This is a genomic window from Bacillus sp. RZ2MS9 (assembly GCF_001816185.2).
Taxonomy (GTDB): domain Bacteria; phylum Bacillota; class Bacilli; order Bacillales; family Bacillaceae_G; genus Bacillus_A; species Bacillus_A cereus.
The window spans coordinates 2,713,333-2,828,675 of sequence record NZ_CP049978.1; the positions used below are offsets into that span (position 1 = coordinate 2,713,333).

Below are 115,343 nucleotides of genomic sequence, written 5' to 3' on the forward strand. Positions count from 1 at the left end.
TTACAAAACGCAATGGCATCGTTCCATGAAATATTTACAACTGGTTTATGATTTTTTTCAAAATTATTTAATGTGCTATTTGTAATAGCATCATATAGTTCGATTGTTACAGCATACTTTGCAAGAAGAAATGGTTGAATTTGTACTAGCCATTCTTTTTTTATTCGATCATCTCTTAATACTACCTCTCCAGCTGGAATATTTACCATTAATGAATTGATTGTTTGAATTAAATCATTAGTCATTTTCTATTCCTCCAAACGTTCATTTTATATGAATTTATAGTCATATACTCATTACAAAATACAATTTTCAAAAAGCGTTAAATTTTTCATAATAAAAAACGATTAGTTTAATTAAACTAATCGGTAAGATCCAAAAAGAATTGTTGTGTCACATTCTATTATTATATGTGCTCTAAAAATTTCCGAACCTCATTTGGAGATTTTAAAACAATAACCTTTTTCTCTTCGGACAATTGCTCTAACCCTTTTAAAATTGTAGGTCGTTTAGCATTAGGATATTTCCATATCCATTTAAAAAATTGCAAATCAAATCTTTCTTCACATCCCGCGCCCATATCTGGTCTTGTTTTATTCCGGTATTTTACAATTCTTTTAAACGCACGATAAATACAAATTGTTCTATGAATATCAAGGAAGATAATTGTATCAGCTGCATTCAGTCTGATATCCATCGTCCCGCCATAATTCCCATCAATAATCCACTTCTCATCTTTAATTAAGTTATTTTGAACTGCTATTTGTTCTTCTCTCGGAACACCTTCCCAATTCGGTTTCCAAAATAATGCATCAAGATGATGCACCTTAATATTTAATTTATTTCCTAACTGCCTTGCTAATGTAGATTTTCCTGAACCACCAGAACCAATTAATATTATTTTTTTCATACCTTTACGATACATTCTATAACTTCTTCAATAGCTTCCTTATTAGCAAAAATCCAGAAGAACATTTCTTCATTTAACTTTAATAAATCTGGTAACTGGACAAAATAAGCAATAAAGATAATTTGAATTGAAAGCATAACATACCAAATAGCTTTTAGTTCTTCTTTCGTTAAATCATTTTGTTTATAATAACCTTCAAAGACTTTGCTAACGATATGTAACCATTTCCCTCTTAATCTTTCATTACTAAATAGCTCGCTTAATACACTTGTACAGCAATAACATAAATCAAATATTTTTACATTATTTTCTAAAATCTCAAAATCTATAAACCCTTCCAGTTTATCATCTTTAAAGATTACATTCGATAGATGCATATCACGATGAATAATTTGTCTCGGTAATGAATGGACCGTTTCCTCGAAAGCTGCGTGCATTCGCTCCATCTTTTGAATTACCTCTCGATGAACATACTCATTCTTTTCTAAAATCGGTATAGCCCATTCAAATACCATCTTATATAAATCTCTTTTTATTAACTCATGGTCACTATTCACCGAATGTAATGCTTTGTGCAGATTAGCTATTTCTTCTCCAATTGTACTTGCTAGCCTTTCCAGCTTATTCGTATCTTTTATTTCTAAAACACTTCCGGCAACATACTCATATAAGCAATAATATTTTTCTTTATATAATACATATTGTTCATCATTTTCTGTCTTTACTACTCTCTGTACTTTAATTCCCTTTTCATACAGTTGCTTCAAAACATCGAATTCAACTAGAAGTTGCTTTATCGATCCCGTTCTCTTTAAAATGTACTCTTTATTCTTGCATAAAACCTTCGCTACTTTTGGTTGCATTACAGTAGCTGTGACATGTTCATTTCGAAACCAAAGCTTTGCAATTTCCAGTGCTTGTTCCATTTACAAATACCCCTTTTACAATTCTTATTTCTTCCGAAAAATAACCTCACACAGTATTCCCACTCCAACACCAATTGTATAAGCCACTACATCACTCCACAAAAAACCGTATCCCAACACGAGTCCCCCCAAAGTCGTTGCACGAATGCTATCTATCCATTCCGCATGATACAATTGGCTCGCTTCAATCCCGTAGCAAAACATTAAACTAATAAAAGCCAACTTCTTCGTCTCTGTTTTAGGAAACAAAAATCCAAAGCCAGTGAAAATCATTAATGCCCATAATGCATCACCTAAATAATCATTTAATAGATGTGGTAGTGCAAAAGCAAACTTTCTTGAGCTAAGACCTAAAATAATAACAACTATAGTAAATAGTGCATATACTACTCTATTTCGTTTCGTATTCATTTTAAAGTCTCCTAATATGTAATGTAAAACTGTAAATAGCTAGTAAAACAAAGTTATTTTACTAGCTATTTATTGATTGCTTTTATGATAAGAAAATGTGGATTCATATTTAAATAATGATATGATTTTTCGCTTACTTCTTTCATTTTTTCAATTGCCTTCGGTTCCATTATCTCTTCTAATACAAAATAATTTGTAGTTTCATTTAGTATGTCTTGTAATGATCTTCTAAAAAACTTGACTTCAATAGTAATATTCGGTTTAACCCAAGTATCTATTAATAACTGTTTTTCAAAATAATTTTCACATGGAAACTTTGTGAAATCCATAAAAGGATGATGAATAGAATAAATAAGTTCTCCACCTGGCTTCAATACACGACTAAATTCTTGAAATACTTGATTCCAATTTTCTATATAATGAAGAGTTAATGAACTTACAATCACATCATACGTATTATCTTCAAATGGCAATGTTTCTTGCAGATCATGACAAAGGAACGTCGCTTCTTCTCCTATATTTTCTTTTGCTGCTTTTACCATTTCAGGACTTACATCAATTGCTGTAACATTTGCTCCTCTTCCTATGAATTGAGAAGTATACCATCCAGCTGCACATCCAGCATCTAATATCTTTTTTCCTTCTAGTTCCTTTGGAATAAGCTCCATCATCGCCGGTCTTTCATAATAACTGTTATATGGATTTGCGAAATCTAGATTTTCTTTATATGTACTCGCTAATTTATCATACGTATCTTTAATCGAATCTTTCATTACACACACTCCTAATACATATTAATCCATTAACTCCTGCTGCTTTTTCTTTGAAAATGATTGTAGTACTAAATCATACGACCAATCAATCATTTTATTAATTTGCTCCTGCTCTATACCCTTATGAATATAAACGGTATTCCAATGTTTTTTATTCATATGATACCCTGGAATAATTGTTTCTGGATAATCTTCTCTTATTCTTAATGCGACTTCTGGATTACACTTCAATGTAATCGCAGCCTTTTCACCTTCTTCATGATTTACTATCGCAAATATTTTATTATTAAGCCTCATACATGTTGCACTCCAGCCATCTGGAGAATCTTCTGTCGCTTTTCTTTTCGATAAACAGTACGCTCTTGTTGCATTCATTTTAATTGGCACCTCTTATTCTTTCCCTGTTTGATTACGATGCATCACAATTTGCTTCGTTGCTTGAAATTGCTGCTCACCGTAAAACTTTATTAGCTTCTCTCCGCAAAATAGACTAACAATATCAATATGAGATATTTCTCGAAGTAATATTGTAAGCATTTTCTCTCCAATACCTTTATTTCTTACATTCTCATGTACGACAACATCTTCAATGTATGCTCGAAAAACACCATCAGAAACGACTCTAGCAAATCCAACTAATTCATTTTCTTCCCATACTCCAATGGCTATACTATTCTTTAACATTTTTTCAATATCGACTTCTTTTCTTTCTGGCCACCAACCGACAGAATCATAAAGCTTCTTAATTTTTTCTGCACAGATTGGTTGTTCTTGTTGCAATTTATACGTGTACATATGCTTTCTCCCATCAATCAGTATACATAATATTATTATAATCTCTTTTCAAAAAAGTGCTGACTATGACCTTTTGGATGATCTTCAACGATACCATACTCTCGGTAACCGTGCTTTTTATAAAATTCTGGCGCTTGAAAACTAAATGAATCTAGCAATATTAATCTGCACCCTTTTTCCTTCGCAATTTCTTCAATTTTATGTAACAGTTGACTACCATAACCGTCATGACGAACTGATTTATCAACCCATAAAAAGTCGATATGAAGATGATAAAAATACATCGTACCTGTTACACCACCAAATATTTTTCCTTCTTCATTTTTTACTACGAGGCTTACTTTTTCCATCGGCTGTTTTACTTCATCTGTTAAGATGGACATATTATATTGAATGACTTTATTTTTAATGTATTCTCCTTCAATACGTGTACCGTTCTCTATATGTTTCATATACATTGCTTCCTTTCAACTTAGTAAGCTACATTTTATTTTTCCCCTTTAAAATACTAATCAAAACGAATCCACCATATGTAACAAAGCATGAAAAGCCAATTATCCCTGGTACAGAGACATAGCCTACCCTTATGTAATTTATAACTGCAAAACAAGCGATAGACAATAAAATAGATGGCCAAAATATAACAGCTATTTTTCTTCGCCCTCGTTTCGATGTACTTTCTTTCTCTTCAGAAACACGTGTGCCAAAAAGCAATACAATACAAATAAGGATCGCTGCAAAGTAAATTGTATCTAATGACAAATTGTGATCATATAGGGCGATTCCAACTTCAAGAGCAATAATCGTTAAAATTAAAATAATGATTGTTAAAGTCTTTAAGTTTCTTTTCAATCGCTCACTCCTAGCATGCTTTCACTATATTCTTTGTATATGTACTTTAAAACTACTGCAAAAGCTTCATCTACCTCTTTATTTTCACCGCGATTCGGTAAATCTTTTCCCCCAATCACATAAAGAAGTGGAAGTTCGTTAAACATTCCTATTATACCAATAAATTCAATATCGAATATAAAAAACCTTTTCAGCAGCTCATATGAGCTATTAAAATAAGAAAAAGGTAGCATGAATTTTTTCTTGCTACCGAAAAATATTTATTCTTCTATAGGATTTTCAGGACCGTTAAGTTCCAGCTGATAAAAAGCTAAATCTAGCCATTTATTAAACTTATAACCAGCTTTTTTTATTGTTCCTGCATGAACAAATCCATAGTTTTGATGCAAGGCAATACTTTTCTCATTCTCTGCATCAATTCCAGCAATTAAGGTCATATACCCTATTTCCTTTGCAATTTTGATTAATTCTTTCATTAATGAAGACCCAATGCCATTTTTTCTATATGCCTTATCTACATACACAGAATGTTCAACTGAATATTTATAAGCAGGCCACGCTCTAAATGGGCCGAATGTCGCAAATCCTACTACTTTATTATCTAATTCATATACGATAATTGGATACTCTTCAGCCTTTTTTTGTTCATACCAATCTATTCTATTTTCAAGGGTTACAGGTTTATACGCATATACAGCTGTTGTATAAAGTATCGCATCGTTATAAATATCTAAAATGTATGCTAAATCTTTTTTCGTTGCTTCCCTTATCATTATTTTCTTCCTTTCATCATGTTCACCTTATTTTACTATCTTTTTAATAGTTTTATTTTATCGAAATTTCCGATTTTTATCTACATACGAATACTAGCTTTTCGGAAACCATCAAATATATTTATTGCAGCAGATAACATGTAGAAGAAAATTCCTCCCCCAATGAGCCACGTTTTAAACTCCTCTGAGGAAATAGTAAATGCATTTGCCAAATACGTAATAAACCCTGCGTTAAATACATGTGGATTTACTACAATTACAATGAATACTATCGTCCCAGCTATTTGAAGAATAGCATTCCCAATCGCCAATCTTTGCGTCCATTGTCCCTGCACTAATTTATAAAGGGATATACATATTTCAAAAACGATCATAATTACAACGATTGGCCAGTACTGCAATAAAACATCTTGATTAAAAGTTGGCGAGACAAACTTCAGTCCATTTGCCGTACCGTTATATACGCCAACAAGATAATTCGCATAAAAGTAAAGTGTAGCCCAAACTGCTGTCCACATTAAACCTCCAAAAACTTCAAACTTCGAGATTGCTTTTTTCTTTGGGATATACGAGATGTTTTTCAAATCATCTGGTGTCCATTTTTTTAAACTTGTCGTCAACGGCTCTATACCTTTGTCTTTATCTGTTCTTTCTAAAATAACAAACACAACTGTCAACCAGAAAAATACATGGAGGCCCACTTCAAAAATTTCCCCAATGCCTTTACCTATCAATTGTAAAATAACATTTAATACCGCTTGATCACCACTATAGCCTATAAAATTTTCTGCAACCATTGATATGAGTGCAATGACAGCTGCGATTGGTATAATCATTTTTAACAACGTTGTATATACATCAAAATAACGTGGTCCAATTAAATGCATCGGTCTATCCAAATAACCATTAGCCAATGAAACCGGACTCCCCAATTTTTCGAGAACGCTCTTTACATCTTCCTCATTATAATCTTCAGGTAACATATCATCTATAGTTGACCTTAGTTCAAGTGTAATATCTTCACGATTTTTTTCAGGTAATCTCTTCGCAACCTCTTGGATATAGAGATCAATTAAATTCATTCTCTTCCTCCTCCTTTAATAAGTTATAAAGTTCTTTCGAATCTTTTATCCATTCTTTTTTCAACTGCAAAAATATTTCTAATCCATAATCACTTAAAACATAATACTTACGAGGTCTACTCTCCGTTTTATCCCAACTACTCGTCACTAATTCCTGCTTTTCTAATCGGCGAAGTAGTGGATATAAAGTACTTTGATCAATTGTAACCCCTGATTGCTCTAATAACTGGACAAGTGAATATCCGTACTGCGGCGTTCTTAATTGACTTAAAACAGCTAACGTTAATGTCCCTCTTCTTAACTCAGTAATTAACGAATTTAATAAAGTATCCATTCACTCACCTCATTTCCATTACTATATGTCATACAGTATGTGTTTTATACTATGTATCGTACAGTATTAATGTGACAAAAACTATAATTTTTTACCAAAAAACAGATAATGAACAGCTCAAATTATATGATTTGTGCTTTTTTAGCTAAGTTATATATAACACTCTATAAGGTAACAACCTTAACTACTAATTTTGAAGTTCCAGTAATGCTATATTAAGTTACAAATATCGTATACATATGATGTGAACATAACATCTCACTATAGGAAGCTATAAAAACGGTGAATTACCATGCTTGAATAATTCCCGTTTTCAGCACCTAATCAACGTTATTTCCTTCATAAACTTCATCTTGTTCAAAATCTTTATTTTTGTTTGGTTTATTAGAGAAAAATAAAAAAAACAATTAAATTAGGTTAATTGTTTTTCAAATACAAAATCTTTATTTTTTTAAATAACCTATGATATTCGAAAAGACAAATTCTCCAAATGCAAGTGGTATATAAATAAACCATAACTTTAATATTGCCTTTGTTTCTTTGTGATCAGAATCCCCCATTAAAATCAACCCTATCCTTTATTTTCAAATATTTTGATTTTAATTCCAATAATAAGAAGATTATACCATTTACAAGTTTAATAGTCTATGTTTTCTAAAAATTAAATAAACATATCCCCTCAATATTCAGATAAACATAATAACTTTTTTACGTTTCATCTTCAAATTCAATAATGAGTCCTGTTAGAACCGCTACATTACCAATCGATTGGATCCCGTGACCAATAAAATCCATCTTAAATTCTTCCCACTTTAATTTATGTAATGATATAATAACACTAAATTTTCAACACGTGCTTAATAGATTGGGGACTTATAATGGATAAACCTCTCACTGCATTACAAACTATTATTATACATATGAATACAACTGAGCATTGGCATAATTTTATTTGTTACTGTCAGCATCGCGAAGCGGGACTTCGAAAATTAGCTTTTAAACATTTAGAGACATTTATTACAAATGCAAAGAAATGGGAATCAAAAGATCAAGAAGAGTTTGCCATTTCGCTGTTTACTATTTTAGATGTATTAAACGAAAAAGATGAGGTCTTAACTTTCTCACTAAATAGTTTTCTAATTGACATTCTATATAGATGGACAGAAAACAACCCATTTGATTCAAGACCTTTTAGATGGATAGGAATTTATATGGACTCTAGCAATAAAGAAGACGATTTAGAAAAATCCCTTCGAAAAGCGATTGAATTAGGTGGTGATACCGAACAAGAAGCCATGATATACCTAGTTTCTAATTACATCAATACTTTAGAATTTGGTACACATGAATTCCCTTCAGGTTATTGCGGAGATTTAAGTGAATGTATAGAAAAACTTCCCTATATGCTTCAATTAATTGATAGAATTCAGAATAAGAACATAAAGGAGCAAAACATTGGGCAAATACAAGAACAACTACACCTTATTCTAGATTGGTTAAAACATACACAAATTCCAGTAGATGCCGTTCGTGTACGGGAAAAAGAACAAACTAAGGAATTAGAAAAGGTCATTGTATATTATTTACACAACAGCTCAAGTCGTTAATTCATCGTGTACAGAGATAATAAAGTTGTTTAAAAAACGCCAGTCATGTTATTCAACAATCGGGCTATATAACGGAATAAATCCTTGTAAAAATTAAAAATATTTGAAATAATCGTCATTAAGTTGAAGTAGAGCGATTGCAGAAAAAGGTGATACGACTTTTTCTTACTTAATAATTGCACGATAGTTAAAAAATTCAACTAATTATATTCCGAAAGGGTGTGTGTAGTATCTTATCAACTAATGTTTTTACTTATAAATCTAAGGATGGAAAAACAATAATAATTAGAGAAGCTAAAGAACGGGATGCAGAAAGAATACTAGATTCTGCTTCAAAAGCTTTAATAAACGCTCCATACATGCTAAGTACGGTTGAGGATGTAAAAAAGGTGCGTATCGATGCTATTCAAAAAACGTTAAAAGCTTATCATGAAAATCCAAATTATGTACAGTTTATTGCTGAAGTTGATGGTAAGTTAGTCGGTGCAATAGATTTTAAGAACGGAAACAAAGAAAAAATTAGTCATCAAGGGGCTTTTGCGATGACCATACTACCCGAATATCGAAATTATGGTATTGGAAGAGCTCTTCTAGAAACGTTAATCAATTGGGCTAAAAATAACAGTAAGATTGAAAAAGTTTGTCTTGAGGTAATGGAAGATAATCTAGGTGCAATCCAGTTATATAAGAATCTAGGCTTCTTTGAAGAGGGTAGAAAAGCAAAGGGTGTAAAATTGGATGGTAGCTATCAAGATTTAATATTAATGGCTTTATTCGTTTAAAATTGAACATTAATTTCAATATAAAAAGAGGGTCTTCATAGTCATCTCTCTGTTAAGTAGACAGTAATAGAAACCCTCTTTTTATATTTATCCCACATTAGCTTGCAGTAAAACTCCCCACTGATTATAGTTTCACTTTATTTTAATCCTTTAATTAAAGGTGACGCTTCCCCACTATGGAAAATCCATAGGTCATGAAGTGACCTCGTACATCCAACATATAGTAACTTTGCATCATGTTTTGTGTCTTTGTAATGTTCTTCATCCACATCAATTAAAAGCACCGCATCAAATTCTAAACCTTTCGCTAAATAGACAGGTACTACTGATATACCACCTTCATATTTACTTTGGTTTGCTTCAATTACGTTTACCGTTAATCCTGCATTTGTTAATTCCACATATATATCACGGCATTCATCTTCTGTTCTTCCGATTACCGCAATTGTTTTCACATCTGCATTTTGCAAATGTTTTACCGTCTTCACAATTTCAGTAAATTGATTTTCCGCATGAATTACTTTCACATCTTCTCCACTGCGGAAGACTGGTGTTGCGAGTCCTACTGGGATTTCTGCATTTTTAATTATTTCATTTGCAAATTCAATAATTTCTTTTGTAGAACGATAACTTCTTGTCAATTCATAATAACCGGTTTCTTGGAATACTTCCTTAAAAGCATTCCAATCTTCAATTCCTTGGTAATCATAAATCGCTTGCGATAAATCACCTAATATAGTGAAAGAATTACCTAATGTAATTTCTTTTAATACATAAACTTGGAAAGGCGAAAAATCTTGCGCTTCATCAATAACAACGTGATGAAACTTCTGCCCGATTTCAATCCCTGTTATACGATGATGTATGTATATTAAAGCTGGTAAATCTTCTACATACACTTCTTTTTTACGACAACTCTTTTCTGTTTCTTTAACAAGTTCTTCAGGTAATACCTCGAGTATTTCTTTACTTTTTACTATTGAACTATACAGTGAAAGAGCACTCATTTTCGGCCAAAACTTCATATATGCGTTCAGTCTCTTAGTCGCTTCTTTTTTAAGTAATTTTTTCTCGTTTGTTTCCCCGAATTTTTTAAGTTCAATTTCAATCCAGCGCTTCATTCGTCCTACTAATCGTTCTCTTCTTTTCTGTAAAGGATAATGTTTATATTCAACTTGCATCCATTTTTTAATATCTTCTACTGGAATAATCGCTCTATCCCACGCCTCAAAATCTTTTGTCGGAACTAACTCATTTTCAAATTGGATCATTCTCTCTTCAATAAACGTCTTAAATTCCAACGTACCCTTTAATTTACCTAGCATTACCTTCTTTTCATCACGATTAATTGAAAATGCTTCTTTCAATTTTTCTTCTGTCTGCTTTAGTTTCACTGAATCATCTAACGTACGTAATGCCCAATCCGGAAACGTTGTTTGACTAATATTCCCTACACCTAATTCAGGAAGTACACTCGAAATATAGTCTAAAAACAGACTATTCGGCGCAAATACGATCATTCTTTCTGCTTCTAGTTGTTCACGATATTCATAAATTAAAAAAGCAAGGCGATGTAAAGCAATTGTTGTCTTTCCGCTCCCTGCAACCCCTTGAATAAGTAATGGTAAATTTCTTTCCGCTCGAATAATATCATTTTGTTCCGATTGAATCGTTGAAACAATATCCTTTAGCTTATTATCTTTATTCTCACCTAATCGATATAGAAGAAAATCATCGGCATGCGATACATCTTCATTTCCTTTTACATATGTATCAACAACACGTTCAAGTTCTCTTTTTCGAATGGAAATGTTTCGTTTTAAATACACATCACCTTCTACTAAGCCATCTGGTGATTGATAAAATGCTAATTCTTCTCCACCGGTAAATGAATAAAACATACTTGCGACAGGCGCCCGCCAATCAATAATGATTGGCTTCATCGTGTCCATATCCGAAACCCCTACTTTTCCGATATAAATCGGCATAACTTCTTCTTTTCCATCTTCCTGAAAATCTAACCTTCCAAAGTACGGCTCTTGCACACCAATACGTAAGTTTTGTCTATTAGACTCCCTCATACTTTCAAGAATTTGCTCTTTAAAATCTTCTCCATAATAAACCGGGGTTTTTTCAAGCTTATCCAATTGCTCATCCATCGTATGTAAAGTATCCTTCATTTTTTGTAACTCATCTTCAAATATGTTGCTCATTTCGACGATTCCCTCCTGTCCGTTCTAATTTTTCAGTCGAAGTATCATTGTATTAAAAACCCAATCATAAAGTCAATAGTTTCCGTTTAAATTTTCCGAAAAAACTTACTTTTCATCTTTCTAATTTAAAAAGAATATGCAACATCAAAATCACACAAATACACATATAGTATAGTGATGCATACAAAAGATACTACTTTCTATTTGTCTCCTATTTAATTTATCTATTAACAAATATTGTAAAAAATAAAGACTTTAATCAATGGGCGTTTTACTACCCACAAATAGTAGGATAAATAAAAGTAAAGGAGGCTCTTCAAATGAATATTTTGAATCTATCTCAAGATTAAATATGCTTCTATCTGGCTGTATCCTTATGGTTTGTTGGTCAATTATGTATGTTGAAATATATAGACTTACAAAATCAGTCTGGCCATGTGTTATCATGCATGCAATCGAGGATGCTGTTCCTACTGTTTTAGTTACAATAACAGAGATTATTACTCTTACAAACAGTAGTGATTTTTGGTTAAATCCTACTAGCGGGGTCGCTGCTACTGTTTTATTTCTCGGAATTGGAATCGTACTAAGAACTATAAGAATAAAAAGAGAACGACAATTATTCCCACAATAAAAAGCAGATAATGAATTCGTCATTATCTGCTTTCCAACTTTTAAAACTACCTTATTATATTTTTTGATACATAAGCCAGTCACCAGAGTCTATCACTTTCTTTAACATCTTTTTATTCTGAGCGATATACACATATGCCTCAATTTCCCTATCAGCAACATATACTGTTTGCGTGATTCGATCATATAAATCAGTCTCCGCATTACCTGTATATTCTTCTAGTTCATCTAACTTACACAATATCTCATCATTTACTACATAAACTTCTCCATACACCTGTTCTTCAATCGAATAAGTCATGGCCGGATATCCTTCATTCGTATCAAATAATTTTCCATATGTCCAAGCTCTGTCTGCGATGCATGTTGCACCTTGCATATAATGAGCATTCGTTTGTCCTCTTCTTAATGTGCCATAAACGAACACATGATACATAAATTCTTATCCCCTTTATATGTCTCTACTTTCTTATTTGTAAATAAGCACGAATCATAAAGTAACTCACTTCATTCGGAAGCTGTTCTTTAATAGATTTCAGCCCACCCTCTGCATTTTGAACGGCAGTTTCAATAAGAGATTCATACTCTGCTGGAACAAAGCTTTGCCAATCTACTTCCATTCCATCCTCATAGCAGCGAATTAAATGGTTTTCAATTGTTTGTCTTGATAAGTTACGTTCTTTTGCAATCTCATTCAAATCAATACCTTGTTTATACATTTCATATGTTTCTAAATGAGAATTTGCGGATGCTTTTCCTGACTTTTTACGCTCTGAAACTACTTCTGTCTTAATCGTTTCAGCATAATTTGGATTTTCCTCAATAAAATGCTGAACTGCTTGTAAGAAGTGCGAGCCATATTTCACAAGTTTGTGTTCTCCGATACCTTTTACCGTCAACAATTCAGAATCATTTTGCGGCATTTTCACACACATATCTTTTAATGTTTGGTCAGAGAAAATAACGAACGGAGGTACACCTTCTCCTTGTGCAATTTCTTTACGTACTTCACGAAGCACTTCAAATAAAGGATGGTCTTGAACAATTTGTCTTGTCTCTACTCGTTCTTTTCGTAAAACATTCTCTTTACCAAGTAATACTTCTTTCCCTTTTTCAGTTACTTTTAACGTCGGATAAGTGCCATGTTCAACTGCAATTAACTCGTCTGAAATTAAAAACTCAATAAACTCACTGACCTCTTTTACACTACGGTTCGATAAAAGCCCATACGTTGGTAAAGTATGAAAATTAAATTCAATAACTTTCTTATTCTTCGACCCAGTTAATACTTGCGCTATCATTTGCTTTCCAAAGCGTTGGTTCGTTCTAATCATGCATGATAAAACCATTTGTGATTCTCTTGTCACATCGATGCTCTCGCGATTGTCTGTACAATTACCACAGCGTCCACAATCTTCTTTCGGTTCTTCTCCAAAGTATTGCAAAATGAATGATTGTAAACATTGTTCTGTATGACAGTAATCGGTCATATTTTGCAATTTTTCAAGTTCATTTGAAAAACGTGATTCTCCAGTTGATTGATCAATTAAAAAACGCTGTACTTGTACATCTTGAGAAGAATATAACAATATACATGTACTATCTAATCCGTCACGACCAGCACGTCCTGCTTCTTGATAGTAACTTTCCATATTTTTTGGAAGCTGATAATGAATTACGTAACGAATATTCGATTTATCAATACCCATCCCGAATGCAGATGTTGCTACCATTACACTTACTTCATCTCGTAAAAAGAGTTCTTGTTGCTCATTTCGATCACTATCACTCATACCAGCATGATATTTTGATACAGAAACACCTGCCTTCATCAAATCTTCATATAACTGATCGACTACTTTTCTAGTAGCTGCATATATAATCCCGGATTCCTTTTGATTTTGACGAATATAATCCGCCAAATATGCATTTCGATCTTGCCCTTTAATGACAGAAAACGATAAGTTCTCACGCTCAAACGTTGTCATAATTGTATTTTCTTGATTAATTTCAAGTGTGTTACAAATATCATCACGTACTTGCGGTGTTGCTGTTGCTGTTAATGCTAATACGAGCGGCTTTTCTGGAAGATAATCTAATATGCGATGTATATGTAAATAACTTGGACGGAAATCATGTCCCCACTGTGAAATACAGTGTGCTTCATCAATCGCAATCATAGGGATTTTCATATCAATAAGTTGATCAACAAACTCCATCGAATCAAGACGCTCAGGCGCCACATAAAGTAACTTGTAATGTCCTTGTTTCGCTAATTGAATTCGCTGATTTGCTTCTGCAATAGATATAGAACTATTAATATATGTAGCTGAAATGCCATTCTGTACCAATGTATCTACTTGATCCTTCATAAGTGATATTAGAGGCGATATAACCAACGTCGTTCCTTCAAATACTAATGCCGGAATTTGATAACAAATCGACTTACCGCCACCCGTTGGCATAATACAAACCGTATCTTTCCCATCTAGTACATTTTTAATTGTTTCATCTTGTCCTCTTCGAAACGAAGAATAACCAAAGTAGGACGCTAAAAGTTCTTGTGCTTTAGTAAACAAAAAAGAGTCACCCGCTTTTCTTTATCTTTCATCTACTTCTATTATATCAATCACTTATGCGACTTGAAAGGGATGATTAGATGCTTATTGTTTTTTCATTATTCTATGTTTCTTCACTTATTTAATATGAATTAGCATCATTATTTTATATGTTTTACAACATTTATAACGTAAATCCAGTACACAAGAAGAAAGAGTTTCAATTTAAATGTTCATTTTATTTCCCTTTCTTGAATACTACTAATCGTATACATATAAATTCAGGAGGTTACTATATGAAACATCGTAATATGAGTTCCATCAAGGCAAAAACGAAAACACAAAAACTCCAATTCTCTAATAATGATGCGTGGAAATATGAATCATACTATAAGTACCAGCCATTATTCTCTTATAAAAAGTTTTTTAATTTTCTTTCTCAACTTTTTAGACGTTAATATATGTGCAAAAAATATATCATTCACAGAATTTTTCTCAATATTAAATGTATAGACTTACTACAATTCAGTTGTTACCATATATAATAATCTGTTGGATAAACCCCTTAAGTTGACCTGCTTATATTAGCAGGTCTTTTTCATGATTACATACTTCTGTGTACCTCGACTTCCAAGTCTTTTCTCCATTTTATAACCATATTTAGATCCCAACAATTAATGATAATCATAAATTGTTGGGATTTAAATTGTTCACATATAATTATGCAATTCTTCTTTCTCAATACACAAAACACATTTTACTTGTTACTATAAAAGTACTCCAGATGAGTTTTTTGCTCATCGACATTATCTAGTTATTGGGGCCTGCCGCGGGAAGCAGGTCCCTTTGACTGTATGAAGGTCCCAATTTCATTTGGACACATTTACCAGGTTTTTTCAAAAGAATTTTATGATAACATTACGTAGTCGAGTCCGACATCTCGGCAATACCCTTTTGAGGGTCTGCAACTTCCCTTACAGACCCTCTTTTACTTTATATTCAATTTATTCATATATACCACAACACCATTCATTGAATTTCTCCATTTCAAATTCCCTAAAAATAATCTAGGACACGTAACTAAAAATAAATCTTCATCATACTTTGAGTTATACATGTTCAAAGGAGTGTTACTATTTATGTATTCTTATTGGCAATCGTATTACTCCCCCTACCATAACCCTTATGTAAACTATGATTTATCCGTACGGAACTACCGAATTAGTAAAAATGAGAATTTTTTAAAAGGGTATATGCGTTCTTTATGGGAACAACACGTCGCTTGGACGAGATTGGCTATTATAAGTATAGTATTTAATTTACCAGATGTTAATGTTACTGTTGGACGACTTCTACAAAACGCAACACATATGGGACTATCACTTGAACCATTTTACGGTGAGGATGCAGTGAAAAAATATAGTGCATTAATTAAAGATCACTTAGTAATTGCAGCGGATCTTGTTAAAGCCGCAAAAGCTGGTAATCAAAATGCAGCGGCCGCTATAGAGAAAAAATGGTACGCTAATGGTGACGCAATTATTGAATTCCTTAACAGAATCAACCCATATATAGATAAAGAAGAATTTAGAAAAATGTTTTATGAACATTTAGCACTAACGAAAGCAGAAGCACTTGCCTTCCTAAATAAAGATTATGAAGCAGGAGTAAAACTTTACGATAAAATTGAAAAAGAAGCATTAGAAATGGCTGACATGATAACAAACGCAATCGTAAAACAATTCCCGCAAGTATTTCAATAAAGTGAAACTTTAATCAGTGAGGGGTTTGTTCATCCCCCACTGATTATCAGCTCTCACCAATCGGCTTATTTAGTTTTCTCTCCATGATATTTCACCTCTCCTCTTTACATTTAGCTTATATCGATATATTTTATTAATATCCGTTTTTTATAGGAGGAAATAGTTTGATTAACGCGATTGGTCTCGTTTTTATACTTACAAATAAACACGAGAAAAAAAAGAAAGTTTACTTAAATGAAAAATTTGCACTAATAGATATTATTGATTCTAAAGAAGTATTTGATGATGAAGGGAATCCTTTAGTAGAACTAACATGTAAATACAGTATATATTTAGATGAAAAATATTACTGTAAATCTCTCGATGATTATACCGGACAAGTCTTTCCTTTCTTAAGTGCAAAAATAGGAAAAGGTCTTCTAAGAAACTTAAACTACTACTTTTCTTACGTTGATGCCTATGATAAGAAACCACCAGTTAAAGAAATAAGACCACTTATGAAACAAGTAACTAACAGATAGCCAAAAATACCAAAAAAAGAAAGCATCTAACCCTGGATGTTTTCTTTTTTATTAAAAACTCATTAACTTTCATCCTCTTCTAAAAGTATGTATCCAAGCATATTTTAAATTAAAAACATTGGAGGATTAGAGTGAATGAAATACTCAGAAACAATTATAAGCAAACGACTTCGAATACTTAAAATGACGGGTATGTTTTTCATGCTAGTGTTAATAGCATGGATTGGCTATACAAAATTACTTTATGAAAACGGCTTTCTTCAAGAAAAAAAGAATTCAGTAGAAGTAATGAACACTAGCATTACAGGAGAAATAGAGCAGCTTTTTCATATAAACTTGCAAGGCTATCGAAAAACAAGCCTTGATGCTGTTATAGAAGCCAGTAAAACCGATCCAAGTGAACTATCCTTAATTGAACTAGTCAACAAATCCTGCTCGCGAGATTGCATAGGTGAACCAGTTACATATGTAAACTCAAACAATGGATATATCTTTTATAAGGAATCTAATGGAACTAATGTAGCTATAACGGTTAAAAAGAAAGACACATGGGTAATTGTAAAGAAATCTGTTCAAGATGGAATATAATCACCCCAAAAAAGAGTACGCATCGTACTCTTTTTTATTATTAATACCCTTCCTCTTCATGCCTACAATGGCATTTCGCTTTTGTTTTACAATGACATTTTTCACACTCACACTTCGGTTTCTCTTTGCAACAACACTCGTGAAAATCATTGCGCTTACATCTACATCTCCCAAACATTAAATCATCCCAAAATTTATTACAATCTTGAAAATGTCCACAATGACAAGTATTTCTCATAAATATGCTTCCTCCTTGATAGAATTCATCATATTCTATGTTTGAAAGTATACAAAGGCTTGTTTATTAGTCTATTTTCTCCATATTATAAGTAGAGTTAAAAGATTAAATAAAAATAAAAACCGTCACATGACGGCTCTTATTTTTATTTAGCAAACTACTTTTATCTCACGTACTCATAGTACCATTTACGTGCATCTAACCAAGCTGTAAATTTATCGATATTCCCGGACGGATAGCCATTCGTTATAGCATAACCAATGCCATCTTTTTGAACGACAATTTGTCCATCAATACCCGCATCAACCATAGCTTGAGCCAAAGCTTGTAAATTACTAAATGCTACACCACCAGTTTTTACTTTGAGCAAATCCGCTGCACCTCCTCCAGTTTGTCCTGTAAGAGCAAATACAATAGAATTAGCGATTTTATCAACATTCCATTTTGCCATGTCGGATTCATTATCAATAAACCCTAATTCAATAAGAATAGCCGGTGCCTTCGTTCCATTTAATACTGCTAAATCTGTACGTTGTTTCGCACCTCGATCACGCCATCCAATATCTTTTGCTAGTTGAGCTGAGATTTTAGCCGCCAAATCTTTCTGATCATAATATAAAACCTCAACACCCTGTCCATTTCCATCACTTGCATTAAGATGAAAAGAAATAACTAAATCCACAGCATGGGAATTGCTATTCCGAATGATATTATTTAAATTTTGTGATTGAGTTGCCCCTACCTCGTCCGTATCGTCATAAACCGTGTGTCCTAGGGCTCTTAACTTAGCCGCCACGGCATCTTTAACTTGCCTATCTAGAACGTGTTCTTTCCGATTCCCGAAATTAGCACCTTGAACAATACTATTGTGTCCTCCGTGCAAACTATATCTAGCCATTATTCATCAACATCTCCTTTCTTAATATCTTATTCAAAACTTGTCTTATTGCTATTCCCACTTACAATCTTAACTGTGCCCATACGTCCTATATTTTCTAAAAGTGATGCAATTTGTTTTCGATATAAAAAAGCTATCGCTTCATAAATCGAATGATTTATTCTCTAAATTACTTTTACATGAATGACGACACGAACAAAAAAGCATCACCCTTTCGGCAATGCCTAAAAACTCTATTTTACTTTTCAGCTCCCTAAATAAATAGAGTTTAAAATCACTGAAACTACACCTATATTTCCTCCCTTTCCTTCACAGCTTCTTTCAACCTCTGCAACATATACCCAATTCCTTTACACCCCTCTAGCGGATATGTAATCATTTCTTCTGGATATAACTTTGTCACTACTTTTTTATGCTTCTTCCCTGCTAGTAAGACGATTTCGTCAAACTGTAGTAAACTTTTATCTACCATCTGTTTTTGTAATTGCTCTATACTTATTACCTCATCGCTTTTTGAATCAAATGCAAGATCATAGTTTTCTAATACAATATCACTTGGTCTTAAAAATCCATGTTTCGCTGATAATATAACCCAGTTTTCGAAAAACATAGTTGCGTACGCCTGACATGCTTTTCCGAACGGACTAATATATACATCTTTTGCTTCCATCGGTCCGTAGTCTGAATGTTTATCCCAAATTTTCTTTTTTCCGCATGGAATTATACATAGCCTTTTCATATATATTTCTACTCCCTTTACTTTGGTAAATAAAATTCGTTATTTTGTACATTTTTTTCTCGAGATACTATATAATAATTCTGAAAGTTAAAATTACACATTTTACCATATGCGTACTATAGATTACTCTCATTGCAAATATTATAATACCATAAAAAATTTTTCATTTTTTCTTCAAAATAATGAAACTAAATTATAATGCAAGTATGTATTAATAAAACAATAAAGGAGGTTCATAAAAATGAAAAATATTATTCCTGCACTATTAGTCTATTTTATCGTTTGCGTTATTTCCGTTATCATCCCAGCATCTGAAGGCTATAATTATGTCGGCTGGAAGTTATTTGTTGGGCAAGTGTATGCGATACCTATTTTCTTCATTACTACGATAATCACATTTTATATAAACAAGAAAAAATCTTACGAATAAACGATTATAAGGATAGCTAACGCTATCCTTATTTTAATTCGTTAATCAAAACTTTATATCCTTTCTTCTAAAAAGTTAAACGCAACATCTGTATTTCAGCGTTTAAACGCAGTTCCTCCGAAATCCAGCTCTCTAATTTTGAAACAGATGCAATATTTTTTCAAAAAGCCCCTGTAATTTACTTTTCAATACTTCCATATCATTAAGCATACACAATGCGACTGTTTAAAAGTTAAAAATTTCTGCTTATTATAAATAAAAAAGGACAAATAGCCAATCTGACTACTTGTCCTTACTGTTCATCTGTACGCAATACGATTAAGCTTGGAATGCTTCTGTTAATACTGGTACGATTTGTTTTTTACGAGATACAACACCTTTTAAAGTAGCTGTATTGTTTTCTAGTGATACGTTGTATGCTTTCTCAACAACGTTTGCTGCTTTACCGATCGCAAGACCGACAGAATCGTTAGTTAAGATATCAGTTACAACGAATAAGAATAGGTCTAAACCTTTTTCTTCTACTACTGCAGAAATTACTTTTTCAAGTTCCGCTTGGTGTACAAGAACGTCGTTTGTATCAACAGCGTTTACTTGTGCGATTTCAACTTTCGCATTACCCATTTGGAATTCTTTAGCATCAAGAGAGATTAATTGCTCCATTGTTTTTCCGCTTAAGTCAGCACCAGCTTTTAACATTTCTAAGCCGTAGTTATCTGCATCTACACCAGCGATTTCCGCTAATTCACGAGCAGCTGCTACATCTTGTTCTGTGCAAGTTGGAGATTTGAATAGTAAAGAATCTGAAATGATTGCAGATAACATTAAACCTGCAACTTCTTTACGAATTGTTACGCCATTTTCTTTGTACATTTTGTTTAAGATTGTAGCTGTACAGCCAACTGGCTCACAACGATAGTATATAGGATCGCTTGTTTCAAAGTTAGCAATACGGTGATGGTCAATAACTTCTAACACACGAACTGATTCGATATCGTTAGCACTTTGTTGACGCTCGTTATGGTCAACTAAAATAACGTTGTCCACTTCGCTTGCTACTGTCTCAACAAAACGCGGTCCTTCTACTTTAAAATAGTCTAACGCAAATTGAGTTTCACCGCTGATTTCGCCTAAACGTACAGGCTCAGCATTCATTCCTAATTCTTTTTTCAATTCTGCATAAGCAATTGCAGAACAAATTGCATCTGTATCTGGGTTTTTATGCCCGAAAACTAGTACTTTTTCCATGTTTTCCACCTCTTCATGAAAAGGATATCTTAAAGAAGCAAATATGACAATATTTAAAGCATATTTTTTTATAAATAATTGCACTTTCTTCTATATTTTTCATCATTTTCATAAAAAAAATCATCTAAAATGAATTAGATGATCGAAATGTATGTTTCAATTAAAATAGTGTAGGAGCTTGCACTACATTGTTAAAAGTAAAATTTGAGGATAAGCCATTATTCAAAAGGTTTACATCTATAACTTGATAAAACGCATTTCCAGTGTCTGCAATTTCCCAAACAGCTAAAATAAGATGGTATCCACTACGGTCAGTTGGTACATTTGCTTCGTGCGTTACTGTTGTCCCTGGTCTAGCTCCACCGTCATTTTTTACATAGAATGGCACTAAATCTAAATCTGATCGCGTCAAAGGTTTATTTGGATTCCAACCTTTTTTCGTAATATAATATTTCCACTCTTTCGTACTATGAGGAGCCGTTAGTTTCCACTTGAATGTATTCGTCCCGCCATTTAACGTAACTTTCTTCCACCTATCTACAGTTTGAACATCTAAAGCGGGAAAATGACCAGCCCCTGCAATTTGTCCATCAGAAGGTCCTAGTTGTGGAAATCCACCTATCCCTTCTACACTTTGTGGTTCATATTGAATTGGTCCACAATTTACATTTACACCTTGCTTACATAAATAAGATCGGCTCGCTGGTGATTCTACATATCCATGAGCTGAAGCCTTTTCTGAAAACCCAAATGTTAATAATCCCGTAAGTAATACGCCACCACTTAAAATAACTTTCTTCATCTTTTGTAAACTATTCTTTTTCATTCTTTCATCCCCTTCCCATAATAAAGCGAAAATAACTATAGTCGGCTAGTCATCTTCTCTACATTTATTATAAGACGAGAATCATTACTAAAAGAACCCTCTAAAAACTTTCTCAAATTCATTTAGTGCGTTAATTAGATTATAATTAACTATTTTAACACCGCCAGAAAAATATAGACGGTGTTAAAAATAGTCGTTTATTATTCACTTACTAATAATTAAGCACTCTCCCCGTTTGATTATAACTTAAATGTTTTTATAATAAAGAACCGTAGCATCTAACTTTCCATTCGGAGAAATTGCATACCCTGGTATTGTTCCAACTTCTTGGTAGTCTAGTGATTTGTACAATTTATTGGAAGGATCTCCTTCTCTAGTATCTAATACTAAAAGAGACCTGTTTTCTTGCTTTGCTCGTTCCTCTGCTTTTTGCATAAGCGATCGTCCAATACCGTTTCGTCTAAAGTTTGGATGAGTCATTAATTTGCAAATCTCAGCTCTATGAATTCCGTTAGGCTTAGTAACTAATTGTAATTGAATACTCCCTGCTACTTCGTTGTTTATTTTAGCCACATACAATATCACTTCTGGCGCTAATACTGTTTGCCAATACTTTGTTGCATCTTTTTGTTCCAGTGGAGGCAAAAAACCAATTGATGCCCCATCATTTACAACCATTTTCAAAAGTTTCGAAAGTTCTTCTATATCATTTTCTAGTTTCTTAATTTCTTCAATTACTAAATTTCGCATTACTTTTCCCCCTTTTGTTTCATTGTAACAATTTTTAAAGAAGGAATAATGAAATAATAAGAGGAATTTATAGTTAAGATATGATTTTTTGTGAAAGGATAACGATATGAAATATATATTAGATAGAATGTACGCAAAAGAATTACTCGAATGGGCATATGAACAAAACCCGGGCCCTTGGTTTGAACATTCACTACATGTTGCTCATGCAACTGAAAACATAATTATAGAACTTATAAAAAAAGGGTACAAGCTAGATGCTGACACAGCATATAACGCTGCCCTTTTGCATGATATCGGAAGATACAAAGGTTTTACCAAATCGGTCATTCATTCCTATGATGGTTATATGTATATGAATGATTTAGGGTATACAGGAAACGCTGTTATTTGTGTGACACACTCATTCCCATGCAAAAATGAACATATAGATATCGCAGCAGAATGGAGTCTCGTTCCTGACCATATGAGAAGCCGATTAGTTGAAATATTAAATGAACATTGTAACTACGACTTATACAATAAAGTAATTACTCTTTGTGACGCTCTTGCTGATGCGGATGGCTTTACTACGCTGGAAAGAAGATTAATTTCTGTTGGTTTGCGTCATGGTACAACATCTCATACATCTTTACATTGGAAAGGGTTTTATGCGATTAAGAAAGAATTAGAAGCTTTAATCGGTAAGAGTATATACACAGTTCTTCCTGATGTAGAAAAATCTATTTATGAAGATATAGAATATTAAAGTGAATACAAATTGAAAACGATAAAATTTGTATGTATGTTTCTAAAAGACTCTTTCAAAAGTGGAGGGATTTCTTATTAGTAAAATAGGATTTGACTTGATAAACCTTGAAAGGAATTTTGATTTTGGCTATGAAGATATAAAAGAGATTTCTATGAGATGTAAATTTTCTAACTGTTCACATACAAATGAACCAAACTGCGCGGTTAAAAGAGCTATATCTGACGGTGCTCTTTCTGAAGAAGTAGTTAACAGTTACTATAGAGATTTTAATGAGGCACATTATGTTTCTAAACAGAAAAACAAAACAAAAGCTATTGATTATATGAAACAATTGAAGCTTTTTACAAAACCTTAAAACTAAATAAATAGTTTTTATTTCTCATTCCTACTAAATTTAAAATTCTCCATTATTGTATAACCATAAATTGAACCCATCCTAGATAATTTTTATACTTAAATTTAATTTCACATAAAAAACGTTTTAAACATAAAGTTTAAAACGTTTTTTTATTCAATGCTTTTGATTTTTCAATTCTGTTAAACACTCTTGCACTAAAGTTACCGCTTGACTCATCGCAGCTCCGCCAGCAAATGCTGCTGAAACACCACATGCTTCCAGAATCTCTTTATCCGAACATCCTTGATCAAGACAACCTTTTGTATGATAAATTGTACAATACTCATCTTGCGTTGCTAAACTAATTCCTAATGCAATAAGTTGTTTTTCTCTTTTTGTTAAAGAACCCTCTTGAAAACAAGCTTGCGTGAACGCATTATATGTCTCAGCGATTTCAGGAATTTGATTTGTAAAACTACCTATACCTTCTTTATAATGATGTAGAATATCATTTATCGAACTATGTTGCTCATGTTCCATCTTATTCCCTCCAGTCATATTATCCATACTTATTGTAGTATGTGATGAAATGGAGGCAATATACCTTCTTTTAAATTAAGAATTTTCAATTAATTTGAGTTATAATTTTAAATTATCATCGACAATAACTTTTTCTCTAGAACTTTTTCTTTCAACCTCTTTACTTCTTTCTTCCCAAAATGTTAATCCTTCAATCCCCACATTTTTAGGATTAAATACTGGATCTTTCCCTTCTTTTTTCTGCGTTTCATAATCTTTTAACACTTTTAATGCGGTTTTACTTAAAAGTAAGATTGCGATTAAGTTTAACCATGCCATACTACCGATTCCTAAATCTCCAAGATTCCATAAAAGCGACGCTGATTCAACGCTACCGATGTAAACCATAATTAAAAATCCAAATTTCAAAACTGGTTTTAACCAGCCATACTTCAGTTGACGATCTAAATAAGTAAGTGTCGTTTCAGCGATATAGTAATAAGCGAGTAACGTTGTAAATGCAAAAAAGAAAATCGCAATTGAAATAAATATTGGACCAAACCCTGTTATCACAGTTTCAACTGCTTGTTGTGTATAAATTGGACCAGCTTCCACATTTCCTATGTTTTGTACAATGGCGGTTTTCCCTTCAGGTATAACATTATACATACCTGTTATTAAAATCATAAGAGCTGTCGCTGTACATACGACAATTGTATCGATATATACGGAAAACGCTTGAACTAATCCTTGTTTTGCGGGATGCGATACTTCAGCAGCCGCCGAACTATACGTCGCTTCTCCGACACCAGCAACGTTTGAAAATACAGCGCGTTTTACGCCCCATGCAATAGCTGCACCAACAATTCCACCAAACATTTCATTTACACCAAATGCGCTAGAGAAAATTAAAGCAAACATACTTGGAATCTCCGTTACATTCGCAATTAATATGATACATGTAACAATTACATAACCAATTGCCATAAATGGAACAAGCATTTGAGAAACGCCAGCAATTCTCTTTACACCACCAAAAATAATTGCTGCTAGTAACACGACTAAAAATATACCAGTTATATATTTGCTAATACCATTAGAGTTTTCAAATCCAACTGCGATACTACTAGATTGAATACCTGGTAATAACACGCCATATGAAAGTGTTACAACTACTGCTACAATGACTGCAAACCATTTCATTTTCAAACCTTTCTCAATGAAATATGGAGTACCGCCGCGATATTCATTCCCTACTTTACTTTTGTATACTTGAGATAATGTTGATTCTACAAACGCGCTCGCTGCCCCTAACAAAGCCATTACCCACATCCAAAATACAGCTCCAGGACCGCCGAAAGCAATTGCTGTCGCTACCCCTGCAATATTACCAATTCCAACTCTTCCTGATAAGGCTAAACAAAATGCCTGAAAAGATGATATTCCCGTCTCTGAACTCTTTCCTTCAAATAATAGTTTAATCATCTCTTTAAAATAACGGATTTGCAAAAAGCGTGTTGCAATCGTGAAATATACGCCTGCCCCTAATGCAAAAACAACTAAACCGATACTCCACACTTGCCCTACTAACCATTCTACTAAATTCTCCATCCAAATCCCCCTTATCATTCTTTGGAAAAGCAATTTTGTATATAAAAAAAAACGGACAACTATTATCAAACTTTCTAGTTGTCCGCATCTTTCATTATTTCATCCCTCAATTTTTATCAGTAAAACGCCCTATTACTTTATATTTACCCAAACACTTTTCACTTCTGTATAATTATCAAGCGCATATGAACCTAATTCGCGGCCAATACCAGATTGTTTATATCCACCAAATGGTGTAGCTGCATTTTCTAAGTTATAATCATTAATCCACACTGTTCCTGCTTTTAATTTATTTGCTACTTGATGACCCGTTTTGATATTTTGCGTCCATACACCCGCAGCAAGGCCATAGGATGAGTTGTTCGCTCGTTCAATTACTTCTTCTGTCGAATCAAATGGAAGTACGACAACAACTGGTCCAAATATTTCTTCCTTAACGATTGTCATATCGTCTGTAACATCTGTGAATATAGTTGGCTTAACGAAATAACCTTTTTCAAGCGCACGTTCGCCACCAGCCGCAACTGTAGCACCTTCTTTCTTCCCTTGCTCAATGTAATTTAACACACGCTCTTGTTGTTTCTTAGATACGAGTGGACCCATTTCCGTTCCTTTCTCCATACCTGCTCCAAGTTTTACGTTGTTCGCCATTTTCACAAGTGCATCTACTACAGTTTCATAATGTTTACGATGAACAAACACACGTGATCCTGCGCTACAATTTTGACCGTGATTATACATAATACCTTGGAATGCACCATTAATCGCTTTTTCCAAGTCCGCATCTTCTAAAATGATATTTGGTGATTTTCCGCCAAGCTCTAACGTTACATGCTTAATCATTTCTGCAGATTGACGCATAATATATTTTCCTGTAACAGTAGATCCTGTAAAAGCAACTTTATCAATGTCATGATGATTTACAATTGCAGCCCCTGCTTCAGGACCAAAGCCTGGTACAAAGTTTACAACGCCGTTTGGAAATCCAGCCTCTTTAAAGAGTTTCGCTGTATATAGTAAAGATAAAGGCGTTTGCTCTGCTGGCTTTAATACAATCGTACAACCTGTCGCCAGTGCAGCTCCCATTTTCCAAGAAGACATAACAAGCGGAAAATTCCACGGAATAATTTGTCCTACAACACCAACAGGTTCATGTCTCGTATAATTCAAGTAATCTTTTGAAATCGGGATTGTTTGCCCAATAATTTTTGTAGCCCATCCTGCGTAATAACGATAATTTTCTACAGTCGCTGAAATATCATCATCAAGTGCTACTTGATATGGCTTTCCATTATCTAAAGCTTCTAGTTGCGCTAATTCTTCTCTATGTTCTTCAATTAAATCTGCTAATTTATAAATAAGATGCGCTCTTTCAGCAGTAGTCATTTCTGCCCACGGGCCAGATTCAAATGCAGATCTTGCCGCTTTTACTGCAGCATCAATATCCTCTTCTTGCGCTTCACATACGACTGCTAGAACCTCTTCTGTTGCTGGATTGTACGTTTCAAACGTCTTTCCGCCAATAGCAGAAACAAATTCGCCATTAATAAACATTTTAATTTCTTCATTTAAAAACGCTTCCACTTTTGGTTTCAGCTCAATATTTGTCTTTAACATTATGTTCTCCTCCTTATTTAAACAGCTGCATGAGCTGCAATATTTGATAAAATCGTTTGAAGCTTTTGATCTTCTTCTACAGTTAACCCTAGTCTTGGATAGCGAGAAGGTCCTCCCGCTTGCCCATGTAATTCCATAGAACGTTTAACGATTTGAACATATTTCCCTGATCCTTCAAGAAACTCGCAAAGTGGTAAAATAGCATCGTTTATTTCCCACGCCTTTTCTAATTCACCATTTTGAAAATGCTCATACATTTTTGTAACGAGACCGGGAACAATATTTCCTGCTACTGAAACCCATCCCGAGGCACCAACTAAATATGATTCCATAACTAAATCTTCAGAACCACAGAAGACTTGGAAAGCCCCTTCACTTTGTCTTACTAAATCTCTCGCTTTTCGAATATCTCCGCTAGATTCTTTAATATGTGTAACATTTCCACACTCTTTTCCAATACGGAGCATTAGCTCTGTACTCATATCAACACCAGAAGTAAATGGATTATTGTATAACATAATTGGTATATTTACAGAGTTTGAGATTTCTTTAAAATGAAAATAAATCTCCTCTTCCTTCGGTTTACAATAGTAAGAGTTTATAATTAATACACAATCCGCTCCGTGCGCTTCTGCATGTTTCGTATATTCAATTGTTTCTTTCGTCGTCTCTGCTGCAGTTCCAACAATAACTGGAATACGGCCATCAATTTCTTTCAACACGGTTGCTACCATTTTAAATCGTTCTTCTTTTGATAAACTTACAAATTCTCCTGTACTTCCATTAATGATGATACCTGCAACGTTTTGTTCGATAAAGTAATTTACATTTTGCTTTACCCCATCCCAATTAATTTCCTGAAATTCATCCATCGGTGTTATTAATACTGGAAATGCTCCTTTAATTTTTTGCATATTTATCTCTCCCTATCACATTTTATTTTAATAAGAAACCTGCCGGAAACGGATCCGTAGGGTCTAATAGAAATGTCTGCATCCCTGTAATAAACCCTCTACTTTCAAAACGGAAAATGTATCCTAGTTCCTCCTTCTTCACTTTCTCCACAGTTATAAAACTATTAAATATACTTTCATTTTTAAAAGGTTTATCCGCCATATAATCATTTTTAAATAACGCATGAACATAGGAAACAATAGTAGAAACAAAACCTGGCGAACGTACGATAAAGTTATCTTCATGAAATGTAATCGACTTTATATGGTTCTTTTCTTTTTGCGAAGGATCTACTAAAATAAGCCTTTTTATTAGCGACTGTTTTTGTATAGTCTGTAGTGTAGCTTCTCCCCATCTTTTCAATTCAGAAATGTTTTCCATGCGAATTTCTGGCGAATACGCACCTTTCTCTACAACTGCATATACTTTATCTGCTTGTATGAGAGAATAACTTACATTACCAACCTGTAAATTTTCCTCAATCATATAGCATAGTTTGCTTTCAAACGAAACCGATATAACTTCATCATTCTCTACATACGCATGAACTAAAAATATTCCAGATAACGTTTCAATTTTATATTGATTGGACTCTCTCTTTTTTAAATAACCACTTTCGAGTAACATCGTTATTACTGCAACAATGCCTCCATAATGAAGCGGAATCGAACCTTCATGATTAAAAAATAATACAGCTGCATCCACTTCATTATGGATAGATGGAACGACAATACACCCATTCAAACCGATAAAACCACGTGGTTCATTTAATAAAAGCTTCATCTCTTCTGCTAATTCACCTGAAAATTGTTCATTTAATTGCTCCAAACTGTAGTAGTATTTGCATGGTACGTCTTTCATTACACGAAATGCCTCGCCATTTACATGTACGTCTACTGCTGTATACATTTTTTGAATGTTCATTTTATATCCTCCGTTTCATGTTCCATCGGCGGAATTAGCAAAAATCCTTCTTTAAGTGGATCCATTTCATTGTAAAAAAATCTATGCATACCCATAAGCCAAGCTGATCCCGTAATTTTCGTTATGACAGCTTCAATATTTTCAACATGTGTCGTATTCATGACATATCCTTTAAATAAAGAACCAACGATACTCTCATGAATGAACTCTTCACCAATTTCGATTTCTTTCTGAGCGTATAATACAGCTAGCTTCGCAGATGTTCCTGTACCGCATGGAGATCGATCTATTCCGCCTGGTGGTACAACAACTGTATTTTTCACATGCGCACATTCATGAGTAGGATCTGTATAAAATTCAACATGTGTTAATCCTCTTATAAACGAATACTCTGGATGAGTGATTTCAAACTTCTCATTAATTGTGTTTCTTATATGAATCGCCTTATCGATGATTGTAGATGCATTTTCTGGTACTAATTCTAGATCTACTGATTTCGCATCAATAATGGCATAAAAATTCCCTCCATACGCAATATCAGCCTCTATAGTCCCAATGTCTTTCACTTGTACAGTAATATTTTTCAATAAAAAAGCTGGTATGTTACAGAAAGATACTTCTTTTGCTTTTCCATCTTGAACAGCAATATCTACTTCAACTAAGCCAGCCGGTGTATCTAGTTTTAAAGAAGTAATCGGTTCAACTACCGGAATTAAACCTGATTCAACTAACGCTGTACATACACCGATTGTATCGTGACCACACATCGGTAAATATCCACCTGTCTCTATGTATATAACACCTATATCAGCCTCAGGATGACATGGGTCTGTTAATAATGCTCCTGACATTACATCATGACCACGCGGTTCATTCATTAACAATTTTCGAATCCAATCATACTCCTTTTTCATATGTAACATCTTCTCTGCCATCGTCTCTCCAATCAACTTTGGAAGTCCACTAATTAATGTCCTCGTTGGATTCCCACCTGTGTGTGTATCAATCGTCGTAAAGACTCTTTGTGACCTCATCCGTTTAACACCCTTTCTGTAAAACGACTCAAACGAAGTGGTTCAATAGGAATAATTGTCTCTTTTTCATTTAATAACTCTTCAATTACTTTTCCAGTAACTGCTGCAAGACTAATCCCATCACCTTCATGTCCAGCGGCAATGAAATAATTCGGAATATGTTCCACTCGTGAAATAATCGGTAAATGATCTTCTGTCCACGGACGTAAACCAGCGTAAGAACGAATTACCATCATATCTGCCATTTTCGGATAAAAGCGAATTGCTCTATTTGCGATACATTTAATGACTTCATTATTTATCCTCGTATGAAATCCTACAAATTCACGACTACTACCAATTAAGAAATTTTGACTTTCAGTAGGCTCAAATACGAGCGCAACCCCGTATTTTTCAGTTAAAGCATCCACTTTTCGTTTTCCGCCAAATTTAGAAATTAAATAACCGAATTCCATTACTTTACGGCATCCTACGTGTTGTTGCCTTGAAGCTACAATAATATGCCCTTTTCTCGGTTCAATTGGTATATTTATATTTAACATCTGACCAATCTTAGGAGCCCACACACCGGCTGCATTTACAACTTGTTTTGCTGTAAAAGTTCCATTCGTAGTTTCTACAACAAATGAACCATCCGTCTCTATTTCCATACTCTTTACTTCCGTCTGCTTAAAAGCTTTTGCGCCAAACTTTTGTGCCTCTGACAGAAGCGAGAAAGCAAGGAGATATGGATTCACAGTTGAATCCGTCGCACATTCTAAACCGCCTAATAAATCATCAGCAAAAAAAGGCGACTCTTCCCTTATATCTTGCCTATCAAGCATTCGAAACGGTAATCCAGCTTCTTGTTGCCGATTTACCCATTGCTGCGCAGCTTCCATCTCTTCGTCTGACTCACATACGAGAATACTTCCTGGTGCCCTATATTCAAATGAATGCTCTAATTCTTCACTTAAATCAGTTACTAATTTTTGACTTACTAAAGACATTTGACTATCAAATCCCGGGTCTTTATCAATGGCCAAAATATTCCCATCACACCGTGAAGACGTCCCGCTGACAAATTCCCCTTTTTCAATGATTGTTACGTCTCTTCCGTATTTTGAAGTGTAATAAGCGATAGAACACCCTATTATTCCACCACCTATAATTAAAACGTCGCAGTGCCTCACAATATACTCCTCCTTTCCTAGCCCTCTCACTTTCTTTTTATGCAATTGACGTGCCAATTCTGTACATATACAATTTTTATAAAAAATATTTTTATTTGTAAAAATATTTTAAATTCATAGTAAATAGGTGTATTATTTTTTTATCACTGTCAAAATTTTTATACATAACAGGAGGACATTATGGAATTCTCATTTCCGACTATACAAGAATTTTTGGAAAGCGTTTTAATCAATCATACATGTAGCCTTGATCGCATTAAGAAAATAAACGAAAGGTTTTATTACCTCCCTTCTACTACAGAAGAATATAATTGCGCAATTATTTATGTAGATGACTCATTCACTGCATTAATTGACGCTTTTTCTTATGAATTAGCTGTTATCATCCTTAACGAAAACGATGAGCCGATATGCTGTATAACTTCTCAGCAAATGATTCCATTTCTTTATAAGTCCTACAATGAACTACAGTCATTTTATGACACTGTAATACAAACAACTGACTCTTCTGTTACAGTAATTGATAGTAAAGAATGCGTTCGAACTTGGACAGATGGTGCTGAAAAAATATTTTCAGTCAACCATAATGAGATTATTGGGCAACCGATTACTCGTTTTTTTGATTATAAAGACTTGGAAATTTTACAATCTTTACATGATGGAAAAAGCATAGTCGCTCAGTTCCATCAGCCTCGCCCCGATTTATTCGTATTAATTAATTCAAATCCAGTTTATTGTAATGATGAAATTATAGGAGCAGTCGTTTCAGAAACAGATGTTACAAATCAAGTCGCTTTAAATGAAAAACTATTTAATATGTCACATGAAATGCACCGTTTAGAACAAGAAGTGGCAAAGTATAAAGATGAATCCGATCCATTCCTTGCGATGAATGGAAAAAGTCCTGTTATACAAAGAACGATACAATTAGCTAGAAAAGTTTGTTCGGTGAAATCAACTGTTTTAATACTTGGGGAAAGCGGAGTTGGAAAAGAAGTATTTGCGAAAGCAATTCATGAAGCAAGTGAAGCAGCGAAGGCGCCTTTCATTTCGATTAACTGCGGGGCAATTCCAGAAGCATTATTTGAAAGTGAATTATTCGGTTACGAGCGTGGGGCATTTTCTGGAGCAAATAGTAAAGGAAAAAAAGGTAAAATTGAACTCGCGCAAGGCGGTACTTTATTTCTTGATGAAATAGGTGAAATGCCACTTGATATGCAAGTAAAACTGTTACGTGTACTGCAAGAGCGAAAGTATTACCGAGTTGGTGGTGAAAAAGAAATTAATATTGATTTCCGTATTATCGCTGCTACAAATCGTGATTTACAAGAAGAAATGAGAAAAGGAACTTTCCGAGAAGATTTATATTACCGCTTAAATGTAGTTAGCTTGCAGATTCCACCGCTGCGCGAAAGACGCGAGGATATTATTGAATTAACCTATTCTTTCTTAAACGATTTTTCAATCAACTATAACAGACCAATTCGTGACTTACCTTCAAGCATTATGCATGAACTGCTTCATTACAATTGGCCAGGTAATATTCGCGAACTTCGAAACGTTGTTGAACGGCTTGTGGTATTCGCAACAGACGGAATTATAAAACAAGAATATTTACCATTTCATACGACTGAAACTTTAGACAACCATACAGCCCATTCCCTATTACTCAGCAACAATAATACAATCCTTTCTTTACAAGAAGAGATGGATGAGCATGAGAAAAAAGTTATTGAAAGGGCTTTACGAATTTTAAATGGGAATAAATTAGAATGCGCAAAACAACTTGGTGTAACAAGGGCTACTTTATATAACCGTTTAAAGAAACTTGGACTTCAATAAAGAAGCAGTATGCACCGATCAGGCATTTACAGATAGCCCTCTCCTCCTCTATATTGGCATGATTTTTGCATATATAATTTGTAAAAACCGAACTAGAGGAGGAATACACATGACAAATAAAAACAACTTAATCGTTTGTCGTTGTGAAGAGGTTACATATGGGCAACTTCAATCGACAATTGCTGAATATAACTGCTCGGCAAGAGAATTAAAACTAAGAACACGTGCTGGCATGGGATTTTGCGGTGGTCGCACATGCAGAATAATGATAGATCGAATGATTGAAAATGCGAATCCTGACGTAACTCTTAATGAACTACCGTTAAAATATCAACCACCAATACGTGCAGTTACTTTTGGATCGGTAGGTGAAAGTAAATGAGTAGAATTACACATCACCCTATTTTAGGCACTTTACAAAGTAGTAAGCGTATTACCTTTCAATTTAACGGTCATCAATACGAAGCATATGAACATGAAACGATAGCTGCTGCCCTGTTAGCAAATGGAATTAGGACAGTAAGAGTTCATGAAGATAGCGGAACACCGCGAGGTATTTATTGTAATATCGGGCACTGTTCCGAATGCCGCATGACAGTAAATAATCAAACAAATGTACGCGCATGCTTAACTGTTGTAGAAGAAAACATGGTTGTTGAAAGCGGGAAACAGCATCCGAATATCGTGAGAGAGATGGTGAAAAAACGATGAGTGATGTAATTATTATTGGTGCAGGGCCAGCGGGATTATCTGCTTCTATTTCTTGTGCTCGTTTCGGACTAAAAGTGCTCGTTATTGATGAATTTATGAAGCCGGGCGGGAGATTGTTAGGACAGTTGCATCAAGAGCCTACTGGAGAATGGTGGAACGGAATAAAAGAATCGAAGCGACTTCATGAAGAAGCAGCATCACTTTCAGTACATATCAGGTGCGGTGTTTCGGTCTATAATTTAGATAGAGATGAAAACAATTGGTTTGTACATACTAATATCGGTACGTTAGAAGCACCTTTCGTACTACTTGCTACTGGAGCTGCGGAATATTCTATCCCCCTTCCTGGCTGGACACTTCCAGGAGTGATGTCAATTGGAGCAGCTCAAGTTATGACAAATGTTCATCGCGTGCAAGTTGGAAAAAAAGGAATTATTATTGGTGCTAACATTTTGTCTTTCGCCATTTTAAGTGAATTGCAATTAGCGGGAATTACAGTAGATCATATTGTACTCCCTGAGAAAAGCGAGTTAAGTCAAAAAGCTGGTGAACCTGAAGAAGTTTTAAACTCTCTTTTAAATGCAGCTCACCTCGCTCCTTCTGCTTTCTTACGAATAGGTAGTCACTTTATGAAATTTGATTGGATTCGAAAAGCTGGATTAACATTCTATCCAAACAGCGGAATGAAAATAAACGGAACGCCACTTCACCTTCGGAAAGCAGCTCTTGAAATTATCGGAACAGATCAAGTTGAAGGTGTACGTATTGCTAATATTGACTCTAAAGGAAATGTTATCAATGGAACAGAGAAAATATATGAAGCAGATTTTGTATGTATTGCCGGGGGATTATACCCACTTGCCGAACTTGCAGCTGTAGCTGGTTGTCCCTTCCATTACATTTCAGAATTAGGCGGACACGTTCCTCTCCATTCCGAAACAATGGAAACTCCTCTTCCTGGTTTATTTGTAGCCGGCAATATTACAGGCATTGAAAGCGGAAAAATTGCGATGGCGCAAGGAACAGTTGCAGGTCTATCTATTGCTAAATATGCAAGCAAAAAACGTGATATAGTCGACCAACAATTATCTCACGCCATTCAAAACGTTCACTTTGTTCGTCAGAAATCTGCAATTCAGTTTAATCCGATGGTAGATATCGGTAGACGAAAGATGAATGAAATTTGGCGTGATTACTCTTCTACATATGCACATACTAAAAAGAGCTGCTGAGATTATTCTCGACAGCTCTTTTCTCTATTCATCTGAGTTATTAAATTTCGCTAATGCGTAAATGCCTTCTTCATCATCTAATTCAAGTTGTAACCTCGCTGCGAATGGATTGACATTATATTCTCTGTCAAGCAATAAGCGTAAAGCTTCGATTAAGTTTGCTTGAATTAAAATTTGCTGGCGACCATTTACCTCTACTTCCGCAGAGAAACCGTAGTCGTCATCATACATGAGTTCAACTAATACTTCTTCTGGACCCACTTGTCTTTTTTCAGCGATATATATACAAAGCGCATTTATAAGCTCTTGTTCAGAAATTTTTATTGTTTCCATGCTACTTCATCTGCTTTCTTCTTACGTTGGTCTTTGAAGTATTTAAATGCACGAACTGCTAACATTACGATACCAGCCATTACTAACATATTTACCATAAACGCTAATACAGAACCAAGAGCTCCCATATTTGCAAATAAGCTACCCATTAGTAAACCACCAAGACCACCTAGTAATAAACCTTTCATAAAGCTTCCTTTATTACTTTTTGGTGCCGTGTTTGTTGCTTTCGTTTTTGAATCTGGAGTCGGTTTTTGAGAATTTACATTTGAGTCTTTTTTGTTTAAATCAACTTTTGACTTTTGACCTGAACTTGGTGTAAATGATTTTTTACCAGATTTGTAACTTTTCGCTGCTGCATGATCTACGAATATAAAGCTGCTAGCCCCAAAGATAACCATGAATGCTGTCATTACTGCTACAAGTTTTTTCAACATATTATATCCATTCTCCTTTTATATAGATATATGTGAAATCTATCTTTCTAGTAAATTCAGAATGATAGATTTGTTTTTAAGAACATTTTAAAGGTTCTTATGAACTTATTATATGAACTTTTGTCGAAATATGCAAGTATTATTTACTTTCAACAGTTTGGTCACAAAGGAAAAATTAAGCAAAACAGAATTGACTTTAAATGAAACAAAACATATTATAAGTTCATAAGAACTTTTTATTATTTTGGAGGTGAAAAGATGGAAACATTTCATCTCACACGAAACGAAATGGCTACCCTTCTTCTATCACTAAGAGGATGGAATACGAAAAAGCCTCTCGGTATTTTACAAGAAGCTTGGGCAAAGTCACATAAAAAAGATATTGAAAGCGGACAAAGCGTTACAGCTTTTATTACTACCGCACTTTCACCTATTTTTGAAAAGCTGATTAAAATTGACGATACTGATGTCGGTTTTTCTTTAAATGAAATAGTTGCGCTTGGCAATCAGATTGAAAACACAAGTTTCTCTGTAACTGCTATGCAAAACTGGGTGAAACGAGATATAAAAGAAATGATTGGCTCTCCTCAAAAAGGGAAAAAATATTCAATCGAACAAGCAGCCTTACTATTTATTGTCGAAGATTTAAAAACAGCACTTGATTTTGAATCCATTCGTAAGCTATTACGCCTTATTGTAAATGACCCAGCCGATCGAAGTGATGATTTAATCAATCCTGTTCATTTATATGTAGCATACTCTTCTTTATTTGAAGAACTCAATCAAGGGAATTGCTTACAATTAAATGCAACAGATACCGTTCATACAATTGAAAACATCGTAAAAGAAAAAGCTGATAAAATCGCAAGTAAGTTCGATCAAATTAATAACGAACAACGCGAAGCAATTCGTAACGCTATTATTATTGCGACCCTTTCTGTACATACCGCTTATGTACAAATGTTAGCAAAGCGTTACGTAACAGCAACTTTATTTTTACAGAACTTAGATGTGAAGCCTTAAAAAAACAAGCATCCCCCCGTCATATACCTAGGACAGGGGGATGCTTGTTTTCAATCAATATAAAATACAAAAATCATTTTACATCTAAGTTTCATTATAAAATAACTCTTGATTATGTATTATGTAAAAAACATTACTAACCTAACATTCAACAATGTTCATTTCTTTCTATTAAATTCCTATCACATTTTCTCGATAAACTTAATTACTTCATCTTTATAATTATATTTGTCATTAATTTCTTGTAATAATTCAATATCATGCGTATGAGTTTTTCCTGTCTCTAACAGCTCACGATATAAATCAATGTAAGGAAGATTTTTATTCATGGCATTTTTATATTCCTTTTCTACATCTTAAAAAACCTTTTTAAACCTCACATCAGTAATCCCTGCCTCATCAATTTCAAGAATTGCATACTGAGCACGCAAGTCAGAGTTTAGCTTATTCCACTTGTAAAAAGGTTGTCCAACTGTTCCTGGGTTAATAATTAATTGATCATTGCTACTATAGCGCAACAATTGATGGTGGGTATGAGCGTAAATCGCAATATCATAATCACGATCAAATAGCCGATCAAACTGTTCCTGATTATTAGTGGGCCACAAATCTCCTCCGTAATTTTTATTTTGTAGATTATGACTAATACTGATTGATAAATCATTAACCTGTTTTGTTATATGTAATGGTAAATTTTTAACATGCTTAATATAGTTTTCATCCAGGTTTTCACATTGATACTGAACTAATCTAGAAACATAAATATCAGTTGCGTTATCAATATCAATATTTTTATTAAGAACGTCAAGAAAACTATCTTCCCAGTTTCCTTGTACATAAGTATCAACGTTAATACTTTCTAATATTTCAAACAAATCATTCGATCCAGGACCAGGCATAATTAAATCTCCTAAAAACCAATAATCAGTCACACCTTCTTTCATAGAATCTTCGATAACTGCTTTTAAAGCAGTTGCATTTCCATGTACATCTGCCAGTACAGCAATTTTATGTTTCATGTATTTTATTCCCTCCTCTAAATTTACGTTTCCATCTCATTCATTTTTTATTTTCGAACCAAATCAAATTGAATAGGCATATTCTTTTTTAGGCAATTTTACTATCTCTTGAATGAAATTTGATTTCTCTAAAATGTCCTCTAACTGCCCCTCACTATGGACGTAAATACCACCTGCATATGAACTGTACGCCTTTTTCTCAGTTATTATTGCTAAATTGTTATTTTCCTTTTTAAAATCACCCTCCACTCCTTTTTGAAATGATAAACTTTTAGTTGGTGAAACATAAAGTTGAATTAAAGATACTATTTCAACATCATCTGATTTTGCAAAGCACTGTATTTCATTTAAAATCATTTCATCTTGTAACGGAAGAAAGTCTTCTACTTCTAACTTCTCTCCTTTATGAAAGAAGTTTTGAAGTTCAGGAGTATAGAACGAAAGATTTTTCTCCTCTATCATTTTAAAAATTGTTTGCAGCAATATGTCTTTTCCTATCACAAACGGGTGGCCAAATCCATTATTGTAAAGCCCTTCTTTCATTTTCATTAATTGTTCGATGAAGGGGATTCCCGATTCTTCAATAACAAGTTTACCGTCAATTAAACGCATGTTAGCAATCAATCCTTCTATCTGTAAACCTTCTAATTCAAGCGACGAGTAATATAAATCTCTATTCCAAAAATCTAATTGATCCATTCCTAATGAATTAAATAAGAGCTCATCTATAATTGGAAAAACTCCATCTTCTGTTAAAGCTTTCGTTACATCATCTAATAATCTAGGTGTTTGATTTAAAATCGTACGTATTTCTTCGTCCTCTTGAATGATTCGTACCGTCCACTCACTATGATCTTCACCCGATATTTGCTGAAAACAATGTGAATATGGCCCATGTCCAACATCATGTAGAAGGGCTACAGTAGATACTTGCTTTCGTTCATATTTCGATAAATGTATGTCACCAATCTCAGTAAGATGTTCTATCACTTTATTTACTAGCACATATACACCTATCGAATGTTCTTTCCTCGTATGTATTGCGTTCTCATGTAAAAAATAAGTATGTCCTTGTTGTTTAATATTCGCCAACCTTTGAAATGCTTTTGTATCTATCAATCGAAGGATATCTCTATCACGAATAGAGATTGGTCCATAAATCGGATCTGTAATATACATACGTTCTCCCCCTATTTTTGTAAATGAAAGACTTATATCATTATACTTAATTTTCAGTCTATTATCATTGATATATGAGAAATTTTTAATAATCTTTTCATTAACCCTTCATGAAAACGTAGCTTATATACTTTACTATAATACTTATGAGAGACATAAAAGAATTGAAATAGCAATCCCCTATGTAAATAAGGTATAATCTACATATAGTGAACCTTTTACGTAATTAAATAAAAGGTTCTTATACTCAAAAATTCATAAACTAGAAGGTGCAACAATGTTAAGTAGTTTTATTCATTCAGTATTAACGTTTTTTGAAGGATTAGGTTATTGGGGCATTATGCTTGGACTTATGATTGAGATTATCCCAAGTGAAATTGTCCTTGCTTATGCAGGATACTTAGTATTCAATGGAAGTATCTCATTTATAGGCGCAGTTGTATTCGGTACAATTGGCGGTGTTATTGCCCAAATCTTTATTTATTGGCTTGGACGATATGGTGGACGCCCTATATTAGAACGTTATGGAAAATATATTTTCATACATAAAAAGCAAATAGACGCTGCAGAAGATTGGTTTAATCGTTACGGAACTGGTGTCATTTTTACAGCACGCTTCATTCCAGTAGTGCGTCATGCGATTTCAATTCCTGCTGGTATTACAAAAATGCCTTTACTACGTTTCACTACACTAACAGCACTTGCGATTATCCCTTGGTCTATTATTTTCATTTATTTAGGTGAAAAGCTAGGTGAAAATTGGGAAAATATTAACGATATTGCTGGTCCGTATGTGAAATCATTCGCAATTGGTGGCGTCGTACTTATACTTTTATACTTCGTTATAAAAAAATGGACAAAAAAGCGTAAAAATCTTGCTTAAGAATATAAAAAAGCCGCTATAAATTCAGAATTATAGCGGTTTTTTATTTATATTAATCTTCAGGAATTATATAACACCTTTCCATCTACATTTATATGGATAAGCAACCATTCAATCATTTCTTTCGTATATTATCTCAAAAAGGAGTGATTCCCCTATGCATTGGCAGCAAAAAATACCATACTTAATCGGACGCCCTATCGGTATCTCTTTCATAAATGGGCAAGGAACTTCTGGTGTATTATGTTCAAGCTCATGATGGTCAATTATATGTGTATGAATACCTTTATCAAGCCCAGTTCGCAATGAAACATTATGATTATGGACAGATTCAAGATATACATGCATTCCCAAATTGTCCTCACCAAAATCCTCTATACTAAAAAAATCGGAACGGCTCATAGCCATTCCGATTTCTATACTTTATTTCTCAGAATTAAATTTATGCACTGCTTCATCAAAATAAATCCAACCTTTCCAGCCCAAATGAATCGTATCTTTTAAGAAATACTTATCATATTCATGACCAGAGAAATCAACTACTGGATATCCTGCTTTCTCAACCTGTTCTCGAACTTTTTTATAATACACTTCACGGCGTTCTTTCGGGAAGCCAGTATAATCATACCAAGGCCCATTTACGGGTACAGAAATAAAGAGTGGTTTGACATTTTTCTCTTTAAATAAATCTAAAATAATTTGTAAATCATCGTATTCTGGTGATTCATCATATGTTTCATTTGCTCTAAAGTTTTTTAAACCTTTTAGTTTTTTCTTCAGATTATTCTTATGATAATACGGATTTTCAATTCCGAATGTATTTGTAGTAGACTCTGCTTTCCCTTCTTGTTCTGCGTGTTTACGTGCGTCTTCCCAAGAAATTGAACGAAGTCCGATATTTGTTTTCTCTTTCATCGGTTCGATTTTAAATAAAGAGTTAAATAAATCTCTATGATCTAAAATATTTCGATGCATATAAGCAAGTGGTTTAACTAAACCTGCTTTTATGTTATGTTTCGTATCATTATATACAATACCTTCTAATGAATTTTTTAATATATCATCTTCTTGAACAACTTTATAATCTAATAGCCGTTTCGCGATTTGCTTCTTCATTCCTGGATTTATCTCATCATTAAAAATAAAATGATATGCTTGTTGTTTGGAGAAATTATTAGTGAAATCCCCTTGTGATACACCAGTCTTTGTAAACCATTGTGGTGAAAGAACAAACACTACTTTTTTACCTTCTAATTCATCCATAGTAGATGTCATATTTAAAATATGAGCTAAACTTTGTGTACCACCAGTTCCAATTAAAAACGGTGTAAAACCAGCTGGATTTACTTTGAAATAATTAGACGGATGATATGCATCCATTCGTAAAAATTCTGATGAACCGTACATCGGTAAATACTGTGAATTCTCTAACATTTTTTGCTGTAAGAAAACACTTTGTAATTTCTCTTTTTGTAAAGAAGTTGCCGCATCTTCTACCTTCTTATCACTAATAAGCGATACTAAACTTTTCGATGGGATTAGAATGATAATGAAAAAAAGCACACACGCTAAAATTATAGGACCAAAAGCATGCTTCATTTTCATCTTCTGTCCCTCTTTCTATCGTTATTAAATTGTAACCCTTGTTTTTGACACGTCATCTTTTCTCTCCTTTGTCTCTATACATGTTCCATTCTATTTATCTATTATATACATGTATGTATTTCCTTCCTTGTTCTATTAAGCCCTATATAAATAGCGCAAGAAAATGTTTCCATAGAAACATTTTAATTATACAAGATTCTACATAAATTTCACACTGGAATTTTAGTAATAATTTTATTTTTTAACAATGAAAAAATATATGAAATGTCTAGAATTCTTTGGATGATGTATGGAGTTCAAAATATGATAATAAGCGCCCGCTATGATCAACTTCATGAGTATATATAAACCCGAGCTTTCGTAAAAGTTTTTTCGAGCTCTCATTTGCTACTTTAACTCTAGCAATTATTCTTGTTACATTCAAAGTCTCTATTGCATATTTAATGGAAGCCTCTGCTGCTTCTAATGCATACCCATTCCTCCAATGTTCTGGGTCAAGAAGATACATAATTTCTATTTCACCTGTTTCATCTACCTTTCTTAAACCACAATGTCCTAAAATCTTTCCTGTTTCACTATTAAATAACAACCATACCCCGAAGTCATACTGTTCCCAATGTAAGATAAGTTGCCCAATATAATCATTTGTTTCTTCCTTCGACATTCCTCTTGATTTAGCCAGCCATTTGCCAACAGTATCTTTTTTTAATATGTTATAAAACTGATCAATATCTTCTACAATTGGTTTCCTCATAAATAATCTTTTTGTATAAATTACTTTCTCTTCTTCAAACATAGACATCATTTTCCCTCCAAATACTGTTTACAGACTAATAAATTATACCATGAACTATTTTTCTAACTTTAAATAAGAAAAAACAGACTATCACATACGTGAAGTCTGTTTCCCCATTCTTTTATTTTTGTAAATCTGCCCATTTTAAACTTGTAGCTGGACCAAATTGATGTACATATAAATCTTTCACATATGGTTTTTGTAAGTAAGATAATCCACGCTGGAATACCGGTGCAATTACTGCATCATCAAGTAGCATTTTTTCAGCATCTTGCATTGCTTTCCAACGAGCCTTTTCATCATTACCTAATTCTGTTTTAATCTTCTTAATTAATGCATCATATTCTGGATTTGCATATTCTGTATTATTAACACTGCTTCCAGAAAGGAATACTTCTAAGTAAGTCATTGGATCTGGATAATCTGGTAACCAGCGTGATAACGACATTTCATATTCTTTCTTCTTCTCAAGTGCTAATTTTTGCGTATGCGGCTGTAATTTCACATTCACTTTTAATCCTGGTAAGTTTTTCTCAAGCTGCTCTTTAATGTACTCTCCAACTTTTTTAAAGTTTTCTAAGTCATAATTTAATAATTCTAAAGTCACTTCATTTGTACCTGTCTCTTGTTTTGCTTTCTCCCAATATTCCTTCGCCTGTTTTACATTTGTCTTATTAAACTCACCAGACGTACTTCTAAAATCTTTCTTATCTGGGCCCTTTAAAAATCCTTTTGGTACGTAATAGTTCGCTGCAACCGATCCATCATTTAAAAATGAATCTGCGAGTCCCTTCTTATCAAAAACTGTACTTAGCGCAAGACGTGCATTTTTATTTTTAAGAATCGGTACATTTTCATTAAATCGGAAGAAGTACATAACTGGATCTGTATATTGTTTTAGCTCTTTATTATTTTTATATTTATCTACGAATTCTGTAGAAATAACAGCTCTATCAACTTTATCTGTTTCATATAAATTTACCGCAGTTGAAATTTCTTTTACAATTTGATAGTTTACTTCATCTAACTTCACTTCTTTTTTATCCCAATACTTATCGTTTTTCTTCATTGTAAAGCTAGCTTCATGCTTCCACTCTGATAATGTAAACGGTCCATTATATACCGCTTTATTTGCTTCTAATCCATATTTATCACCTTGCTCTTTCGCATATTTTTCGTTAATTGGATAGAAGGATGGTAAAATTAATAATTTCGTAAAATACGGTACAGGATGTTCTAGCTCTACGACGAATGTTTTATCATCCTTCGCTTTTACTCCTAATTCATCTAGACCTAGTTGTTTTTTATTTATCTTCTCAGCATTTTTTACATCGTACGCAATGTATGCATATTGAGAAGCTGTATCTGGATTAATCAATTGCTTCCAAGCGTATACGTAATCATGGGCGGTTACTGGATCTCCGTTAGACCATTTCGCATCACGCAATTGGAATGTATATGTCTTTCCATCTTTACTCACTTCATATTTTTGTGCGCCGGCTTCAATTTCTTCATCATTTTTCGATAGACGAAATAGTCCTTCCATTACGTTATTTAAAACGTTAAACGAGACTGCATCTGTTACTTTCCCTGAATTTAACGACGGAATTTCACCCGTTTCTAGTAACTGTAATACTTTCTTCTCATCTTTGGGCTTTGTTGCAGTTTTTTCTTTTGCGCAGCCAACTAAAAATGAAGAAACTAATAGAGTACTAACTAATGAGTAACGAACAACTTTTTTCATTTAAAAACCCCCTCTATTTTTAAGGTAAGTAACGACGAGCACCAGCGTATTCTTCTATATATCCTGGTGTATTTAGCGGTATAATCTCTACCGATCTTTCAGCTCTTGGTGAGTGAATCATATTGCCATCACCAATATACATTGCGACGTGATGGACACTACCTTTCCCTTGATCATGTGCAAAGAAAATTAAATCTCCTTTTTGTAGATTTTCTTTATCAACTGCAACTCCTGCTCTTGATTGCGGTCCAGAATCTCGCGGAATTGTAATGCCGTGCGATTTATAGATCGTATGCGTGAAGCCAGAGCAATCAAATCCAAAACCACTTGTACCAGCCCATATATACGGTAATCCTAAAAACATTTTCCCTGTGTTAATTAAATCATCGGCCGCCGGAGTTGGAATATCAGTTTGAGATTGGTAAACTGTTCCATCATTTTTACGTATCCATGCTTTTTGCCCATTTGGCAACAATACACGGTATGAAATTGTGTCTTCACTTAATAGCGGCAGTCTTGTATTATAACTGACTTCAAGTGATTTATGTTTTTCAGAAGGGTTTATATATAAAATAGCTGTTGGTTTGGTTATTAAGACAAAAGGTTCATTTGTTTTATCTGCAAATTCTTGATTATATGTTAATTGTTTTTCAGGCATCCAGCCCGGATAACCTTCTTCATTTCGGGGTGTTGGCTGTCCATGCACTAATACCTTCACCCATTCGCCTTTCTTATCAATAACAGTTACTTCTTGACCGAGTAACGCTTGTGTTTCTAATTTATTTGCATTTGTTAACCATAGTTTCTCGTCAAGTGTCATTGATTTCGTCCATTTCCATAGATCCACTGGATTTGTTGTACTCGGTGTATCGATTGGCCTTAATGAATCAGGTACTGTCCATAACGTTGCAGCAGATACATCTATAAATGCTTTATTATCCTTCTTTTCTTCAGCATTTGCCAATGTAAACGATGAAAATATAAATAAAGTTGTTAAAAATGCAGTTCCTACTTTTTTCATATTTATCCCCCTTAAAAGATAGTTTACTAGTCTCTTCTCCTAAGACTTACTATTCACTGTCGATTGAAGGTTTACCTTTGATCCAGAATAAGTCATTCCTTCTGGCTCTTCCATTAACCAAAGCGGTGCATCAAGATCAAAATAATGAATATTAGGATGCGCTGCCGCTAAATGCGCAACAGCACTAACGGAAAGTGAAGATTCCATCATGCTGCCCACCATACACTTCACACCAGCTGTTTCTGCGATATCTGCAATACGCCATGCTTCACGTATACCACCACATTTCATTAATTTAATATTAATGAAGTCTGCATATCTTCCTTGAACGAGCTTTAATGCGTCACTTGCTGAAAATATACTTTCATCGGCCATAATTGGCGTTTGCACACGATCTTTGACATACTTTAGCCCATCCCAATCTTTCGCATGTACTGGTTGTTCAATAAATTCTATATTTAAATTACGATTTTCCATTTCTTGAATAATAGAGACCGCTTCTTTTGGACTCCAACCTTGATTCGCATCTAAACGTAATATCGTATTTCTTGGTACCACATTTCGAATTGCCTCAATACGTTCCAAATCTAAATGCGCCTCTTTACCCACTTTAATCTTTAATGTTTGAAATCCTTTTTCTATATGTTTCTTCGCTTCTTTTGCCATTAATACAGGCTCATCCACACTCACTGTAATATCGGTATGAATTTCTTTCTTCCCGCCTAACAAGGCATATAACGGCACATTTTGATATTGGCAATATACATCATATAAAGCGATATCTACCGCTGCTTTCGCACTTGAATTTCCAATACAACTCATTTGAATGCCCTGTAGTAACTGCTGAAACTGAATGATATTTTGACCAATTAAACATGAACGCATCGGTCCTAAAATCGCTTCTTCCATTCCGCTGGTGAAATCCCCCGTAATAACTGGCGTTGCGGCTGCAGCCCCCTTACCAATCACTCCTTCGTCTGTATGAATATAAACATCTATACTTTCAATTTCTGTTACAGTACGAAGCGCGGTTTTAAACGGTGTATGCAGTTTTACACGTCTACGATTTACTTTTACATCTGTAATTTTCATTTTGTTCATCCTTTCATTCTCCAATGAAGTGAAATTTTAATCCACCGGAGATTTATACCCACGGATTATTAGGTAAACCTATTGGGCATTTACTCTTCTATCTCTCTACTTTGTTTTCGTTTACTTTTGATGTAGGACGATAATGTGAAATAAAAAAATCCAGCCATAAGAATGATTCTTACGGCTGGATTTTGTCTATGATTGAGTAGACAAAGCAGCAATCTGATTATATTTTTTCTGTGCATCTTTTAGCGCTACAAGTAACGCTTTTTGAGAAGAACCGAAATATCGGTTCTTTACTTCCATTACTAACGCCGGGTCATTTATATTTTTATGTAGAAATAAATATTTAACAAATTGAGATGTTAATGCAATTGTCGCTGAGCAGTCTGCATCTACAATTTCCCCTGTATCCTTAACAAGTATAAATGCTACGAAATAGCTTTTAAACTTTTCAGTAATGGGATTATTTTGAGGTGCTTTCGCATCCCCTACGATATAAATTGTATTTGAGGCGTACACAGCTATCTTCCTTTCTTATACGAGGATAACGGGTTTCTTAATAGTCGTATGAGCGAGGAACTCAACGTTGATTAAAAAATGTATCCGCTTACCTTGTATTATAATATAATTGACAGAATTTTAACAACATTTATTTTAGTGCATATTCCATATTTATGAAAATAGCTTAAACTCTTCATTTCTACAATATGTGATTGTTCCTTGTACCATGACATTCATACATAAAAAACTGCACCCCCAATTGTTAGACGGTGTCTAACAATTGGGGGTGCAGTTCAATGGCTAACTGTTTTTATTACTTTGGCATCACAAATATAGTTTCATTTGACTTAGAAAATTGATACTCTTTTCTCGCTAACTTCAAAATTTCTTCCTCATCGTCTGTTAAATTTTCTATGTTAGTCTTTAAAGAATCTTTATCTTTCTTTAAAGATACTAATTGCTTCTTTTGATCCGTAATCGTATCTTTCTTTTTATCAATTACTTCTTGTTGTTTCGTTAAAATATATTGAACATATAGAGTAGTTGCCGCAATAAAAAGGACCATTAAAATAAGTCGCCTTAACTTCTTTTTATTTATCCTACGCTTGTCACTAGGTTGTGATAATTGCTCTGGTATATTAGGAACATTTACTCGCTCGAGTTTCCTCATTCAAATCCCCCTAACCCATATTTTTCACTACCATCGGCACGTTTTCTTACTAAACTAAATTCTATTCTTATAAAATAAACTCCTTCACAAAAATATCCCATAAATTAACCAATTAAAGATAGCATTCGACGACATTTCCATATTTACACCGATTTTTTTTATACATGCTGCTATAAAATAGTAGTTTCTGTAATTCTTTTTCTACTATTGTAGAAGAGTTTTTTCACACACAAAATTCCTTCCCCACATATCCATGTTATAACATGCTTACAAGGAGGGGGAATATGTATTACCGCACATTAGGTAAAACTGGAATAACTGTTTCTGAAATAGGTTTTGGCGCATGGGCAATCGGTGGTGATGAATGGGGACCTGTTAACGATAAACAATCTATAACCGCTATAAAAAAAGCAATTGAGTGTGGTGTGAATTTTATTGATACTGCGGATGTGTATGGTTTAGGACATAGTGAAAAGTTGGTAGCTACCGCGATTAAAGGACATCGTAATGATATTATCCTATCAACGAAAGGTGGTTTAATCGGACATCACTACGACCCTAATGGAGTTCCTGTATATGATACTCCCGAAAAAATCATCGCCGTATTCGAAACAAGTTTACAACGTCTTCAAACAGATTATATTGATCTTTATTTTTGTCATATTTGGTGGCATAATCGTAGAGAAACAGAAGCATTTCTACGTGCATTTGACATATTAAAACGTGATGGCAAAGTAAGAGCAGTCGGTGTTTCGACTCATGATTTACAATACATTCATCATTTCAATAACAACAACGAAATTGATATCGTACAACTTGATTACAATATATTAAATCGAAAACCAGAAAAAGATATATTACCATTCTTACAAGAGAAAAATCTAGGAGCTGTTATTCGTGGTCCATTAAAAATGGGCATTTTAACTGGAAAATTCACAAATAAAACAATTTTTCCAGATGGAGATTTACGCAAAGATTGGCCAAATGAAACTTGGTTTCAAGAAGACTTACAAACCGTAGAGAAACTTCGGCTGCTCTCAAATAAAAATCAGACCCTAGGGCAACTTGCACTTCGCTATGTACTCTCTCATCCGGCAGTAAGTGTTGTAATTCCTGGTGCAAAAACAGGAACACAAGCACAAGAAAATGCAAATGCATCTGTTCGCCCTATTTTGAGTGATGAAGAGCTTAACTATATTCATTCAATATAAAAAGCCCAATCCGGGCTTTTTAATTTGGCAAACTAATATCATACTCCATTCGCTTCGCTGTGTCCTCCGCAACATGCACACCTAACAAGTTTTTCACAATATGAAATGCCATATTAATTCCAGCTGAAATTCCGGCAGATGTTATAATATGTCCTTCATCTACAAACTTTACATTTTCTATAACTTCAACATTTTGAAACTCATTTTTAAACTTTTCAATACTAGCCCAATGTGTTGTTGCTTTTAAACCTTCCAGTAAACCTGCTTTCGCCAGTAATAGCGCTCCTGTACAAACTGAAGTCATCAGCTTTACTTCTTTCATTTGTTGGCGAATCCATTTTATTACTATTTCATTTTTTATTTCATATTTTCTAGCACCTAGCCCACCCGGAATTATTAAAATATCCACTGGTGGTAAATTTTCAATACTATAATCTGGCTGTACCTTCAATCCATTCCTTGCTGTAATCATTTCCCCATTCTCGCTAACTGTATAAACAGTAAATGTTTTTTCTTCATTCACCTCAGTTACAGAAAAAACTTCAAATGGCCCTGCAAAGTCTAACACTTCTACTTCATTAAATAAAAATATACCAACACTCCATTTATTCATCATAAGTTCACTTCCTGTTTCAAATGATGTAAAAGGTGATTATATCCTTTTTCTAATGCAATATCATACGCTGTTTTCCCATCATTTTTCTTAATCATCTTATTAGCTCCATTTTTAAGGAGCAACATAATTATTTCTTCATTTCCTAATAATGCTGCTTCGTGGAGTCCTGTCCAGCCACCACTTTGCATAATATTTACATCTGATTCTTTTTCAATTAAGAAAGCGACAAGTTCACTTTGCTTGTTCGCAATTGCCGCTTGCAAAGGTGTATTTTCATTTTCGTTTTTCGCTCTACTATGTATATCTGCACCGCTTTCTAAAAGAAAACTCGCTATTTCTTTCTGTCCAAAATAAGCTGCTAAATGAAGTGGTATCCAGCCATCTTCACTACATTCGTTAACAATACTTGGACTCGCCTTTATAAACTTCACTACTTTTTCCTTATTACCACTTATAACAGCTTGTGCTATTGATTGTAAATGCTCCATAATAATCTCCCATCCTTCAAAATATTTAAGCATCTCCTTCTACATGTTCTATTAATTATTATATTTTCCTTTTAAAATCTTAAGTTTACATAATAATATTATATATATTACTTTTTTGTGCTTAATGGCTGAATAGCAATAATGTTAAAAATACTGCCTTTAAACAATGAAGACCATGATTTCATTAGAGTTACTGAAAAAGCAAGCAAAAAACTATACACATAGTTTTCATCATATTTGTTCAGTTTCATGAACTAAAACAGGTAATGTTTATTCTGCTATTTATGCTTTCAACATATCAAATAATATTATTCCAATAAAAAAACAATCCCTTTTTAAAATGGATTGTTTTTTTATTTCTTTTTTATACTGTTTATTTTATTTTTGTATTTTCAATGATGAAATAATTACATTTACAAAAATGAAACACTACTATCTTAACCCCTCTTATAGTGAATTTTTCGTTTGAAAACAAAAAATTCACTTCCACCTTACGATTGAAAAAACATATGTAAAAGTCTCTAAAACAGCTGCCTTATCATACTAATCTATAGCAATTCTGTCTTCTTCCCTTACCTGTTTCCTTTAACACATACGATTTTAAAACTAGCGCCGTTAATGAATCTGTTAATGTTTTATATGATAAATTTGATAATGCCAATAGATCGTTCGTATATAGCATTCTATGCTTCTCTAATAATAATAGTACTAATCGTTCAGACGGTTTTAATGCCTCATCACTTTCTAGTATAAAGTCTATATTTTTCATTTCTCTAATTATTACTCCTTATATAAAAAAATACTTTAGACGCTTATTTAATATAAAAATAATACATAACAAAATTATAAATATATTAAAATAGCACCATCTAAAAACACTATTATACTATAACATAGAAGTAGTGTTTCCCCAAATAGGAAATGCTTTTTTATATCGCTTATAAGATTCTTGCAAACCTACATAATATTTTGTACCATTACCCGCCAAGTTTTCTTCTAATTTCGCTGCCCATCCTGATGTATTTGTAATCAATGAAGTTCTTCTAAATTTATAAACAAATAAAAAACGGTTCGTCTATCATGCCCTAAACATGAATGACAACCGTTTTCCAGCTTCTTCTTAATTAACATGTTCTATCTTAAATATTTCTTGCAATATGCGGCTTACTGTAATGACTTGTTCCACCGCCACCAACTACTACTTTACCGCCTTTTTCAAAAATTAATAATTTACTTGAACCATCTGCAAGAAGCACTATTACTTCAGCATTATTACTTGTTGCTACATAAATTACATAACCACTCTTTGATATACAAGTTTCCCAATTCGAATCAAATTCTGATCTTACTACACGATTTGAATACACTTGATTTTCAATTCTATCTTGTTCTACGTTTTCCAAATTGATTCCTCCCACTTCACTAAAATAGCATTTATAGGAAAATAACAGCCCTATATAAAATAGTAGCCGACTTTAACATAAATAGTATATGTAATTAGTAGGAGAATGCTTGGACAACGAAAACGAAATAGACTTCAAAAATTTCACAATTGAAACTTCTCTTTAATCATTTCCGCTACTTCTTTTGCACTCAAATACGTGTTATTAATTTTTATATACTCTTCTTTTTCAATTTCACCATGAAGAGAGTTTAATCTATGCTTTTTCATCGTTTCTTTCAAATTATTTTCAGACCACTCAATATCTCTTTTTTTCGGTTTATGTTCTAATCTATTCGGGCTTTTATTTCGTTCTAATCTTTCATCTAATTCCGCTTCCAGCTCTACAAAATACACTGTTCCACCTTTTGATTCAAAAATACTTTCTACATGATGTATATAATCCCAATCCGCTTGGAGGTCAAATGCCCATATATACGTAAAAATCATTCCAGATAAATCACTTTTAGATACTTCTTCAAATATTTCATTACGAAATAAACTTACTAGTCTTTTTGCTTCTTTCGTACTGTAATCAAAAATTGGACTTACTAAATCAATTGTCATGTGGTTATGAAAAAGTTTTAAACCGGTTAATGTTGCTAATTCTTGCCCCACTGTCATTTTTCCAACTGCTTGTGGGCCAAATATTAATATAAGTTTCATTTATTTCCCTCCAATCTTTCTCTATAAACCATTACATAAAATAAAAAATAAGGCAGCCGATTTTAAATCGATTGCCTTATTTTTTATTCATAGTTTTAGTTCTATTCTTTTCGCACAGCTTCAAAAGTAATCATTTGATTTGCATTTGACGGTTCTTTTTCATAATCATATTCAGCAGAGCACGTAATATTAGAGAAACCTATACTTTCTAAAAGAAGTTTAAACTCTTCTATTCCATACCAGCGCAGCGCAAAGCGTTGTAGTTCTGTTTGTAATAACTGTCCTTTACTCCACTTTTCATATTTCAAATATGATACAGTAACTTGGTTCAGCCAATCTATTTCAATTGATTTATTTTCTAATGTGATTCCGTCTCCACTCGGCAAAGAGAAAGTCGATGTATGAATTTCCCCAGTCTTCCAGTCATGCGGAAGCATAATATCTACGATTAATCGTCCATCTGGATTAAGATGTTCATAAAAACATTTCAATGCATTTATAGAATCCACACGATTTTCAATTAAACAAAAAGATCCAGTAGGAATGATAATTGCGTCATATTTATGCGGAAGTGAAAATTGTTGCAAGCTTCCTTCATATAAATTAGGATGTAAGCCTCTCTCTTTACAGCGCTTACGGCAAGAATCTAGCATTTCAGGTGAATAATCTATCCCATCCACTTTAAAACCAGCCTCTAGAAGCGGAATGATGACACGTCCTGAACCTACTGCGGCTTCGAGGATTCTTCCTCTACAATCTTTTAAACGTTTTTTGTAATACTCAATATCACCATTTAAAGAATAACCGACTGGTTTTGTGTAATCATACAGTTCTGTACAAAGTGTACTATAAAAGCTAAACATTTATTTTCTCCTCCGTTTTTACGTACGGAAGATTTCAATTCAACTAATCTTCCTGCACCTCTGATTTTAATGATATTTCGAAAGAGCTGACTGTCATAATATATCACTCACTTTCCATAGAATATAATGATATTGTATTACATAACCTTCCAATTTTAAATATAAAAATTAAAAATTCAGACTACAAATTAAAGAGCTTACTTTAGTAAGCTCTTTAGAAAAAATATTTATTTCACAATCGGCAATGTCACTTCACTTAATTTCACTGTAAGTTTCGTGCCAGCTTTCGGTCTAATTGTATAATCATAATCACTTGCAATTAAAACAACTCCGATTTGATGCCCCGCTTTAAATACATAATCATCTGGCTGCATGTCCCATGTAAATGTATAATCTTTGCCCGGTTGAATCGCTGTTGAATTTTCTATACTCTTTAAGTTTTGTGGATCCATCCAGCCTCTCGTTACGATTTCCGGCTTCGCTCCTCCATAGTCAACAAGTAATGCTGTTAAATTTGATACAGATCGATCAATATTTCCTGTAATTGAAATCTTTGGTGTACCACTTATACGCGTATCTTTTTGCAGTACAGGCATTGTATATACTAATCGATTTGCTACTTCTAATTCTGGGTTTGCTACTAATTGGTTTGATTTCATTTGTGCATCATCTAAGAATGAGAAAACTTTATTAGCCGATCCCATACTTAATGGCAAATTGACTAATTTATTACTTAAATACATACGGATTTTTGAAGGTACAGCTGATGGATCTGGCCAATTTTTTATCTTTTGCCACGTTTTATTTTCTCTTTGCACATCAACCATTGGTTCATCCATAATTCCATTTTCAATTCCGTATAACCAATAATCTAACCATTTATTTTGTGTTTGCTGCCAGTTATTACTTGATGTCCCACCGTGACCACCTTGATGTAGCCACATTTTACGAGGAACATTATTTTCTCCAAGTGCTTCCCACCATTGCGCGAACTGTTTTGTTTTAACATTCCAATCGTTTAAACCATGAACAACAAATACACTCGCTTTTACATTTTTAGCATCTTTTACATAGTTACGTTTATCCCAAAAATCATTATAATTACCTGTTTTTCTGTCTTGTCCAGCCGTTAACTCTTTTATAACTTGTCCGCAAACTTCAGGGTTTTCCCTTGTCAGTACTGCTTCTGCCATATTATCTGTATCTTCCCCTTGATATCCGCCTGGAGCAATGACTGCACCATTTGCACGATAATAATCATACCAACTACTAATTGCTGCGATTGGAATAATTGTTTTTAAACCTTCGACTCCAGTAGTCGCAACAGCATTTGGTAAAGTACCATTATAGGAAACTCCAGTCATACCTACATTTCCTGTAGACCAATTTGCCTGAACTTCCTCACCCTGTTCTGTAAATGCTTTCGCGCGACCGTTTACCCAATCAATAACAGATTTTGTCCCGAGTATCTCTTGTTCATCTCCAGTTGTAGGGCATCCATCTGATTTTCCAGTACCGATACTTTCGCCTAGAATAACTGCATAACCTCTTGGCACGTAATAGTTCCCATACGAACCAAGATTAACCGCTCCATACGGTTTTCCTTCATACGCATACAATTCTTCATCTACATTATATACAGGAACATCTTTTAATCCAGATCGATATGGACTCATTTCATAAATAACAGGAACTTTCACATTCGGATCTGTCTTTGGACGCATAACTTTTATCGATACTCTGTCTTTCTTACCGTCTCGATCACTATCAACTTCTGTCTCTACATATAAATTTTCGATAATAGCTTCATCGAGAGAATAAATCGGTTTTGTCATCCCATTTTCTAATTCAATTTTCGTACTTTTAGTCTCTTCCTTCTTCTCTGCATGCACATCCATAGTAAAGCTAGGTATAATTGTTGCAGATAGCATTGCTGACAGTGTAATTGCCATTTTCTTTTTACTCAAAATCTTCCCTCCCCTTATTCGTTCTCTTTTACTATATAACAAAATAACTGAAAATTCAGTTTTATTTTATATAAAAGTTGAGAAACTCAAAGATTTCTTATTAAGTAAAATTTAATGCAGGTATGAAAGTATTTTCCCACTTCCTCCTTCTTTATAAAGTGAAACTTTAATCAGCCCTCACCAATTGGGCGTTTACGATCAGCAGGGCCACTTCTTTGCTTTAATTTTGAGGTGGGGTCTTACTGCCCGGCAAATAGCGGGATAAATAGAGAAAAAGACAACCGATATTTCTATCGCTTGCCTTACATTCCATTTATTATTTTTCTAACTCTTTAAAGGTATCTTTCAAGTCTTTATCAGATACCTTTATATCTGCATTTTTAAGCAGTTCTCTAGTAACTTGTTGATGGAATTGAGGATCTTGTATACGTTGCTGTTCTAATTCTTTACGAATATTCTCTTTCTCTTCCTCATACGGTTTAAGCTCTTTTTTATCCGTTAGCTTAATAATATGATATCCGAAAGAAGATTTAACAGGTTCACTCAATTGACCAACTTCTAACTTATACGCAGCATCCTCAAATTCTTTCACCATCATACCAGGTCCAAATTCAGATAGTTCCCCACCTTTTTCTTTAGAACCTGGATCCTCTGAATATTGTTTAGCCAATGCCGCGAAATCTTCGCCACTATTTAATTTTTCTTTAATTTCTTTTGCTGTCTTTTCATCTTTTACTAAAATATGGCTAACTTGAAGCTTTGGCTTATAATGATCTTTAATATCTTTTTCCGTTACGGTTGCTTTAATAGCTTTTTCAAAAGCAAAAGTAAGCTTTAATTTCTCTTTCAACTGATCTTCATTTTTCACACCATTGGATTCCATATATGTATTAAAATTATCGCCCATCTTGTCTTTTAATTCTTTTAGTTGTTTCGTTACCTCTTCATCCGTAACTTTATATTTATCATTTAATACTTTTTCTACTACCATTTCAGATAAATTCTGTTTACCGTAGTTTTCTTTTAATTTTTTGTTAAAATCACTTTCTGAAATGCTTCCTGATTTTGTCGTTACAATATTATCTGATGAACCACATGCAGATAAAGATAACGTCATACCCATTAAAATGCTACCAATTACTAATTTCTTTCTTTTCAAATCTGAATACCTCACTTCATTAAATTCAAATATAACTATTTAAATATAACGTTTTCCTGTGAACTTCACGTGAATTTAATGAAAGTAGAACATTTGCTAATTCTCCATTTAATACATCAATTTTGAAAATTATGGTGATTCATCCTGTATCGCTAATCTCTAAAGCTGCAAAAAGGACTAATATTTTCATTAGTCCTTTTTCACATTTATATAAAATTGAATTTCTCCATCTATAGAGGAAACTCCATATTCAAAACCATGCCTTTCTAAAATACTTTTCACTATCGCTAAACCTAATCCTGTACCTGATTTTTCTTTACTACGAGAAGATTCTAGTACATAAAAAGGCTCCCAAATTTTCTCGATATCCTTAATTTTATCCGTAGGAATGCCATTTTTTATTTGGAAATATATACTTTTATTTCTATCTTCTAATGTAATTATTATGTTTTGATTTGCTGTATATTTTATCGCATTAGAAATTAAATTTTGAAACACCATTCTCATTTTATTTAAATCTGCATAAACGATTGTATCGCCCGCATTACAATTTACTTGCAAGTTAATTTCTTTCGAATCCAGTTCAATCTGATGCTTATCTAATATACTCTGGACCAGTGGTTCAATGGGGAATTCTTCTTTTTGTAAAATATCTCTTTCTAGTTTAGAAAATCGTAATAATTCTTCAATTAAGTTTGATATTTGATCTGTTTGTTTAATAATTGTATCTACATAAGTCCCATCATCTAATCCATCTTTAATCCCCATAGAGTATGCTTTTACTAATGCGATCGGTGTCTTTAATTCATGCGTTACATCACCCATAAATCGTTTTAAATGTTCATTACGATAAGTTAAGTCTTGATGTGCTTCATGTAGTTTTTCACTCATGATATTAATACTATTGGCCAACTCTCCTATTTCATCATTCGTTTTCACTTTCGTTCTTTTAAACTGCAAATGTGAAATATCCTGAGCCACATCACTTAACTCTTTCAGTGGTGTCGTTATTATTTTTGAAAGTATCCACACAAGTAAAATAATAAGAAGGAGCGAGAAACATAGGATATATAAGTAAAATGTATTTAACGTATTTATAATTTCATTTGAATTCGCAATGGAAGTCCCAATTAAAATTATCGTATCATCTTTCGCAATATATTTAGCAAAAAAACTCGCTTTTACCTTTCCTTGATCGTACAGTTTATTCGATTGCCCTTCCGTCTTCACTTTCATAACTTCGTCTTTCGTAATCCAAAGCTTATTTAACGTTACTTTCTTTTTCGTAAGTTGCATGCGTAACGCGTCGTTCATAGCATCTTCTGACTGATTAATTGGCGTATACGCAATTGTAACATTATTTTCACTTTCAATTGTATGAATAACATCTTCTAAATCATTGACTGGCGCATTTTGTATTTGAGTTGTAAATTCATTTAAGTTTTCACGTGTTTTATAAATATTATATTTCGGCAGGAGAAAGTTAATTAATAATAAAGAAATTGTAAATATAAGAATAACGGTTAAAGAAATGCTGAGAAATAGCTTTTTCCCAAGTTTATTCACTTTGTTCCTCCAAACTATAACCCAGCCCACGATGCGTCTTAATAATATTTTCTCCAATTTTTTTACGCAGCCTTCTTACATGTGTATCAACCGTTCTCTCTTCTCCAAAATAGTCAAATCCCCATACAATGTCTAACAATTTTTTACGAGTTAAAATAGTTCCTTTATGATTTAAAAAGCATTTTATTAATTCGAGCTCTGTTTTTGTAATTTCTAACTCTATATCATTTTTATATACTTTATTTTTGGCGAAATTTATCTTTACATCTTGTACTTGAATAATATCATCATGCTGAATAAGTTTTTTCGCTCGTGTAATTAGTACTCCTGGATGAAATGGTTTTTTTACGTACTCATCTGCCCCACTTTGAAGCGCTGCTAATTCATCTTCACTTTCACTTTTCGCCGTAAGCATTAATACTTTTACGCTTGAATTCTTTTTTATTTCCTGACAGACAGTAATACCACTATGTTTCGGCATCATCCAATCCAAAATAGCTAAATCAATTTTTTCATCATAAAATATTTGAAGTGCTTCCTCTCCGTCTTTCGCTAATAATACTTCAAAGCCTTCTTTTTCAAAATAAGCTTTTAAAATCCTTAACATATCTTGTTCGTCATCTGCAATTAAAACTTTCATATTTTTTCCTCCATTGCTTTTAAACAAAAACCAATTGTATCATACAACATCTTTGTTACATGAATGTGACAGAAAAATATTTAAAGCTTTTGAGGGGATAGTAATGGTGAGGTGTTGTACTATGATAAAAAAAATCGGGGTCATTTCTCTTCTTCTATTTCTATTATCAACAAATGCGTTCGCAAATACAAATCAACAAATTGAAGTATTTGATTGTCAAAAAGAAATGGTCATTCAAAAACAATCTTTAGATCCAGTAATCCAAAAAGACGCAGTTCAATACGCTAAATCAATTACTGGTCCATTTAAAAACTTAAATGTCGTTCCAAAAGATGGCTATATGATAAAAATCCCTTTATCTAAGCCGGTTTCTATTACTAATCAATGGTTACACACTACAATAGACGAAGTACTTATACTGCTCCCACTAAATGAAAAGCCTTATATTATGCTTTATGATGATGAAAATAATCCGCATTTTTATTATGTAAAAGGTAAACCAGGATTATTATTGAAACAAATGAAGGTTAAAACATAATTGACTGAAAAGGAGTCACCTTATAAGCTAAATTTTAAAAGCTAAGGTGCTCTTTTTTATAATAACAATTTAGTAAATGAAATTATAAAAGTTGTTTTTTAATATAAGGATCGCAACTTCATATATCAGCGATTTTTAAGATATATCGATTTACCAACAAAAAACCTGTTCGTAGCTATTATTTGGATAGCAATCTCTATAATAGTTTGTAGTGACTCGATCCCTTATATAATCCCCCTTTTACAAATCCATTCGCAGTATAAAACACATCCCCTTGCTTCGTGTCAGTATGTAAAACAATCACTTCAAAATACTTTTCCGCATGACATAATAGTTGGTTTAATAATAAGTTCCCTAACCCTAAACGCCGATAATCCCTTGAAATATAAAATCTCCTTAACCGCCCAATCTTATTGTCTTTTGTGTACGGATCCTCATTTAAACCTCCAACTCCAATTAACATATCACCTTGGAAAACACCATATAAACATTCTCCAGTTTTATTGAATACATTTATTTTGTTTTTATATTCATTTATTAGCCTTATAAGGAAATTAAAACCTTCTTCTTCACTGTCTTGAACGAGATGACTGAATTCATATTCCATTAAATTTTCTATTTGTTGAATATGTATATCTTTCAAGTCCATTCCCCCTAAGTATGAAAATACATAAAAATGCTCGAGAATCATTTATTCTGAGCATTTTTATGGTTGTTACTTTATGTAATTTATAGCGTGCGTATTCTTCACTTCATATGTAAACCGATAATACAGTTGATTAATTTTATTATGAAAATATAAGAGCCTTGCTACAATCTAGTGTGTGATAAGGCTCTTTAAAGTTGTTTAATTCTTATCGAATTAAAGCATGTGTTTGTTTAAGTGTATACATTCATCATTTATTAATTGATATGTTTGTGTAACCACTGTTCAAATATCTTTAACTGTTCTTCGGTATGAAAGTAATGTTCACCCGTCTCCATAACTTCTAATTCACAACGATGTTTTTCTGTAAAATAGTTAATAGTTTCAAGTTCACACAGTTCATCCTTAGCTCCGTACATAATATATGTATCTATATTCCATATATTAATAGGATGTTCTTTTACATAGCATAAATAATCCCAATGTAACTTTTGACCAATAGGTGTCTCTATAGTCATTTCTTTTTGCAAAAGCTCTGGTGTTACATTAAACCATTTCATCATATTTTCGATAATTCGTTCCATATTAACTACTGGTGATAAAAATAATGCCTTTTCTACCACATCATTTTGATAAGCTAAAAGGCTAAAATACGCTCCCATACTACATGCAAACACGTTTATTTCTTTCCAATGTTCTTTTGCATAATTCATAATTATAGATAATTCACTAACACAAATCTGTACTTTGCAAGGCGTATTATCATCTTTTCTTTCTCCATGCTCAGGTAAATCAAAGCTTAATACTTGATAACCTTTTTGTTTGGCTTCTTCAGCTAATATTTGAATAATTGTATCTTCCTTATTTGACATATTTCCATGTACTGCAATAAAAATTTTATCACTCTTATCTCCCCATAAAACCGCAGGAATATTACTAATTTTAAAATTATTTTTAATCATATTCCCTCCATAAACTAAGACATATAGGACTTGGCAAAAAACGCACACACTTTATTTACCTCTGTACAGCAGGTAATATCCCCTTCAACTCCATTAAATCATCTATTACTACATCAGCCTGAGCAAGTTCATCTTCTTGCGCAAAATCAAAATTACACCCAATTGCAAGTAAACCGTTGTCTTTCGCTGCATTTATATCAGATAGCCGGTCACCAACTACCGCTGCCTCTTTTATATCATATTTGTTCATAATACTTTTAACTAAGTCACCTTTATTTAGCGATTGTATTTGTTCAATACTAAACGTTTCAATCACCCACTTGTCTAAAGCATAATAAGTTACGATTGCTCGTAAATATTCTTTCAAACCATTACTAGCAATGTAAATGGAACAATTATTTTCTTTTATATATGTAAATATTTCTTTTACATTTGGATATAAAGCGCCTTTTCCGCTTTTTATGTTTTCAATAAGTCTATCTAAAAAATATGCATCTGTTTGTTCTCTTATTTCAATAGAATGATCCGGTAATAAAGCTTCCCAAACTTTCGGTAACGGCACACCCATAATTTCTCTATATTTATCAATTGGTGTTACTGTATCCCATAATTGTAATGATCTTAAGTGATCAAAAGTATCATCTAATGATAATTCTAAAATTTTATCTGTTTGAAATAACGTACCATCCATATCAAAAATTAATGCTTGTAACATTCCTATCTCTCCTTTTGGACTATGGTTTTACCAGATATATTTTTAAGCATCTCAATAATAATTTCTGAGCAATAATTCGCAGCAGTTTTCGCGAAGTCATCATAAGAAATTTGAGCTTCATCATTTGCGCTGTCAGAAATACATCTTATAATGAGAAACGGTATATCATTTATATAGGCAACATGTCCAATTGCTGCCCCTTCCATTTCTGTACAATGAGGTGCGTATTCGTCTATTAATTTCGCCTTTAACTTTGAATCTTCAACAAAACATTCACCGCTGACAATTCTTCCTTCATGAACTGCAATCTGTAAACTACTACTAATACAAGCTTTACGTGCTAACTCTACCAATTCCTTACTTGCAATAAATTCTTCTTGGAACGGAAATAAGTTTTTCATTTGAGTTTTACTTACATCATGATGAGTAACATTCGTTGAAATAACTATATCGCCGACTTTTACATCTGAATGTAATCCACCAGCAACGCCCGTATTAATGATAGAGTCTACATCAAATTTATGAATTAATGTTTGCGCGCATGCAGCTGCATTTACTTTCCCTACACCAGAACGTGTAATAATTACTTCTGTTCCCATGAATTCTCCAATATAAAAAGGCATTCCCGCTATTGTCTGTTCCTCTTGTATAACTAGTTTTTCTAAAAGTAAATCTATTTCAATTTGCATTGCTCCAATAATGCCGATTCTGTTCATGTATGTAGTCCCCTTTATTAATTAATCCCTTTAATCCGCTCAGACATAACCGATAATAAAAATTTCGGAAGTACAAGTTGTCTCTTTAATCTTTTCGGCTGTGAGAGTAACCTATACAGCCATTCAGTTCCAGTATCCCTCATTATTTTTGGTGCTCTTTTTACAGTACCAGATATTATATCAATCATGCCTCCGATACCAATAGATAGCGGAACGTTTAATGTTTGTATGTTTTCATAGATGAACTCTTCTTGTTTTGGTGAACCTAGTCCTACGAGTAGTAAATGCGGCTTGAACTGCTTAATTTTCATTTTTATTTCCTCTATTTCTTCACCATTTACAAATCCATGCTGTCCTTTAAATTGTGCTCCTGGGAACTGCTCATTTAATTTTTCTAATGCCTTGTTATTACTTTCTGGCGCAGCTCCAAAAAGAAAGACACGATATTCATTGTCGTTACAATATTTTATTAAATCGTGAGTTAAATCCGCCCCAGTAACACGTTCTTTCAAACTTCCTTTTAATATTTTCGAGCCAATTATGACACCAATCCCATCCGCTGTTATTAAATCCGCAGATAGTAACATCTTTTTAAATTCCTTTGATTTTTCCGTATTTTCCTTTGCAGACATAACAATTTCAGGATTTGCAGTTACTACAAACCTTGGTTTCTCTTGTTGTTCATGTAGCCAACCTTTTAATAAACTTATAGCTTTTGCATATTCTAAAGTTGAAAAAGGTATACCTTTTATAAACTGCTGATCCACTGTACTCTCCCCTTACATAAGCTGCAAATATTCATCAATGTCTTTAGAAATTTGAATAAAAGCTTTATTCCAAAATTCATAATTTCTTATATCTATTTCAAAATGTTTTTTCATAAGCTCCTCTACTGGAGCCTTTCCTGTTTCTCGTAAGAACTCTTTATATTTCGAATGAAAAGTACTTTTACCTTCTTGAGCTATTTCTAATAAGCTAAAACTTACTAAATATCCAAATGTGTATGGATAATTGTAAAAAGGAACATCTGCTATATAAAATTGAATATATTTCATCCATACAAACGGCTGGTATTCACTTAAAGCTTTTCCATAAGCTTCTTTTTGTGCAATTATAGATAATTTCTCAATTTCATCAGCACTTAAAGGACCCTCTTTACATTTTTCATAAAATGTTTTTTCAAACTGATACGATGCTCGTATTGCCATTACATAATTAAAACTATTTCTTATTTTCCAGCTAAGTAATGACTTTTTCGTATCTTTACTATCCGTTGTTTCAATTAGATAATTTACGAGTACCGTTTCAAAGAAAATAGATGCTGATTCAGCCGTACTCATTGGCAAATAATCATCTAAAAAAGACGTAGATTGTTCAAAACTCATATTATAAAAGTGCCAAGCATGTCCTAATTCATGAGCGAGCACTCTTACACTATCTATACTCCCATCATAACGAATGGAAATTCTCGATTCTTTCTCACTGAAAAATGGAGCACAAAACCCACCTGGTGGTTTATTCTCTCTCGGTTCAGCATCTACCCAACCACTTTCTATCGCATTACGTGCAAATTCTGCTAATTCTTCATCAATATTCTTACATGCATCATAAACGTTTTGTATTGCTACTGAAAAAGGAATCATGATCTCATTACTTTCCTTTACCGTCATAAGTTCATGCCATGTAATTGAAGCTTTTCCTTTCTTATATACGTTTAAAGCACTTACTAATTTATCAAGGTTTTCTTCTGTCGCATTCCACATTTGGAATAATACAGTTTCTGAAATGCCATTCGCATGAAAAGATTGTGTTAAAATCTCTCTATCTTCTATTTCATTACTCTTTGCATTACGCAATCTCCCTATTTGATTTAATACAGTAGCAAAGATTTCTTTTTCCTTATGTAAAGTACTTGTAAGTAACTCGAATACTTCTAATCTTTCCTTTTCATTATCACTATTCATTGCAATAGTATTTGCTTGTCCAAAGGATAATTGTTTATTATTGTGCTCTATTTCTATCCTATCCCGTAATTGTATGTACATATTTTCCCAAGCATTAAGCTCATCTTTTATTAACTTAGTATTATCTGAAGTTTCCACTTCATTATGTTTTATTACTTGCTGTAATTCATTTTTTAGTTCCTTCACTTTCACGGTCAATTTAGTAAGGTCAGATGGTACACTTTCTTCAACTGATCTACAGTACAAATAGTATTCTGTTTTCTCAATAGCTTGTATTAGCTTTGAAAGAACCTCTACATCTTTTGTTACAAAATATTTCTCTTTCAACTCCAAAATTGGAAATAGAATATCCTCATTCAAATACAAGCGATTTAAATCCCATCTAGCAATTTCTTGCATTTTTATAGTCGCCTCCTATTTTTACAAATAGTTACAGATATTTCTTCCTACACAATTATATATGAAATGGCAAAATTTTGATATCTTCAAATATTTAAATTCCTATAAATACATTCTTATTTATACTCTTTTCTTCTGCTACCGAAACCTACATAACATAAGCATATGAATGATACAGCCACTGGAATAAGTATTACTCCCCCAATAAAAGGATAAACCGCTATGCAACATGTAAAAGCCACTATAGAAAAAATTTTCCCTAACTTATTCTTTATTAATTTCATCCCGGCCGCAGTACCAACTATATATGTAATAATTCCTAATGAATTTGGTATTAATACAATTTTATCTATACTGACTTGTAAAACGAAATTTATTAACAAACCTATAATCGCGATAAAGCCTACAACTTTTACTGCATTTGTTGGCGTTTCTCTTTTTTCATCAATATGTGCCAAATAACGTGGTGCAACTTCTTCCTGCCCTAATGAATAACCTAAACGGCCCATACTTGCTATAAATGCATTTGTCGTTCCTAAACAAATGATAAAAGCTAAAAATCCAATTATCCATGCAAATTGGTCACCTAAAGTTCGCTTGATTACCAGCACTAAAGCTGTAGTATTATCAGCGTTTATATGATAAGACTTCGTTCCAATTACTGATAATGCAATACCAATATATAAAACTCCAATAATAACAATCGCAAATCCTGTGGATAAAATAATATTTCTTTTTCTAGGTGTTTTAAATTCTGGCGCTAAACTCGTAATGGCTTCCCAACCGAAAAACGACCAAAAAATTAATAATGATGCCTCTAAAATTGGGTTTATTTTTTGCATAGAAATATGTACATTTATATGCTTCATTTCAATATAAGGTAATGAACTTATAATTGTTACGATTAAAATAATGAAAGTTAATACACCTATACATATTTGAAATAATCCACTTATTTGTAACCCATATAAATTGAAACCAATTGAAATACTTAAAATAATCAGCGCTATAACGTACGAAAAATATGCTGGTAACGTAAAGACCTTCACTATATACATGCCACCAGTCAAAGATACAACGATTTGCCCAACACTACCTGCTATATAAAAAGACCAACCTATAATAGCACCTACATTTTTGCCAAAAGCTTTTTCTGAAAAAGTAGCAATTCCACCTGTACTTGGATGCTCAATCGATAAAAAAGCGAATGTGAACGCAAGTGGAATACTAAGTGCTATCATAACAAGCCAGGAAACAATCGCATTCCCTTCTGCTACACTCGCTGTCATACCAGGTAATATAAGAATTCCTGATCCTAGAACCGCTCCAACGTATAAAGCAGTTCCCCTTTTAATTGAAATTGTTTCATTAAAATGATTAGACATTACATGCACCTCCATTTATATTTTAATTATAGAAAGTTGTCAGTCTATTTGATATTCAAAATTGTATGTAGTCTGGCATTAGATTTTACATTATGTATTTATTTCAGAATTTCACTTTCGTATTTGTAAAGGAGCATAATTCATGGATGAAATTGATAAGAAAATAACCCTATTACTGCAAGAAGATGCCAGAATGACAATTACAGAAATGACTGAGCACTTACACCTCACCCGCCCTAGTGTTACCGAAAGACTAAAGAGATTACAAGATACTGGAATAATTGAGAAATATACCGCACGGATATCATTAGATGCAGTTGGAAAATCAATTCAAGCATTTTTAAGAATTGAAAATTTAAAGATTCCTTGTAAAAAATTTGAGGAAAAAATATACGGAGAACATAGAATACTTGAATGTCACCGAGTAACAGGTGAAAGTAGCTATTACTTAAAAGTAGCAGTTCACTCTATGAAGGAATTAGAAGAATTAATTGATATCGTTATTCCGTTTGGAACAGTCAAAACTTCGATGATTTTATCTTCACCAATACCATATCGACCGGTAATCACAGATTAAAGAAAAAAGGATTGATCAAATGATCAATCCTTTACTCTACTTCATTTAAGAAAAATAACGTTATAACGCCAGGTCCTGTATGTGCTCCGATTGCTGCACCAATTGTATTTACGATAAATACTTCACAACCGAATCTTTCCGTAATTAATGATTTTAATGCTTCCGCTGTTTCTAAGTCATCACCATGAGTGATACCGATTGTTTGACCTTTAAGGTCTTTACCACGCTCTTCCATAATATCAACAATTCGGCTTAATACTTTCTTTTTCCCTCTTACCTTTTCAAGTGGTACAAGTTTTCCTTCTTCCACGTTTAAGATAGGCTTAATGTTTAGTAAACCACCGATAAAACCAGCTACTTTACTTAAACGTCCACCTCTAACAAGGTACTGTAAGTCAGCTACATTGAAGATGTGCTCCATATGGTTCATTAGAAAAGCGACACGGTTTAAAATATCTTCTTTTGATGCGCCGTCTTTTGACATTTTAGCAGCTTCTAAAACGACAAGACCTTGACCAAGCGAAGCACATTTTGTATCAATAATTTCTAAATCTAAATCTGCATATGTTTCTTTTACTTCCTCTTTAATGACAACTGATGATTGATATGTACCAGACAGTTCAGATGAAAAAGCTAAATATATACAAGGATTACCTTCTTTTGCATAAGAAACAAATTTTTCTTGGAAAGTTTCAAGTGAAGGCAATGATGTTCTATAAACAGCACCTTCTCTCATTTTTTGTAATAATGTAACTGACTCTAATGTTACTCCATCTAAATACTCTGTTTCTGCTTCATCATATACACGGAGTGGAATTAAATCAATATCATATGCTTGCAGCAATTCTACTGGTAAATCCGCCGCACTATCCGTAATGATTTTAACACTCATTTTTAAACCTCTATTCTGTTATAAATATAAAATAATAAAATAAAAATAGTACTTTTAAATTATATACGTAAAACTTAAATGAAGAAAGGAAAACACTTTATATTGTATGCACTATTCTTCAAAACTTGAACTATTAATGAAAATGATTCTATTTTAAACACCTTTTTCTTATTATTTTTCTATAACACGAGTAATTTTATAAGTATTTTGTATCCGTATATTTTACTTCTTTAACTTAATATTAACTTTTCAAATTCATACTGTTTAAAATTGAAAAGCCAAATCCAATAAAGGAAATGGCTTTTCAATTTTCATAAAATAACCAAACTTTATTTTCCATCACATTGTTTGTTTACATTCATACTTTGGTGATGTTGAATATTAGTCCAGTTATGATAAATATTTATAGCCTGTACTATAATTAAAACAGTGAATATTTACCTGTAAGATGCACTATATCTAAATAAGGTTAAACATTTTATAAAATATTTAATTTTACTAGTAAAGCTAATAAAATTTGGAGAAGAATTTGAACATTTACTGCTATGTCTGTATCTGTAGTCGTAACTGTAACATTTCTAGAATTTCTAATAACAGTTTCTTGTTTATTAATTTGTTTAATAGATGATTTTTGAAACAATTCTTGTGCTACACGGTCAGCTTTTTCACTATCTGCTATAGAAATACTTATTATAACCACGATAGCTGCTTGTAATGCAGCTTGAATAGATAACGCAGCTTTTGTATCTGTAGTAGTAACTTCTACATCTGCTGAATCAACTATTGTAATAGATTCTTCAGAAATTTGGTAAGTTTTACTTTCTTGTGCTGCAGCTTCTGAAACGGTAGCATTTTTAAAAGATGGATGAGGATTTGAGGAGTCTAATGCACTCCACCTTTTATTTTCATCTGAATGACATGTTTTTTTCATACATTCACCCCCTTTCAATCTAAATAATTATTAACTTGTGATTGTATTTCAGAAACAATACTTTTAATTTGCTGCTTTTTTTCTGGCGATAAATTTTTTAGTTTTTCTTCATTTATCCCATGCCTATTAAAAATATCTGAGAGTAAAAGGTCTATAATTATATTCTTTTGATCCTTATCAAACTTAAAGGAAGAAAATTTATTTAAATCATCCATTTACAATATTCACTCCTATCAGTTTTCTATAAAAATTTAGATTAACTACCAGCATTATATGTATTTAAATAAAAAATGCTTGGACAAGTAACTTAATCTTTTATTTTCACGGCTTTTTACTAATAAAATCAAAAAGCTGTCTTCTAATACGAAGACAGCTTTCCTTTACTTCACATATATAAGTTTTATTCACTGTTAAATAATAGGTTCACCTTTGTTATTGTGTAGTTTTCCACACTTAATTTCCCATCAATCTTGAATATTAATTCAGTCATAATGAGAAAGTCCAAGCTTGTACCACATATTACAACAAAAAATATTTACTTAGAGTGAACCCTTATAGCTAAATATAAATAGGATAGACACTTTATAAAATGTTTAGTTTAACTAGTAACGCTAATAAAATTTGAAGAAGAATTTGAATATTCACTGCAATATCTGTATCAGTAGTTGTTACGGTTACGTTTCTGGAATTTTTAATAAATGTTTTTTGTCTATTAATTTGTTTAATAGATGATTTTTGAAACAATTCTTGTGTTATTTTATCTGCCTTTTCACTATCTGCTATAGAAATACTTACTACAACCACAATAGCTGCTTGTAACGCGGCTTGGATAGATAGTGCAGCTTTTGTATCTGTAGTAGTAACTTGTACATCTGCTGAATCTACTATTTCAATATATTCCTCAGAAACTTGATCGATTTCATCTGTTTGTATAGCTTCTTCTAAAAAATTTGCATTTTTACTAAATGAATAAGAATTTACTGATTCGGAATCCTGTTTTTTTGGTTCAGAACCCCGATTTAATGGATCACGTTTTTTCTTTCTTCTACAAACTTCACAATCACACATAAAATCACCCCTTTTAGTCTAAAAAATTAGCAATATAAAAATATTGGCTAACTACTAGCATTTTATGTATTTTCAAAAAAATTGTTTGGACAAGTAACTGAATTTATATTTTATTTCTAATTCTTTTTTGTAATAACAAAAAGCTGCCTTCTAATAAGAAGACAACCCTCTTTTATTTCACATTTATATAAAAGACCCATACTTAAATACACTAAACTTCATATGATATATTGCATCCTTTCTTTTTAGAATAAGTAGTCGTTACTGAAGGGCACTTTTCGAAGTGCTCTTATCTTTAATCCCCCTCTTTTTCAGGAAGAATTTTTTTTACTAAATCCTAATATGATTTGTATCACTAGGGCTGGCGATTACCACGTTTCCTTAATAGCTTCAATGAATACAGTAGCTACTAATTAAAATAACCCTATGATTTTCTCTACACTTAAACAATCTTGCGTTACCGAACACATAAACTAATTTTTATTTTGACTATGTAACACTAAATTCACAAGATTATTATCCTATGTTTGGTGAAGCCATCATTTCAATGCCAGCAATCCCACACTTTTAACTAATAACTTAAACAAATGTGCTATCTCAAGGTTCTTTTGATATAGTATCTTATGTTCTATATAATGAAGAGAGCGCTAGTATTTCCAAGGAGGATGTATATGAGTATTCAATTGGCTACATCTAACGATTTAGAATGGGTTAATAATCAATATGACTCAATAGGATTTGTACGGAGTGATTTAAAGAGAGATAAAGTTGCAATTATTACATATAACAACGAGTATGCAGGTGTTGGCCGATTAGTCCAAATAGATGAAGATACTTTAGAAATGGGCGGAATTTTTATTCTGCCTCAATTTAGAGGGCTACAATTAGCTGGTGAGCTTGTTTCATTTTTAGTAGAAACTGCAAAAAAATCACAAATACAAAATGTATATTGTCTTCCTTTTGAGGAATTAGAAAACTTTTATAAGAAATATGGATATACTGAAGTCGATACTACGAAAGAAGCAGTCCATCCAATCATTCTAAAAAAATATAATTGGTGTTTGGAGAATTACGATAAACACGTTCTACTCTTCAAATTGTAAATGTAATAAAAAAATATATTCTCAATCGTTTTTCTATCAGTACTCCTAATGGGAGCTAAGGATTAATCAAAGATATTTTATCTCTCCTTTTATAAATGGCTGATTAAAACTCAATGTTCTGTCAATACTATAGGTAACATGATTGTATTTCTCCATTCCCCCTTGGAGAAGAGCAGTTAGCTTTTGCTAGCTGCTCTTTTATTTCTTCAAAAAGTCACATAAATATCTTTAATTCCAAACATTCAAAAGATAAAATGTGATAAAATTGTTATGAAGATATTTACCAACTAATACATACGCCCTAGACTTACGTACTAGGGCGTATGTATTTTTTAGTATGTAACTCCTTCACTCATCTATTATCTACAAAATAAGTATCATATGCCTTATCAAATTCATATCCTAACTTTTCTGCTAGTTTAGCAGATGTAGTATTCGCTGCGTCCCAGTTTGGATACTTTCCATTTTCTAAGCAATCCAATATAATAGCTGCACTAACTACAGTTGCCAAGCCCTCTCTTCTATGATTGTGATCAGTCGCAACTTCAATTTCAATCCCATCATTATAAATACTATAGGAGGATGCACCGCATACAACTTCTCCATTATATAAAATGCTATAACCTATACCACGGTTTATATAATCTTCTACCGAATGAAATTGACTTGTAAAATCTTCAGATATCTTATGTAATTTGGGGCTATTTGCGATATGCTCATCTATTCTTCTTAACTCATATTCTTTTGGAAGTGTTGATATAAAAGATTGTAATTTTGAACGATTAAAAACTTCTGGATTTCGTTTGAATTTATAACGTAAAAACTTATCTATTTTTCTTTCATGGAATGTTTCTAAGCGTTGTTTCCACTCTTCACTATTTACGATAACTAAAATTCTTTCTGGAATATTACGTAATAACTCTTCTGTTTCTTTCGTATTAGGGTCTCCAGCGTAAAATGTAAAAATCCCTACCGTAACTTGTGCTACTGTTGGATTTTCAAGATCATTTACCCAAGCAGTACCCATATGCCCTTGTAAATAAGAAAGTAAAACAACGTTATTGAAATCCTCAAACATAGAAACTAGTTTTTTTCTTGTATGTATATTCGCTTCATATATCATTTATATTCCCGCCTTCTTTAGAATCAACTACTCTTAACATTTTCATGAGCGCTCCATAATTCGTATTCATATACACACCCACCTGTTCATCATAAAAGCAATTGACTATTAAATTAAAACTTCGAATATTTATAAAATATCAGTAAACATAAAATGATTATAACATCTACTAACTATGAAATGATCAACCTATAAAATAAGTCAACAATAAATATATTTCTTACTCGTTAACAAACGGTTTGAAGGATCAACATAATTAATTATGTAACAACCCTCAACAATAGTTTGAGGGTGCATTTAAATACATGTATTATAACTCATTTTTATAAATAAAAGATTCCGTCTCACCGTTCTTATATACTTTAGTCAATTTAACAACTGACTTGTACGTATTATCGTCATCCTCTATCATTTTTTTCATCTCTTCTATTTCGGCATCACCAGTTCCGCCCTCTATTTTTAAACAGTTCGAAATGGCAAGGTATCCGCTTGATGCCAATATAAAAATAAAAATCGTATCAGGAAAATTAATAAATAATAATCCGTAGTTTAAAGGGTCTCCAGCTGGCTGTGATAAAAGTAATCGAAAACCTACCAGTTCAGGTACTTGAACAAAATCTCTAGAAACTCTCGGTTCACAACCCACTTATACTCCATCCCTTCTCTATATAGAATTGCTACTACATACATATAAGAAGAAAATAAGAAAAGCTTGGACAATATAACTTTAACGTAACATTATCGTTACCTACTCGTACATTTATATGGAAATTACACCAATTTTGAGTAAGGACACATAATTTTTACTATAAATACATATAACAATTTCATCTTTCATAAAAAAAACGTTATAATGAGGTGTAGCCTCTACGATTACGTTATAAAGGAGATTAAAATTATGGCTAAAATTAAAGTGTACCAAGCAAAAGAAGAAAATATGGATGCAGTAAAAAATATCATTGATGTTGAGGAACAAAACCCAACTGCTGAAAATTTACAAAATCTATATGCGTGTGTATTAGATACTGAAGATATGGCATTGCCTGAATCATATATTGAAGAAGATATCTTAATTGATTCTATTGAAGTTATGGTTAACGCTTCTCAAAGCAAAGTAAGAGACTTAGGCGCATACGATGTAATCGAAGTTCAAAACAAAGGCAAGAAAACGCAAATTTTATTACTTGCAGACGAAGAATACGAAATTATCGAAGGCTAATCTAACACCGTACATACGAAAAAGCTCCTTTCCAATTGGAAAGGAGCTTTTTCATTACGCTTTTGATGTTTCACTCTTTTTATTCATTTGTTCTTTCTTAATTACCATACGCTCATTTCCCATAAAGAAAATGAACATGAATGCTAATCCAGCTGGTACCAATGCCCACATGAATGTTTGAACAATTGAACTAGAAAGAGCGTCAATAATCTTATCTAATATTTGCGGAGGGATTTGAGATCTTGCCGATTCTGATAAAATGGCTCTTGAATCCCCTAATTTTGTATTCATTCCCCCGCTCATCCCTTTAAATGCTTCTTCTAATTGATCTTGGAAACCTGTTCTTTGGATCATTCCGAAGATTGTAATACCTAGTGTCATTCCTAATGAACGAATGAAGTTACTCGTTGAAGTTGCAGATCCACGCTGTTCCATACCGAAGTTATGAATTGAAGCCATACTTAGTACAGAGAATGAGAAACCTACTCCAAATCCGATAATAATCATATAAACCGTTAATAATGCACGACTTGTTTCTGGCGTTAATGTACTTAATAAGAATAATCCGATTAACATAATAACAGCAGAAATAATCATAATGTTTCGGTAGCTCAGCTTAGTCGTTAAAAATCCACCTAACTGCGCTGTTACGACTGATCCTAGCATCATAGGTAAAAGTAATAATCCTGAGTTTGTTGCAGTCCCGCCGTATACACCTTGAATGAATAACGGAATGTAAACAGTTGCTGACATAAATGCAGCACCGTAACATAATGCAATAATTGTACTCATTCCGAATAAGCGCTGCTTAAACATCTCAAATGAAATAATTGGTTCTTCTACTTTTCGTTCAATAAAAATGAATGCGATGATTAAAATAGCGAATCCACCAAATAAACTTAAAATAAAGCTAGAATCCCAATCATATTTTTGTCCGCCTAGTTCAAGCGCAAACATTAAAGAAACTACTGCACCAACTAAAGTAATTGCGCCAAACCAATCAATCTTTTGCTTTCTATGAACGCGTGATTCTTTATAAAAGAATGTAATAAAAATAAGTGCTAAAATGCCAAGTGGTAAGTTAATATAAAATACCCAGTGCCAGCTAATGTAATCGGTAATATATGCGCCAAGTAATGGCCCGAAAATACTAGATAATCCAAATACAGCTCCGAATAAACCACCCATTTTCCCGCGTTTTTCAGGTGGAAAAATATCAAAAACGATAGTAAACGCGATCGGCACTAATGCCCCGCCGCCAATACCTTGAATGGCACGATAAATACCTAACTGTGTAATATTTTCAGCAGTACCACAAAGTGCCGAACCAATCATAAAGACAATTAAACCGAAAATAAAGAATCTCTTTCTACCATACATATCTGATAGCTTACCGAAAATAGGCATGCCTGCCATTTCTGCGACCATATAGGCAGAAACGACCCATACAAAGTTTTCGAGGCCTCCTAAGTCACCAACGATTGTTCCCATCGCCGTTACGACAATGGTATTATCCATCGATGCCATTAAAATACCTAGCAATAAGCCCGCCACAACAAAGCCGAGCTTATTATTCTTCTCAACCATATCTCTTGCTCTCCCTCATACTACTTATATTTGTTTATGTTCTTTTACGACTGCATTACCTTTTTGATTAAAACTAGTATGATATTCTACAACACTAATTTCACATCCAGGACCAATTGTGACGTTGTTGCCTCTTACAACTTCAGCAATCGTATGTTCTAAATAGATATCATCTCCTTCAACAATTGAAGTTTGGAGGTTTCCAGCATGACTAGTAAAAGGAATAAATCTCGCTTTTTTACGAACGGTAATTTTTTTACCACCAATTTCTCTTACCTTACTGCCTTCATAACGAAGTGAGATTTGAATATTTTCAGCATTAAGTAATCCATCACTTTCAAGACCACCAGTTAATGATAAATCTTCTACTTCAATATCTCCCTTTACATTTAAAGCACCTTTTACATCTACGAAATCACCTGAAAACTTTCCTTCAATATTTATCATACCTCTAACTTTTGTTTTTTCAATATGAGCATCACCATGAATTTGTGTATTACCATATACTTTTACATATTCCGCATCTACATTTCCTTGTACTTCGTTATCTCCATACACGACATAGTTTTTCACTTTCACATTACCGCGTACATCACTCGTTCCGTACGTTTTAAACTCATTGCAACTCATATCATTCGTAATTGTTCCTTCACCGCGAATCTTCACTTTATTATAATCTCCGCCTGCTGAATTACCAGAACCATTTACTGTGAGACTATGTGGATGTTCCATACTGATTTCTCCCTTCCGTTAAACCTGCTTAATTTCTTTTACATTTGCATTTTTATCAACAGTAAGAACACCGGTATATTCAATCAGTTCAATCTCACAGTTTGCTCCTACTGTAACATTGTTTCCTCTTACCGTTCTTATGTGAGCATAATCAATATCGATATTGTCACCTTCTAATAGTTCAGCTTCTAACTGCAAGCCAAATACTGTTTTAAATAGCCTACTAAATGTACCTGATCTATGTCTTACTTTAATCGTTTGACCACCAATTTCTTTCGCTCGACATGTACCGTGAATATTTATATTAATTTCATCTGCGCTTAATAAACCACCGATTGTAAATTGTCCTTCTGAAGAAAAAGTATCCACTTCACAATTACCGTCAATTGTAGCTTGACCATTGACTTTAAATTCTTCACCAGTGACATTTCCACCTATCGTACCTTTTCCTGCAATTTTTAAACTGTTTGCTTTTACATTTTGCGTAATTGTTGCTTTTCCATCAATTCGCATCGTTTCAGCATGAACTGTGCCATCAACTTTACCAGATCCGCTAATTCGTGCACTGCTACTTTTCAAATCGCCAGTAACTGCACCGTAACCGTTACATTCAAATTGCTCACATTCAACATTTCCATTCACAGTTCCTTTTCCGTTTAATTGCACTTTATGAAACTCGCCACCATTCGATGAACCGTAACCATTTATAATCAAATTATCTGTACGCATACTTTCTCCTCCACTACAACAATTTAGTTTTTAATGCTTCGGTATATTTCATAATCGCTTCGCGTAAAACGATTTTGGTGCCTTTTTCAAAAATTAAATCGTCCACGTTTGAAACCAATAAACATGTAGAAATACCTAACTTTCGGACAATAATTAAGTCACAAGTTTTATGTTTAATTGCTTCATAATTTTCACGTAAAACTTGCAAGACCATTTTTCCTTCTTCTAAACTAATCTCTCCTGATTGTAGTAATTCTTCTAACATGTACACATAAAGAATATCTACAAATTGAAACTCTGCTCTTTTATTCGTTTGTTCTATGAAAAATTGTAAAACTGGTTCTGATGCAATCCCCTTGCATAAAATGTCTTCCTTTGTTAAAAGAATTTCTCTCACACTCGGCGAAAACATGTTCGCTAGTTCATCAAGTGATAAATCCTCTTTCATCGTTTGGATTTTATCGATACGCTCTAATATCTTTTCTTTCGGAAAAAATGTCTCTTGACCTGTAAACGTTGATTTTCGTACAAACCAATCTTCCGGAATTAAATTTTTTCTTTTCCACCTATATAACTGTCCGTATGAAATACCAGTTAGTTCTAATAAATCTTTTTTTGAAATTAAATCTGTACTCAACTGTATAACACTCCTTCCTGATAACAATGTAACATAACACTGTTACGCTGTAAATAGACTTTTATCACAAGTAGCGTAACAATGTGTAAAACAAACCTATTCCTACATACAAAAAAGGCTCTTACACACCTTATGAAAATGTGCAAAAGCCCTTATATATCAAGACTTAAACCATATATTATAAAAATCAATCCAACCTTGTGAATTAATCATTATATTTTGAACTTTTTCATGTGTACTTACCTCTTGTTTATTACGATATAAAGGAATAATATGAATTTGACGTAACAAAGTATCCTCGATATCGCGTAACAGTGTAACTCTTTTCTCTAATTCTTCTTGTCTAAAATAAGGAGACAACTTTTCATGAAAGTCCATGCTGCTTTGTCCATGAATAAAACTATTTTTTGTAAGAAACATATATAATAGACTATCTTCTATTCGTTCACTAATTGTAGCACTATCATGCATCATATCGGCCTTTTGTATCGTACTTACTTCCAATAGCTCTTCTATATCAAGAAAATTATTTTCTACACGAATCCCGTATTTCGCACACTCTTTTTGTATCCACTGTGCATCTTCAACATGATCTCGTCCTGTAAATGTGTAGAGTTGTAGCACTTCATTATGATAAGTACTCCTTTTAATTAAACTTTCTACATCTTCCTCAATCTCTACAATGCTTTCACCTGCTAATATTAGTTTTTTTGCCACTTCTCCACGTTCTCCGCCGAGTTCTTGAACGATTGTATAACCATGAATGATGTTATATAACGCTTTCCGAAATAACGCATCTTGCATTGGTCCTTCTTTCGTAAGATTACATGTTATATATGTCACGTTCGACTCAAGCCGAGACAATTCTTTATTATGTTTTTCTTTATCTTTATACTGCGCCTTTACTAAAACATCGTATGTACTTACACCTTGTTCTACATTCCACAACTCAATACGATCTAAAAAAGGTCTTTCACGAAAATATAAAGGATGTCCTTCTAAAATGAACAGATTTTCATTACTTTTATATAATTGAAAAGGCCCTGTTCCAATTAGCTCTCCTGCTTCATCTTCATTCACGATAGAACACTGTTCTGCACTTAGCATATGTAAAAACATTCGATTTTCCGTATGTAATTGAATTTCGAAAACATAGTCATCCACTGAACGGATATTTTCAACGTGTTGTAACATCCATGCGTGTGCATTATTTTCCAGCTTCATAAATCGATTCAACGAGTATATAACATCATGTGCAGTAAGTTGTTTTCCATTATGAAAGTGAACTCCTTTTCGTAAGTAAAACGTCCATATTCTTTCAGCGTCATTATATTCCCAGTGAAATGCAAGTCTTGGCTCTATAATGTTTGTATTACCGTCTACATACACGAGTGTGTCGAATATATGTTTTACCATATGGCATTCTGAACGCATTGTAGCGTATACAGGATCTAATGTGATATCTAAATTCATTTGTACTTGCAACCGGAGTACATCTCTTCTCCCTTCAGATGTCATTTCAACCTTATGACCAAATATTGAATCCACCCAGGAATGATATTCTCCCTTTACTGATGGAAAATGTGAGCTATAGCGTTCCACAAATATACTTCCGCTTTTCACATCCCCTTTTTTCGTTATTTCTTTTCCTCTATCTAAAATTAAAGACATCGGGTGCTTTTGAAATATTAACTTAGACCGATTTCCTCTGCCACGACCTGGAAACCACTTGATCCAATTTAACTCATCTAATTTTTTTATAATTAATTTACTATTGCGCTCTGTACAAAATAATGTACCAGATATATTTTGCACTGTTACTTCCAATCGTTCTCCCTCTTTTTTTCCTTTTCCATAAGCAATCCATAGTTCAATGTATTGATCTAAAATAAACATCATACTCCCCCTAAAAGGTGAAAAATCCTCCCTATAGTCTCTACCCTTTTTCCAACTCTCCTTTCATCTTATCATTTCAATATAGAAAGGAGGAATTAATATTGAATTATCTCTTACTTCGTTACAATAAACCTATTTTTATTAGATTGTGTGGTGAATTATTAACCCGAACGACTGAATCTATGTTAGCTCTCATTATGATTATTTACGTCAATAAAATGTTAAACGGCAATGTAATAATAACTATGCTAATTTTCGGATTACAGCCACTTTCAGACATTTTATTTACACTTATTGCTGGAGGAATTACTGATAAATATGGCCGAAAAAAGATTATGTTACTCGGATTATTACTACAAGGTGTTGCAATCGGCAGTTTCGTTTTCGCTCAATCTGTTTTTATATTTGCACTGTTATATGTCATTAATGGTATTGGCCGTTCCTTATACATTCCAGCTCAGCGTGCACAAATTGCTGATTTAACAAAACAAGAGCAGCAAGCAGAAATTTTTGCTCTCCTACAAACGATGGGAGCAATTGGATCCGTAGTCGGCCCTTTAATCGGTGCATGTTTTTATAATACTCACCCAGAATATTTATTTATCGTGCAAAGTGTAACCCTTACGATATATGCCGTTGTTGTTTGGACCCAGCTCCCAGAAACCGTTCCACCTATGAGTAAGTCGAAACAAACAGTTGAGGCAAGTTCACCAAAGCAATTTATTTTTAAACATTATGCCATATTCGGTCTTATGGTTTCTACACTTCCTATTAGCTTTTTTTATGCACAAACTGAGACGAATTATCGTATTTTTGCAGAACATGTATTTCCTAATCTCGTATTCATACTCGCATTTATTTCAACATGCAAAGCCATTTTGGAAATCATACTACAAATCTTCCTCGTAAAATGGTCTGAACGATTTTCTATGGCGAAAATCATCCTTATTTCTTACGCCTGCTATACAATAGCTGCAGTTGGCTTTAGTTATTCAACGACGATATTGTCGTTATTCTTCACCTTACTCTTTTTAGTCATTGGAGAAAGTATTGCTCTAAACCACTTGTTACGATTCGTTTCAGAAATTGCACCTCACAATAAACGTGGTTTATATTTTTCAATTTACGGTATACACTGGGATATATCTCGAACGTGCGGACCAGTTATTGGTGCAGTTTTATTAAGTAAGTTAAATGGAAGTATGCTGTTTTATATTTGTGCTAGTTTCTTATTAATTGGAGGTATTGTTCAAGCACTGTTTGTTCAAAATTTAGAACGTAAAAAAATCATGAACCAGCCTACACATAATTTATAGGTTACTACTTTTTCAGTAAATCAATATTTCTTGTTGGATGAATATTAAAAAACAAAAGTGAAGTATTTCGCGTATGAAAGTATGTTTTATATGGCAGGAGACGTTCCTTATTTACAACTAAAAACACCTCACTTAAGGAAAGTGAGGTGTTTTTGAAATCACTTAATTTCTTATCCTGCCATTTTATTAATACTATCCTCTGGTGAAAATACAGAAATATGATCTACCTTACCAGTCGATTTTGGAATGACAAATTTCAGCTCATACTGGTTATTTACTTTGTATACATATATTTTATCTTCACCATTCTCTTTAACTGAAGATGGTTTTCCTAATGCTTTTTCAATTTCTTGTAATGTAATCAATTTTAGTTCTGCATGATATGAGCGTACATCAAAAACTTGTGACCCTTTATTAAATCCGAAAACAATATTTTTATTTGTAAAAGTTGCGTACATTCCGTTCCCTGCATATTCGGTTTTATTTGCTTTCCCCCACGCTTTTTCAATTTCTTCAATATCCTCTGTATGGGCTCCAAATGGTACATTAGGTACTTTTCCTTCTTTTGCGAGTTCAAACAAATCTTTAACGTGGTTAATTGATTTTTGATTAAGTGTTCTATTTTTCGAATCTGGGTCAGGCGATGGTTTTGTTGTTTTTTCATTGCTTGGTTTTGCTTCAGGATTTTTCTGTTCTTCTGAAAAATTACTTTGTTCATTTTTATTATTTTCCGAGGTTGGATTTGTTTCCTTTTTTTCGTCTGTCCCTTTACATGCGACTAGCGCAAACATACATGTAAACACCAAAAATAACATAACTATTTTTAAATATATTTTCATCATTTTTACCCCCTATTGCATCTTATTCATTTCGTTAACCAACCCATTACATTACTTTTCAAATTATGTTTGTTCCAAAAAGTCAGTGCTTCACTCTCTCCAAAAGCTTGTACAAAATATATTACAAAAGCTGTTTCTAAAAAGTAACCAAGTCTGTTATATCCGAAGTAACTACCTCTTGATAAACGAAACCATTTTCATCTCCTTATTTAAACCTTCTCTTCTCAATGATAATATCCTCTATCTATAACTTAAAACATGCTCTCACAACAGCTCCTTGAAACAGAAAAAAACCAGTAGGAAGTGATTACTCTTTTCCTACTGATTGAAATAAAATTATACGGTAAATCTTAGCTTCTTAAAAAATGTAGCGATAGTATTTTTTACAGTTTCAAAATTATAAGCAAACGTGTTATCTCCACTTAATGATGAAATACATGTTAAACCTGCAGCTTTAATAAAAGCTTTTACATCTACAAGCATAGAATTAGCCTCCATGAATTTAATTACAATCATTATAACAGGTGTTTTACGATGCTAACATGAAAGTAATAAATAAATTTCTATTATTAATTTATCCCGCTATTTGCCGGGCAGTAAGATCCCCACCTCAAAATTCAGCGGAAACAAAGAAGTTAGGTGGGGGCCCTGCTGTCCGTAAAAGCCCGATTGGTGAGGGCTGATAATCAGTGGGGATGAACCCCCCCCACTGATTAAAGTTTCACTTTATTTAGCTCACAGTACACCATTCCAATGTCATATAAAAAAGCTGCCCAAAAAGGGCAGCTTCAAATATGTATATTACACTTCGATTGATTTACCATCTTCAACAATATGATAAAGTAAATGCGCTAAATGATGAATTGGACCGTATTCTTCCTCTTCCTCATCTGTTTCACCTTGGAACTCAAGATCGTTTAAGTACAGTGCTAAAAATTGATAGTATAGTTTTAAATCAAATCCGTAGCACGCAGTTGGCTCTTCATGATCACCTTCGTATTGTAACATTAAGTATTGATCGTTTCCTTCTGCATCTTCTGCGTCAAAGAATACGAAGAATCCAACGTTTGTATCTAAATCAAATAGATGACGAGTGCCTTTTTCTGTTGCTTTGTTAAAGTCCTCTTCACTTAATTTATGTACTGTTGTCGCTTTAGCATTATCTTCTTGATGGAAATTTACTGTAAATGTTTTCAATGCTGACACCTCCTGATTGTATAATACTAGCATAACATATAAAAAGGACTGCTTACAAATGTAAACAGCCCTTACATTCATTTTCGCATTGCTCGTAATAAGAAGCTTACGATGAAAATCAAAATGATCGCACCGATTAAAGCTGGAATAATTGCATATCCGCCAATGACTGGACCAAAACTACCAAGTAATTTCGAACCAACCCAAGAACCGATAATACCAGCAATAATATTACCAATTACACCACCAGGTACGTCCTTTCCAGTAATTAAGCTCGCAAGCCATCCTAATATACCACCGACGATTAAAGACCAAATCATATAATAACCTCCTTTGCATTTCACCAATCAAAATATAATTAGAAACAATTGCTTACCATTAGTTATGTGACATTTTTCATAAGTTATTCATGTTGTTCAACTTTAAGATTTTTGAGAATAATACACACAGATTAAACCTTTTTTTGAACTAACGATTTATCCGACTTGTTATTACACACATTAAGGACAATCTGGCTTCAATATTGTTCGCATAAACTCTTCTTTAAAAGCTGCATAGTTAAAACCAACAGCAATTCTTTGAATCGGCCGATTATCAAACCTTGTTGGCTCAGCTATTTTTCTAAAGTCTGCTACACTTTGGCCCCTAGTCACATCATTTGTCGTACTAATCCACACTGCCGATTTTTTATATTCGAAAATACTGTCATCTATAAACGAGATAAACGGTAGTAAATCGTGTATAGGACTTCCACCAATACCCGGATATTCTTTTTTATAGAAGTTCTCATAATAAAAATCAATCATTGGTTTAATGAGTTTCGCCTGTCCAGTTCCTTGTTTATCTATTATATTGGCCATTTCAGGCGTAATAAGCGCGCCCTGTGTTACATTTAACGGGTATATGCTAGCGTTTTTCGCATATTTCATAACAATATTTGCTGCAATTGGATCACCATAAAAATTCGCTTCAGATACTGGTGTAACATTACCTGGAAATAGGAAAGCGCCGCCCATTATATAATACGAACAAATACGATCCATTATATTTGGATACAATAAAAATAACGTAGCAAGCGTCGTTAGTCTCCCTGTCGCCACAATTATAATATCTTCTGGACAAGGTTCGATTAATTTGATTAATTCACAAAAATTTTCTCGTTTACAAATTCTCATCTCAGGTGGAATAATAGGACCTAAACCGTGATCCCCGTGGATTTCAGGGAAAAACAAAGGCTCTTCAGCTGTCATCGGTCTACTCGCACCTTCAATAATTTTCACTTGTGTAGCATAGTACCTTTCTAAAAAATAAACATTTTCCGTAACGATATCTCGTGATACATTCCCGTACTCAGCAACAATACCTAGAATATCTAATTTACATGTTTTATTTGCATAAATTAACGCTACGGCGTCATCAATACCAAAGTCTCCAAAAAAGATAATTTTCTTATTAACTATTCTCACCCCTCTTCAGCATAATCTACTATTATTATTATGTGAAAAAGACAAGGCGGTGAAACAGCGCAAACTAAAAAAGCCGCCTATTTATTGGCGACTTCAATCTTTTTATAAGACAAATATGCAAGTACATTTTTACTTGAATCGTATTTCGGGTTATTTCCTTTTCTCGGCTCTCTCATATGTGTCTTTTCAAATCCAGGAATGTCTGGCATTTTCCCCATAAATTCAAGCATTTCTTCCTCAGTACCTTCAATGCGTACACGAATCATTATAACTATTCCTCAATTCTCAGTTTCTCTGTACTAAGTATATCGTACTTCAGAAAGACTGCAACACATTTATCTTTTTAACGTTATACTTTTTTTACATATAAACATAGCCATTTCAGTATAGAACGATTCTACTTTATTATTTTTAAATTGAATATTAAAATATTCCTTCATTTCGTTTGGTGCTTTCATCATACATTCTGTTAATTTTTCACGCTTTTGTAAAGGGACATCCATCATATTACACCACCAGTCAAAATCAAACTTCTTATCAAAAGTAAGACATGACTGCATTTGCAAACCATTTTTTTCTAATAAAGTAAGCCATTCTGTCTTTTTTAGAGCTCGTTCATGACTTGGGTCACGCTTTTTTTCTATAAAATTATAAAATGTATCATATTCATTATTTTCTGGCGAAACATTATCTATTAAGATGAATAATCCATTATCCTCCAACGTACGATTTACTTCATAAATAAATTGAGCCGGACTCGTAAAATGATGGGCTGCAATCCGGCATGTAATTGTATCAAAAAAATGGTCTGCAAATGGTAAATTCTCTGCATTTCCTGCTACAAAAGATACATTTTCATGACCATTCTGCTTTATAAAAACTTTTGCTTTTTCTAACATCTGTTCTGTTAAATCAAGTGCAACTACTTCTTCAAACATAGGTGCTAACATATTTGCCACATGCCCGCCACCAGTAGCAACATCAAGAAGACGATTATTATGACGAGACTCAACTTGTTGAACTACATATTGTAAATCCAGTCCTTTAGCATGTATTTTACTATTTACATATTTATCTGCATTGCTGCCAAACTGTTTTTTCACAAGCTCTTCTTTACTCATATTATCATCTTCTTTCTATTGTTATTTACATATACGACTCATATAATTATTACAATTCTCTTAATGTATTTTCAAATCCTCTTTTCATCTCACTTCTTATCATATTTACCTTTCATTAAAATAATATAATTTTGCATTTTATTATTAAACAAAAAAAAGGCTATGGGAACTTCCCCCCTAACCTGAATAAATATTTACTACATTTTTATTTCTTCGTATATATCTATATAATATAAATCCTCTTTCAACTTCATAATAACATCTACTTCGTTATAAGTAGCCTCACGAGCATGTAAACCAAATTGATCCATACCAATCCATATCCACCCAGGTGTAAGATATAAAACATCTATATTAAAATAATCTAACTTAGTAAGCTCCGATGTAATAAATTTATCTTTATTAGCGATTTGTTTATCTATTAAACCGTATTCTTTCCCATTTTCAAATAGCGATATAAATTTCCCTACAATCGGATGTTCACGAACAATAAAATGATATTCTTTTTCCTCTATATTTACCACAATCAAACGAGAAACAGATAAATCAGGCCCTGAATTCGACATATTTGTTTATTCACCTCCTTATATAGGCTTCTTAAATATGATAACAAATGAATATTCAAATTAAGTTAATATAATGTAAAAAATAAAAAAGCTGATTTCCCTTTAGAAATCAGCCTTTATAATTTGATCAACTTTATTCTTTTACAAATTATTATAATGTTTCTTTTTCCTCATCATTTCCAGAAACTAAATTTCCTATAGCATCTGCTGTTACTTCCACTACAAATTCACAAATACCAGCCACAACTTCTCCAATTATTTCATCCATCTTTTTACCCCCTTATTTTATGTAACCTATTTGCATTATAGAAGAAACTGGTAAATACAAACTATCGAAAAAGGTGACATAAACCTTACAGAATTGTAAGCTCTTTCATTTCTTTACTTATCCCCTTTGAAACTCCAAGTATTTTTAGCAGACATATAGGCCATCATAATATGAAGCAAGTAATAATCTAGTGTCAGGAGGCGTTTAATATGTATTACGTAAAATTAATTAAAGGTCAATCTTTCTACGCTTTTGATCATCGTTTCTTAGTGTCTGAAGAAGAAGAGGTTTCAGAGAAAATTTATAATTACTTGCGACGTAATGAATTTTTTGAAGTACGTAAAGAAGAATATTCTGCTTAATTACAAAAAGCATTAAGAAAAATATCATCTTATTGTGATATATTCTTAATGCTTTTATGTGAATTTCTTCTTTTCAATAATTATTGTTGACTCTATTAAATAATCCAGTATTTGTCCAAGCTAATTCTTCACTATTTTCATATTCTAGTATATGAGGAGGTGAAGAATATGACTCATATCATTGATTACCAAGCTACTCAGCCTATAAGTAAAACTGGTGAAACAACTTTTGCAATCCCAGCTTCTCCAAATAAAGCAATTTTAGCAAATTTAAAATTGAGAATTTCAAGTAGAGATTCACGAAATAATCGAGTAGAATTAATCGCTACAATTGGTGTAGAAGGTATAACTGAGACTTCACAAGTTTTATTCCGGATTTTCCGTGATAACATTGAAATTTTTAATGCACAAGTAGGTATTGAATCTACAGATTCTGAACAATTCTACGTACAAACATTTCAAGCTATAGATCAAAACGTTAGCAGTGGAACACACGAATATTCATTAACTGTAGAAAACCTTACTAGTGGTGCAAGCGCAGAAGTTGTTGGCCCATTATCTTTTAGCGCTTTAGCTATTGGACAAGAGCGTAAATGTTGCTAAGTGAATCTAATATTTAATTTTGTACTTGAGAAAAGCGAGGCGTAGTTATACGTTCTTGCTTTTTTATATGTATCCTTACTTTCTATTAGCTTTAATCATAAATTTTTTACGTTTTGATTCACTTATTTCATCAATTAACACATCAAATTTTTGACAAATCAAAAAGATTGAAATCCAATTATGAAACACGTAATATAGACTCTGACTCTAAAAAAGTTCGTATGAAAATAGTGCATAAATAAGGAGGTTTTATATACGAGTTTTTCATTTTTAAAAGACGGAGAGGTTTTATGTTATGTGGCGTAATAAAAACGTTTGGATTGTTCTAATTGGGGAGTTTATTGCAGGTCTAGGATTATGGCTTGGTATTCTTGGCAACCTTGAATTTATGCAAAAATATGTCCCTTCTGATTTCATGAAATCAGTTATATTATTTATCGGACTATTAGCCGGTGTTCTAGTTGGACCTATGGCTGGCCGTGTCATCGATCAGTATGAAAAGAAAAAAGTTCTTCTTTACGCTGGGTTTGGTCGAGTTTTAAGTGTTATTTTCATGTTTTTTGCTATTCAATTTGAAAGTATCGCATTTATGATCGCATTTATGGTTGCTCTTCAAATTTCAGCAGCATTTTATTTCCCTGCATTACAATCTGTAATTCCACTCATCGTACGTGAGCATGAGTTATTACAAATGAACGGTGTACATATGAATGTTGGTACAATTGCTCGTATTGCAGGCACTTCACTAGGTGGAATTCTTTTAGTTGTGATGAGTTTACAGTACATGTATGCCTTCTCAATGGCAGCATACGCCTTATTATTCCTCTCGACTTTCTTCCTACAATTCGAAGACAAGAAATCAACAACACCAAGTAAACAAGCTGCAAAAGATAATAGCTTTATGGAAGTATTTCGTATTTTAAAAGGAATTCCTATTGCTTTTACAGCACTTATATTAAGTATCATCCCTCTATTATTTATAGCTGGGTTTAATTTAATGGTTATTAACATTAGCGAAATGCAACATGATCCTACGATTAAAGGGTTCATATATACAATTGAAGGTGTCGCATTTATGTTAGGTGCCTTCGTAATTAAACGTCTATCTGATCATTTCAAACCTGAAAAATTACTATATTTCTTCGCAGTTTGTACTGCTTTTGCACATCTGTCATTGTTCTTTAGCGATATAAAATGGATGGCTCTTACATCATTTGGTTTGTTTGGGTTTAGTGTTGGCTGCTTCTTCCCTATTATGTCGACGATTTTCCAAACGAAAGTGGAAAAAAGTTATCACGGTCGCCTCTTCTCATTCCGTAATATGTTTGAGAGGGTTATGTTCCAAATCGTCTTACTTGGCACAGGCTTCTTCTTAGATACAATTGGGTTACAATATATGGTTCTCATCTTTGGAGTCGTTTCATTATTGATTATTTCTATTTCCCTTTCTAAGCAGAAACATTATGAAAAACAGCATTCGCAATCTGCAAATTTATAAAATAAACAAAGAAGTATGGGTCTAATATTGAATCCATACTTCTTTGTTTTATAATACGCCTATTTATTACGTTTATTGAAATTACCTAAAGGAGTATCCCCCTTTTATTTCGAATAGATTATAAAAAGTACTCTTTATAAAAGGAGTGGTAAAATGTCTGATGGCATCGAAGTATTTATTGTCCTGCTCTTTGCAATTGCTCTGTTTAGCATCCTAAACTTTTTAGCCATTTCCTTATCTGGACATAGTTTTAAAAAAAGAATCGTGGCAGGTTTCATATTTTTACTACTGACTCCCATTATCTTTTTGACTATCGCAACATTTGCTTCTATATTCGATAAAGCAGGATTTGGCGCAGGTACGTTAGCCTTTATGACCGCAAGCGTATATATATTAAATGGAATAGTGATTCTGCTTTCCTCTTTATTTATCCTCAAAAAAGACATAACATAGGCTATAGTACTAGCATGAATCTGACTTTACACTAGATTCATGCTTATTTAATTTCTCCTAAATTTTTATATGAAATTAAATAATTCTTTAAAAAAATTTAAACTTTATTTATTATAATATCCCTATCGTATTCGCACGTTTATTCAAATTTAAAAGAAAGGAGCACAAAATGAAAAAGGTTCTACTTACAATTCCTATACTAATCATCCTACTTAGTGGATGCAGCAATAACGATATATACGGTTCTTGGGAAGTCGTTGACAATAAAAAAGGTGAATGCCCTGTATATTATAAATTTGAAACAGTTGTCAAAAAAGAAAATAAAGAGGAAATTGTGCAAAATTTAGTAGAAATGCAAACAACAAAGAATAAAGACGATTTATATAAAGGCTCATTTGTCAAAAATTCTAATGTATATCACATTGATTATGGTAATTCATTTACATCGGACCAAACTTTAAAAGTTGCCGACGGTACATTAAATGTATACTTTTTGACAGCCGAAAAATTATGCACATATAAAAAGAAATGATTACATTTCAGAGGAGACGCAGAAAATATTTTCTGCGTTATTTCACTTTAGAAATCGTCCGCAAAAATAGCCCTTGTTTTCGTATTCTTTTTTATTCAAAACATGAGAAATATACTTAATAAAAACTAGAAAATATCTTAAGTTATATAAAATGAATCCTATAATAGACATTTCAATTAACACATCTACGCTATTTACATCGTTACTTTTCAAAATAGGCTAATCCTCCCTCTAAATTTGTCAATCGTTTTAATTTTCATAAAAAAATGATAAAATGTAAACATGTGTTTTCAGAATAATTAAAAACGCAGAATGAAAGCACTGTTTTTAGGAGGGGTTTTGATGACTTACACGTTAGCAACTAGAATGAAAGCATTCCAATCTTCTATATTTAGTGAATTAGGAGCCTATAAAAAAGAAAAAATTGCAGCAGGTCATAACATGATTGATTTGAGCATCGGAAATCCTGATATGCCGCCCGCTGATTTTGTAAGAGAAACAATGGTACATACAGCGAGTGAAAAAGAGAGCTATGGGTATACATTATCAGGTATTCAAGAATTTCACGAAGCTGTAACTGAATATTACAACAACACTCATAACGTTTTATTAAATGCGGATAAAGAAGTTTTATTATTAATGGGTTCACAAGACGGGCTCGTTCATTTACCTATGGTTTATGCAAATCCAGGTGATATTATATTAGTTCCTGATCCAGGATATACAGCTTATGAAACAGGTATTCAAATGGCTGGTGCAACATCTTACTACATGCCTTTAAAGAAAGAGAATGATTTCTTACCAGACTTAGAAGTCATCCCTGAAGAAATTGCCGATCAAGCGAAGATGATGATTTTAAACTTCCCAGGGAATCCCGTTCCAGCAATGGCTCATGAAGATTTCTTTAAAGAAGTAATCGCATTCGCGAAAAAGCATAATATTATCGTTGTCCATGATTTTGCTTATGCTGAATTTTATTTCGATGGTAATAAGCCAATTAGCTTTCTCTCTGTACCTGGTGCTAAAGAAGTTGGTGTAGAAATCAATTCTTTGTCAAAAAGTTATAGTTTAGCAGGTAGCCGTATTGGATATATGATTGGAAACGAAGAAATTGTTCGTGCACTTACTCAATTTAAATCTAATACCGATTACGGTGTATTTTTACCAATTCAAAAAGCGGCATCTGTAGCACTAAGAAATGGCGCTGCATTTTGTGAGAAAAACCGCGATATTTATCAAGAACGGAGAGATACTTTAGTCGATGGATTCCGAACATTTGGCTGGAATGTCGATAAGCCAGCTGGTAGTATGTTTGTCTGGGCTGAAATTCCACAAGGATGGACTTCTCTAGACTTCGCTTATGCATTAATGGATCGTGCGAATGTCGTTGTTACACCTGGTCATGCATTTGGACCTCATGGAGAAGGCTTCGTACGTATTGCACTCGTTCAAGATAAAGAAGTGTTGCAACAAGTTGTTGAAAATATTAGAAATAGCGGCATTTTCGTCCTTGAAAAAGTAGATGAATTAGTTAAAAATTAGTTCCCACTCCCCTGCTTAACTTTAGCAGGGGTATTATTAATTGGAGGTACTTTCATATGCATATTAAAGACACGCTTCCCCATCGTTATCCATTTTTAATGATTGATAAAGTAACAAATGTAAAACAAGGTGAATCCGTTACAGGATATAAACTCATTACAAATAACGAATGGTTTATAAATGATAGTCAAAAACATATGCCTCATATGTTAATTGTAGAATCACTTGCCCAGCTTAGTGCATTTGTACATACAAGTGATTCTGAAGGACTAGGATTTCTCTCCTCTTTAGATGGAGTTGAATTCCACGGAAAAGCATATCCCGGTGATAAACTTGATTTACATTATGAGCTAACGCGCAATCGCCGAGGTTTTATTCTTGGTAAAGGTATTGCAACTGTAAACGACCAGCCTATTGTAACTATAGAAAAACTATTAATATATCAAGCAGATTAAAGTGTTCCTTATATCAGTTGGAAATATCTATTCTCAACCAATTAAGTAAATAGGAAAACATATTACGTAGTTAGGAGCAGGAAAATGGAACGTACTATCGGTATCGATGCTGGAGGCACATTAACGAAAATAGCTTATTTTAACGAAAAAAAGCTATTAACTTTTGAAAAATTTTATTCACATGAACAACATAAAATAATAGATTGGATTAAAAACAACAATGGCATAAAACAAATATGTATTACGGGTGGTAAATCGAAACTATTACAGCATCTGCTTACAGGTTCATATAAAATAATAGAGCTAAACGAATTTGAATCTACTCTTGCAGGTGTCCAATACATATTAAAAGAAGAAAAACACACTATAAACAATTTTATTTTAACCAATATCGGTACAGGTACTTCTATCCATTATGTTTATAATGAACAATATATTCGCGCTGGTGGAACCGGAGTTGGCGGTGGGACTATTATGGGACTTTCAAAATTGTTAACAAATATAGATCATTTTGAAGATGTAATTCCTCTAACAAAAGTAGGATCTAGAAAAGAACTAGATATTACGGTTGGAGATATTTATGGTGGTATTCTCTCACCTATTGATAATAGCTTAACTGCTAGCAATTTTGGTAAAGCCGCTATTTCAGAATCGAAATATAATAGCTCAGACATACTTGCTACTATACAAGGACTTGTCGGTGAAGTCGTTACTGCATTAAGCCTTCAATTCGCTGAAACAAAAAACATTAAACATATTATTTATATTGGTTCGACTTTATGTAATAACGTACAACTTCAACATATTATAAGTAGCTACACCGAATATCAAAATAAAACACCAATCTTTTTACAAGATGGTGGTAATAGCGGTGCAATTGGTGCATTACTTCATGCTACGAAATAAAAAGCTGACTTTTGTCAGCTTTTTAAAAATGGCACTTCAAATTCAATAATTGATTCCCCGTTCTCTTCAATTCGCTCCACGCTTATTCTATCAATCACACAATTTAACTTCCCATGAAAACTAGGAATCTCCTTCACTACTTCAGCAGCTAATTTGGCACTTTCTTTTCTTCCGACTGTTACATGCGGGATGTACGGAATGTCTTCTTTCAAAAATTGTAATAAAGGTCCTGTATACAGCCTATCATGTAGTTCTTCTATTTGTTTTCTTCCTCTATCAACTTCTAAAAACAAATAGTTTCCTACGCTAGTGATACGATTTGCAAACTCAATTTCAATTTTGCCTCCCCCTTTTGATACATTAAAAATATGAGATTTTAATTCATCATTTGAAATATTACTCTTAAACGGGAATACGATTGTTATATGCGGTGGAATTAATCCAAATAAAGGATCATGTTTATGTCTAATGTTCTCTATTTTATCGATGGACATGTTGTTTAGAAAAAGTAAAATTGTACGCATTTTTATCCCCTCAACTTTTCCTCATTATAATATGTATCAGATTCTATGACAGCCTGCCCTTCAACAACTTGTTTTGCTTACCTATAAAAATAAAAAAACTTCTCAAATGAGAAGTTTTCATATAGCATGATTATTATTTTCCCGCCAAACTTTCCTAAACTTTATATAACAAGCAATTCTCCATGGAATAATATACGAGACAGCAACAACGTAAAATAATAAACCAATCGTTTGTTGATCTAAATCAACGATAAATTGTCTTGAACCATATCTTAAAACGACAAGTGCAATAAAAGTAATTAAAAAAGCTGCACTTTTTTTCGTATAAATATTCCCATCATCTCTTCGCTCATAATTTGTTAGTGCTATAAGTGGTACAGAGAAAAGAATCCCAATAAATGCTGCTATAGCCACTTGTAGTACAGCTGGATGTACGGGACCTAAAAACCATACAATACCTGGTGTTAAAAATAGTAATGGCCATAAAATACGTTTTCCCGATCCCTTTATTGGCTTATACATGGAGCGATAACGACGCCAAAATATTAGTAGTGCAATGCATAAAAAAACGGTTATTAATGAAGAAGTATCTCCCATTCACTCTTCCTTCTCCCCTAAAATAATTGTATTTAAATTGTATCTTCAAACGAAACCTTACGAATAAATAGAGCGCTAATTACAATATATATGCAAATAAGAACTATCGAAACTAATATGAAATTAGGTATTTCTAGTAACTCCATCTTCTCCTCTCCATTATTTCAACTGGCTCACTGGATATTTAGCAAATAAAGATTTCCGAAAATCTTTATCTTCCACAAGCATTTTAATTTTTTCTTCATTGCCGTTAAAGAACTTTATAACTTTATTTTTATCCCATATATCTTTTTCTTTTGGAAAATCATCGAATATTCTATGCAAAATTGATAACATTTCTTCCCTCGTTATCTTAAAGTTTTTATTCTCTACCTGAAACTCATAAATTTTTGCATTTGGCACTAAAATCACTAAATATATAGCATTAAAGAAAAAATTCTTCTTCATCGTATCCTTCTCATCAAACCAATACGTCTCAATCATTTCTTCTGTAAAAGCCCCACTTTCTTTTGCGCCATAGTTCACTTTTATATTTTCATTTTCTAAACTTATACTTTGAACTGTTCCACCACCGGGTAAATGATTAACAATTGCAACCACATCTGAATTATTACCAACGTATGTCCCAGTATATTTCTTAAAATCATCTGACCTAATATCATATATATCTTTTATTCTTTCTCCATTAGAACAAGCCGCAATGAATAAAAAAATTGTTAGCATAACGATCATGTTATGATGCATATATTTCATTTAGCATCCCCCATTTTTATCGATATTTCGTTAATTACAATATTTACTTTCAAATCCCTTTTAAATATACGCATTTTAATCAAAATTAAAAATTTTCATTTTTTATGTTTACAATTATCCATTAATTGTATATACTTACTAACGTAAGAAAAAAATTCTAAAAGGAGGTCGAAGGAAATGATGAAATTACAATTACATGCATTAACTTTAGCGTTAACTGCACCTGTGTTTTCTGGACAATTAAATATGAATTCGACCACCCTAATGGAGAATTGAAAATCGTACTTTATTTCATTTAATTCATAAATTCGCCACAGGAGGCCGTATACTTTCCTGTGGCTTTTTCACGCCCAGCCATAGGAGAACTGTATCTTCCTGTGGTTTTTTTGCGCGATTTTTTAGTCTCTTACATTATTTTTCTAAGAAAGGAGCAACATTCAATGACTATTAGCGTATTGTTTTTAAGTATTACGATTCAAAGAAATATAATTTCCAAAGATGAAATTCTTCATAATGAGCAAATTGAAAAAGCTATGAATGATGTTAAGGAGCGCCAAGCACTTTACTGTGATCACCTGTAATTCCTTTTCGAAAGGAGGAATTCATTTATGACTTTTCATATTTTCTTTTTTACGACTGTACTTCAAAAAAATAATTTATCTGAAAATGAAATCAATCGTAAACAACAGTTAAAACAACTGACTGATAAAATAACTGACATTAAAAGTTCATACTACACTCAAATGTATTAAAAATATATTTTAAAGGGGTAATATATTCATGAAATTTAAAGCATTCTTTTTAACAATCACCATTCAAAAACGTAAACTTTCACAGAAAGAGATTTTACGTGAGCAACACATCCAAAATATTATGGACGAAGTAAAAGAACGCCAATCTTCTTATTACACTCGTCTTTTCTAAAACACTTGTAAAGGGGCAATTATTTTATGAAATTTAAAGTATTCTTTTTAACCATTACCATTCAAAAAAATAAATTTTCCGAGTCTGAAATGCTTCATGAGCGACAAATTAATCAGGCTATGGATTCTGTAAAAGAAAGACAAAGTCATTACTGTAGTCACCTGTAATTTCTTATTACACTCGTTCTTTCTAAATCACTTATAAAGGGGCAATTATTTTATGAAATTTAAAGTATTCTTTTTAACCATTACCATTCAAAAAAATAAATTTTCTGAGTCTGAAATGCTTCATGAACGACAAATTAATCAGGCTATGGATTCTGTAAAAGAAAGACAAAGTCATTACTGTAGTCACCTGTAATTTCTTATTACACTCGTTTTTTCTAAATCACTTATAAAGGGGCAATTATTTTATGAAATTTAAAGTATTCTTTTTAACCATTACCATTCAAAAAAATAAATTTTCTGAGTCTGAAATGCTTCATGAACGACAAATTAATCAGGCTATGGATTCTGTAAAAGAAAGACAAAGTCATTACTGTAGTCATCTGTAATTCCAATTCGAAAGGAGGAATTCACATATGAAGTTTCACCTATTCTTTTTAACGATTACGATTCAAAAAGAAACAATATCTCAAAATGAATTAAAACAAGAAAGACAATATAAACAAGTTATTGATGAAATTCGAGATCGTAGAAGCAAATACTACACTCACCTTTAATCGTTTAACTATATAGAATTGAAAGGAGTCGATTATGATGATGATAGCACGCTGTAAGGAAATGATTTGGATAGTTCAGAGGGATTCCACATAGTTTTATAGAGCTTATATCACACAAGTTCATCGCTGAATTTGATGTATAAAAAATATATAATAAAATCAAATCAACCCGCTTTTAATTATTTTTTTATAAACAAAAGATACACCACTTAAAAAGAGGTGTATCTTTCTCAGGTTTTACTATTTCCGATTACTTCTCTTCGTTTTAAACAATCTCACTAAGTTTGAAACAACTGTTTTTGTTACTGCATAAACTGGTACTGCTAAAATCATTCCGATGATTCCAGCAAAGTTACCTACCCCTAAAATTAGGATAATAATTGTTAATGGGTGGATGTTTAATTTCGAGCTCATAATACGTGGTGAAATAATATTACTTTCAAACTGTTGTACAATTGTTACGATAATAATTACGTATAAGGCTTGCATCGGAGATACGAACAGTCCTACAATAACAGCTGGTGCTGCTCCGATAAATGGACCTAAGTTAGGAATGATGTTTGTAAATGCTGCAATAATTCCTAAAACGAAAGCGTACGGTAAATCGATAATTAAATAACCGATAAAAGTAAACGCACCTACAAATATACAAACGAGCGCTTGCCCTTGAATATATGCAGATAATGTTTCGTTCGTTTCCTTAATGATACGAAGCCCCTCTTCACGGTAAGACTCTGGTAATAAACTTACCGCTTTCCCTGGAAAGGCATGTCCATCTTTAAACATGTAAAATAAAATGAACGGTACAGTAAATACAACTAATGCAACGTTCGTGATAATACCAAATAAAGCCGTTGCACTCGACGTAATTGTATTTGGTATATCTTTTAAGTATTCAATCGCATTTTTTTCAATTGTTTCAATGGAAACGTAGTTTTGTGTAGATAACCATTCAAACAACCTATGATGTGATAATTCTTGTATGTATACTTTTCCCTCTTTTATGTAGCCTGGCATATTTTTTACTAAGTCCATTAGCTGTTGTGAAATCGTAGGAACAACTACTCCAACGCCAACTGCAGTTAATGTTATGATAAAAAGATATAACAGCAATATCGCTAAATTTCTAGGTACTTTTTTATTCTCCAAAAAGATTAATACAGGATTAAATATGAAGTATAAAAAAAGCGCGATTAAGATTGGGAAAAATAATGTTGATATGAAGATACCAATCGGTTGAAATAAAAATGATATTTTTGTGCAAATAAATATGATTCCTACAACCATTAGCACTTCTAATGTCCAAAAGTGCACTTTTGATTTCAAAAAAATGGCCTCCTTTAAACTAGCACTTCTCTTCATTGTACCAAAATAAGTATGAATTTCACATAATATTTTCCTTTACAATATTCCAAAATACCAATAAATACACTACAATGAGATTACATACAAATTTGCAGGTAAAGGTGATAAAAATGACACAATGCATCATTTGCAGAAAAGATACGAAAGAACTTAGTGAACAATATGTCATTCCAGAAATATTATGTGGATATTATTTCACAAACTCAATTTGTGATACTTGTCATGAACAAATGACAACAAATATTGATCGTCCTTTAATTAGGCATAAATTGAGTCAATTTAAGATTGAACAAATGAAAAGACAAATTGATTCCCCACTCTATACGAATGAGCACGGTGAGGAACTTGCAGCTGCTGAGACTGATGTTGTCGAAGTAAGCGACGAAATTCTTTATTCTAATGCATTAATTATGAAACTATGTAAAAAGCACGATATTTCCTTACATAATGAAATTTGGAAAGAGGAATGTGTAACGAAAGTAGCCAGTTCTATTCAACGTGAATTGCTATTGGATAACCGTAAATATAAAATGAGTATATTAAAAATGGCTTATACATTCGCTGTACAAACAGTTGATGGCTACTTTGAAGATCAAGATGCGATTGATATCTCTACCATTCTCTCAAATGCAGATTTCGTGGAACTAAAAGAAAAAAGCATTGTACGTGATTTAAGCAAAAGTTCTTTATGGAATACGCTAAATACAAGTAGTGAAAATCATTACTTTATTTTACTTAGCGATAAAGACGGTCTGTTTTGCTTCATTCGTTTGTTTGACATTTTTGATGTTGTCGTTCATTTATCAGAAAAAAGATTTGACCTTCCATCACCCATTGTCGGTGTAAATAATGTGAATACACAGAAATTTTATGTCCAAAGTTTAAAACAGTATATGGATGGGCTGTTTAAAGAAAAAGCACCTACTATATAACAGAGACCAGAACATACGGTCTCCTTTCTTGATGAAAAGACACTGTGTTATAATGAGTATGAAAAGAACAATACAATCACATAAACCAATTATAAATTGTATATAAATAAAAAAGACTAGTGTGCGGCTACACACTAGTCCACGTAACTTAGCAGATTGGATTGTTCATTTATCCTATTTGTTTCTTACAAACAAAACAACCCACATTCTATAGGCATAGGTGGGTTGTTATTTTTTGAGCTTGTCTATTAAAACGACGACGAACGTTAACAATGCAACGAGAAACAGTCCACCCTGCAGTAGCAACGCTATTTCACTCACGTATTATCACCCCCCTCCTACTCGGAGAAGTGATAATTGAACAACCAACCGCACCTTAAGTTACCCTTTAATTTTACCATATTTTCTAATAATTTACGATGAAAACCCGCAAGCGAATAACTTGCGGGTTTTTTATCCCGTGTTAACAGGCAGTAAACAAAATGGAGCAATAAATAAGTGAAACTTTATTTCTCACTATTTTTTTAATGCATATGCATCAGCAATCATTTCACCAACAATTTTATTTTCTTCTTTCTTCTCGTCTTTCAATAATGGGAATAACAATTCTGCCACTTCATACGCTTCTTCTAAATGCGGATATCCTGATAAAACAAACGTATCAATTCCTAACGATTCATATTCTTTTATCCTTTCTGCTACTGTATGCGGATTGCCTACAAGTGCAGTACCTGCCCCACCTCTTACAAGTCCGATTCCAGCCCATAAATTAGGGCTTATCTCTAACGACTCTCTCGTACCTTTATTTAAATGGGTCATCCGTTTTTGACCAACCGAATCATATCTTGCAAATGTCTTTTGAGCAAGCTCAATTGTTTCATTATCCACATATTGAATTAAACGTTCTGCCTCTTCCCATGCTTCTTCTTCTGTTTCTCTTACAATTACGTGTAATCTAATGCCAAATCGCACTGTACGCCCCTTCTCTTCTGCAAGTTTTCTTACTTCTTCTATTTTCTCTTTCACTTGCTCTGGCGGCTCTCCCCACGTTAAATATACATCACTATGTTCAGCTGCTACTTCTTTTCCAGCAGCTGACGATCCTCCGAAATATATAGGAGGATATGGTATTTGAACTGGTGGGAATACAACTTTACTATCTGTAACTTTAATATGTTTTCCTTCTAAAGAGATCGTTTCACCTTGCAATGTCGATTTCCAAACTTTTAAAAATTCATCCGCTGCTTCATATCTTTCATCATGATCAAGATATAATCCATCTCCTTGTAGTTCAACTGGATCTCCTCCAGCTACTACATTAATAAGCAGCCTCCCATGTGAAATTCTATCAAATGTAGATGCCATCCTCGCTGCAACTGTAGGGGACATTAGTCCTGGTCTCACTGCTACTAAAAATTTTAGTTTTTCTGTTTCAGCAGCAAGAGCTGAAGCTAACACCCAAGGGTCTTCACATCCTTGACCAGTTGGAAGTAAAACACCCGTATATCCTAAATAATCAGCTGCCGCAGCAACTTGCTTATAATAACCATATTCAGCTGCTCTTCCTCGTTTTGTCGTTCCTAAATATCGACCATCTCCATAAGCCGGAATAAACCATAATAATTCCATACCTTTACACACCCCTTATTTATTTTGAATCGTATACTAACACATTCTATATAAATTACCCCTAATAATTTATATGTTAATTCCCTGTCTCACCTTTAAAGTTATCTCGCCATCTTAAAAACTTCACTTCTAGTAAACGTACTAGAGAGTCAGAAAACTTTCCAACAAATGCAAATATAATTATGCCGACAAATACGATATCTGTATTTGAAAATTGCCTTGAATCCATAATCATATAGCCAATACCTTCTGTAGACCCCATAAGTTCTGCTACTACTAAACTCACCCACGCAACACCTAACGATAACCTTGCTCCTAGTAAAAGGTTAGGCAATGCAGCTGGTAAAATTAGTTTCGTGATTAATTTTCTTTTACTAAACTCTAACACTCTCGCAACATCAAATAACTTTGAATCCACACCTCTAATACCTAAAAATGCGTTTACGTATAAAGGAAAAAATGCACCATCTGCAATTAATAACACTTTTGATGTTTCACCAAAACCGAACCATAATACGAAAAGCGGCGCAACAGCTAAATGAGGTACAGTTCTTAACATTTGCACAGATGGGTCTAAATATTGCTCACTTCTCGTTGAAAATCCAACAATCGTTCCTAAAATGATTCCTAAGCCCCCACCAATAAAGAAACCAGCCGCAGCCCTGAATACACTAATACTTAAATGGCCGAATAACTCTCCTGTTTTAATAAGCTCTTGGAAAGCTAGAAAAATATCTAATGGTGTTGGTAAAACTGTTTTAGAAACAAGACCGAATACGCCAGCCAACTGCCAAATTATTAATATAATAACCGGTATAGTAATCGCCCTTACTAAAACTTTTACATTTAACTTTCGTACCTTCTTTATGCCATTTTTCTTAATCGTTATACTCGCTGGTTTCATAACAGCTTTCGTATTTTCCACTTTACAAAACCTCTTTTCACTTCGCTTTCAATGCTTTTTCTACGAAAGAATTATCTACAACTTTTTCCGTCTTAATTTCTTTCTTTATAGAACCGAGCTTATATTGAAAATCCGCAGTCTTTTGTTGTTCTGCTATTATTTCCTTAGTTACCGGAACTAAAATTGGTTTGTCGTGATTAAACACTTCTTTTACAATCTCTGCATCTATCTTTTTTACAGAAGTGTATACTTTTATTGCTTCATCTAAGTTAGCATCTTGCCATACACGTGCTTTCTCATAAACTTTGAGGAAATTCTCAACTAATTCTGGATGTTCTTTCGCAAATTTTGTCCTCGTAATTAAAAATTCTGGTGAAGAGACATTTAATGTTTCACCGTCTGCAATCACCTTCGCACCTTTATTTAACGTATGTAATGATATGAAAGGGTCCCAAATCGCCCATGCATCTACTGATCCTGATTCGAATGCAGGCTGCGCTTCATCTGGTTGTAATTGAATGACATTTACATCTTTTGCATCAATACCTTCTTTATCAAGTGCTCGATATAATAAATTAAAGGCACTACTTCCTTTTGCTACTGCAATTTTTTTACCTTTTAAATCTTTTACACTCGCAATCTTACTATCTTTTTGAACGAGAATTCCAGTTCCTTTTCTCGCATAACTTGTATTGGCGATTTCGGTAAATCCAATACCTGCTGCTTGCGCTGAAATGACTGGAGAATTCCCTACTTCACCAAAGTCTAACCGGTTTGATGCGATTGCTTCAAAATAAGGAGGTCCACTTTGGAACTCTGTCCATTTCACTTTAACTCCTTCTTTTTTAAACTCCTCTTCAAACCATCCCTTTTTCTTTGCTAGTAATAGCGGGCTTAATCCTTGCTGTATACCAATTTCTATTGTTACATCTTCTTTCTTACTACTTGCTGTACTTTTTTCACATCCTAATAAAAATACTGATATAGCTAAAGCAAAAGAAAGAATTTTTAATTTTTTATACATATAAAATCACCCTTTTCCTATATACTTGTTTGAATCAACCCTCCATATTCAAACTGCTGTAATACTTTCGTTCGAAGTTGTTGGAACGATTGAGAAGTTTTATTTCGCGGATAAGGCAAATTATTTTCAATCACTTTATGTATTTTCCCTGGTTTTGCACTCATAATGATGATTCGGTTTGAAAGATATATCGCTTCGTCTATATCATGTGTAACGAATATCATTGTTGTTTTCTTCTGCTCCCAAATATTTAGCAATACTTCTTGTAAATGACTTCGAGTAAAAGCATCCAGCGCTCCAAAAGGTTCATCAAGTAATAATACATTCGGATCTCTTAATAACGCTCTCGCTATCGCAACACGTTGTGACATCCCGCCTGAAATCTCTTTCGGATACGATTTTTCAAAGCTATCTAACCGAACGATTTCAACCCATTCTCTCACCTTATCTTTCACATACTTATCTTTTAACGACAAATCTGCCGCTATATTTTCTTCAACTGTTAACCATGGAAAAAGCCTATGTTCTTGAAAAATAAAACCTTGTTTCTTACTCGGTTTTAAGATAGGATCCCCGTCAATAACAACTTCCCCTTCAAAATCATTATCTAGACCGGCAACAATTTTTAGTAATGTACTTTTTCCGCACCCACTCGGACCAATTACTGTAACAAAATCCCCTTTCTCTAATTGAAAATTAATATTCTCTAATACTTGAACAGTACCAGTTTGTTTCAAAAAATATTTTGATACCCCATCAATTGAAACAGTCATTTCTTCTCCTCCTTAAAATGATTCATATAAATGAACAGATTCAGTATTTGTGCAATAAAAAAACCAAAGGCATTTTATCAACAGATAAAATGCCTTTGGTTTCTCCAATCAGCAATACGTTATGGAATTAAGTACATATTATACAAATATTTCCGATAAGTCAACTAGGTTTTATCAAAACATACATATGATTCGTTTGAATATTTTTACTGTTGTTTATTTGAACGATATCATTTACTTACTATTTTTTCTGATTTTTAATCCACTGTAACCAATAAGAAAACTCACACGTTAAATGCATTTGATGGGATTTAATAACTAAGCGACGAAATTTCTACAAAAAAAAGAGTAATTTCAAGAAATATGCTACTAACCTTAGATTTATTAAAAAAGTTAGATCATATAACTTGAGACTACTCATTCCCCATTCAAAATATTTATGTAATTAAATTTTATTTCCTCTGCACCCTGGCTGTCTCCAAAACTATTGGTGGCAGCTCTTTTTGAATGATTTCTTTTAATCCATAAAGAGCTTTCCTCACATAACCACCTTCGAAATTCCCTAATGGTTCTGGTAATTCATCTTCATCCAATATGAAGTATTCTCCATTTGGAAGTACCATAATATCGATGATTAAATCTTCAAAGGAAACCACTTCATCTTTTATTTGTGTGTTTTTTACAATATTAAAATAGGAACCTAAATACTTTCCTTTTATATCTCTCCATACGTATAAATTGTACGGACGATCTTTCCAGTAATATGCGATTGTATAACTTCCTTTTGGGATTGTTAACTTAGTATCATTTGCAGTCATTGTAAATGAATACTGCACCTCGTGAAATAAAACGATACTTTGTGATTGCTTTTCAAGTAATAAGCAATTGTGATCTACTATTGTTGAGTTATACCGGATTTTTCTTTCTATAATTTCAATTTTCGATGTAAGTAACTTATTCATTATTTTGTTTCCCCTTATGCTAGTTCTATCCTCAATTATATCCATTTATGTAGTGATAAAGAAGTATATAGTTTTTTATATAATGAGTTATAAAAGTATATAATAAAAACTCCTTCTTATTTAGAAAGAGTTTTTCACTATCCATGTTTCATATTTTTTCACTTCTAACGGAAGCTCATTTGTTTTTATGTAACTAACAGCACTATTACTCATGTTTTAACTTTTCCTTAACAGTTGCATCCAATACCTGTTTCCTTTCTTTTGCCGTTAGCAATTCACCCTTGTAGAACGCAATATTATCAATTTGTGTAAATGGCATAACAATTTTCTTTCCTAATCCGATTTGAATGACTACTTGTTCTTCTGTTACGACAAGGGGATTTTTGCGCATCGCTTGTATTTCAGCTATAAAATAAATCATCGCGTATACATTTAAAATAAGTAAAATCCATGCTATTACTGGATTCCACTGATGTAGTAAATAATGAAAACCAATGCTTTCAATTATTGTTGCATGAATAATCATGATATACACACCTATAGCACCAGTCTTTTTATGATATGAGTATACAGATTTACCTGTTGGTACTTTTTCACGCCACGATAAAAACGCATAATAGATTAACTTACACTCTGTTAGAATGACATCTACTAACTTACTTCTTTTCATAGTGGCGTCAAACGCTGCATCAATTGCATAAGAAAAGGAATAATTTTCTCTTCTATATTCTTTATATTTTTTTATTATTTTAGGAAGCACTCTAACAATTTTATAGAGAAGGAATAATTCTAGACCTACAAATGCAATTTCAGCCGCAACAATAATATAAGAGATGAATGAAAAAGCTTGTAAATAGTCACTTGGAATAATAAATCTTGCAAAAATATAACCAGCTATTACAACAGGAACTATATACGTTAACGAGTATCTTTTTCGAATAATGAAGAAATACGTGATGATTGGAATGACAAACATGCAATCTAATAATGACCCAAGCACAACTTCTTTCGGCGCAACTGGTACAATTGGAAGGGCATACAATAAATAGTTTGGTAGCATAATTAAAAAGACGAGTCCAATCCAAACACCTTTTCGCCTTCGTGATAGTGTAACCTCCATACGTTCACTCCTTTATTTAAAAACCTCATTTAAATGGTCTTTATAAAATGAAATGGCACGTTCAAATTCTTTTACTTCCTCTACTTTCACGACAGTTTCAAGTAATAATTTCATCGCTGATTCGTGATCGTTTACGTTATATTTTGCTAATGATAAAAATACTTTCATCGGAGCGTTCTCTGGGAATTTTTTCACCCCAGCTTCTAATACTGTAATTGCCTTTTCATATTCCCCTATACAACGATATGTACTTCCTAAACCAATATAAGCACCGCAAAGCGATTCGCCATCAAGTCCATTTGCGATTGCCTGCTCATAATACGGAACTGCTTCTGTTTCTAGCCCCATTACATCATGTATCCACGCACACTGATACAGTACTTCTGCATCCTTTGTAAAGTTTGTTAATCCTATAAGCATCTCTTTAGACTGCGCATATTTCTTTTCGTTTCTAAGTTTAATAGCTTGCTTTAATAAATGTTCCATAGAATCCACTCCTCACCAATTATTCTGTGTATAGCTCTTGATTGGTATACGCTTCACATTCGTGTAAAAGTAAAATTCCCACCAATTAAAGTTTCGCTTACTTATTACTATGCGGATTCATTCTCATCTAAAAACTTAATTTTAAAAAGCAGTGACACGATTACATAATAACTCTAAGCTTTTGACAATTTCTTTCGCTGTTTCATCTTTCCCATTACACAATTTCCCTTTACCATCCTGTCCAATTACATAATGCACAGCTCCGCGCGAATATAAAGAATGTGGTGAATTCGCAATCATTACATTCGCCCTTGCTTCTTTCATTCTATTTTTTGCTCTTTCAAACAGTTCTTCTTCATTTAAATCACTTTCAAGTTTAAAACCAACAAGTACTATTTCTGGGTCCCATTCTTTTATTTGTTTTAATACTTTTGGAGCCTTTTGAAAGTGAATAATCGGTGCTATATCACTTGAAATTTTTCCGTTCATATTAAGAACATTACCATCTTGATCACAAATTTTCTCCACAATCCAATCTGATCCAGCCGCTGCCATAATGACTGCATCAATCTTTTCATGTGATATGATACTTTTCATTTTATCTTGTAAATCAACGATTCCTTCAAATGGATGTAATTCTAACCCTCTATGTACATCACTCGGTTTCTCCGCAAAATAACCGTGTAAATATATAACATGTGCCCCTTTAGCTAGAAGTTCTTCTGCGATTATCCTTCCGATTGTACCTTTGGCCATATTCGTATGCCCGCGTACTTGATCCCATTTTTCTAGACAACCACCGCTCGTAATTAATACCTTTTTCCCCTTCATTGTAACCATCCCTTACTAATTTTTCTTACGAAACCATTCTGTTCCAAAGTCAACTATATCACGCTGTTTCATTAGACGACACGTTGCATTCCCTATCTTCCCATTTTTTACAGTTCCTTTTCGCTCAAACTCCACACCAATTTCTACAAACTTCTCAGATTCGTAATCCATTTCAAAAAACTCTTTCCACACTCTTTCACCGTTTTCTATAATAGGTGCTCCTACTTGTATTAACTCACATGCACCAGAACGCACCTCGGATAAATGAACAGACGTATTGGAATCATATCCAACACCAATTAATAATACGTACCCGTCTAAATCATATATTTTTCTTAATGGAGATTCTTCTCCAAAGCTCATTGATAACGAATGGTTCATTGTTATTTCTACTGCATGTTTTCCCCATGCAGCAAAACTTCCTAACGGATGATTACTACGTACTACATTCGGATATGTACGAAAACATTCAACTATTTCACCCATTCCCCTTGTTGGGGTTATACGTGAATCAAATGCTGGGACGTTATCTCGGATAATTTGCCACCAGTCTTCCGGTACAGGTGGTCTTGACCAATGTTTCGGATCGGACAAATCCGAAGATTGCGTTGGCATTATTATCGTTCCTTCTTCCGTAACAACTTTCATTAATGCTTCTACTACAGCAACCGCACCACCAGATATCCACCCGATAGAACTTAGTGATGAATGAACGATAATTGTCATTCCTTTTTCGACTCCTAATGTTTTTAAATCTTTTGTTATTGTTTCGATTGTATTTGGAAATTGTGTACTTGCTACTATTTCATTCATTTTCATATTGGTTCCCCCACTAGCTACGTAAATTTAAACTTTTATATAAATATATTATCATATTTTTCTTAATTTTTAACTTAATCATTTTTCATATCTATAAAAAATGGTAATATTATTACACAAAAAAATTTTTAAATTATAATATCCAGATTTAAAACACAAAAAGAAAGTGAAGATTTTACATCCAACCATAAAAAGCTGTTTTATACATAGACGAAAGAGCTCATCACAAATGATGAGCTCTTTGTTTACTTTATCCTTCAATTGTAACCCCAGTAAACATTGATAAGTTTCCCGTTATTTTCTCACCTACACGTAAAAATAAGCCTGCTGCTCTTCCGCTTATACAGTGAGAGCCAATTAATAGTTTACCAGTATATGGACCATCCCATGTGTCAATGGTATAGTCAGGCATTTCTATGTATTGCTGGTATATCTTCCTTTGTTCAAAGTAATACTCTGTTTTATCTTCAGCTAATAATTCATCATTTTCGTATATAGATACTCCGCCACCTTCACGACCAAATACAGGTTTGGAAACGTATGATTCATGTCTTTCTAGAAATCGCTTATTTGAAAAATATGTTGGTAGAAAGTATTTATAAATAATGTCTTGCTCTTCTTCTGTAAAGAAAACACTTTCTTCATAAAGCTTCCAAATTAGTGCGAGTACACTTTTGTTTTGCATAACAAATGCGGCTGGCGGATTAATAATTTTCACTCTTTCTTGCGCAATATGATCTAAAAATTGTAAACCAATCCTTTTTCCATTCTTATCAACGTCCGTTACTAAATACTCTATTGGATACAGTCTATATAAATATTTTATTTTTTCTCCACTCGGCGTATATATACCATCTTCCGCAACGACAATGTCTTGTATTCCTACATAGTCCGTTGACTGATTTAAGCAATACGTTCTTAAAAACTGAACCGTTTGACTATCTTCATCGTGCCAATCATAACTAGTAAAATATATCGTCTCTTCAGGGCCTATATGATAGTCATGTTTAATTTGTTCCCATGCCTGCACAATATGCTCTTCTATATGGTTTGGGTGATTTACATCATGATAACGGCATAACACTTCATTTGCGACAGACGGTTCTAAATAGCCTGTTGGCGTATCACAATTTACTTCTATTAATTTTATATCGTCACCATTTACGATAAAATCAAACCTTGTAAAATATGAAAATAAACCATTATGTTTCATTCTCGCCATTTCCCACGCTTCAGCTGGGAATCCAAGTTTTTGAAAATCTTCTGTCGTATTTACAATATATTGATACGTTCTATATAACACATACATGATTTCTTCTGTCGCTTTTGAGATAGCAGTATAAGTTTTTGCTGGCATGCGATACATCCCTGTTGCCATATATTGATTCCATTCTTCATTCTCTAACAGACTAGGCCAAGTGAAACCATTCCTACTAGCCTCTTCTGCAAGTGAAAACCATACTTTCATATACTCTTCTTGCTCTCGTTCTGTATACATTACTCCATTACCCTTTCGTTTTAGGATCCTGCTGGCGCTTTTGCGTTTCCAATTCCACTTGAACCAGAGTTTACTTTCGGTGTTTGCGTAGTAGATGATTTTGGCGTATTTGTATCTGGTGTTACTTTATTGGATGGATTTGGCTGCTGTTTATTTAAATCTACTTTATTGGAAGTATTATTGTTACCGTTAGAACCACCAGTATAACCACCGCTACTACCGCCACCTGTTCTACGCTCATCTTTTTCACGATATGGAATAACATTATTTGCATACGGTTTCTTCATTAAATTTGGTTTTGCTGTATAATTCATATTTGAAGTTCTACTCGCTAATAAATATCCTGCTACAAATGGAAGTATCGGTAAATGAGAGTTTTCATGATAAGATGAAAATGACGGATTATTTTCCTTGCATAACTCATCTTTCTCTACATTTTCATTGGTTGGGGCTTTATCATCACAATTTAATGTTTCTTGTTCATTTCTTTGTTTTGCACCATCTGTTTTAACAGCTGTACTTTCTTGCTGAGCAGTTTCTTCTTCATAATCACTACAACCTGTTAATAAAAAAGATGACACCCCTATTGAAGTAGCTATTTTTATAAACTTACTTTTCTCCATTCTCACGTGTTATACACCTATCTTCTTTTATCTATATTTTTCCAGATACCTATATTATATAATGAAATTATTATTTTTTTCAAACTATATTCAATATGTACAATTATATATTTTCATGTAACAATGAAATCTTTCTATCCCTGGATATTTTTCTCCTAAACTTTTAACTTGAAAACCAATTCTTTTATAAAATTCTACCGCCCCATCGTCTGTCTCCGCTTCTATATAAGTCAATTGGTATACTCTTACAATCTCTTTAATCATTTGCAGTGCAATTCCTTTTTGACGATAATCTGGAGCCACTGCTATATGACATACTCGTGCTTTAGTTGCTCCGATTACTTCAATACCTAGACAAGCTTTTTCTTCATATTTGTACAAAGTCCCTTTATTACTTTGATAAAATAATACTGCTTTCTTTAAGCTTATTTCATTTGGACCGACGGCATATTGTAGCACATTTAATATTGAATCTTTTTCAATTTGTTCAACGCGATGTAAATTCATATTTTCATCCCTTTCTATGAAAAAAAGACTAACTCTTAATAAAAAGAGCTAATCTCATTACGCCGTTATTTTTTCTTCTTTTTTTACAACGACAGCCACATAACTATGAAGTATCATTCCAATAATAACGAGACTCATACCAATCCAAGATAATGATGACGGAATTGGTGCAGATAACCAGATCAGCTCTCCTACTAGCGCAAATAAAACTTCACCAGACTGCGTCGCTTCCACTGTTGCTAATTTTTGCGGATCATCTTTCACAAGATCTGTTGCAAAGAAAAATAATACTGTCGCGATTAACCCAGAGCTAACTGCTACAATAAAACATTGAAAAACTTGGCTACTTGACGGTAATCCGCCTGTTGATACTTCGTAACCAGATAATAAAAACCAAAATGGTAAACTTGCTAATGTCATACCGAGTACTCGCTGAAATACATCTAATTCCCCTTTACAAACTTGCATCATTTTTCTATTTCCAAGAGGATACGCAAATGCTGCAATAAGTACAGGAACTACACATAAAACGGTTTCACGAATACCTAATGAAGAAGCATGTTCTGCTTGCATGAGAACAACACCGAATAAAATAATGCCCGACATAACTAATTCCTTCATCGGAAGTTTTTTATGTAGTGGATCCACCGTAAAAAATGGTGTTAACAAAATCCCTGCAACGATTGTAATTTGCCATGTTGATGCAACAAGCCAACCTGGTCCGAACGCTCCAGCAAAACTAAGCGGTGCATAAAAGAGACCAAATCCAACGATACTCCACACTAACCATTCTTTCGGATTGTTTTTCATATATTGAAAGAGTTGCTTTAAGTTCCCTCTATACATAACAATAAGTAATAGCATTGGAACCATAAAATAATACCGTAATGATGCACTCCAAATCCAGCTTCCACCTTCTAAGTCCATTGCCCGGTTTAAAACAAAGGTAAAGGCAAAGAAAAATGATGCCAGTATCCCTATAACAATTGCTTTCATTGTAAAACCCCTTGTATTTAATTTTTTATCTCTATGACATATATTTTAGTATACGCGATGAAAAATCTACATACAAACTTACATTTCACTTTGGGATGATGAAGGAATTGTAGTAGATTTACATGGGAATAAAGTGCATTGGTATGAAATCGAGGCCATTACATATCAAAATTTTCAAGGGTCAAAATCTACTTTAATCTCGACCCGCTATAAAAGATGGCTACCAACTATTGCACATTCAATTTACTGGTTTTCTATTGAGAAACCAAAAGATTATCATAAAAATTTAATGATAGCTTGGGAAGAAAAGCGAACGAATAAAAACAAACGCCTCCTTTAATTATTATTTAGGGGCGTTCGTTCATTCAAAAATTAAAGAATATGTAGTTTATATTCTCTGTATAATTTCCTCAAACGACTGATATGAGCTTGATGATACCGATTATGATCTGCTATATGCCATATTCCCCATCTTATTGTCGCAGTTTCGCCTTTTTCATACAAAACTTCCCGCATTAAATCAGTTTCTGTTAGTGTCATACATTCTTCATAAAACAATTTTTGCACTGCTTCATAATCTTGCATTAACTCTTGCAATGTGTTTTTTCTTAAACTTGGTAATTCTCCTACTTCATTTAACATAGGACCATATTTATTTTCAAATGCTGGCGGAACATCTTCTCCCTTGAAACGATACACCCAATGTAAATCAACAACTGCTAAATGCTGAAGTAACTGCCCAATACTATTTTCATTATTTTCAGACCCTTTATAGGATAGTTCGTTCTCTTCAGTACCTTCGACTAACCTTTGCAATCTATTAAACGTATCAGCAACCGTCGCATACAAAATCGCTACTTGAGGGTCCATATTTCTTTCTAAATAGAGATCTTTCATACAAAACTTCCTCTCTTAAAAGAACAACACCATATGTTCATCATCACTATACACACCATTCATTTTTATAGCCCTTTTTTCAATTCCGTATGTTTTAAATCCCATTGATTCATATAATCGTTTGGCTGGTTCGTTCGTTGAAACAACCCCTAAATTCAATTGCTCTAGCTTCATCTCTTTTGCCCTTTCAATTGCTTTACGTATTAAATCACGTGCAAGACCACTTCTTCGATTTTCAGTATCTACATACATTGCAACGATATGTCCTTTATGCTTATATGCGTCTTTTTCTTCTGTTAATAAAGTAACAACCCCAACTAAACGATTTTCATTATTAAAAGCACCAAATGTAAAACTACTATTGGATGAAAGATTACTAGCAACTCGTTCAAGAGGATTTTCTTGACGTACTGCTTCTTCATAAGTCGTTATAAATGCTTCTGGATTTACTTGTAATGCTTGTAAACGTAACTCCCAATATTGTTTTGCATCCGCTTTTGTAAGTAATCGAATCATTTTATCTTCCCCTTTTTAATTTACATAATATTTTTATAGGCTACTTTTTTGATTCATACTCTTCTTTTAATATACTGTAACGATTGCGATGAATGAACTTCCCCTGTCTCAATCGATCATTTCTCATTAACCCTTCGCATACAAATCCGGCACTTTCATAACTCTTTTTAGCTTTTGTATTATCTTCATCTACACGTAACCAAATTTTCTCCAATTCAAACTGAGAAAAACCTATTTGTAACATGCTGTTTAGAGCTGCCATTCCAAATCCTTTACCCCAATAGTCTTTATTTCCAATCGCAATTCCTAGTTCAGCATTTTTATTTGTTTTATCAAAATTTTTAAGGTCTACCCATCCAATATGTATACCTGCCTCAGTAACGATTGCCCTTTGTTCATAACCATTTTTTCGGCTTATACAAGCTTCAATCCAGTTTCTCGTATCTCCACGAGTGAACGGAGGATATTGATCTGGTACGACTAAATGCTTTGTTACATCTCTATCTAATGACCATTGATAGCGATCTTCTACATCATCTAGTGTCAATTCTCTTAATTGAACATATGGTACATTCATTTTTCTCTCCCCTTTTTATTTACCAATAGAAAATCCTTCGAACACTCTTCCACCATACTGTTCTAACGTCTTTTCTATAAAATGAATTAATTCATTTTTCTCTCCCGTTTTATAAAAATGATCAAAAGCGGCTACAAATTTGTTTGCATATTGCTCATCATATCTTCTTAGCACTCTAATAAACCATTTTGAACTCCCAAGCCACTTACCATTTACTCTTAATACATATTCATGTACTAAATCCGCTAATAAATTAGCGATAAACAATTCTTCTTCTCTTTTTGTTGCACCAATAAAGTCATCTAAAGTATCCGTAATAAAATATCGCTTCTGCTTAATCGTTTCTTCGGTCCATTTAGCTGGTCCTTTATGTAGTAAATCATTCGCTTCTTTTTTTAATTTCTCAACAATTTCCTTTTCCCCTTTTAATGCAATCCCTTCCGAAACTAATTGTGGTAACGACGGTCTCCCTCGATCACAATCCATTTTGAAAAAGGTTTTATATGTTTCAAAATTATGAACAAACACCTCAACAGGCCATCCATTACTATAGAAAGATTCCCTATAGCAAGAAGTTAAACTTTGGTCAACTATTACAATATCAAGGTCAGATGTTTTCGTCGCTTCTCCTCGTGCAACGCTTCCGCCGAGTAAAGCTACATCACAATTAGAAAATTGTAATGTAATTATGTTTTGTGCTGCGTCAATTGCTTTCATAACCGATCCTCTTTTCTTATTTCACTTTCTTTTTTTCAGCTCTTTCTCTCGCTTTTTTTATATAGCTTTCTGCATCTGGTGTTTTACATGATGTTGCACCATGATCAACCTCTACTTTTCCAATTTCACGTGCAATTTCAATCGCTTGTCGCTCTAAGTCTTCATTACGAATTCCTATTGCGATTAAAGCACTATTCATCGCTTCTTTTTTTCTATTTTTTTCATTATGTATATTTTCTTTAATCTCTTCTAAGTACGGAGAGAAGAAATCATCATGTAACGTTTTATTTTTAATCGCTATATTTGCTAATAAAGACCAGCCAGCTCTTCCAATCCATTCATCATTAGACTTTGTCCACTCTTCCATTCTTTCTATTGCAATTGGCGAAGTACCTATAGATGTCATAAGAACATCCATCAAACAGTAATAATCAACATCCTGAATCCAACTATTAAGCTGTTCTGTCGTTATTTTTTTCGGATCTAAAATATAAGTTGCTAATGTCATTGCGTCCATATTTTTCGTTTCCCACAATCCAACTGCTAAATCATGATCTTTTTTTATCTTCTTTTTTAACAATTTTAAATTCGCAAAACTAACTCCAAATAACGGCTCTTTCGCTCCGTGGTTTTTATACGTTTTTCGATTTTGTTCTGTTCCATATTCCTCTAGTTGCTGCATTACTTCCTCAAGTAACATATACCCACCTCTTTATCTTTTATGTTGACTGTATATATGTATGTACGATATATTCTACATTACTTTTTGGTTTTCCTATATTTATTTTTAAAATACGGTATGTGAAATTTTTAAACATTGCACAGCTACACCATCAAAAAACTATACATGTTAAACATACAGTTTTTTGATGGTATCAATTTTCCGTAGAATAAGATATAAACTACGAAAGAACTTTTAATGAGATGTGTATTTCCAACATGTTTAAAAAACTCTTTAAAATGGTTTACTATCATACTTTTATACCTCCTTCATAAATTATGTTTACTACATTTATTCTTAGCCAAAATACTTTCTACATTTTAATAACTCTCTCAATAAGATTTTCTTATATAAAAATCCCTACAAACGCTGTAGGGATTTATGTCTAAATCATTTTGCTACACTCTATTTCATATGAAAATAGTTTCCTTATTCAGATGCATTCATAAGCACAATTCTCCAACCATCTGGATCCTCTATTGTGGTTCCTTTCTCTATCCAATACGGGTTTTCTGGTTCCACCTCATGGTAGCCCATATTACTTAATCGATTTACTATATTTTCAATTTCATCTTTATTAGGCATATAAAAAACTAGTAAATTATCTTTTGTCGGTGCCAGACATGGACTTCCATTAACATGTGAAGTAAACTCCAAATGATACTCTTCATCTGGTAATCCAAACATAACCCCGTCATATCCTTCATGATTGTGAAATTCCCCTATACGTTTTAATCCTAATCCTGTTTCATAAAAACTAATCACTTCTTCCAATTTATCTGTTGGTCTTGCAATTCTAAATTGAACCCAATTCTTCATGCAAATCTCCTCCTTTTCATTTTCCAAAGCTTTATAGTAATTAGTATAGGTTACATATATTCCCTTTAACATCCCTCATTAGTGTGAGCTTCCTAAGTTGAAAGACCTATTAGTTAATAAACAATAGGACTTTAGTATAAATTGCTATTTTGCATTGTTTCTAATGTTATCCATGACTGCCCAATTGGATTAACATATGGCCTTTCCTCATTACAAATTTTACAGTGAGAAGGTGCTTCTTCATTTTCGGGATACTGTACTCCACATGTAGTGCAAATATAATTATTCATATTCCCGCTCCTTTTTTCATATAATTGTTCCTTTACCAATATTTGGAACAAAAACGAAGTGATACGAAAGTATGATTTGGTGATTGAAAGTTTAAATAATAAAGTTTAAATTCATTCTATTTTTCAAAACTGCAATTGATATAAAATCTTGCATACTTTTGGGTAAACTTTTTTACAAGTGTAAAAAAGTTTCTTTGCATTTCCCTACCTATAATTGCTAATATAGTAGAGTAGAACTTTTATAGAGAGAAGGAAAATTATGCACAATGGAATTCGAATGACAACTTTAGTAAAAAGGGCTATGTTAGTTTGTGCGGGAGTATTATTCACATACGAAGCGGCTTTTGGATCAGTACATACTGCTTTAGCTAGTACAGAGGATGAAGCAAAATCTGTTCAACTTGTAAGTGAGATTCAAACATCTCTTGCTCCGAAAGAAGCTCCAAAACATTATAACGGGCAAGTTAGAAAAGTCGCTTATTTAACATTTGATGACGGTCCTGGAAAATACACAGCTGAGCTTTTAGATATGTTAAAGAAAGAAAATGCAAAAGCAACATTTTTCCTAATTGGTTCAAACGTAAAAGCTTTCCCTGATCTTGTAAAACGCGAAGATGCTGAAGGCCACTACGTTGGGATGCACAGTATGACTCATAACTACAAGAAACTTTACACTGAAGGTCATTACGTAGATGAAATGAAGGAAGACCAAGGCTTAATCGCTGGTGTTTTAGGTAAATCACCAGTATTAACTCGTCCAGCTTACGGCTCTATGCCAGGATTAAACGAAGGTCTTCGCAACAAAGTTGTAGACAATGGCTTAAAAGTTTGGGATTGGACAATTGATTCTTTAGACTGGAAATATAACAAAATGCAAGTTGATGCTGCATCAGCTAAAATTGTAGAAAACGTTCTAGCTCATTCTACAAATCCAACAGAAGTTATCCTTATGCATGATATTCATCCACAATCAGTAAAAGCAGTACCTGGAATTATTAAAGGACTGAAAGAAAAAGGATATGAATTAGAAGCATATAATGAGAACGAACACTTCCCATTAAACTTCTGGCATGATAATCGTATGTAATGAAAAGACTTGATCCCCTCTAGTAGGTTATCAAGTCTTTTTTATCGTTTTTAGAATTTCCTTATAGAGAAAACCTATACACGCTTGCACCATATCAATATTATACGTCCCTTCCCTTTTATCAAATAAATTTAACTTTGAAATATCACATGCTATCTTTAACCTAGTTTAAATAAGTAGATGTTATATAATCGTATTTATAGTGCAAACTGAAGAAGCTTGGAATCAATTTAAGAAAGAAACGCGATAAGTAAAAAACTACAAAAGCGACTTATTCAAAATAAAAACATACATATCAGAACAGTCAAAAAAGGATTGAATATACAATTTCAATCCTTTTTTATATTATCAACACTTTAGCACATATTACTCTTAAGGAGTGATATGTATATGGATTTTCTTTCACCTGAATATTTGTCTGCCTTGCTTGCCATTATTGTAATCGATTTAGTGTTAGCCGGAGATAACGCCATCGTAATTGGATTAGCAGCAAGAAGATTACCGAAAGACC

Annotated in this window: 137 protein-coding genes and 7 pseudogenes (2 of these 144 only partly in view); 40 read left to right on the forward strand and 104 right to left on the reverse strand. The window is 33.1% G+C overall.

Annotated features, from left to right (window positions below; all coding sequences use genetic code 11):
* The 14 genes and pseudogenes from BHV55_RS13860 to BHV55_RS27900 all read right to left on the reverse strand — a co-directional run.
* On the reverse strand, positions 1 to 245 hold the 5' portion of the coding sequence (locus tag BHV55_RS13860) for a formylglycine-generating enzyme family protein (RefSeq protein ID WP_070757870.1). 436 nt of this gene lie to the left of the window's left edge; only the first 245 of its 681 coding nucleotides appear in the window; its start codon is at positions 243 to 245; the stop codon falls past the left edge of the window.
* A gap of 161 nt (positions 246 to 406) precedes the next feature.
* Positions 407 to 910 (reverse strand): DNA topology modulation protein, encoded by a 504-nt coding sequence (locus BHV55_RS13865; RefSeq protein WP_000720552.1) that lies wholly within the window; start codon positions 908 to 910, stop codon positions 407 to 409.
* Positions 907 to 1,836, reverse strand: coding sequence for a phosphotransferase enzyme family protein (locus tag BHV55_RS13870; protein WP_070757872.1), 930 nt, complete (start codon positions 1,834 to 1,836; stop codon positions 907 to 909). Before BHV55_RS13870 ends, BHV55_RS13865 begins: the two co-directional genes overlap by 4 nt.
* A gap of 24 nt (positions 1,837 to 1,860) precedes the next feature.
* Positions 1,861 to 2,247: a ribosomal maturation YjgA family protein gene (locus BHV55_RS13875; RefSeq protein ID WP_001093461.1), complete on the reverse strand. Its 387-nt coding sequence runs from the start codon at positions 2,245 to 2,247 to the stop codon at positions 1,861 to 1,863.
* 65 nt (positions 2,248 to 2,312) lie between these two features.
* Positions 2,313 to 3,020, reverse strand: coding sequence for a class I SAM-dependent methyltransferase (locus tag BHV55_RS13880; RefSeq protein ID WP_070757874.1), 708 nt, complete (start codon positions 3,018 to 3,020; stop codon positions 2,313 to 2,315).
* Between the two features lie 21 nt (positions 3,021 to 3,041).
* A complete protein-coding gene (locus BHV55_RS13885; RefSeq protein WP_000994626.1) occupies positions 3,042 to 3,395 on the reverse strand; it encodes an MmcQ/YjbR family DNA-binding protein in 354 nt (117 codons plus the stop codon).
* Positions 3,396 to 3,410: 15 nt separating this feature from the next.
* Positions 3,411 to 3,815 carry a GNAT family N-acetyltransferase gene (locus BHV55_RS13890; RefSeq protein WP_000288969.1) on the reverse strand — a complete coding sequence of 135 codons (405 nt, stop codon included), beginning with the start codon at positions 3,813 to 3,815 and terminating at the stop codon, positions 3,411 to 3,413.
* Positions 3,816 to 3,850: 35 nt separating this feature from the next.
* A complete protein-coding gene (locus BHV55_RS13895) occupies positions 3,851 to 4,267 on the reverse strand; it encodes a GNAT family N-acetyltransferase (protein ID WP_000680418.1) in 417 nt (138 codons plus the stop codon).
* Positions 4,268 to 4,295: 28 nt separating this feature from the next.
* A complete protein-coding gene (locus BHV55_RS13900; RefSeq protein ID WP_000827981.1) occupies positions 4,296 to 4,667 on the reverse strand; it encodes a hypothetical protein in 372 nt (123 codons plus the stop codon).
* Complete coding sequence (locus tag BHV55_RS13905) at positions 4,664 to 4,813, reverse strand: hypothetical protein (protein WP_162200567.1); 150 nt, start codon at positions 4,811 to 4,813, stop codon at positions 4,664 to 4,666. Before BHV55_RS13905 ends, BHV55_RS13900 begins: the two co-directional genes overlap by 4 nt.
* 114 nt (positions 4,814 to 4,927) lie before the next feature.
* Entirely contained in the window at positions 4,928 to 5,440 is a 513-nt protein-coding gene (locus BHV55_RS13910) for a GNAT family N-acetyltransferase (protein WP_048567599.1), read from the reverse strand.
* Between the two features lie 80 nt (positions 5,441 to 5,520).
* On the reverse strand, positions 5,521 to 6,522 hold the full coding sequence (locus BHV55_RS13915) for an HAAS signaling domain-containing protein (RefSeq protein ID WP_070757876.1): 1,002 nt from the start codon (positions 6,520 to 6,522) through the stop codon (positions 5,521 to 5,523).
* Positions 6,509 to 6,856, reverse strand: a complete 348-nt coding sequence (locus BHV55_RS13920; protein WP_000380301.1) for a PadR family transcriptional regulator — start codon at positions 6,854 to 6,856, stop codon at positions 6,509 to 6,511. Before BHV55_RS13920 ends, BHV55_RS13915 begins: the two co-directional genes overlap by 14 nt.
* Positions 6,857 to 7,567: 711 nt before the next feature.
* Positions 7,568 to 7,642 (reverse strand): annotated as a pseudogene (locus BHV55_RS27900) (DUF6944 family repetitive protein); the annotation flags it as partial.
* A gap of 92 nt (positions 7,643 to 7,734) precedes the next feature.
* Here BHV55_RS27900 and BHV55_RS13925 point away from each other — a divergent pair.
* Positions 7,735 to 8,463, forward strand: coding sequence for a hypothetical protein (locus BHV55_RS13925; RefSeq protein WP_070757879.1), 729 nt, complete (start codon positions 7,735 to 7,737; stop codon positions 8,461 to 8,463).
* A gap of 221 nt (positions 8,464 to 8,684) precedes the next feature.
* Positions 8,685 to 9,245 carry a GNAT family N-acetyltransferase gene (locus tag BHV55_RS13930; protein WP_000337114.1) on the forward strand — a complete coding sequence of 187 codons (561 nt, stop codon included), beginning with the start codon at positions 8,685 to 8,687 and terminating at the stop codon, positions 9,243 to 9,245.
* Positions 9,246 to 9,382: 137 nt separating this feature from the next.
* Here the strand turns inward: BHV55_RS13930 and BHV55_RS13935 are convergent, their stop codons facing one another.
* Complete coding sequence (locus BHV55_RS13935) at positions 9,383 to 11,458, reverse strand: HelD family protein (protein WP_070757881.1); 2,076 nt, start codon at positions 11,456 to 11,458, stop codon at positions 9,383 to 9,385.
* A gap of 319 nt (positions 11,459 to 11,777) precedes the next feature.
* Here BHV55_RS13935 and BHV55_RS13940 point away from each other — a divergent pair.
* Positions 11,778 to 12,092: pseudogene (locus tag BHV55_RS13940) on the forward strand (CPBP family intramembrane glutamate endopeptidase); the annotation flags it as partial.
* 54 nt (positions 12,093 to 12,146) lie between these two features.
* Here the strand turns inward: BHV55_RS13940 and BHV55_RS13945 are convergent.
* Both BHV55_RS13945 and recQ read right to left on the reverse strand, forming a co-directional pair.
* Positions 12,147 to 12,527, reverse strand: a complete 381-nt coding sequence (locus tag BHV55_RS13945; protein WP_000274915.1) for a gamma-glutamylcyclotransferase family protein — start codon at positions 12,525 to 12,527, stop codon at positions 12,147 to 12,149.
* Positions 12,528 to 12,552: 25 nt separating this feature from the next.
* Complete coding sequence (gene recQ / locus BHV55_RS13950) at positions 12,553 to 14,670, reverse strand: DNA helicase RecQ (RefSeq protein WP_000494270.1); 2,118 nt, start codon at positions 14,668 to 14,670, stop codon at positions 12,553 to 12,555.
* Between the two features lie 1,118 nt (positions 14,671 to 15,788).
* On the opposite strand from recQ, the gene BHV55_RS13955 reads away from it, so the two are divergent.
* The 3 genes from BHV55_RS13955 (at position 15,789) to BHV55_RS13965 (ending at position 17,521) form a co-directional block, all read left to right on the forward strand.
* Positions 15,789 to 16,412, forward strand: coding sequence for a hypothetical protein (locus BHV55_RS13955; protein ID WP_000287725.1), 624 nt, complete (start codon positions 15,789 to 15,791; stop codon positions 16,410 to 16,412).
* 164 nt (positions 16,413 to 16,576) lie between these two features.
* Entirely contained in the window at positions 16,577 to 16,933 is a 357-nt protein-coding gene (locus BHV55_RS13960) for a hypothetical protein (RefSeq protein WP_000606231.1), read from the forward strand.
* A 135-nt stretch (positions 16,934 to 17,068) separates the two neighbouring features.
* Positions 17,069 to 17,521, forward strand: a complete 453-nt coding sequence (locus BHV55_RS13965; RefSeq protein ID WP_000877572.1) for a hypothetical protein — start codon at positions 17,069 to 17,071, stop codon at positions 17,519 to 17,521.
* On the opposite strand, the gene BHV55_RS13970 is transcribed toward BHV55_RS13965, so the two are convergent.
* The 3 genes from BHV55_RS13970 to BHV55_RS13980 all read right to left on the reverse strand — a co-directional run bounded on the left by BHV55_RS13970 (position 17,522) and on the right by BHV55_RS13980 (position 19,396).
* Positions 17,522 to 17,695, reverse strand: a complete 174-nt coding sequence (locus BHV55_RS13970; RefSeq protein WP_000503012.1) for a hypothetical protein — start codon at positions 17,693 to 17,695, stop codon at positions 17,522 to 17,524. It lies immediately after the preceding gene.
* Between the two features lie 227 nt (positions 17,696 to 17,922).
* Complete coding sequence (locus tag BHV55_RS13975; protein WP_044584544.1) at positions 17,923 to 18,657, reverse strand: N-acetylmuramoyl-L-alanine amidase; 735 nt, start codon at positions 18,655 to 18,657, stop codon at positions 17,923 to 17,925.
* A 289-nt stretch (positions 18,658 to 18,946) separates the two neighbouring features.
* The gene (locus tag BHV55_RS13980; RefSeq protein WP_000824873.1) at positions 18,947 to 19,396 is read right to left on the reverse strand and encodes a DUF6884 domain-containing protein; all 450 of its coding nucleotides are present in this window, start codon (positions 19,394 to 19,396) and stop codon (positions 18,947 to 18,949) included.
* Between the two features lie 241 nt (positions 19,397 to 19,637).
* Between BHV55_RS13980 and BHV55_RS13985 the strand changes: the two genes are divergently transcribed.
* A complete protein-coding gene (locus BHV55_RS13985) occupies positions 19,638 to 19,826 on the forward strand; it encodes a DUF4017 family protein (protein ID WP_000789486.1) in 189 nt (62 codons plus the stop codon).
* 318 nt (positions 19,827 to 20,144) lie between these two features.
* On the opposite strand, the gene ppaC is transcribed toward BHV55_RS13985, so the two are convergent.
* The 3 genes from ppaC to BHV55_RS14000 form a co-directional block, all read right to left on the reverse strand.
* On the reverse strand, positions 20,145 to 21,074 hold the full coding sequence (gene ppaC / locus BHV55_RS13990) for a manganese-dependent inorganic pyrophosphatase (RefSeq protein ID WP_000416865.1): 930 nt from the start codon (positions 21,072 to 21,074) through the stop codon (positions 20,145 to 20,147).
* A 160-nt stretch (positions 21,075 to 21,234) separates the two neighbouring features.
* A complete protein-coding gene (locus BHV55_RS13995; RefSeq protein WP_000742281.1) occupies positions 21,235 to 21,900 on the reverse strand; it encodes a lytic polysaccharide monooxygenase in 666 nt (221 codons plus the stop codon).
* A 246-nt stretch (positions 21,901 to 22,146) separates the two neighbouring features.
* A complete protein-coding gene (locus BHV55_RS14000) occupies positions 22,147 to 22,650 on the reverse strand; it encodes a GNAT family N-acetyltransferase (RefSeq protein WP_001245250.1) in 504 nt (167 codons plus the stop codon).
* 106 nt (positions 22,651 to 22,756) lie between these two features.
* Here BHV55_RS14000 and BHV55_RS14005 point away from each other — a divergent pair, with 106 nt between their 5' ends.
* Together BHV55_RS14005 and BHV55_RS14010 are read left to right on the forward strand one after the other, a co-directional pair.
* Positions 22,757 to 23,398 (forward strand): HD domain-containing protein, encoded by a 642-nt coding sequence (locus BHV55_RS14005; RefSeq protein ID WP_070757887.1) that lies wholly within the window; start codon positions 22,757 to 22,759, stop codon positions 23,396 to 23,398.
* Between the two features lie 61 nt (positions 23,399 to 23,459).
* On the forward strand, positions 23,460 to 23,756 hold the full coding sequence (locus tag BHV55_RS14010) for a P-loop NTPase family protein (RefSeq protein ID WP_000398282.1): 297 nt from the start codon (positions 23,460 to 23,462) through the stop codon (positions 23,754 to 23,756).
* Between the two features lie 156 nt (positions 23,757 to 23,912).
* On the opposite strand, the gene BHV55_RS14015 is transcribed toward BHV55_RS14010, so the two are convergent.
* The 7 genes from BHV55_RS14015 to BHV55_RS14045 all read right to left on the reverse strand — a co-directional run bounded on the left by BHV55_RS14015 (position 23,913) and on the right by BHV55_RS14045 (position 31,569).
* A complete protein-coding gene (locus BHV55_RS14015) occupies positions 23,913 to 24,305 on the reverse strand; it encodes a carboxymuconolactone decarboxylase family protein (RefSeq protein WP_002005224.1) in 393 nt (130 codons plus the stop codon).
* A gap of 72 nt (positions 24,306 to 24,377) precedes the next feature.
* Entirely contained in the window at positions 24,378 to 25,868 is a 1,491-nt protein-coding gene (locus BHV55_RS14020) for an alanine/glycine:cation symporter family protein (protein ID WP_016110139.1), read from the reverse strand.
* A 132-nt stretch (positions 25,869 to 26,000) separates the two neighbouring features.
* Positions 26,001 to 27,485: an aldehyde dehydrogenase family protein gene (locus BHV55_RS14025; RefSeq protein ID WP_070757889.1), complete on the reverse strand. Its 1,485-nt coding sequence runs from the start codon at positions 27,483 to 27,485 to the stop codon at positions 26,001 to 26,003.
* A 17-nt stretch (positions 27,486 to 27,502) separates the two neighbouring features.
* Complete coding sequence (gene dapA, locus BHV55_RS14030) at positions 27,503 to 28,399, reverse strand: 4-hydroxy-tetrahydrodipicolinate synthase (protein WP_001169463.1); 897 nt, start codon at positions 28,397 to 28,399, stop codon at positions 27,503 to 27,505.
* A gap of 22 nt (positions 28,400 to 28,421) precedes the next feature.
* On the reverse strand, positions 28,422 to 29,363 hold the full coding sequence (locus tag BHV55_RS14035) for a proline racemase family protein (protein WP_070757892.1): 942 nt from the start codon (positions 29,361 to 29,363) through the stop codon (positions 28,422 to 28,424).
* Positions 29,360 to 30,397 (reverse strand): proline racemase family protein, encoded by a 1,038-nt coding sequence (locus BHV55_RS14040; RefSeq protein ID WP_001257540.1) that lies wholly within the window; start codon positions 30,395 to 30,397, stop codon positions 29,360 to 29,362. The genes BHV55_RS14035 and BHV55_RS14040 overlap by 4 nt, the downstream gene beginning before the upstream one ends.
* A complete protein-coding gene (locus tag BHV55_RS14045; protein WP_001215267.1) occupies positions 30,394 to 31,569 on the reverse strand; it encodes an NAD(P)/FAD-dependent oxidoreductase in 1,176 nt (391 codons plus the stop codon). Before BHV55_RS14045 ends, BHV55_RS14040 begins: the two co-directional genes overlap by 4 nt.
* Positions 31,570 to 31,749: 180 nt before the next feature.
* Between BHV55_RS14045 and BHV55_RS14050 the strand changes: the two genes are divergently transcribed.
* The 4 genes from BHV55_RS14050 (at position 31,750) to BHV55_RS14065 (ending at position 35,354) form a co-directional block, all read left to right on the forward strand.
* Entirely contained in the window at positions 31,750 to 33,411 is a 1,662-nt protein-coding gene (locus BHV55_RS14050; RefSeq protein ID WP_000395824.1) for a sigma-54 interaction domain-containing protein, read from the forward strand.
* Positions 33,412 to 33,520: 109 nt separating this feature from the next.
* On the forward strand, positions 33,521 to 33,793 hold the full coding sequence (locus tag BHV55_RS14055; RefSeq protein ID WP_000182619.1) for a (2Fe-2S)-binding protein: 273 nt from the start codon (positions 33,521 to 33,523) through the stop codon (positions 33,791 to 33,793).
* On the forward strand, positions 33,790 to 34,122 hold the full coding sequence (locus BHV55_RS14060; RefSeq protein WP_016110142.1) for a (2Fe-2S)-binding protein: 333 nt from the start codon (positions 33,790 to 33,792) through the stop codon (positions 34,120 to 34,122). The genes BHV55_RS14055 and BHV55_RS14060 overlap by 4 nt, the downstream gene beginning before the upstream one ends.
* On the forward strand, positions 34,119 to 35,354 hold the full coding sequence (locus BHV55_RS14065) for an NAD(P)/FAD-dependent oxidoreductase (protein WP_070757894.1): 1,236 nt from the start codon (positions 34,119 to 34,121) through the stop codon (positions 35,352 to 35,354). Before BHV55_RS14060 ends, BHV55_RS14065 begins: the two co-directional genes overlap by 4 nt.
* A gap of 24 nt (positions 35,355 to 35,378) precedes the next feature.
* Here the strand turns inward: BHV55_RS14065 and BHV55_RS14070 are convergent, their stop codons facing one another.
* On the reverse strand, positions 35,379 to 35,687 hold the full coding sequence (locus BHV55_RS14070) for a YxcD family protein (RefSeq protein ID WP_000447747.1): 309 nt from the start codon (positions 35,685 to 35,687) through the stop codon (positions 35,379 to 35,381).
* Positions 35,675 to 36,124, reverse strand: a complete 450-nt coding sequence (locus BHV55_RS14075) for a hypothetical protein (RefSeq protein ID WP_070757896.1) — start codon at positions 36,122 to 36,124, stop codon at positions 35,675 to 35,677. Before BHV55_RS14075 ends, BHV55_RS14070 begins: the two co-directional genes overlap by 13 nt.
* Positions 36,125 to 36,382: 258 nt before the next feature.
* Between BHV55_RS14075 and BHV55_RS14080 the strand changes: the two genes are divergently transcribed.
* On the forward strand, positions 36,383 to 37,147 hold the full coding sequence (locus tag BHV55_RS14080) for a DUF1836 domain-containing protein (protein WP_000447231.1): 765 nt from the start codon (positions 36,383 to 36,385) through the stop codon (positions 37,145 to 37,147).
* 182 nt (positions 37,148 to 37,329) lie between these two features.
* Here the strand turns inward: BHV55_RS14080 and BHV55_RS14085 are convergent.
* A pseudogene (locus BHV55_RS14085) lies at positions 37,330 to 38,166 on the reverse strand (metallophosphoesterase family protein).
* Positions 38,167 to 38,229: 63 nt separating this feature from the next.
* Positions 38,230 to 39,345, reverse strand: coding sequence for an HD domain-containing protein (locus tag BHV55_RS14090; protein ID WP_070757898.1), 1,116 nt, complete (start codon positions 39,343 to 39,345; stop codon positions 38,230 to 38,232).
* A gap of 277 nt (positions 39,346 to 39,622) precedes the next feature.
* Here BHV55_RS14090 and uptA point away from each other — a divergent pair, with 277 nt between their 5' ends.
* Entirely contained in the window at positions 39,623 to 40,228 is a 606-nt protein-coding gene (gene uptA, locus BHV55_RS14095; RefSeq protein ID WP_000952913.1) for an undecaprenyl phosphate transporter UptA, read from the forward strand.
* A 157-nt stretch (positions 40,229 to 40,385) separates the two neighbouring features.
* Positions 40,386 to 40,611: pseudogene (locus tag BHV55_RS14100) on the forward strand (hypothetical protein).
* A gap of 40 nt (positions 40,612 to 40,651) precedes the next feature.
* Here BHV55_RS14100 and dltD read toward each other — a convergent pair.
* The 7 genes from dltD to BHV55_RS14135 all read right to left on the reverse strand — a co-directional run bounded on the left by dltD (position 40,652) and on the right by BHV55_RS14135 (position 47,660).
* Positions 40,652 to 41,833 (reverse strand): D-alanyl-lipoteichoic acid biosynthesis protein DltD, encoded by a 1,182-nt coding sequence (dltD, locus tag BHV55_RS14105; RefSeq protein ID WP_000782304.1) that lies wholly within the window; start codon positions 41,831 to 41,833, stop codon positions 40,652 to 40,654.
* 268 nt (positions 41,834 to 42,101) lie between these two features.
* A complete protein-coding gene (locus BHV55_RS14110) occupies positions 42,102 to 42,635 on the reverse strand; it encodes a GNAT family N-acetyltransferase (protein WP_139147424.1) in 534 nt (177 codons plus the stop codon).
* A gap of 115 nt (positions 42,636 to 42,750) precedes the next feature.
* A complete protein-coding gene (locus BHV55_RS14115; RefSeq protein WP_000758254.1) occupies positions 42,751 to 44,373 on the reverse strand; it encodes a peptide ABC transporter substrate-binding protein in 1,623 nt (540 codons plus the stop codon).
* A 19-nt stretch (positions 44,374 to 44,392) separates the two neighbouring features.
* Complete coding sequence (locus tag BHV55_RS14120) at positions 44,393 to 45,394, reverse strand: C40 family peptidase (RefSeq protein WP_046392812.1); 1,002 nt, start codon at positions 45,392 to 45,394, stop codon at positions 44,393 to 44,395.
* Positions 45,395 to 45,433: 39 nt separating this feature from the next.
* Entirely contained in the window at positions 45,434 to 46,495 is a 1,062-nt protein-coding gene (locus tag BHV55_RS14125) for a dipeptide epimerase (RefSeq protein ID WP_001038458.1), read from the reverse strand.
* 186 nt (positions 46,496 to 46,681) lie between these two features.
* Positions 46,682 to 47,008 carry a DUF3870 domain-containing protein gene (locus BHV55_RS14130; RefSeq protein WP_000271312.1) on the reverse strand — a complete coding sequence of 109 codons (327 nt, stop codon included), beginning with the start codon at positions 47,006 to 47,008 and terminating at the stop codon, positions 46,682 to 46,684.
* A gap of 295 nt (positions 47,009 to 47,303) precedes the next feature.
* On the reverse strand, positions 47,304 to 47,660 hold the full coding sequence (locus BHV55_RS14135) for an FtsB family cell division protein (protein WP_001228371.1): 357 nt from the start codon (positions 47,658 to 47,660) through the stop codon (positions 47,304 to 47,306).
* Between the two features lie 284 nt (positions 47,661 to 47,944).
* Here BHV55_RS14135 and BHV55_RS14140 point away from each other — a divergent pair, with 284 nt between their 5' ends.
* Complete coding sequence (locus BHV55_RS14140; RefSeq protein ID WP_070757900.1) at positions 47,945 to 48,871, forward strand: aldo/keto reductase; 927 nt, start codon at positions 47,945 to 47,947, stop codon at positions 48,869 to 48,871.
* A 19-nt stretch (positions 48,872 to 48,890) separates the two neighbouring features.
* Here the strand turns inward: BHV55_RS14140 and BHV55_RS14145 are convergent, their stop codons facing one another.
* The 11 genes from BHV55_RS14145 to BHV55_RS14195 all read right to left on the reverse strand — a co-directional run bounded on the left by BHV55_RS14145 (position 48,891) and on the right by BHV55_RS14195 (position 58,277).
* A complete protein-coding gene (locus BHV55_RS14145) occupies positions 48,891 to 49,487 on the reverse strand; it encodes a DJ-1/PfpI family protein (RefSeq protein ID WP_000981432.1) in 597 nt (198 codons plus the stop codon).
* Positions 49,484 to 49,975: an ankyrin repeat domain-containing protein gene (locus BHV55_RS14150; RefSeq protein WP_070757902.1), complete on the reverse strand. Its 492-nt coding sequence runs from the start codon at positions 49,973 to 49,975 to the stop codon at positions 49,484 to 49,486. Before BHV55_RS14150 ends, BHV55_RS14145 begins: the two co-directional genes overlap by 4 nt.
* Positions 49,976 to 50,513: 538 nt before the next feature.
* Positions 50,514 to 50,744 carry a hypothetical protein gene (locus tag BHV55_RS14155; protein WP_000789031.1) on the reverse strand — a complete coding sequence of 77 codons (231 nt, stop codon included), beginning with the start codon at positions 50,742 to 50,744 and terminating at the stop codon, positions 50,514 to 50,516.
* A 117-nt stretch (positions 50,745 to 50,861) separates the two neighbouring features.
* Positions 50,862 to 51,008, reverse strand: a complete 147-nt coding sequence (locus BHV55_RS14160) for a hypothetical protein (protein WP_168369339.1) — start codon at positions 51,006 to 51,008, stop codon at positions 50,862 to 50,864.
* A gap of 106 nt (positions 51,009 to 51,114) precedes the next feature.
* Positions 51,115 to 51,378 carry a hypothetical protein gene (locus BHV55_RS14165; RefSeq protein ID WP_000432429.1) on the reverse strand — a complete coding sequence of 88 codons (264 nt, stop codon included), beginning with the start codon at positions 51,376 to 51,378 and terminating at the stop codon, positions 51,115 to 51,117.
* Between the two features lie 143 nt (positions 51,379 to 51,521).
* Positions 51,522 to 52,082: an AAA family ATPase gene (locus BHV55_RS14170; protein WP_000767062.1), complete on the reverse strand. Its 561-nt coding sequence runs from the start codon at positions 52,080 to 52,082 to the stop codon at positions 51,522 to 51,524.
* 101 nt (positions 52,083 to 52,183) lie between these two features.
* Complete coding sequence (locus tag BHV55_RS14175; protein WP_070757904.1) at positions 52,184 to 52,945, reverse strand: class I SAM-dependent methyltransferase; 762 nt, start codon at positions 52,943 to 52,945, stop codon at positions 52,184 to 52,186.
* A 227-nt stretch (positions 52,946 to 53,172) separates the two neighbouring features.
* Positions 53,173 to 54,912: a Xaa-Pro dipeptidyl-peptidase gene (locus BHV55_RS14180; RefSeq protein WP_000038302.1), complete on the reverse strand. Its 1,740-nt coding sequence runs from the start codon at positions 54,910 to 54,912 to the stop codon at positions 53,173 to 53,175.
* A gap of 316 nt (positions 54,913 to 55,228) precedes the next feature.
* On the reverse strand, positions 55,229 to 56,071 hold the full coding sequence (locus BHV55_RS14185; protein WP_002103226.1) for a peptidylprolyl isomerase PrsA: 843 nt from the start codon (positions 56,069 to 56,071) through the stop codon (positions 55,229 to 55,231).
* Positions 56,072 to 56,260: 189 nt separating this feature from the next.
* Entirely contained in the window at positions 56,261 to 57,637 is a 1,377-nt protein-coding gene (locus BHV55_RS14190; RefSeq protein WP_065703891.1) for a sensor histidine kinase, read from the reverse strand.
* Complete coding sequence (locus BHV55_RS14195; RefSeq protein WP_000865979.1) at positions 57,630 to 58,277, reverse strand: response regulator transcription factor; 648 nt, start codon at positions 58,275 to 58,277, stop codon at positions 57,630 to 57,632. The genes BHV55_RS14190 and BHV55_RS14195 overlap by 8 nt, the downstream gene beginning before the upstream one ends.
* A 121-nt stretch (positions 58,278 to 58,398) precedes the next feature.
* Between BHV55_RS14195 and BHV55_RS14200 the strand changes: the two genes are divergently transcribed.
* A complete protein-coding gene (locus BHV55_RS14200; RefSeq protein ID WP_070757906.1) occupies positions 58,399 to 58,815 on the forward strand; it encodes a hypothetical protein in 417 nt (138 codons plus the stop codon).
* Between the two features lie 196 nt (positions 58,816 to 59,011).
* Here the strand turns inward: BHV55_RS14200 and BHV55_RS14205 are convergent, their stop codons facing one another.
* From BHV55_RS14205 to BHV55_RS14235, 7 genes are all read right to left on the reverse strand, one after another.
* Positions 59,012 to 59,506, reverse strand: a complete 495-nt coding sequence (locus BHV55_RS14205) for a GNAT family N-acetyltransferase (RefSeq protein WP_116269177.1) — start codon at positions 59,504 to 59,506, stop codon at positions 59,012 to 59,014.
* Positions 59,507 to 59,718: 212 nt separating this feature from the next.
* Positions 59,719 to 60,423 (reverse strand): alpha/beta hydrolase, encoded by a 705-nt coding sequence (locus BHV55_RS14210; RefSeq protein ID WP_070757908.1) that lies wholly within the window; start codon positions 60,421 to 60,423, stop codon positions 59,719 to 59,721.
* Positions 60,424 to 60,478: 55 nt separating this feature from the next.
* The gene (locus tag BHV55_RS14215; protein WP_000938413.1) at positions 60,479 to 61,138 is read right to left on the reverse strand and encodes an HAD family hydrolase; all 660 of its coding nucleotides are present in this window, start codon (positions 61,136 to 61,138) and stop codon (positions 60,479 to 60,481) included.
* 2 nt (positions 61,139 to 61,140) lie between these two features.
* Positions 61,141 to 61,854, reverse strand: a complete 714-nt coding sequence (locus BHV55_RS14220) for a 5'-methylthioadenosine/adenosylhomocysteine nucleosidase (RefSeq protein ID WP_001079723.1) — start codon at positions 61,852 to 61,854, stop codon at positions 61,141 to 61,143.
* 17 nt (positions 61,855 to 61,871) lie between these two features.
* Positions 61,872 to 62,621 (reverse strand): WecB/TagA/CpsF family glycosyltransferase, encoded by a 750-nt coding sequence (locus tag BHV55_RS14225; protein WP_000372654.1) that lies wholly within the window; start codon positions 62,619 to 62,621, stop codon positions 61,872 to 61,874.
* Between the two features lie 12 nt (positions 62,622 to 62,633).
* Positions 62,634 to 64,217, reverse strand: coding sequence for a M3 family metallopeptidase (locus BHV55_RS14230; RefSeq protein WP_070757910.1), 1,584 nt, complete (start codon positions 64,215 to 64,217; stop codon positions 62,634 to 62,636).
* A 116-nt stretch (positions 64,218 to 64,333) separates the two neighbouring features.
* On the reverse strand, positions 64,334 to 65,602 hold the full coding sequence (locus tag BHV55_RS14235) for an APC family permease (RefSeq protein WP_070757913.1): 1,269 nt from the start codon (positions 65,600 to 65,602) through the stop codon (positions 64,334 to 64,336).
* Between the two features lie 142 nt (positions 65,603 to 65,744).
* Between BHV55_RS14235 and BHV55_RS14240 the strand changes: the two genes are divergently transcribed.
* Positions 65,745 to 66,179 (forward strand): Lrp/AsnC family transcriptional regulator, encoded by a 435-nt coding sequence (locus tag BHV55_RS14240; RefSeq protein ID WP_000343328.1) that lies wholly within the window; start codon positions 65,745 to 65,747, stop codon positions 66,177 to 66,179.
* A 31-nt stretch (positions 66,180 to 66,210) separates the two neighbouring features.
* On the opposite strand, the gene BHV55_RS14245 is transcribed toward BHV55_RS14240, so the two are convergent.
* The 4 genes from BHV55_RS14245 to BHV55_RS14260 form a co-directional block, all read right to left on the reverse strand.
* Positions 66,211 to 67,071: a DegV family protein gene (locus BHV55_RS14245; protein ID WP_070757915.1), complete on the reverse strand. Its 861-nt coding sequence runs from the start codon at positions 67,069 to 67,071 to the stop codon at positions 66,211 to 66,213.
* 478 nt (positions 67,072 to 67,549) lie between these two features.
* Positions 67,550 to 68,002, reverse strand: a complete 453-nt coding sequence (locus BHV55_RS14250; protein WP_000750486.1) for a spore coat protein — start codon at positions 68,000 to 68,002, stop codon at positions 67,550 to 67,552.
* A gap of 14 nt (positions 68,003 to 68,016) precedes the next feature.
* Positions 68,017 to 68,217: a spore coat protein W gene (locus tag BHV55_RS14255; RefSeq protein ID WP_000342253.1), complete on the reverse strand. Its 201-nt coding sequence runs from the start codon at positions 68,215 to 68,217 to the stop codon at positions 68,017 to 68,019.
* A gap of 367 nt (positions 68,218 to 68,584) precedes the next feature.
* Positions 68,585 to 69,070 carry a spore coat protein gene (locus BHV55_RS14260; protein WP_000332786.1) on the reverse strand — a complete coding sequence of 162 codons (486 nt, stop codon included), beginning with the start codon at positions 69,068 to 69,070 and terminating at the stop codon, positions 68,585 to 68,587.
* Between the two features lie 671 nt (positions 69,071 to 69,741).
* Here BHV55_RS14260 and BHV55_RS14265 point away from each other — a divergent pair.
* Complete coding sequence (locus BHV55_RS14265) at positions 69,742 to 70,173, forward strand: GNAT family N-acetyltransferase (protein WP_000027162.1); 432 nt, start codon at positions 69,742 to 69,744, stop codon at positions 70,171 to 70,173.
* 352 nt (positions 70,174 to 70,525) lie between these two features.
* On the opposite strand, the gene BHV55_RS14270 is transcribed toward BHV55_RS14265, so the two are convergent.
* Positions 70,526 to 71,296 (reverse strand): GNAT family N-acetyltransferase, encoded by a 771-nt coding sequence (locus BHV55_RS14270; protein ID WP_000638735.1) that lies wholly within the window; start codon positions 71,294 to 71,296, stop codon positions 70,526 to 70,528.
* 310 nt (positions 71,297 to 71,606) lie between these two features.
* Positions 71,607 to 71,933, reverse strand: a pseudogene (locus BHV55_RS14275) (BC_2878 family exosporium-associated protein); the annotation flags it as partial.
* Positions 71,934 to 72,194: 261 nt separating this feature from the next.
* On the opposite strand from BHV55_RS14275, the gene BHV55_RS14280 reads away from it, so the two are divergent.
* Positions 72,195 to 72,515, forward strand: coding sequence for a hypothetical protein (locus tag BHV55_RS14280; protein ID WP_001062727.1), 321 nt, complete (start codon positions 72,195 to 72,197; stop codon positions 72,513 to 72,515).
* 54 nt (positions 72,516 to 72,569) lie between these two features.
* On the opposite strand, the gene BHV55_RS14285 is transcribed toward BHV55_RS14280, so the two are convergent.
* From BHV55_RS14285 to BHV55_RS14305, 5 genes are all read right to left on the reverse strand, one after another.
* Positions 72,570 to 74,102, reverse strand: a complete 1,533-nt coding sequence (locus BHV55_RS14285) for an MDR family MFS transporter (protein WP_000229619.1) — start codon at positions 74,100 to 74,102, stop codon at positions 72,570 to 72,572.
* 24 nt (positions 74,103 to 74,126) lie between these two features.
* Positions 74,127 to 74,834: a hypothetical protein gene (locus BHV55_RS14290; RefSeq protein ID WP_000400911.1), complete on the reverse strand. Its 708-nt coding sequence runs from the start codon at positions 74,832 to 74,834 to the stop codon at positions 74,127 to 74,129.
* Between the two features lie 18 nt (positions 74,835 to 74,852).
* A complete protein-coding gene (locus tag BHV55_RS14295; protein WP_001258384.1) occupies positions 74,853 to 75,563 on the reverse strand; it encodes a bactofilin family protein in 711 nt (236 codons plus the stop codon).
* Positions 75,564 to 75,576: 13 nt separating this feature from the next.
* Positions 75,577 to 76,200 carry a YhbD family protein gene (locus tag BHV55_RS14300; protein ID WP_000102238.1) on the reverse strand — a complete coding sequence of 208 codons (624 nt, stop codon included), beginning with the start codon at positions 76,198 to 76,200 and terminating at the stop codon, positions 75,577 to 75,579.
* Between the two features lie 159 nt (positions 76,201 to 76,359).
* Positions 76,360 to 78,096, reverse strand: coding sequence for an ABC transporter substrate-binding protein (locus BHV55_RS14305; protein WP_070757917.1), 1,737 nt, complete (start codon positions 78,094 to 78,096; stop codon positions 76,360 to 76,362).
* Between the two features lie 101 nt (positions 78,097 to 78,197).
* On the opposite strand from BHV55_RS14305, the gene BHV55_RS14310 reads away from it, so the two are divergent.
* On the forward strand, positions 78,198 to 79,412 hold the full coding sequence (locus BHV55_RS14310; protein ID WP_044584561.1) for an MDR family MFS transporter: 1,215 nt from the start codon (positions 78,198 to 78,200) through the stop codon (positions 79,410 to 79,412).
* A 170-nt stretch (positions 79,413 to 79,582) separates the two neighbouring features.
* On the opposite strand, the gene BHV55_RS14315 is transcribed toward BHV55_RS14310, so the two are convergent.
* The 9 genes and pseudogenes from BHV55_RS14315 to BHV55_RS14355 form a co-directional block, all read right to left on the reverse strand.
* The gene (locus tag BHV55_RS14315) at positions 79,583 to 80,254 is read right to left on the reverse strand and encodes a YjgB family protein (RefSeq protein ID WP_139147425.1); all 672 of its coding nucleotides are present in this window, start codon (positions 80,252 to 80,254) and stop codon (positions 79,583 to 79,585) included.
* Between the two features lie 23 nt (positions 80,255 to 80,277).
* Positions 80,278 to 80,448 (reverse strand): annotated as a pseudogene (locus BHV55_RS14320) (aminopeptidase); the annotation flags it as partial.
* Positions 80,449 to 80,587: 139 nt separating this feature from the next.
* Positions 80,588 to 80,734 (reverse strand): hypothetical protein, encoded by a 147-nt coding sequence (locus tag BHV55_RS14325; RefSeq protein WP_000959548.1) that lies wholly within the window; start codon positions 80,732 to 80,734, stop codon positions 80,588 to 80,590.
* Positions 80,735 to 81,052: 318 nt separating this feature from the next.
* On the reverse strand, positions 81,053 to 81,448 hold the full coding sequence (locus BHV55_RS14330) for a hypothetical protein (protein ID WP_000847587.1): 396 nt from the start codon (positions 81,446 to 81,448) through the stop codon (positions 81,053 to 81,055).
* Positions 81,449 to 81,525: 77 nt separating this feature from the next.
* Positions 81,526 to 81,768, reverse strand: coding sequence for a GlsB/YeaQ/YmgE family stress response membrane protein (locus tag BHV55_RS14335; protein WP_000638306.1), 243 nt, complete (start codon positions 81,766 to 81,768; stop codon positions 81,526 to 81,528).
* Between the two features lie 180 nt (positions 81,769 to 81,948).
* A complete protein-coding gene (locus tag BHV55_RS14340) occupies positions 81,949 to 82,914 on the reverse strand; it encodes a nucleoside hydrolase (RefSeq protein WP_001223680.1) in 966 nt (321 codons plus the stop codon).
* A gap of 77 nt (positions 82,915 to 82,991) precedes the next feature.
* Positions 82,992 to 83,180 (reverse strand): DUF3970 family protein, encoded by a 189-nt coding sequence (locus BHV55_RS14345; RefSeq protein ID WP_000621885.1) that lies wholly within the window; start codon positions 83,178 to 83,180, stop codon positions 82,992 to 82,994.
* A gap of 69 nt (positions 83,181 to 83,249) precedes the next feature.
* Positions 83,250 to 84,035 carry a class I SAM-dependent methyltransferase gene (locus tag BHV55_RS14350; protein ID WP_000031303.1) on the reverse strand — a complete coding sequence of 262 codons (786 nt, stop codon included), beginning with the start codon at positions 84,033 to 84,035 and terminating at the stop codon, positions 83,250 to 83,252.
* Positions 84,036 to 84,232: 197 nt separating this feature from the next.
* Positions 84,233 to 84,601 (reverse strand): hypothetical protein, encoded by a 369-nt coding sequence (locus BHV55_RS14355; RefSeq protein ID WP_000071478.1) that lies wholly within the window; start codon positions 84,599 to 84,601, stop codon positions 84,233 to 84,235.
* Between the two features lie 477 nt (positions 84,602 to 85,078).
* Between BHV55_RS14355 and BHV55_RS14360 the strand changes: the two genes are divergently transcribed.
* From BHV55_RS14360 to coaW, 8 genes are all read left to right on the forward strand, one after another.
* The gene (locus BHV55_RS14360) at positions 85,079 to 85,231 is read left to right on the forward strand and encodes a YqbF domain-containing protein (protein WP_000291905.1); all 153 of its coding nucleotides are present in this window, start codon (positions 85,079 to 85,081) and stop codon (positions 85,229 to 85,231) included.
* A 168-nt stretch (positions 85,232 to 85,399) separates the two neighbouring features.
* The gene (gene exsC, locus BHV55_RS14365; protein WP_000148797.1) at positions 85,400 to 85,834 is read left to right on the forward strand and encodes an exosporium protein ExsC; all 435 of its coding nucleotides are present in this window, start codon (positions 85,400 to 85,402) and stop codon (positions 85,832 to 85,834) included.
* 295 nt (positions 85,835 to 86,129) lie between these two features.
* Positions 86,130 to 87,332: an MFS transporter gene (locus tag BHV55_RS14370; protein ID WP_000269261.1), complete on the forward strand. Its 1,203-nt coding sequence runs from the start codon at positions 86,130 to 86,132 to the stop codon at positions 87,330 to 87,332.
* A 153-nt stretch (positions 87,333 to 87,485) separates the two neighbouring features.
* Positions 87,486 to 87,785: a hypothetical protein gene (locus tag BHV55_RS14375; RefSeq protein ID WP_001279464.1), complete on the forward strand. Its 300-nt coding sequence runs from the start codon at positions 87,486 to 87,488 to the stop codon at positions 87,783 to 87,785.
* A 169-nt stretch (positions 87,786 to 87,954) separates the two neighbouring features.
* The gene (locus tag BHV55_RS14380; protein WP_000757017.1) at positions 87,955 to 88,317 is read left to right on the forward strand and encodes a hypothetical protein; all 363 of its coding nucleotides are present in this window, start codon (positions 87,955 to 87,957) and stop codon (positions 88,315 to 88,317) included.
* A gap of 342 nt (positions 88,318 to 88,659) precedes the next feature.
* Positions 88,660 to 89,859 carry an LL-diaminopimelate aminotransferase gene (locus tag BHV55_RS14385; RefSeq protein ID WP_000222700.1) on the forward strand — a complete coding sequence of 400 codons (1,200 nt, stop codon included), beginning with the start codon at positions 88,660 to 88,662 and terminating at the stop codon, positions 89,857 to 89,859.
* 56 nt (positions 89,860 to 89,915) lie between these two features.
* Positions 89,916 to 90,314, forward strand: coding sequence for a 3-hydroxyacyl-ACP dehydratase FabZ family protein (locus BHV55_RS14390; RefSeq protein WP_000547659.1), 399 nt, complete (start codon positions 89,916 to 89,918; stop codon positions 90,312 to 90,314).
* 84 nt (positions 90,315 to 90,398) lie between these two features.
* Positions 90,399 to 91,220, forward strand: a complete 822-nt coding sequence (gene coaW, locus BHV55_RS14395; protein ID WP_000442493.1) for a type II pantothenate kinase — start codon at positions 90,399 to 90,401, stop codon at positions 91,218 to 91,220.
* A 14-nt stretch (positions 91,221 to 91,234) separates the two neighbouring features.
* Here the strand turns inward: coaW and BHV55_RS14400 are convergent, their stop codons facing one another.
* The 4 genes and pseudogenes from BHV55_RS14400 to BHV55_RS14415 form a co-directional block, all read right to left on the reverse strand.
* On the reverse strand, positions 91,235 to 91,744 hold the full coding sequence (locus BHV55_RS14400) for a 2'-5' RNA ligase family protein (protein WP_044584563.1): 510 nt from the start codon (positions 91,742 to 91,744) through the stop codon (positions 91,235 to 91,237).
* 117 nt (positions 91,745 to 91,861) lie between these two features.
* Entirely contained in the window at positions 91,862 to 92,341 is a 480-nt protein-coding gene (locus tag BHV55_RS14405) for a CcdC family protein (RefSeq protein WP_000502975.1), read from the reverse strand.
* A 32-nt stretch (positions 92,342 to 92,373) separates the two neighbouring features.
* Positions 92,374 to 92,481: pseudogene (locus BHV55_RS14410) on the reverse strand (DUF4052 family protein); the annotation flags it as partial.
* 19 nt (positions 92,482 to 92,500) lie between these two features.
* On the reverse strand, positions 92,501 to 93,094 hold the full coding sequence (locus tag BHV55_RS14415; RefSeq protein WP_070757921.1) for a DUF4825 domain-containing protein: 594 nt from the start codon (positions 93,092 to 93,094) through the stop codon (positions 92,501 to 92,503).
* A gap of 440 nt (positions 93,095 to 93,534) precedes the next feature.
* On the opposite strand from BHV55_RS14415, the gene BHV55_RS14420 reads away from it, so the two are divergent.
* The 7 genes from BHV55_RS14420 to BHV55_RS14450 are packed head-to-tail and all read left to right on the forward strand — an operon-like array spanning position 93,535 to position 94,739.
* Positions 93,535 to 93,675 carry a YrzI family small protein gene (locus BHV55_RS14420; RefSeq protein ID WP_000156176.1) on the forward strand — a complete coding sequence of 47 codons (141 nt, stop codon included), beginning with the start codon at positions 93,535 to 93,537 and terminating at the stop codon, positions 93,673 to 93,675.
* Between the two features lie 27 nt (positions 93,676 to 93,702).
* A complete protein-coding gene (locus BHV55_RS14425; RefSeq protein ID WP_000142715.1) occupies positions 93,703 to 93,846 on the forward strand; it encodes a YrzI family small protein in 144 nt (47 codons plus the stop codon).
* A gap of 28 nt (positions 93,847 to 93,874) precedes the next feature.
* Positions 93,875 to 94,018, forward strand: a complete 144-nt coding sequence (locus BHV55_RS14430) for a YrzI family small protein (RefSeq protein WP_000668963.1) — start codon at positions 93,875 to 93,877, stop codon at positions 94,016 to 94,018.
* A gap of 26 nt (positions 94,019 to 94,044) precedes the next feature.
* Positions 94,045 to 94,185 carry a YrzI family small protein gene (locus BHV55_RS14435; protein WP_000669805.1) on the forward strand — a complete coding sequence of 47 codons (141 nt, stop codon included), beginning with the start codon at positions 94,045 to 94,047 and terminating at the stop codon, positions 94,183 to 94,185.
* 52 nt (positions 94,186 to 94,237) lie between these two features.
* Positions 94,238 to 94,378 carry a YrzI family small protein gene (locus BHV55_RS14440; RefSeq protein ID WP_000669805.1) on the forward strand — a complete coding sequence of 47 codons (141 nt, stop codon included), beginning with the start codon at positions 94,238 to 94,240 and terminating at the stop codon, positions 94,376 to 94,378.
* Between the two features lie 52 nt (positions 94,379 to 94,430).
* The gene (locus BHV55_RS14445) at positions 94,431 to 94,571 is read left to right on the forward strand and encodes a YrzI family small protein (protein ID WP_000669805.1); all 141 of its coding nucleotides are present in this window, start codon (positions 94,431 to 94,433) and stop codon (positions 94,569 to 94,571) included.
* Positions 94,572 to 94,598: 27 nt separating this feature from the next.
* Complete coding sequence (locus BHV55_RS14450; RefSeq protein WP_000668497.1) at positions 94,599 to 94,739, forward strand: YrzI family small protein; 141 nt, start codon at positions 94,599 to 94,601, stop codon at positions 94,737 to 94,739.
* 240 nt (positions 94,740 to 94,979) lie between these two features.
* Here BHV55_RS14450 and BHV55_RS14455 read toward each other — a convergent pair whose 3' ends face one another.
* Entirely contained in the window at positions 94,980 to 96,065 is a 1,086-nt protein-coding gene (locus BHV55_RS14455) for an AI-2E family transporter (protein ID WP_000837892.1), read from the reverse strand.
* Positions 96,066 to 96,214: 149 nt separating this feature from the next.
* Here BHV55_RS14455 and BHV55_RS14460 point away from each other — a divergent pair, with 149 nt between their 5' ends.
* Positions 96,215 to 97,036: an HNH endonuclease gene (locus tag BHV55_RS14460; RefSeq protein WP_070757923.1), complete on the forward strand. Its 822-nt coding sequence runs from the start codon at positions 96,215 to 96,217 to the stop codon at positions 97,034 to 97,036.
* A 228-nt stretch (positions 97,037 to 97,264) separates the two neighbouring features.
* Here the strand turns inward: BHV55_RS14460 and BHV55_RS27490 are convergent, their stop codons facing one another.
* From BHV55_RS27490 to BHV55_RS14555, 20 genes are all read right to left on the reverse strand, one after another.
* Positions 97,265 to 97,357 (reverse strand): putative holin-like toxin, encoded by a 93-nt coding sequence (locus BHV55_RS27490; protein ID WP_001289320.1) that lies wholly within the window; start codon positions 97,355 to 97,357, stop codon positions 97,265 to 97,267.
* A gap of 195 nt (positions 97,358 to 97,552) precedes the next feature.
* Entirely contained in the window at positions 97,553 to 98,665 is a 1,113-nt protein-coding gene (ssuD, locus tag BHV55_RS14465) for an FMNH2-dependent alkanesulfonate monooxygenase (RefSeq protein ID WP_000422258.1), read from the reverse strand.
* 76 nt (positions 98,666 to 98,741) lie between these two features.
* Positions 98,742 to 99,590: an ABC transporter permease gene (locus BHV55_RS14470; protein WP_070757925.1), complete on the reverse strand. Its 849-nt coding sequence runs from the start codon at positions 99,588 to 99,590 to the stop codon at positions 98,742 to 98,744.
* A 16-nt stretch (positions 99,591 to 99,606) separates the two neighbouring features.
* A complete protein-coding gene (locus BHV55_RS14475; RefSeq protein WP_070757927.1) occupies positions 99,607 to 100,593 on the reverse strand; it encodes an aliphatic sulfonate ABC transporter substrate-binding protein in 987 nt (328 codons plus the stop codon).
* Between the two features lie 17 nt (positions 100,594 to 100,610).
* The gene (locus BHV55_RS14480; RefSeq protein ID WP_000218580.1) at positions 100,611 to 101,366 is read right to left on the reverse strand and encodes an ABC transporter ATP-binding protein; all 756 of its coding nucleotides are present in this window, start codon (positions 101,364 to 101,366) and stop codon (positions 100,611 to 100,613) included.
* 452 nt (positions 101,367 to 101,818) lie between these two features.
* Positions 101,819 to 102,328, reverse strand: coding sequence for a ribonuclease FAU-1 family protein (locus BHV55_RS14485; protein ID WP_001037878.1), 510 nt, complete (start codon positions 102,326 to 102,328; stop codon positions 101,819 to 101,821).
* A gap of 205 nt (positions 102,329 to 102,533) precedes the next feature.
* On the reverse strand, positions 102,534 to 103,448 hold the full coding sequence (locus tag BHV55_RS14490) for a hypothetical protein (protein WP_070757929.1): 915 nt from the start codon (positions 103,446 to 103,448) through the stop codon (positions 102,534 to 102,536).
* Between the two features lie 12 nt (positions 103,449 to 103,460).
* A complete protein-coding gene (locus BHV55_RS14495) occupies positions 103,461 to 103,934 on the reverse strand; it encodes a tetratricopeptide repeat protein (RefSeq protein WP_000400636.1) in 474 nt (157 codons plus the stop codon).
* 141 nt (positions 103,935 to 104,075) lie between these two features.
* Positions 104,076 to 104,765 carry a phosphopantothenoylcysteine decarboxylase domain-containing protein gene (locus BHV55_RS14500; RefSeq protein WP_070757931.1) on the reverse strand — a complete coding sequence of 230 codons (690 nt, stop codon included), beginning with the start codon at positions 104,763 to 104,765 and terminating at the stop codon, positions 104,076 to 104,078.
* 15 nt (positions 104,766 to 104,780) lie between these two features.
* On the reverse strand, positions 104,781 to 105,584 hold the full coding sequence (locus BHV55_RS14505; protein WP_070757933.1) for an AAC(3) family N-acetyltransferase: 804 nt from the start codon (positions 105,582 to 105,584) through the stop codon (positions 104,781 to 104,783).
* Between the two features lie 250 nt (positions 105,585 to 105,834).
* Positions 105,835 to 107,082 carry a glutathionylspermidine synthase family protein gene (locus BHV55_RS14510; RefSeq protein WP_000287883.1) on the reverse strand — a complete coding sequence of 416 codons (1,248 nt, stop codon included), beginning with the start codon at positions 107,080 to 107,082 and terminating at the stop codon, positions 105,835 to 105,837.
* Between the two features lie 20 nt (positions 107,083 to 107,102).
* Positions 107,103 to 107,711, reverse strand: a complete 609-nt coding sequence (locus BHV55_RS14515; protein WP_048567572.1) for a hypothetical protein — start codon at positions 107,709 to 107,711, stop codon at positions 107,103 to 107,105.
* A gap of 84 nt (positions 107,712 to 107,795) precedes the next feature.
* Complete coding sequence (locus tag BHV55_RS14520) at positions 107,796 to 108,212, reverse strand: GNAT family N-acetyltransferase (protein ID WP_070757935.1); 417 nt, start codon at positions 108,210 to 108,212, stop codon at positions 107,796 to 107,798.
* A 57-nt stretch (positions 108,213 to 108,269) separates the two neighbouring features.
* Positions 108,270 to 109,208: a DMT family transporter gene (locus BHV55_RS14525; protein ID WP_070757937.1), complete on the reverse strand. Its 939-nt coding sequence runs from the start codon at positions 109,206 to 109,208 to the stop codon at positions 108,270 to 108,272.
* Between the two features lie 372 nt (positions 109,209 to 109,580).
* Complete coding sequence (locus BHV55_RS14530) at positions 109,581 to 110,105, reverse strand: DinB family protein (protein ID WP_070757939.1); 525 nt, start codon at positions 110,103 to 110,105, stop codon at positions 109,581 to 109,583.
* A 15-nt stretch (positions 110,106 to 110,120) separates the two neighbouring features.
* Positions 110,121 to 110,621 carry a GNAT family N-acetyltransferase gene (locus BHV55_RS14535; RefSeq protein ID WP_000620317.1) on the reverse strand — a complete coding sequence of 167 codons (501 nt, stop codon included), beginning with the start codon at positions 110,619 to 110,621 and terminating at the stop codon, positions 110,121 to 110,123.
* Positions 110,622 to 110,661: 40 nt separating this feature from the next.
* Positions 110,662 to 111,198, reverse strand: a complete 537-nt coding sequence (locus BHV55_RS14540; protein ID WP_001102495.1) for a GNAT family N-acetyltransferase — start codon at positions 111,196 to 111,198, stop codon at positions 110,662 to 110,664.
* A gap of 15 nt (positions 111,199 to 111,213) precedes the next feature.
* Positions 111,214 to 111,915, reverse strand: a complete 702-nt coding sequence (locus BHV55_RS14545; RefSeq protein WP_000643682.1) for a nucleotidyltransferase domain-containing protein — start codon at positions 111,913 to 111,915, stop codon at positions 111,214 to 111,216.
* 16 nt (positions 111,916 to 111,931) lie between these two features.
* Positions 111,932 to 112,615 carry a DNA alkylation repair protein gene (locus BHV55_RS14550; protein WP_070757942.1) on the reverse strand — a complete coding sequence of 228 codons (684 nt, stop codon included), beginning with the start codon at positions 112,613 to 112,615 and terminating at the stop codon, positions 111,932 to 111,934.
* A 450-nt stretch (positions 112,616 to 113,065) separates the two neighbouring features.
* Positions 113,066 to 113,455: a VOC family protein gene (locus BHV55_RS14555; RefSeq protein ID WP_070757944.1), complete on the reverse strand. Its 390-nt coding sequence runs from the start codon at positions 113,453 to 113,455 to the stop codon at positions 113,066 to 113,068.
* Between the two features lie 549 nt (positions 113,456 to 114,004).
* Here BHV55_RS14555 and BHV55_RS14565 point away from each other — a divergent pair.
* Together BHV55_RS14565 and BHV55_RS14570 are read left to right on the forward strand one after the other, a co-directional pair.
* Positions 114,005 to 114,832 (forward strand): peptidoglycan-N-acetylglucosamine deacetylase, encoded by an 828-nt coding sequence (locus BHV55_RS14565; protein WP_000551444.1) that lies wholly within the window; start codon positions 114,005 to 114,007, stop codon positions 114,830 to 114,832.
* A gap of 390 nt (positions 114,833 to 115,222) precedes the next feature.
* A protein-coding gene (locus tag BHV55_RS14570) for a TerC family protein (protein WP_048567567.1) crosses the window boundary here: on the forward strand, positions 115,223 to 115,343 show its 5' portion. It continues 554 nt past the right edge of the window; 121 of the gene's 675 nt are visible here — the first part of the coding sequence; it begins with the start codon at positions 115,223 to 115,225; its stop codon lies off the right edge, out of view.

Coding starts and splice junctions, on each gene's coding strand:
- BHV55_RS13865 (WP_000720552.1), bottom strand. CDS start 910: ATGAAAAAAATAATATTAATTGGTTCTGGTGGTTCAGGAAAATCTACA.
- BHV55_RS13870 (WP_070757872.1), bottom strand. CDS start 1,836: ATGGAACAAGCACTGGAAATTGCAAAGCTTTGGTTTCGAAATGAACAT.
- BHV55_RS13875 (WP_001093461.1), bottom strand. CDS start 2,247: ATGAATACGAAACGAAATAGAGTAGTATATGCACTATTTACTATAGTT.
- BHV55_RS13880 (WP_070757874.1), bottom strand. CDS start 3,020: ATGAAAGATTCGATTAAAGATACGTATGATAAATTAGCGAGTACATAT.
- BHV55_RS13885 (WP_000994626.1), bottom strand. CDS start 3,395: ATGAATGCAACAAGAGCGTACTGTTTATCGAAAAGAAAAGCGACAGAA.
- BHV55_RS13890 (WP_000288969.1), bottom strand. CDS start 3,815: ATGTACACGTATAAATTGCAACAAGAACAACCAATCTGTGCAGAAAAA.
- BHV55_RS13895 (WP_000680418.1), bottom strand. CDS start 4,267: ATGAAACATATAGAGAACGGTACACGTATTGAAGGAGAATACATTAAA.
- BHV55_RS13905 (WP_162200567.1), bottom strand. CDS start 4,813: ATGTTTAACGAACTTCCACTTCTTTATGTGATTGGGGGAAAAGATTTA.
- BHV55_RS13910 (WP_048567599.1), bottom strand. CDS start 5,440: ATGATAAGGGAAGCAACGAAAAAAGATTTAGCATACATTTTAGATATT.
- BHV55_RS13915 (WP_070757876.1), bottom strand. CDS start 6,522: ATGAATTTAATTGATCTCTATATCCAAGAGGTTGCGAAGAGATTACCT.
- BHV55_RS13920 (WP_000380301.1), bottom strand. CDS start 6,856: ATGGATACTTTATTAAATTCGTTAATTACTGAGTTAAGAAGAGGGACA.
- BHV55_RS13925 (WP_070757879.1), top strand. CDS start 7,735: ATGGATAAACCTCTCACTGCATTACAAACTATTATTATACATATGAAT.
- BHV55_RS13935 (WP_070757881.1), bottom strand. CDS start 11,458: ATGAGCAACATATTTGAAGATGAGTTACAAAAAATGAAGGATACTTTA.
- BHV55_RS13945 (WP_000274915.1), bottom strand. CDS start 12,527: ATGTATCATGTGTTCGTTTATGGCACATTAAGAAGAGGACAAACGAAT.
- BHV55_RS13955 (WP_000287725.1), top strand. CDS start 15,789: ATGTATTCTTATTGGCAATCGTATTACTCCCCCTACCATAACCCTTAT.
- BHV55_RS13965 (WP_000877572.1), top strand. CDS start 17,069: ATGAAATACTCAGAAACAATTATAAGCAAACGACTTCGAATACTTAAA.
- BHV55_RS13975 (WP_044584544.1), bottom strand. CDS start 18,657: ATGGCTAGATATAGTTTGCACGGAGGACACAATAGTATTGTTCAAGGT.
- BHV55_RS13980 (WP_000824873.1), bottom strand. CDS start 19,396: ATGAAAAGGCTATGTATAATTCCATGCGGAAAAAAGAAAATTTGGGAT.
- BHV55_RS13985 (WP_000789486.1), top strand. CDS start 19,638: ATGAAAAATATTATTCCTGCACTATTAGTCTATTTTATCGTTTGCGTT.
- ppaC (WP_000416865.1), bottom strand. CDS start 21,074: ATGGAAAAAGTACTAGTTTTCGGGCATAAAAACCCAGATACAGATGCA.
- BHV55_RS13995 (WP_000742281.1), bottom strand. CDS start 21,900: ATGAAAAAGAATAGTTTACAAAAGATGAAGAAAGTTATTTTAAGTGGT.
- BHV55_RS14000 (WP_001245250.1), bottom strand. CDS start 22,650: ATGCGAAATTTAGTAATTGAAGAAATTAAGAAACTAGAAAATGATATA.
- BHV55_RS14005 (WP_070757887.1), top strand. CDS start 22,757: ATGAAATATATATTAGATAGAATGTACGCAAAAGAATTACTCGAATGG.
- BHV55_RS14015 (WP_002005224.1), bottom strand. CDS start 24,305: ATGGATAATATGACTGGAGGGAATAAGATGGAACATGAGCAACATAGT.
- BHV55_RS14020 (WP_016110139.1), bottom strand. CDS start 25,868: ATGGAGAATTTAGTAGAATGGTTAGTAGGGCAAGTGTGGAGTATCGGT.
- BHV55_RS14025 (WP_070757889.1), bottom strand. CDS start 27,485: ATGTTAAAGACAAATATTGAGCTGAAACCAAAAGTGGAAGCGTTTTTA.
- dapA (WP_001169463.1), bottom strand. CDS start 28,399: ATGCAAAAAATTAAAGGAGCATTTCCAGTATTAATAACACCGATGGAT.
- BHV55_RS14035 (WP_070757892.1), bottom strand. CDS start 29,363: ATGAACATTCAAAAAATGTATACAGCAGTAGACGTACATGTAAATGGC.
- BHV55_RS14040 (WP_001257540.1), bottom strand. CDS start 30,397: ATGAGGTCACAAAGAGTCTTTACGACGATTGATACACACACAGGTGGG.
- BHV55_RS14050 (WP_000395824.1), top strand. CDS start 31,750: ATGGAATTCTCATTTCCGACTATACAAGAATTTTTGGAAAGCGTTTTA.
- BHV55_RS14055 (WP_000182619.1), top strand. CDS start 33,521: ATGACAAATAAAAACAACTTAATCGTTTGTCGTTGTGAAGAGGTTACA.
- BHV55_RS14060 (WP_016110142.1), top strand. CDS start 33,790: ATGAGTAGAATTACACATCACCCTATTTTAGGCACTTTACAAAGTAGT.
- BHV55_RS14065 (WP_070757894.1), top strand. CDS start 34,119: ATGAGTGATGTAATTATTATTGGTGCAGGGCCAGCGGGATTATCTGCT.
- BHV55_RS14070 (WP_000447747.1), bottom strand. CDS start 35,687: ATGGAAACAATAAAAATTTCTGAACAAGAGCTTATAAATGCGCTTTGT.
- BHV55_RS14075 (WP_070757896.1), bottom strand. CDS start 36,124: ATGTTGAAAAAACTTGTAGCAGTAATGACAGCATTCATGGTTATCTTT.
- BHV55_RS14080 (WP_000447231.1), top strand. CDS start 36,383: ATGGAAACATTTCATCTCACACGAAACGAAATGGCTACCCTTCTTCTA.
- BHV55_RS14090 (WP_070757898.1), bottom strand. CDS start 39,345: ATGTATATTACAGATCCGATTTATGGACCAATCTCTATTCGTGATAGA.
- uptA (WP_000952913.1), top strand. CDS start 39,623: ATGTTAAGTAGTTTTATTCATTCAGTATTAACGTTTTTTGAAGGATTA.
- dltD (WP_000782304.1), bottom strand. CDS start 41,833: ATGAAAATGAAGCATGCTTTTGGTCCTATAATTTTAGCGTGTGTGCTT.
- BHV55_RS14110 (WP_139147424.1), bottom strand. CDS start 42,635: ATGTCTATGTTTGAAGAAGAGAAAGTAATTTATACAAAAAGATTATTT.
- BHV55_RS14115 (WP_000758254.1), bottom strand. CDS start 44,373: ATGAAAAAAGTTGTTCGTTACTCATTAGTTAGTACTCTATTAGTTTCT.
- BHV55_RS14120 (WP_046392812.1), bottom strand. CDS start 45,394: ATGAAAAAAGTAGGAACTGCATTTTTAACAACTTTATTTATATTTTCA.
- BHV55_RS14125 (WP_001038458.1), bottom strand. CDS start 46,495: ATGAACAAAATGAAAATTACAGATGTAAAAGTAAATCGTAGACGTGTA.
- BHV55_RS14135 (WP_001228371.1), bottom strand. CDS start 47,660: ATGAGGAAACTCGAGCGAGTAAATGTTCCTAATATACCAGAGCAATTA.
- BHV55_RS14140 (WP_070757900.1), top strand. CDS start 47,945: ATGTATTACCGCACATTAGGTAAAACTGGAATAACTGTTTCTGAAATA.
- BHV55_RS14145 (WP_000981432.1), bottom strand. CDS start 49,487: ATGATGAATAAATGGAGTGTTGGTATATTTTTATTTAATGAAGTAGAA.
- BHV55_RS14150 (WP_070757902.1), bottom strand. CDS start 49,975: ATGGAGCATTTACAATCAATAGCACAAGCTGTTATAAGTGGTAATAAG.
- BHV55_RS14155 (WP_000789031.1), bottom strand. CDS start 50,744: ATGAAAAATATAGACTTTATACTAGAAAGTGATGAGGCATTAAAACCG.
- BHV55_RS14170 (WP_000767062.1), bottom strand. CDS start 52,082: ATGAAACTTATATTAATATTTGGCCCACAAGCAGTTGGAAAAATGACA.
- BHV55_RS14175 (WP_070757904.1), bottom strand. CDS start 52,945: ATGTTTAGCTTTTATAGTACACTTTGTACAGAACTGTATGATTACACA.
- BHV55_RS14195 (WP_000865979.1), bottom strand. CDS start 58,277: ATGAAAGTTTTAATTGCAGATGACGAACAAGATATGTTAAGGATTTTA.
- BHV55_RS14200 (WP_070757906.1), top strand. CDS start 58,399: ATGATAAAAAAAATCGGGGTCATTTCTCTTCTTCTATTTCTATTATCA.
- BHV55_RS14205 (WP_116269177.1), bottom strand. CDS start 59,506: ATGATTCTCGAGCATTTTTATGTATTTTCATACTTAGGGGGAATGGAC.
- BHV55_RS14210 (WP_070757908.1), bottom strand. CDS start 60,423: ATGATTAAAAATAATTTTAAAATTAGTAATATTCCTGCGGTTTTATGG.
- BHV55_RS14215 (WP_000938413.1), bottom strand. CDS start 61,138: ATGTTACAAGCATTAATTTTTGATATGGATGGTACGTTATTTCAAACA.
- BHV55_RS14220 (WP_001079723.1), bottom strand. CDS start 61,854: ATGAACAGAATCGGCATTATTGGAGCAATGCAAATTGAAATAGATTTA.
- BHV55_RS14230 (WP_070757910.1), bottom strand. CDS start 64,217: ATGCAAGAAATTGCTAGATGGGATTTAAATCGCTTGTATTTGAATGAG.
- BHV55_RS14235 (WP_070757913.1), bottom strand. CDS start 65,602: ATGTCTAATCATTTTAATGAAACAATTTCAATTAAAAGGGGAACTGCT.
- BHV55_RS14240 (WP_000343328.1), top strand. CDS start 65,745: ATGGATGAAATTGATAAGAAAATAACCCTATTACTGCAAGAAGATGCC.
- BHV55_RS14245 (WP_070757915.1), bottom strand. CDS start 67,071: ATGAGTGTTAAAATCATTACGGATAGTGCGGCGGATTTACCAGTAGAA.
- BHV55_RS14250 (WP_000750486.1), bottom strand. CDS start 68,002: ATGAAAAAAACATGTCATTCAGATGAAAATAAAAGGTGGAGTGCATTA.
- BHV55_RS14255 (WP_000342253.1), bottom strand. CDS start 68,217: ATGGATGATTTAAATAAATTTTCTTCCTTTAAGTTTGATAAGGATCAA.
- BHV55_RS14260 (WP_000332786.1), bottom strand. CDS start 69,070: ATGTGTGATTGTGAAGTTTGTAGAAGAAAGAAAAAACGTGATCCATTA.
- BHV55_RS14265 (WP_000027162.1), top strand. CDS start 69,742: ATGAGTATTCAATTGGCTACATCTAACGATTTAGAATGGGTTAATAAT.
- BHV55_RS14270 (WP_000638735.1), bottom strand. CDS start 71,296: ATGATATATGAAGCGAATATACATACAAGAAAAAAACTAGTTTCTATG.
- BHV55_RS14280 (WP_001062727.1), top strand. CDS start 72,195: ATGGCTAAAATTAAAGTGTACCAAGCAAAAGAAGAAAATATGGATGCA.
- BHV55_RS14285 (WP_000229619.1), bottom strand. CDS start 74,102: ATGGTTGAGAAGAATAATAAGCTCGGCTTTGTTGTGGCGGGCTTATTG.
- BHV55_RS14290 (WP_000400911.1), bottom strand. CDS start 74,834: ATGGAACATCCACATAGTCTCACAGTAAATGGTTCTGGTAATTCAGCA.
- BHV55_RS14295 (WP_001258384.1), bottom strand. CDS start 75,563: ATGCGTACAGATAATTTGATTATAAATGGTTACGGTTCATCGAATGGT.
- BHV55_RS14305 (WP_070757917.1), bottom strand. CDS start 78,096: ATGTTTATTTTAGATCAATACATTGAACTATGGATTGCTTATGGAAAA.
- BHV55_RS14315 (WP_139147425.1), bottom strand. CDS start 80,254: ATGATGAAAATATATTTAAAAATAGTTATGTTATTTTTGGTGTTTACA.
- BHV55_RS14325 (WP_000959548.1), bottom strand. CDS start 80,734: ATGCTTGTAGATGTAAAAGCTTTTATTAAAGCTGCAGGTTTAACATGT.
- BHV55_RS14335 (WP_000638306.1), bottom strand. CDS start 81,768: ATGATTTGGTCTTTAATCGTCGGTGGTATATTAGGATGGCTTGCGAGC.
- BHV55_RS14345 (WP_000621885.1), bottom strand. CDS start 83,180: ATGATTCGTGTACGCATTGAAGGTACTGAGGAAGAAATGCTTGAATTT.
- BHV55_RS14350 (WP_000031303.1), bottom strand. CDS start 84,035: ATGAGTAAAGAAGAGCTTGTGAAAAAACAGTTTGGCAGCAATGCAGAT.
- BHV55_RS14355 (WP_000071478.1), bottom strand. CDS start 84,601: ATGTCGAATTCAGGGCCTGATTTATCTGTTTCTCGTTTGATTGTGGTA.
- BHV55_RS14360 (WP_000291905.1), top strand. CDS start 85,079: ATGTATTACGTAAAATTAATTAAAGGTCAATCTTTCTACGCTTTTGAT.
- exsC (WP_000148797.1), top strand. CDS start 85,400: ATGACTCATATCATTGATTACCAAGCTACTCAGCCTATAAGTAAAACT.
- BHV55_RS14370 (WP_000269261.1), top strand. CDS start 86,130: ATGTGGCGTAATAAAAACGTTTGGATTGTTCTAATTGGGGAGTTTATT.
- BHV55_RS14375 (WP_001279464.1), top strand. CDS start 87,486: ATGTCTGATGGCATCGAAGTATTTATTGTCCTGCTCTTTGCAATTGCT.
- BHV55_RS14380 (WP_000757017.1), top strand. CDS start 87,955: ATGAAAAAGGTTCTACTTACAATTCCTATACTAATCATCCTACTTAGT.
- BHV55_RS14385 (WP_000222700.1), top strand. CDS start 88,660: ATGACTTACACGTTAGCAACTAGAATGAAAGCATTCCAATCTTCTATA.
- BHV55_RS14390 (WP_000547659.1), top strand. CDS start 89,916: ATGCATATTAAAGACACGCTTCCCCATCGTTATCCATTTTTAATGATT.
- coaW (WP_000442493.1), top strand. CDS start 90,399: ATGGAACGTACTATCGGTATCGATGCTGGAGGCACATTAACGAAAATA.
- BHV55_RS14400 (WP_044584563.1), bottom strand. CDS start 91,744: ATGCGTACAATTTTACTTTTTCTAAACAACATGTCCATCGATAAAATA.
- BHV55_RS14405 (WP_000502975.1), bottom strand. CDS start 92,341: ATGGGAGATACTTCTTCATTAATAACCGTTTTTTTATGCATTGCACTA.
- BHV55_RS14415 (WP_070757921.1), bottom strand. CDS start 93,094: ATGAAATATATGCATCATAACATGATCGTTATGCTAACAATTTTTTTA.
- BHV55_RS14420 (WP_000156176.1), top strand. CDS start 93,535: ATGACTATTAGCGTATTGTTTTTAAGTATTACGATTCAAAGAAATATA.
- BHV55_RS14425 (WP_000142715.1), top strand. CDS start 93,703: ATGACTTTTCATATTTTCTTTTTTACGACTGTACTTCAAAAAAATAAT.
- BHV55_RS14430 (WP_000668963.1), top strand. CDS start 93,875: ATGAAATTTAAAGCATTCTTTTTAACAATCACCATTCAAAAACGTAAA.
- BHV55_RS14435 (WP_000669805.1), top strand. CDS start 94,045: ATGAAATTTAAAGTATTCTTTTTAACCATTACCATTCAAAAAAATAAA.
- BHV55_RS14440 (WP_000669805.1), top strand. CDS start 94,238: ATGAAATTTAAAGTATTCTTTTTAACCATTACCATTCAAAAAAATAAA.
- BHV55_RS14445 (WP_000669805.1), top strand. CDS start 94,431: ATGAAATTTAAAGTATTCTTTTTAACCATTACCATTCAAAAAAATAAA.
- BHV55_RS14450 (WP_000668497.1), top strand. CDS start 94,599: ATGAAGTTTCACCTATTCTTTTTAACGATTACGATTCAAAAAGAAACA.
- BHV55_RS14460 (WP_070757923.1), top strand. CDS start 96,215: ATGACACAATGCATCATTTGCAGAAAAGATACGAAAGAACTTAGTGAA.
- ssuD (WP_000422258.1), bottom strand. CDS start 98,665: ATGGAATTATTATGGTTTATTCCGGCTTATGGAGATGGTCGATATTTA.
- BHV55_RS14475 (WP_070757927.1), bottom strand. CDS start 100,593: ATGTATAAAAAATTAAAAATTCTTTCTTTTGCTTTAGCTATATCAGTA.
- BHV55_RS14480 (WP_000218580.1), bottom strand. CDS start 101,366: ATGACTGTTTCAATTGATGGGGTATCAAAATATTTTTTGAAACAAACT.
- BHV55_RS14485 (WP_001037878.1), bottom strand. CDS start 102,328: ATGAATAAGTTACTTACATCGAAAATTGAAATTATAGAAAGAAAAATC.
- BHV55_RS14490 (WP_070757929.1), bottom strand. CDS start 103,448: ATGGAGGTTACACTATCACGAAGGCGAAAAGGTGTTTGGATTGGACTC.
- BHV55_RS14495 (WP_000400636.1), bottom strand. CDS start 103,934: ATGGAACATTTATTAAAGCAAGCTATTAAACTTAGAAACGAAAAGAAA.
- BHV55_RS14500 (WP_070757931.1), bottom strand. CDS start 104,765: ATGAAGGGGAAAAAGGTATTAATTACGAGCGGTGGTTGTCTAGAAAAA.
- BHV55_RS14505 (WP_070757933.1), bottom strand. CDS start 105,584: ATGAAAATGAATGAAATAGTAGCAAGTACACAATTTCCAAATACAATC.
- BHV55_RS14510 (WP_000287883.1), bottom strand. CDS start 107,082: ATGTATACAGAACGAGAGCAAGAAGAGTATATGAAAGTATGGTTTTCA.
- BHV55_RS14520 (WP_070757935.1), bottom strand. CDS start 108,212: ATGAATTTACATCGCGTTGAACAAATTGAAAAAGATTCAATATTAAAT.
- BHV55_RS14525 (WP_070757937.1), bottom strand. CDS start 109,208: ATGAAAGCAATTGTTATAGGGATACTGGCATCATTTTTCTTTGCCTTT.
- BHV55_RS14530 (WP_070757939.1), bottom strand. CDS start 110,105: ATGAAAGATCTCTATTTAGAAAGAAATATGGACCCTCAAGTAGCGATT.
- BHV55_RS14535 (WP_000620317.1), bottom strand. CDS start 110,621: ATGATTCGATTACTTACAAAAGCGGATGCAAAACAATATTGGGAGTTA.
- BHV55_RS14540 (WP_001102495.1), bottom strand. CDS start 111,198: ATGAATGTACCATATGTTCAATTAAGAGAATTGACACTAGATGATGTA.
- BHV55_RS14545 (WP_000643682.1), bottom strand. CDS start 111,915: ATGAAAGCAATTGACGCAGCACAAAACATAATTACATTACAATTTTCT.
- BHV55_RS14550 (WP_070757942.1), bottom strand. CDS start 112,615: ATGTTACTTGAGGAAGTAATGCAGCAACTAGAGGAATATGGAACAGAA.
- BHV55_RS14555 (WP_070757944.1), bottom strand. CDS start 113,455: ATGAAGAATTGGGTTCAATTTAGAATTGCAAGACCAACAGATAAATTG.
- BHV55_RS14565 (WP_000551444.1), top strand. CDS start 114,005: ATGCACAATGGAATTCGAATGACAACTTTAGTAAAAAGGGCTATGTTA.